Genomic DNA, 113,889 nt, shown 5'->3' with positions numbered 1-113,889 from the left:
TACGGGCGCTCACAAACTTTTGTGTACTGCTAAAAATGGTGCGCCCGGGAGGATTCGAACCTCCGACCACCTGGTTCGTAGCCAGGTACTCTATCCAGCTGAGCTACGGGCGCCCTGATTTAAAACGATAAAAAAAGCTTACTTATCAGTAAGCCTTTTCCAAAGTGTCGACTTGCTGATGGTCAACACATGACTCTTGCTTGAGTCTTAATATGGTGCGCCCGGGAGGATTCGAACCTCCGACCACCTGGTTCGTAGCCAGGTACTCTATCCAGCTGAGCTACGGGCGCAAATGGCGGAGAAGGGGGGATTCGAACCCCCGATGCGGGTATAAGCCGCATACTCCCTTAGCAGGGGAGCGCCTTCAGCCTCTCGGCCACCTCTCCGTTTGCGGGGCTGATAATACTTCACAGGGATTTTTAGTCAAACACTTTTTTGGAGAAAAAAGCGTGTTCGCTCAGCATTTGGACAAAGCGTGGAATATTCAAACAATATCGGCACTTACCCCACAGTTTAGTGCCTTGCAGGGCCATTTCAGACGCGCAAAAAAACAAAAGGCGACACAACCAGTGTCGCCTTAAAGCAGCTATCGATGCGGCTTAGAAATTCGGTTGGCCCGGCACTTTCTCGGCCTGTATCCGCATGTAGATCTCTTCACGGTGTACGGAGACCTCTTTCGGTGCGTTAACACCGATACGAACCTGATTGCCTTTAACGCCCAGTACGGTGACAGTCACTTCGTCACCAATCATCAGGGTTTCCCCTACACGACGAGTCAAAATAAGCATTCGCTTGCTCCTGTATCCTGTTTTGTATTTATATCGATATGCGACATTATCTTACAAAGATACCGATATGGTAAATGGTTGAAACTAAATCAATCAGGGATTGTTCCCCAAGGGCTGCTCATGAGGCTCATTATCCAGCCCGAAAGCGGCGTGCAAGGCGCGCACGGCCAGCTCCAGGTACTTCTCGTCAATCACCACGGATATTTTGATTTCAGAGGTGGAAATCAACTGCATGTTGATCCCCTCCTCGCCCAATACCTTGAACATGGTGCGGGCGACACCGGGGTGGTTCCACATGCCGACACCGACAATGGACACCTTGGCTATCTCGCCGTTGCCCTGCACGCAGGCGGCCCCCAGTTCGCTGGCGGTCTCCTCCAGCAAGGCGCGCGCCCGGCGATAGTCATCGCGATTCACCGTGAAGGTGAAGTCGGCTGTGCCATCCCCCAGCGTGTTCTGCACTATCATGTCGACATCTATGTTGGCGTCGCTGATCGGATTCAGGATCTGCGCCGCAACTGTGGGCCTGTCCGGCACACCCAGAATGGTCAGACTGGCCTCGTTGCGATTGAAGGCTATCCCGGATACCAGGGGAGCTTCCATCCTCTCACCTCCATATGTGATTAAGGTTCCCTCTCCATCGACAAAGCTCGACAGCACCCGTAGTGGTACGCGGTACTTGCCCGCGAACTCCACCGAACGGATCTGCAGCACCTTGGCCCCCAGGCTCGCCATCTCCAGCATCTCCTCGAAAGTGATGGTGGAAAGACGACGCGCCTTGGGCTCGATGCGCGGATCCGTGGTATAGACCCCATCCACATCGGTAAAGATCTGGCATTCATCGGCCTTGATGGCTGCGGCTACCGCCACTGCCGTGGTATCCGAACCACCGCGCCCCAGGGTCGTGATGGCATTGTGCTCATCACGGCCCTGGAAACCGGCGATCACCACCACCTTGCCCGCCCCCAGTTCAGCCTGAACCTGTTCGGTGTCGATGTGGGTGATACGTGCCTTGCCATAGGCGGAGTCGGTATGAATGCGTACCTGATCGCCGGTCATAGAGACCGCAGCGCAACCGCATTTGTTCAACGCGATCGCCAGCAGCGCTATGGTGACCTGCTCACCGGTGGAGACGAGCACATCCATCTCGCGCCGGTTGGCATCAGGATCCAGCCGCTGGGCCATACCCAGCAACCGGTTGGTTTCCCCCGACATGGCAGAGACCACTACCACCACGTCGTGTCCCTGGGCGCGGGTCAGTTGAACCCGCTCAGCCACCGCCTCGATCCGATCCAGCGTGCCGACCGAGGTGCCGCCGTACTTCTGTACATAGAGTGCCACAGATCACCTCGCCCTTTTACAGGCGCTCTTCCAGCCAGGAGTGAACGGATTGCAGTGCCGCAGGCACAGCTTCTGGCTGAGTGCCACCCGCCTGAGCCATGTCAGGACGACCACCACCCTTGCCACCCACCTGCTGGGCCACCAGATTGACCAGCTCACCGGCCTTGACCTTGCCGGTCAAATCGCTGGTCACACCGGCGATCAGGTTGACCTTGTCATCGCTGCTGGTTGCCAACAGCACGACACCGGACTTCATCCGGTTTTTCAGCTCATCCAGCATGCCACGCAGTGACTTGGGATCCGCCCCTTCCAGCGCCGCTATCAGCACCTTCTGACCGTTTATCTCGATCACCTGGCTCAACAGGTCGCTACCAGCCTGGGCGGCCAGCTTGGCCTTGAGCTGCTCCAGCTCGCGCTCCATCATCTTGGACTTGTCCAGTATCTGGCGCACTTTATCGGCGATGGAGAACTGATCCCCCTTCACCAGAGCCGCTGCCTCTTCGATCTGCTCACCCATCTGGTGCATGAAATCGATGGCACCCTTGCCGGTCACGGCTTCGATGCGACGCACACCCGCGGCAATGCCGCTCTCGGCGATGATCTTGAAGAAGCCGATGTCACCGGTACGCTTGGCGTGAGTACCGCCGCACAGCTCGGTGGAGTAGTCGCCCATGCGCACTACGCGCACGTCGTCTTCATATTTTTCACCGAACAGCGCCATGGCACCGGCCGACTTGGCCGCTTCCAGATCCATTACCTGGGTAGCGATGTCGTGGTTGGCACGGATCTGGGCATTGACCAGCTCCTCGACCCGACGAATGGTCGCCATGGTCAGTCCTTCGAAGTGGGAGAAATCGAAGCGCATGCGCTCGGCCCCCACCAGAGACCCTTTCTGAGTCACGTGATCCCCCAGCGCCTGGCGCAGGGCTGCGTGCAGCAGGTGAGTCACAGAGTGGTTCAGGGCCACAGCCTGACGACGCTCGCCATCGACAACGGCTTCGACCAGGGCGCCTTTCTCCAGGGTACCCAGCTCCAGATAACCCTTGTGGATGATGGCCTTGCCCGCTTTCTGGGTATCGGTCACGGCGAAGATACCGTCATCTACCTTGAGCACACCGCAATCACCCACCTGACCACCTGACTCGGCGTAGAAGGGAGTCTCGGCCAGTACCACGACGGCTTCTTCACCGGCGATGAGGCCATTCACTTCGACGCCATCCTTGTAGATGCCGACGACGCTGGTTTTCTGGCTCAGCTGCTTGTAACCGGTAAACGGGGTCTCGAAGTCGAGCTTGAGCACTTCGTTGTAGTTCACACCGAAGCTGGAGGCCTCTTTCGCGCGGGCACGCTGCTTCTCCATCTCGGCATTGAAGCCCTCTTCGTCGATGCCGATCTCGCGCTCGCGCACCACGTCGGCGGTCAGGTCAGCCGGGAAGCCGTAGGTGTCATACAGCTTGAACACCACCTCGCCAGGTATGACCTTGGCATCACCCAGATTGGCCAGCACGTCTTCCAGCAGCAGCAGGCCGCGATCCAGCGTACGAACGAACTGCTCTTCCTCGAGGCGCAGCACGCGCTCAACCAGCGGCAGCTGGGCGATCAGTTCGGCGCCCACGTCTTTCATCTGCACCGCCAGTTCGGCAGCCAGCTTGTAGAAGAAGACATCGGTGGCACCCAGCTTGCGACCGTGACGCACGGCGCGACGGATAATGCGGCGCAGCACATAGCCACGACCTTCGTTGGACGGCATGACGCCGTCTGCGATGAGGAAGGCGCAGGAGCGAATGTGGTCGGCGATGACGCGCAGGGACTGATTGCTGAGATCGGTAGTACCCACGATCTCGGCCGCTTTCTTGATCAGCGCCTGGAAGATGTCGATCTCGTAGTTGGAGTGCACGCCCTGCATGATGGCGGATATACGCTCCAGACCCATGCCGGTATCCACGGACGGACGGGGCAGCGGTTCCATGGTACCGTCAGCCTGACGGTTGAACTGCATGAACACCACGTTCCAGATCTCGATGAAACGATCGCCATCTTCTTCCGGTGAGCCGGGAGGGCCACCCCAGATGTGATCGCCGTGGTCATAGAAGATCTCGGTGCAGGGGCCACACGGACCTGTATCACCCATCTGCCAGAAGTTATCGGAAGCAAAGGCTGCCCCCTTGTTGTCACCGATGCGTACTATGCGCTCGACCGGCACACCCACTTCGTTTGCCCAGATGTTGAAGGCTTCATCGTCCGTTTCATACACGGTTACCAGCAAGCGCTCTTTGGGCAGCTGGAGAGTACCGGTCAGGAATTCCCAGGCAAAACGAATGGCGTCCTGCTTGAAGTAGTCACCGAAGCTGAAGTTGCCCAGCATTTCGAAGAAGGTGTGGTGACGAGCGGTATAGCCGACGTTTTCCAGGTCATTGTGTTTACCACCGGCACGAACACAACGCTGGGAAGTGGTTGCCCGATTGTAGGCACGCTTGTCTGCACCAAGGAACACATCCTTGAACTGGTTCATGCCTGCGTTGGTAAACAACAGGGTCGGGTCGTTATGCGGTACCAGCGAGCTGGAAGAGACAACCTGGTGCCCCTGAGAGCGGAAATACTCGAGAAACGCAGCGCGTATCTCTGACGTGGACATATACATGGAAAATCCTGCTTGATTCGAATACGGACTTTTAACCGCATTAATGTAAGTTTTCTGCGGGGTAAAGTAAAACGTGCCGGTCGGTCACGGGTGAAAAAGTGCACATAAATGTGTGTTGGCGGGCAATGGGGGCAGACAAGCGGTTTTTGCAGAGAAAATACGGCCACACGCGGGGGAATATTCGTGGCAAAACGGGTCGGTGAGCTTACAGAAACAAGGTACCCACCCTCAATACGCGGACGTGGGCCTGCCGTTCGATCTGTGCACCGCTTGGTGGCTTGATGTGACGCGACCTGTGGCCTCATGGGCTGACTGGCGGTCACCCGGAACAATGCAGGAACCAGGCCTGTATGCGCAATCAGCACGCCTGATTGCATGCCGCTTCCAGATCAATCGTCTTGAGTTTCGCTCTCCATCATGGTCGCGATGGCATAACGGGCCTGATCCTGATTAAACCCGCGTCCCAGCAGATACTTGAGCCACTTCATCCGCAGTTTGAAGTCTCCCAGATCGCGGGCTCTGGCTCGTCGCTCAAGCAGGGCCAGAGCCAGCTCGAACCAGTCCAGTTCAGGCTGATCGAACGCGGCCTCTATCTGGCCATCGTCCAGCCCCTTGCGACGCAGCTCAAAGCGGATCTTGATGGGACCATGGCCCTTGGCAGCACCAGATCGCACCGCCATGGCGCCATAGCGCTCGTCATTGACCCAGTTATACCCGCGGCAGTAGTCGACGACAGCGCAGGCGACATCTTCGTTGAAGCCCTGCTGGCGCAGCCGGTTGGCCAGTTCAGACTCGGCGCTCTCGCGGCGAGCCAGACTGCGCATGGCAAAAGCGCGGGCAGCAGCAAACTGCTCTTCGAAGGAGGGTTCAGTGGGTTCGCAGTTGGGTGTATCAGTCATAAATGACAAGGCCGGGGGTTAGCCCGGCCTCACTGTTATTCGAACTCTTGTTCGCTTTCGGCTTCGAGCTCGTCGGCATCCGCCACGACCGGCGTCTCGGCCGGCGCATCACCGGAGAGCAGCAACTCACGCAGTCTGGCTTCCACCTCTGCCGCCATCACCTTGTTCTCGGTGAACAGCTTCATCACGTTGGCCTTGCCCTGACCTATCTTCTCGCCGTTGTAGCTGTACCAGGCACCGGCCTTGTCGATCAGCTTGTGCTTGACGCCGAGATCCACCAGCTCACCTTCCTTGGAGATACCGACACCATAGAAAATCTGGAATTCAGCCTGCTTGAAGGGAGGCGCAACCTTGTTCTTGACCACCTTGACGCGGGTCTCGTTACCGACCACTTCGTCACCTTCCTTGATGGCGCCGATGCGACGGATGTCCAGACGTACTGAGGCGTAGAACTTGAGCGCGTTACCACCGGTAGTGGTTTCCGGGCTGCCGAACATGACACCAATCTTCATCCGGATTTGGTTGATGAAGATACAGAGGCAGTTGGCGTTCTTGATGTTGGCGGTCAGCTTGCGCAGCGCCTGGGACATCAGACGAGCCTGCAGGCCGACGTGGGAATCCCCCATCTCGCCTTCGATTTCTGCTTTCGGCGTCAGAGCGGCCACCGAGTCGACGATGATGACGTCAACGGCGTTGGAACGTACCAGCATGTCGCAGATTTCCAGCGCCTGCTCACCGGTGTCCGGCTGGGAGATCAGCAGGTCATCGACGTTGACGCCCAGTTTGGCTGCATAGATGGGGTCGAGGGCGTGCTCCGCATCGATAAAGGCACAGACCTTGCCTTTCTTCTGGGCTTCCGCAATCACCTGCAGGGTGAGGGTGGTTTTACCGGAAGATTCCGGGCCATAGATCTCGACGATACGGCCGCACGGCAGACCGCCAATGCCCAGCGCCACGTCCAGGGAGAGGGAACCGGTAGAGATGGCTTCGATATCCATGGTCTTGCTGTCGCCCAGACGCATGATGGAGCCTTTGCCGAACTGCTTTTCAATCTGACCCAGCGCAGCCGCCAGTGCCTTCTGTTTGTTCTGATCCATGCCAATCTCCGCTGGAAATCGTGAGTAATAAGTGAAGTTGGGCTAAGTATACTGTCTATTCATACAGTATCAAGCCCAATTTATCTGAGCAGGGCCAAGAGTCCGGACAAGGCCTGTCTGACCGCCTGCTGGCGTACCTGACGCCGGTCACCGTCGAAACGGGCCAGCAGAGAGTGATGGCGGCCACCCTGTTCCGCCCAGGCGAACCAGACGGTACCGACAGGTTTGTCTTCGGTTGCCCCCCCCGGGCCTGCGATACCGCTGATGGCCACGCTGATGGCGGCCGAGGAGTGTGCCAGGGCGCCACGGGCCATCTCCAGCACCACAGCCTCGCTTACGGCGCCGTGCTGCTGCAGACTCTCGTCACTCACCCCCAGCATCTGCTGCTTGGCCTGGTTGGTGTAGGTGACGAAGCCGCGATCGAACCAGCCAGAGCTGCCGGCAATGTCGGTGATGGCCGTTGCTACGCCGCCGCCGGTACAGGATTCGGCGGTAGCCGCCAACCAGCCTCGCTGGCCGAGGGCCTTGCCCAGTTCGGTGGCGAGGTGCTCTATCTCTGCGTCCAGTTTCATCCCGGCTCCCTAGCTCGTTGAAGAGGCTCATTATGCGATCCTGCCGCCATCCCCCGCAACCGCAGCAGTCTCAGCACAGACATACTGGCAGCCTGATGTCATTCGTTCAGAGCTCATCATTGCGCCAATGGGCGGGAAAACGGGAGGAAAGCCTGAGTCACGGCAGGCATAGATCAGGGTGATTGAAATATCTGCCGCCATCATACGACGACGGGCCAATAAAACAGTTTTCGACTATATATCAACTGGTTGAAATCAATACAGCCAGCCAGGCTCAACGTGATCGGCACCGCTATCACAACAAACACACAGTGCTATCGTGATGCCAACCACACTTTCCTGTGGATGCAATGGCTGTTAACATGCCGCCTCCATGATTAATTTATGCTCTGGCGTGACTGTAACGCCGCCTTAACCCCCTCCTTAGCGGCTGCTGCCGCCAGACTCTGGTTATCACAACCGGAGTGCTTTTGTTTACCCGTTGAATACCAACAAAACTATCTGTTCATGCTCTCACTCCATCTGACTTCAGGTTGGTGGATGTGTGCGGCTATGGACACATAACAAGCGAGAAAATCCCGAATGCTAGAACGTGCAAGACAAGAGTGGTTCTCCAACATCCGTGGCGACCTGCTGGCCGGTACAGTGGTGGCGCTGGCGCTGATCCCGGAGGCCATCGCCTTCTCCATCATCGCCGGCGTTGATCCCAAGGTCGGCCTTTATGCCTCCTTCTGTATCGCTGTCGTCATCGCCTTCGTCGGTGGCCGCCCGGGCATGATCTCCGCCGCCACCGGTGCCATGGCGCTGCTGATGGTGACCCTGGTCAAAGATCATGGTCTGCAATATCTGCTGGCCGCCACCTTGCTGACCGGCCTCTTCCAGATAGCGGCGGGTTACCTGAAGCTGGGCAGCCTGATGCGGTTTGTCTCCCGCTCCGTGGTCACCGGCTTCGTCAATGCGCTGGCGATCCTCATCTTCATGGCCCAGTTGCCGGAGCTGACCAACGTCACCTGGCAGGTCTATGCCATGACGGCAGCCGGGCTTGGCATCATCTATCTGTTTCCACTCATTCCCGTGGTGGGCAAGCTGGTTCCCTCCCCGCTGCTCTGCATCGTCATCCTGACGGCGATTGCCATCACAATGGGTCTCGATATCCGCACCGTGGGTGACATGGGCGAACTGCCTGATACCCTGCCCATCTTCCTGTGGCCAGAAGTCCCCCTCAATTTCGAGACGCTGGCCATCATATTCCCCTATTCTGCGGCGCTGGCAGTCGTTGGTCTGCTCGAATCCATGATGACGGCGGCCATTGTCGATGACCTGACCGATACCCAGAGCGATCGCAATCGCGAGTGCAAGGGCCAGGGGATCGCCAACATAGGCGCGGGTCTGATGGGCGGCATGGCGGGGTGCGCCATGATTGGCCAGTCGATCATCAACATCAAATCCGGTGGCCGCGGCCGTCTCTCCACATTTTTCGCAGGCACCCTGCTGATCCTGATGGTGGTGTTCATGGATGAGTGGATCCGCCAGATCCCCATGGCGGCACTGGTGGCCGTGATGATCATGGTCTCTATCGGTACCTTCTCTTGGGAGTCGGTTCGCAATCTCAAAAAGCACCCGCTCTCCACCAATATAGTGATGGTCGCGACAGTGGCCGTGGTCGTGGCTACCCATAACCTGGCACTCGGGGTATTTGTCGGTGTGCTGCTGGCGTCCCTGTTCTTCGCCAACAAGGTCGCTCGCTTCATGCTGGTCAAGAGCGACAGTGAGCGCAGTGGCGAGGTGCGCACCTATCAGGTGCGGGGCCAGGTTTTCTTCGCCAGTGCCGAACAATTCTTTGCCGGTTTCGATTTCAAGGAAGTGCTGGACAAGGTGGTGATAGATCTGACCCATGCCCATTTCTGGGACATCACCTCCGTCACTGCGCTGGACAAGGTGGTCATCAAGTTCCGTCGTGAAGGAACCGACGTGGAACTCATAGGCCTGAACGAAGCGAGCGCCACCATAGTCGACCGCTTCGGTGTGCACGACAAACCCGAAGAAGTTGAAAAGCTGCTGGCTGGCCACTGATAACAAGAAGGGATTTACCATGACACGAATTTTTGCCTGTATCGATGGCTCCAATGCCATGACGGCGGTGTGCGACGCAGCGGCATGGGCCAGCGCCACGACCGAATTGCCTGTCACCCTGCTGCATGTGCTGGAAAAGAACGAGTTTGAAGGGCAGGCCGATCTCTCCGGCAACATTGGCCTGGGCAGCCGTGAGCATCTGCTCAAGGAGCTCGCCGAGCTGGATCATCAACGCAGCCGCCTCGCCCATGAACAGGGACGCATGCTGCTCAAGAGCGGCCAGGCGTACCTGACTGGCTTGGGGATGACAGAGGTCGATACCCTGCAACGCCACGGGCAACTGGTGGAGGCTGCCCAGGCGCTGTCACCCGGGATGCGCATGATGATCATGGGCAAGAGAGGGACGACCCACTCCCATGATCACGACCTGATTGGCAGCAATATCGAGAACATCATCCGCACCCTGGCCAATCCCATCATGGTGGTGCAGCCGGGATTTGAGGCACCAGACCGCTTCCTGTTTGCCTATGACGCCAGCCCGACCGCCAAAAAGGTGCTGGAGTTGATCGCAAGCAGTCCCCTGCTCAAAGGACTTGAATGTGACCTGGTGATGGTCGCCGAGCCGAGTGACGAGCACGAGCGTCAGCTGGCGCAGGCCAAACAGGTATTGAAGAGTGGCGGCATCAGGGTCGAAGCCAAACTGCTTCAGGGAGAGGTTGTCTCCGGGATTTGTCAGTATGCCACCGAGATGGGGATCCACCTTATCGTCATGGGGGCTTACGGTCATTCACGGATCAGGCAATTCATCGTGGGCAGTACCACCACTGGCATAGTGAAAACCACGCAGGCATCCGTTCTGCTGCTGCGATAACGCTGTTATTGGCAACTCATGATGAGGGGAACTGCGGTTCCCCTTTTTTATGACGCTATCTTGTGCCCATTGCGCACGGGAAACCGGATCTCAGTGGGCGTCAAGCTCAACACCTTAGCCCTTCTGACGAAACCTCGGCACTCATCAGAACAGGCCAGCGGTGACTTGCATCCATCGACTCGCGAGAGCAGACTGTTTGGCCTTGTTTTGACTCAAGGCAACCACCATGACTCCTGCCATCAACCTGCTGAAAAAGCTCAAGATACCCCACAAGCTCTACCCCTATGAGTGCGATGCTCACGACGATTTCGGCAAGCACGCCGCGACCCGGCTCGGCCTGCCGGAAGCCCAGGTGTTCAAGACCCTGATTGCCCATCATGACAAGCAGGCAGTGGTGGCCATAGTGCCTTCATCCGGCATGTGCAGTCTCAAACAGTTGGCCAAGGCCACGGGTTTGAAAAAGGTGGAGATGATGAAACCGGCGGAGGCCGAGAAGCTGACCGGTTACAAGGTGGGGGGCATCAGCCCGCTGGCCCAGAAGAAGCTGCTGCCAACCGTACTCGATGACTCCGCCATGGCGTTTGACGAAATCCTGGTGAGCGGCGGCAAACGCGGCCTCTCGGTCGGGGTGGCGCCACAGGACATGCTGACGCTGATGAAATGGATTGCGGCCCCGATTGGTGAACACCAGGGGGACTAGTCAAAAAGAGAGGCCCAGACCAACCCTGAGCCTCTGCATATCACCCGGCTTTCCCATGACAGGCGGTGGTCAGATCGGATAACCGCAGCCGCTGCCTGCCAGCCTCATCGAAGTTCTCCTCTGCCAACCAGCGCGCGAAACACGCCTGCAGGGCGGGCCACTCGCTGTCGATCACCGAGAACCAGGCGGTATCCCGACTGCGTCCCTTGTCTACCCTGTTCTGGCGAAATGTCCCCTCATAACTGAAACCGAGCCGCAGCGCCGCCCGCCAGGAGGGCTTGTTGAGGGCATTGCACTTCCACTCGTAGCGCCGGTAGCCGAGGGCAAAGGCGTTGGCCATCATCAGCGCCATGGCCGCCGTCGCCAGCCGCGACTGTTGCAGGGCCGGCGAGAAGTGCAGCCAGCCCACCTCAATGCTGCCCGCCTGGGGATCGATGCGCAGGTAGCTGGCCAGCCCCAGTGCCTTGCCGCTGTCGGCGTCCGTTTTTGCGTCCACTATGGCGTAGAACTGAGGATCCGCCTTGGCGATGCACTGTTGCAGCCAAGCCTGCATGGCCGCCTCATCGGCGAAGGGGCCACTGGTGAGATAGGTCCACATGGCCCCGCTGTCGGTGCCGAACGCCTGCCAGAGAGCGGGTCCGTGGCGCTCGGGATCCAGCGGCTCCAGCCGGCAGCCCCAGCCTGACAGTGGCTGATGGGGAGGAAACTCGGCCCCGCGCCAGTCGGGCAAGGGGACGCCAACCGCTTGGTCGAACTCGTTCAGATGATGATCAGCAGCCACAGGTCATTCCCCCTTCCAGCAAAACGCCCGCATCTTCACCAAGGGCGACGGCAAAGCCATCCTGACGCCACCAGTGCAGGCCACCGATCAGCTCCTTGACCTGAAAGCCCAGCGCCGCCAGTTTGTAGGCCCCTTGAGTCGACCCGTTGCAGCCTATGCCATCGCAGTAGCAGACATAAACCTTGTCCCGCGCAAGGGTGGCCGTCGTCGCCGGATTCATGGATCCATGGGGGAAAGAGACGGCCCCTGGAATATGCCCCAGCCGGTAATGCTGCGCGGATCGAGTGTCGATGACGACGATGCGCTCTTCTTTTTCCAGCAGATCGGCAGCCAGGTCCGCCGGGTCGGTGCGAAATCTCAGCTGGGCCTCGAAAAAGGCGCTAGCGTCCATCGGGCTGGCAAGACCCGTACTCAATACATGACTCATGGTGAAGCTCCTTGTGGCTAAACCCGGATCCGGGTGGTGGCGATGGTGTTGACCAGGCTGATGAGGTCGGAGCCCAATACATGGCTCATAGGGAAGCCTCCCGTGGCCACAGTACGATTTGGGTGGTCACTGTGGTCCTGACCGAGTTGGCGATGAAGCACTCCTCGTGGGCCTGGTGGTGCAGTTGCTCCAGCTCGGCCAGGGTCGGCTGGCGTGCGCCGCCAAACAATACCTGCGGGCGCAGGGTCACCCGGGTAATCGACTGACGCCCCCGTTCATCCTCCTCCATGACGCCAATCGCCTGATCCCGATAGCGGTCCACCAGATAGCCTTGCTTGGCCACCAGCCAGAGAAAGGTCAGCATGTGGCAGCTGGAAAGGGCGGCCACAAAGGCCTCCTCCGGATCGACGTGCTCGGCCACCGACCAGGGCAAGGGCACCACGTGCGGGGAGGAGGAAGCGGCCACTCTGACGCCGCCGTCGAATTCCCATTGATGGGCCCGACTGTAGCGCTGATCGAGGAAGCGCTCGCTGGCACCTCGCTCCCAGCTGATGATGGCGCTGTATTCCGACATGCAGACTCCTTTCGTTGCCAATATGGTTGCTCATGTTCCTTGCGCACCAATGTAACGGGATAATGGCCTTGCCACGCCGACCAATTTTGCCAATATGGGCAGACCAATTATGCCAAGCGCCGGAGATAGCCATGCCCGCCCTGCCAACCCTGTTTGCCACTCAGCAAGCTAGCGAGCTGCCGCTGCACGAGCAGCTGGTGCGCACCCTGCGCGGTGCCATCCTGGCCGGCCATCTGCCCCAGCACAGCCGGCTGCCCGCCAGCCGTATGCTGGCAGGGGATCTGGGGGTCTCCCGCAGCACGGTAGAGCTGGCTTATGGTCGGCTGGAGGCGGAAGGTTATCTGGTGCGCAAGGTGGGGGCCGGCAGCTTTGTAGCCCTGGCAACGGTGTGCCCGGCGCCACGTCCGCCCCAGTCGGCGGCCGGACTCTCCCGCCGTGGTCAGGAGATGGCGGCAGGCGGCGCCTGTCATGACACACCACTCGTCGGCACCTCGTTTGCGTCCAGTCAGCCTGACTCCCGCCTCTTCCCCCATGCGCTCTGGGGTCGGCTGATGCAGCAGCAGTGGCGTCAGCAAGGCGAACGCTGGATGAACTATGGCGACCCGCAAGGCTTGCCTGAGCTGCGGGCCGCCATCAGCAGCTATCTGGTGCAGTCCCGCGGCGTGGTGTGCGAACCGGATCAAATCCTGATCCTCACCAGTTCCCAGCAAGGGATACTGCTGGCGACCCAGCTGCTCATCGATGCCGGTGATACCGTCTGGGTAGAGGATCCCGGCTACCCCGGGGCCCGTACAGCCATGGAGAGCGCCGGTGCCAGAGTGCACCCTGTGCCAGTGGATGGGGAGGGGCTCAACCCGCTGGGGCAACACCCGGCGCCGCGCCTCATCTACACCACGCCGGCCCACCAGTACCCCCTGGGCGTGCCCATGAGCCTCGCCCGCCGAATGGCGTTGCTGAGAGAAGCCAAGCGTCAAGGCGCCTGGATCCTGGAGGACGATTACGATGGGGAATATCAGTACGATCAGCGCCCGCTGCCCGCCTTGCAGGGGCTGGATAACCAGGGGAGAGTCATCTATGTGGGGACCTTCAGCAAGGTGCTGTTCGGTTCGTTGCGACTCGCTTATCTGGTGCTGCCAAGGCCGCTGATGAGTGCCTTCTGCCAGGCCAGGGCTGCCTTTGATGGCCACAGCAACCAGTTGCAGCAAGCGGTCACGGCGGACTTCATCCGCGCCGGTCACTTCGCCGCCCACCTGCGCCAGAGTCGGCTCATCTACCAGAGCCGGCGCGACCTGCTGCTAACCGAGCTCGCCAGTCACTGCCCGCAGCTCACCCCGGTTCACAGCGGCGCCGGGCTGCAATGCGCCGTGCTGTTGCCCGCTGGCGGCGAGACCCGCTGGACCAACCCCGCCAATGCCCGGGGCATAGGTCTTCGTCCACTCGGACAGTTCTATCTCGGCGAGCCAAATCTGGAGGGCTGGCTGCTCGGCTTTGGCGCCCTCGACAACCAGACACTGCGCCAGCTATGTCGCCAGTTGGGAAACTTGATGAAGTCGTCCTGATGGCGGTGTGAACGCACTCTTCGCCGAGCAGATGCGTGGCCTGCGACCGGGCAAGACCCAAAAACAGCGAACTATAATGGATGCAAGATAGTCGTTGAGCCTAGCCGAGATGTATAGATTCCTGTTTCTGACCCTCTGCTTTTTCCTCCCTTCCATTCTGATGGCAGCCACCCGTTTCACCTACATCAGCCCGGAGAGCGAACGGGATCCCCGCATGACCTATGACAGAGAGCTGCTACGACTGGCGCTCGACAAAACCCGCGACATGTTTGGTGACTATGAGCTGGTGCCCGCCCCCATCATGACCAAGGACAGAGCGCGCCTCAGCCTGCAATTCAACAGCTTTACCAACCTGTTCGTCATGGACAGTTACAGCAGCAGGCGCAATGGGAAGGGGCTGGCCTATGTCCGCTTTCCCATTCATCTGGGCATCGTCAGCTACCGCATCTGCTTCGTCAACCCCCGGCAGCAGGCGGCCATGGCTGGGGTAACCGATCTGGACGGGTTGCGCCGTTTCACCTTTGGCCAGGGCAAAGGCTGGCTGGATGTGGAAATACTGAGCCATGCCGGTCTCAAGGTCGTGGAGGTGGTGAGTTACGAGATGCTGTTCAAAATGGTGGCTCGTGGCCGTTTCGATCTCTTGTGCCGTGGCGCGAGCGAATTGCGCAGCGAACAGCTTACCCACAAGGACGTTGCGAACCTGCTGGTAGACGACCATCTGCTGCTCTACTACCCGCTACCTCGGCTCTTTTACACCAACATGGCAAATGGTGATGCCCTGAAACGGGTAGAGGTCGGCCTGCACCGGGCATGGCAGGACGGATCCCTGCAAGCGCTGTGGCGCCATAGCTTCGGCCCCGCCATCGCCTTTGCCGGGCTCAAGCAGCGGCGCATGCTGCGACTGGAAAACCCCTTCCTCGAGGGGATCAACTTCGACTATCTCCCCTACTTCTACAACCCCATGACGGATCGCTTCGGCAAAGACTGAGCACGGTGTCAGCCCTGCTCGCGGCAGAGCGCGAGCCAGGCTTCGGCGGTGCGGGAGAGATAGCGATCGCTCGGCCAGATCACCCCGAGCCGCCAGCTGAGTTCAGGCAAAAGCGGCCGCAGCACCAGCCCGTCCGGTGTCAACCGACGGCAGATGGGTTCGGGCAAAAAGGCGACCCCCATGCCGCTGCTCACCATGGCGGTGAGAAAGTCCCACTGGCTGCTGCGGGCTGCCACCTGGGGCACGAAGCCCGCCTGCTGGCATGCCTGCTCCAGCCGCTCGCTCAGGGTGAAGGCCAGGGTGTAGAGCAGGAAGGGTTCATCACGTAAATCCTCCAGCCGGATCTCGCTGCATGCGCGCCAGCGCGGCAAGTCCGGCAGCACCACCTGAATGGGATACTGATCCAGCTCCAGCGCGCTCAGGGCGCCCCCCTCCCGGGTTGGCAGCATGGTGATGGCGAGATCCAGCTCCCCCGCCAGCACAGCCTGCTCGATGCGCCGACCACCATATTCGACGATGGAGAGCTCCACCTTGGGGTAGCGGCTGCGATAGGTACGAATGAGATCCGCATAGACGTGGCCCACCATGGGCGGTATGCCGAGAGCCAACCGGCCAAATTGCAGGCTCTGCAGATCCGCAAGCTCGGCCTCCAGCTGCTGCATCTCGGCCAGTATGGTCTGGGCCCGGTTGAACAGCACCTGGCCGCTGTCGGTCAGGGTGAAGCGGCGCCCCTCGCGGTTGAGCAAGGGTTGGCCCAGCTCCTCCTCGATATTGCGGATCATCTTGCTGATGGTGGGCTGGGTGACGAACAGCTTCTCGGAGGCTCGGGTGAAACTTTGCTCCCGCACCAGTTCCACAAAGTAACGCAGGGCTCGGATATCCATGGTGCTCTCTATGCTGGCCGGAGCCTTTATCATGCCTCTTTGGCATGAATTTGATAATTTAAATTCATTTTTTGCAGGTTTAACCCGTCTCTATACTGTGAGCCAGTTCACAGAAAGACACCCATCATGAAAGCCCTCTGCATTCGCTGGTTCCAGACTCCCTTCCAAATCGCCCTGCTGGCCGCCATCTGGCTGCTGGCCGATGCGGCGGTACGTACCTTCCACCTGCCGTTGCCCGCCAACCTCACCGGCATGCTGGCACTGCTGGTCCTGATCCTGCTCGGCGTGGTCAAGACCCAGTGGTTCAGCGCAGGTGCCCGCTGGCTGCTGGCCGAGATGCTGCTGTTCTTCGTGCCGGCCGTGGTGGCCGTGGTCAACTATCAGGATCTGCTGTTGCAGGAGGGGTGGCGCATCATGCTGGTCTTGCTGATCAGCACCACTCTGGTGCTGGGCACCACTGCGCTGGTGGTGGACAGGGTCTATCGCCTCGAACTGAAGCTCGCCCGCCGGAGTCGCCGCCATGTCTGATACCCTGCTCGGCCTGCTCTGCTTCGCCCTTACCCTGCTGTTCTACTACGCCAGCAAGTGGCTCTATGGTCGCAAGCGCATACTGCCCCTGATGCCGCTGCTGTTGGCGCCCACCCTGCTGGTGGCCGTGGTGCTGCAGTTTCACATCCCCTATCAGGACTACATGGCTCAATCCCACTGGCTGCTCTGGTTACTGGGACCGGCCACCGTCGCCTTCGCCGTGCCCGTCTATGAGAACCGCCAGCTGATCCACCGGCACTGGCTCTCCCTCTCGGTAGGCGTCGTCGCCTCCGTCATCATGGCAGTGGGCAGCACAGTGCTGCTGGCGCGATGGTTGCACCTCTCCGACATGTTGCAGCGCAGCCTGGCGATGCGCTCCATCACCACACCGTTCGCAGTGGAAGCGACCCGCGCCATCGGCGGCCAGACCGATCTCACAGCGCTGTTTGTGGTGCTGACCGGGGTGATCGGCATGGCGGTGGGGGAGAGCGTGCTCACCCTGCTCGCCATTCGCAGCCGCCTCGGCAAGGGGGCCGGTTTCGGCGCCTCGGCCCATGGCGCCGGTACCGCCAAGGCGTACCAGATGGGTAACGAAGAGGGCGTCGTCTCCAGCATGGTGATGATGATAGCGGGCATGGTGACGGTGCTGCTCGCCCCTCTGCTCGGCCGGATGTTCTGGTAGCACGGGCAAACAGGCTGGGCACACTACACTCAAGCAAGAGTGTGTCTGGAAACATCGCATGATCCGTTATGGCCTGTTCCCGTTCTGGTTGCTGCTTGGCAACCTGCTGCTGACCCAGCCCTTGCTGGCGGTCGAGATTTTTACGCATGCCAGCCCGGAGAGCGAACAGGACAAGCGGGCATCTTATTACCGTGACCTGCTGCAGCTGGCGCTGGATAAAACCCGTGTCAGCTACGGCGAGTATGAGCTGCAGGCCGCACTGCCCATGAATCGGGTACGGCTGCGGCTAGCCATACAGCAAGGAAGCTACCCCAACTTTTTTGCGGTGGATAGCCAGCGCCCGGCCAGTGAAGCCGACTCTCTCGACTATGTTCCCTTCCCGGTAGACCTCGGCATACTGAGTTATCGGATCTGTTTTGTCAGTCCCCAGCGTCAACAGGCACTAGCCAGACTGACCCGCCTTGATGAGTTGAAAAGCTTCCTCCATGGCCAGGGGCGGGGCTGGCAGGATGTCACCATTTTGCGTCATGCAGGCATGCGAGTGCAGGAGGTCGACAACTACGAGCGCCTGTTCAAACTGGTAGAGCGGGGCCGGATCGACCTGTTCTGCCGGGGGGCCAACGAGCTGCTTACCGAGCTGGAAACCCACAGGGATCTCACCCGCCTCACTGTCGATCAACACATAGCCCTCCACTATCCCTTCATCCACCTCTTCTATACCCACAAGGGGAACAAGCACGCCCTCAAACGCATCCAGACAGGACTGTTACTGGCCTGGCAAGATGGCTCCTTGCAGACCCTCTGGCTCAAGACCTTCAAGCCAGCCCTCGACTTTGCCAGACTGGATAAACGACGGCTGTTCCGGTTGGAAAATCCGCAACTCCGGGAGCTGGAGATTGACTACCGCGACTACACCTACGATCCGCTCAGGGGCACCTTTGGCTCAGGAGGCACGAGAAACGGCGAGCCCTGACGCCAGGTGACACAGACGCAGTAACACGGCCGCAGCCACTATATTCAGAAGAGTCTATTTTTCGACAGGAGGTCGTGATGATCTGGTTTTCTCTGCTTCTCCTCTTGTTGACCCCGTCAGCGCAGGCTGCCACACCGACTCTGTTCACCCACATGAGCCCGGAGAGTGAACGGGATCCCAGAGTCACCTATGACCGTGAACTGCTGCGACTGGCGCTGGAGAAGACTCGCGCCAGCCATGGTGACTTTCAATTGCGAGCCGCACCACCCATGACATTGGCCAGGATGTGGATCAGCCTGCGCTTCAACCACTATCCCAACCTGTTTGCCATGGACAGCTACCGCTCAGACCGTGACATGACGGGGGTCGACTATGTTCGTTTCCCCATCCATCTCGGGATCGTCAGCTACCGCATCTGCTTCGTCAGCCCCCAACAGCAGGCAGCCGTCGCCAGCGTCACCACTCTGGATCAGCTGAAGAAGTTTACTCTCGGCCAGGGCAAGGGCTGGCTCGATGTACAGATCCTGAGGCAGGCAGGGTTCAAGGTGCAGGAAGTAGAAGGCTATGAGCTGCTGTTCAAGATGGTGGCACGCGGTCGCTTCGATCTCTTCTGTCGCGGGATCAACGAGTTGCCGCAGGAGAAACTGAACCACAAGGAGATCAGGGACCTGGTCATGGATGAGAGCATAGCCCTCTACTATCCCCTGCCCCGGGTCTTCTTCGCCCACAATGCCAATCGGGAGGCCATACAGAGAGTAGAGGCCGGGCTGAAAGCCGCCTGGCAAGACGGTTCGTTGCAAATCCTCTGGCTCAACACCTTCAAACCTTCCCTCACCTTCGCCCACCTCGATACACGCCGCCTGTTTCGGCTTGAGAACCCCTTCATCAAGGGGATAGGCTTCAACTACCAGGCTTACTTCTACGATCCGGTCCACAGTCGGTTCGGGCCGGGCGAGCCATAGCAAGAGGGCGCCAACCGGGCGCCCTCTGTTTATTTGCGGTGACAGCACCAGATCCGAGCGCCACTTTCCCCACCTCAGAGATCTTCCCAGAGACGGACGCAGACCCGCCACAGAACGCGCTGTGTATGGCGGCGGCCGTCACTTTTCCCGCCTCAGAGATCTTCTCAGAGGCTGGCGCAGATCTGCCACAGGTCATACTGGATGGCGGCGGCCGTTACTTCACGCCCTGCCCCCGGCCCCTGTATCACCAGCGGGTTGGTACGATAGCTGTCGCTCTCGATGGCGAACACGTTGTCACAAGGCAGCAAATTGGCGAACGGGTGGTGAGGCTCCAGCGCCTCCAGCCCGACCCTGGCCTTGCCATCGTGCTCGAAGCGGGCGACGTAGCGCAGCACCTTGCCAACCCGACGCGCCCCCTCAAATGCGGTCTGGATCGGGTCATCCAGATCCTTGAGCCTGTCCATGAACTGATCCGTGCTCACCTTGCGCAGTGTCACCGGCACCAGGTTTTCCAGTTCGATATCCGCGGAATCCAGCTCGAAGCCCGCCTCCCGCGCCAGGATCAGCAGCTTGCGGCGCACATCCTGGCCGGAGAGATCCTCACGGGGGTCCGGCTCGGTCAGACCGTGCTGCCACGCCTCGTCCACCAGCTCGGAGAAGGGGCGCGTGCCGTCATACTGCTGGAACAGCCAGGAGAGGGTGCCGGAGAAAATACCCGAGACCCCCTGAATGCGGTCGCCGCTCTGGCGCAGCATCTGGATGCTGGACTGGATCGGCAGCCCGGCGCCCACTGTGGCGTTGTAGCGCCACTGCACCTGATGATCGCGGCAGGTCTGCTTGATGCGCTGGTAGAACTCGCTCTCGGCGGCACCGGCAAACTTGTTGGCGGCGATGATGTGAATTCCGAGCTGGGCGAAGTCCGGGTAGTAGCGACTCACCGTCTCGCTGGCGGTCAAGTCCAGGGCAATCAGCGTATCGAAACTGTGCTGCTCCAGCTGGGTCAGCAGTTCGGGCCAGATCAGCGGTTTGGGGTTGAACTTGTCCTGCACCTTGAGGGGATCCAGCCCCTCTTCGTCCAGCAGCCCCCCTTCGGAGCTGAACACCCCGTACAGGGTCAACGCCAGATTGAGCTCGTGTTCGAGCCGCGCCTTCTCGCGGGCATAGAGGGTGAGCCAGTGGCCGCCTATGTTGCCCTTGCCAAATACCACCAGTCCGACCCGGGTCGGGCGGCTGAACAGGGCGCTGTGCAGGGCGATAAGAAGCGGCTCCAGCACCACCTGACGCAGCACGGCCACCAAGCTCAGGCCATCTCTGGCCACCTGCACGAACTCCAGCGGCTGATCCGCCAGCAACTGATAGAAGCGGTGACACTGCTCGGCGTTGTCGGTGACACCAGCCCCCACCAGGGCCACCAGACTGAATCCCTCTTTCTGGATAAGGCCAGTGAAGCTGCCCTGCAGCTGGAAGTCGCGCAGTATCTCGAACGCCCCTTCCGCCACTTCCAGGGTATAGGCCAGACGCAGTACCCGCCGATCCGGCTGACGCTGCAGGGTGAGCGGGTTGAGGCGGTGGCGGGCCAGATGGGCCTCGATAGCCGCCACCGTCTGCTCATAGTGGGTCTGTGGCAGCACTTTCAGCTCAATGAGAGCGATCTGATCCACAGAGGAGACGATGCGGGCACCACCGGAGCGCGGCGCCCGGCGCAGTATGTGAGTACAGCCCTCATCCGGGTTGTAGCTGCAGCGCAGGGTGAGACGCTGGCGACTGTCCGCCACCGGTTGCAGGGTGCGCGAATGCAGCACGGACGAACCGAGGCGAGCCAGCTCGTTTGCTTCTGCCAGACTGAGACGCTCCAGCAGGCGCGCCTCCTTCACCCGGCGCGGATCGGCGCTGTAGACACCGGCCACGTCGCTCCAGATGGTGGTGGATTCGCCATCAGCCAGGGCTGCCAAGAGGCTGGCGCTGTAGTCGGAGCCGTTGCGCCCGAGCAGCAGGGAGCGCCCCTCCATGTCGGCGGCGATGAAACCGGTCACCACGATGCGACCGGCATGTTCGGCCAGACGGGCCTTGAGCAGTTCACTGGAAAGGGCCGTATCCACCTTGACCAGGGCACCATCCTCGGCACGCAGGAAGCTGCGGGCATCAAGCCAGATGGCCTTCTCACCGCGGCTGGTGAGCAGGGCGGCCAGCAGGCGCGCCGACCACACTTCGCCAAAGGCGAGCAGGCCGTTGCGGGCGAAGCGGTCAAACTGCCCCTCCAGGGTCTTGGCGATCAGCTGCATGTCGTCGGCCAGCTGCTGGCTCAAGTCGAGCTGCAGCTCTCCCTCCAGCAGGCCATCGATCAGGCTCTGCTGATAAGCTTGCAGCGCAGAGATGGCTTCACCGGCCGCCTCATCCCCCGCATCGGCCAGCTCCACCAGCTGGATCAAGCGGTTGGTGGTCTTGCCGGCGGCGGAGACCACGACGAGCTCATCCCCGCCAACCTGCTGTTCGACGATAGCGGCGACCCGGCGATAGCAGACCGGATCCGCCAGACTGCTGCCACCAAACTTGTGTACCTGCCGCCGCTTCAACCCTGCTTGTGTTGCCACCGCTATATCTCCTTGCTGCTGTTCCATTACTTCGCCACCTGTTCTGCCAGCTGCGCCTGTTCAAAAGCCTGAGCCAGATCGGCCACCAGATCTTCACCGTGTTCAATACCCACCGACAGACGCAGCAACTGGGCGCTGATGCCCGCCGCCTGCTGCGCCGCCGGTGTCATGGCCCTGTGGGTCATGCTGGCCGGATGGGCCACCAGACTCTCCACCCCGCCGAGAGACTCGGCTACCGAGAAGAGGGTGAGGGCCGCGAGGAAGGTGCGTAATCCCGCCTCGTTGCAATCGAGTTCAAAACTTAGCATGGCGCCGAAGCCGGACTGTTGACGGCGCGCAATATCATGGCCTGGATGGCTCTGCAGGCTGGGATGATAGATTTTTTTGACCAGCGGCTGTTGCTGCAGGAAGGCGAGAATGCGGTCCGTGTTCTCCTGATGGGCGCGCAATCTGGGAGCCAGGGTGCGCAGGCCGCGCAGGGTGAGGTAGGAGTCGAACGCCCCGGAGGTGAGCCCCAGACAGTTGGCCCACCACACCAGTGATTCAGCCAGCGCGGGATCCTTGGCAATGGCCACCCCCCCCACCACATCGGAGTGGCCGTTGATGTACTTGGTGGTGGAGTGCACAACCAGATCCGCACCCAGCGACAACGGCTGTTGCAGCAGCGGAGAGAGGAAGGTGTTGTCCACCACCACCTGGGCACCCACCTCATGGGAGGCGGCGGCGATGGCGGTGATGTCCACTACCCGCAGCAAGGGGTTGGAAGGGGTCTCCACCCACACCAGCGCCGGCTTCTGTGTCAGCGCCTCTGCCAGTGCGGCCTCATCACCCTGATCGACAAACTGCACCCGATAGTGGCCCTTGGCAGCCAGATACTCGAACAGGCGCCAAGTACCGCCGTAACAGTCGTGAGGGGCGATCAGCAGATCCCCCGCCTTGAGCAGAGCCGTGGTCACCAGATGGATGGCCCCCATGCCAGTGCCGGTCACAACGGCGCCAGCGCCTCCTTCCAGCGCCGCCAGGGCGTCCGCCAGATTGGTGCGGGTCGGATTGCCGGAGCGGGCATAATCGTATTGACGGGGCTCGCCAAAGTCGGCAAAGGTGTAGTTGCTGGAGAGGTAGATGGGCGGCACCACGGCACCGTGCTGCGTGTCTGTTTCAATCCCGGTGCGTACCGCCAGGGTGGCCTTATGACTCATGCTGCTCTCCTTGGCTTTGTGACTGGGCGATTGATCCGGCTCGATTTCCGATGCAACGTACCGGCAGGGTAGCCTGGTGGGTCATTTCCGCTCTCCTTGATGTGTCTCGGGACTGTGTCTGCGGTTTCTCTGCCACACTCATCCCCGCCATTGCTGGCTCATGGTGAACCACACTACGCCACTGCAAAAAAGCCGTCAACACTTCTGGACGTCTAAATGGCTTTGCTGTTGGATTGCCATTAATTTCCTTAAGGGTTAAAATCCGCGCTCACGGCCAAATGAGAACAGGTGAATCATGGGTACAGAGTGGAACGGCGACTACGTCAGCCCCTACGCAGAACACGGCAAGAAGAGCGAACAGGTCAAGAAGATTACTGTCTCGATCCCGCTCAAGGTGTTGAAGGTGTTGACCGATGAGCGCACCCGTCGCCAGGTGAACAACCTGCGTCATGCGACCAACAGTGAGCTGCTCTGTGAAGCCTTCCTGCACGCTTTCACCGGTCAGCCGCTGCCCTGCGACGACGATCTGCGCAAGGATCATCCGGACAGCGTCCCCGCCGAGGTGCGCGCCATCATGGAAGCGCTGGGCAAAGAGATCGAAGATTTCGACGCAGAGTAATACCTGCGACCTATGCCAAACAGCAATCCCTCTTTGAAGATGACGCGGCCCCAGGCCGCGTCATTGCTATCTACCGCCTCCCCCTTCAGCCTGCGCCACTACCAGAGCGACATCAGCAGCCACAGCCACGACTTCGCCCAGCTGGTGATCCCCCTGGACGGCCCCCTCGAGATCGAGGTGCAGGGCCAGGGACGTCGCCTTGCCCCCGGTTTTGTCTGCGTGATAGCCCCCGGCGAGCGGCACGACTACGCCGCCGATCCGGCCCTCTCGTTTCTGGTGCAGGAGAGCGACTGGCTCCCCGGCGATCTGGCGGCCCGCCCCTTTATCGAGCTGGACGAGCCCCAGCGCCACTACCTCGCCTTCCTGCACCGCATGGTGGCAGCGGGTCGACAGGTGGTGGGCATGGAGCAGGTGTGGCTGGACCTGCTGGCACAAGGGCAAGGAATGCACTCCTCTGTACCTCCTCGCCTTGCCGCCCGTATCCTCAAGGTGCAGCGCCATATCGAGGCCCACCTCGCCGAGCCCCTTGGCAATGAGCAGCTCGCCGCCATCGCCTGCCTCGGTCAGAGTCAGTTCAAGCACACCTTTCGCCAGCAGCTGGGGATGAGCGTCTCCCACTACATACGGGCACGGCGCATGACACTGGCACGCACCCTGCTTTCCCACACCCAACTGCCCATAGGCGAGATCGCCAGTCGCTGCGGCTACCAGAATCAGGGAGCCTTCGCCGAGCGCTTCCTGACCGAGAGCGGGCTGGCTCCTTCCCTCTGGCGCCAGCAAAACGGCCTTTTGCCGTAACAGGGCGGCCAGCCACCGAAGACAGCCAGCGCCGTTTCGAGGCATGCTGAGGCCAATGCAAGGTGTATGAAACGAGGAGCCAAGATGCAGACCATAAGCTGGCAGCAGTTCGAGATGATAGAGCTGAGAGTGGGCACCCTGGTGCGGGTCGAGCCCTTCCCCGAGGCACGCCGGCCCGCCTACAAGGTATGGGCGGATTTCGGCCCCGAGCTCGGGGTACGCAAGAGCAGCGCCCAGATAACGGATCTCTATCAGCCGGAGGATCTGGTGGGGCGCCAGATAGTCGCCGTGGTGAACTTTCCCCCCAAACAGATAGGCCCCATCCAGTCGGAGTTTCTGCTGACCGGTTTCTACCGGGCTGACGGTGCGGTTGTGATGGCCATCCCTGAGCAGGCGGTGGAGAACGGCGCCAAGCTGGGCTGATGCCCTTGGCCCCATGAAAAAAGAGAGGCGACCCCGGGGTCGCCTCTCTCATTTTGTTGCCGCAGCTCGCCGTTACTTCAACAGGCTGAAGATCAGCGCCGAGACCGCCAGCGACCCGGTCAGCAGGATGAAGCCGTTGGTCCAGCCCTGGCGGAAGCGGGCCAGCGCCTCCACCTTGTAGACCGCTATCACCGGCATGATGAAGAGGATCATGGCGATGACGGGGCCGGAGAGGGTCTCCATCAGACCCAGGATACCCGGGTTGATGACGGCTGCACCCCAGATGGCAAAGAACATCAGGGCGATGCCGAGTTTGTCCGCCTTGGCCAGCGACAGGCCGGTGGGCTTGGCGATCAGGCTCTTGAGGCTCTCGCGGGCACCGAGGAAGTGGCCGAGGAAGGAGGAGCTGATGGCGATAAAGGCGATGAGCGGCCCCAGCGTCACTATCACAGGGTTGTCAGTGATGTTGGCCAGATAGGAGAGCACTGAGACGTTCTGGGCCTTGGCCTCGGCCAGCTGGGCCGGAGTGAGGCTCAGCACGCAGGAGAAGACGAAGAATAGCACGAAGCCCACCAGCATTATGGTGGTATTGCGCAGGATCAGGCCGCTCTTGGCCTCCGCCTGCTCGCCATATTCCCGGCGCTGCACGTTGGCAAAGCCGGAGATGGCGGCGGCGTGGCTGAAGGCAAACACTGTCACCGGCAGTGCCAGCCAGACGGTATTAAGGAAGCTGCCGCCATCAAAGGCGGTGACTTCCGGCCACTGCCACTGGGGAATGAGATAGCAGGAGAGCGCCGCCAGAATGGCTGCCAGCGGATAGACCATGAAGGCAAAGGCGCGCAGCATCGCTTTCTCCCCGGCCATCATCACGGCGATCATGGCAAACACCAGCATGCCGGAGAGCATCACCCGGTTCGGGGTCGCCATGCCGAGCTGGTTGACCATGAAGCTCTCGACCGTGTTGGTCAACCCGACGCCGTAGATGAGCAGTATGGGGAAGATGGAGAGGAAATAGAGCGCCGAGATGAGCCGACCGGCCATCTTGCCGAAGTGCTCCTCGGCCACCTCGGTGAAGTCCGCATGGGGACGGGAGGAAGAAAGCACGAAGCGGGCCAGCCCGCGGTGAGCCAGGAAGGTCATGGGACCGGCCAGTACGGCGACTATGACGAGGGGCCAGATGCCCCCCAGACCCAGGTTGATGGGCAGAAAGAGTATGCCGGCGCCGACGGCGGTGCCAAACAGGCTGATCACCCAGTGGGTATCATGGCTGCGCCAACGGGCAGTGCTGGTAACGGCTGGCTGGGAAGCGGACAGCTCCTTGACGACATCTACAGATAAACTCATTACTAATCCACTTTTTGTCAGTGTTTTAATCTGAGCATATTGTGGTTTATCAGGATTTAATTCTCAAAATAAGGGACTGAAACATATCACTACCATAACGCGCTCAAGCCAGTGAGATAGGGAATTCAATCGGGATTGGATGATCGTGTAAAACTACAAATAAGAAAAAATGCGATATATAAATCCAAATTTACATTCATACTCACTTTTTTATTTTGACCAAATGATCGTTCGCAGGATTACCTGAAAATCCATGCCAAATCTTCCCGCTCGATGATGACGTTCCACTGTCATTCACGTTCTTTGCCAGTGGATACTCCTATGCTTACCTGATAAAAGCAGCGGATCACACCAGACAATCAGGCGACCATGAGGTCGCCTGATTGAGTCTTGCAGTGAAATGTCAGCCAACTCAGTGAGCGAGGATAGTGCCCCAGGCGAGATCCGGATCTCCCATCACTATGAAGTCCGGGTTCTCCAGCGACTCGGTTTCGTTGTAGCTGAGCGGTTGCAACGCCAGGCTGAGGATACGACCACCGGCCGCCTCGACGATGCACTGGGCAGCGGCGGTATCCCACTCGCCGGTGGGGCCGAGTCGCACATAGCAATCGGCGGCCCCTTCCGCCACCAGGCAGGACTTGAGGGAGCTGGAACCGAGCGGGATCAGCTCGTAGTTGATGGCCGGATTGAGGCAACGGGTCAGGTTCTCCAGCTTCTGGCGACGGCTGATGGCCACCACCAGGGAGTCTGGCTGGTCATGTTCGTGATGCATGGCGCTGATGGGCAAGGTCTCGCCGTTCACCTCCTTGAAGGCGCCGTGACCACGCACCGCCCAGTAGAGCACGTCAGACTCGGGGGCGTAGATGACACCAAGCACCGGCACATTGTCCCGTACCAGGGCGATCAGGGTGGCGAAATCGCCGCTGCCGGCAATGAACTCACCGGTGCCGTCGAGGGGATCCACCAGCCAGTACTGCCGCCAGTTGGATCGCTGACTGAAGGGCACATCGGCCGCCTCTTCGGTCAGCACGGGTACGTGGGGGGTAAGCGCCGACAGCGCCTGTTTAAGGTAGGCATCGGCAGCAAGATCGGCACTGGTGACCGGGGTCGCATCCTCCTTCAGCTGACGCTCGAACTGACCGCCGTGATAGATTTCGTGAAGGATACGTCCCGCTTCGCGGGCGATCTCCTTGACCCCTGGAACCCAGGCCAACAACTCCTGCATCTTGTTATCCTCTGTTTTTATTGCCTTTGCCCACGTTCGGGCTAGTTTTCCTGCTCCGCCAGCCACTTCTGGGCCAGCAGCAGGGCACTGATGCTGCGCGACTCGGTAAAGTCGGAACGCGCCAGCAATTCATCAATACGGTTGAGCGGCCAGGGGATCACCTCCAGGGGCTCGGGTTCATCGCCGACTCGCTGCTCGGGGAAGAGATCCCGTGCCAGCAGTATGTCCATCCGACTGGAGAAGTAACCCGGCGCCAGTGACACCTGCTTGAGGGGGATCAGGCTGTTGGCGCCAAAACCGGCCTCCTCCATCAGCTCCCGGTTGCCCGCCTCGAAGGCGTTCTCGCCCGGGTCGATCAGCCCCTTGGGAAAGCCCAGCTCATAGCTGTGAGTGCCAGCCGCATACTCGCGCACCAGCAGCAGGGTGTGGGCGTCATACAGGGGCACCACCATGACGGCGCCCCGGTTGCCACCCCGCATCCGCTCATAGACTCGCTCCTCGCCATTGGAGAATTTTAGGTGCAGGGATTCCACCTTGAACAGCCGGCTCTCGGCCACTATCTCGGCCTTGAGGATCTCCGGCTTGTTCTTGTCGAGATCCAGGGTCTCGACACAGATATGCTCGGGCTTGCTCTTGTGGTGGTCACTCATCGGGCGTTGGCTGCTCGTTAAAAAATAGTGCTTCAAGAGTAAACGACTCCCACACCGAACACCACGGGGCAAGGGTGGGAAAACGGACGGAAAAATCCGTTATAATGCCGCCCCGTTTTCCTCCCGAATATTGACACCAAGAGGCCCCATGCCGACCCAGCTGCCCTGGCACCAGATAGACACAGTCCTGCTCGATATGGATGGCACCCTGATCGATCTCCATTTTGACAACCACCTCTGGCAACAACTGGTGCCGGCACGCTACGCAGAGCGACTCGACCTGCCGCTGGACCAAGCCAGAGCACAGATCGATGCCCACTATCACGCCGTCAGCGGCACCCTCGACTGGTACTGTGTGGATTACTGGAGCCAGACCCTGGGGCTGGATATTCGCGCCCTCAAGCAGGAGCTGCTGGAGAAGATCCAGTGGCGGCCCAACGTCATCCCCTTCCTTGCCGAGCTGCGGGCGGCTGGCAAGCAGCTGGTGCTGTTTACCAACGCCCACCCCGCCAGCCTGTCGGTCAAGGAGGCGCGGCTCGGGCTCGCCGGGCATCTGGACCTGATGGTGAGCACCCACGAGCTGGGCTGGTCGAAGGAGAGCCAGCACTGCTGGCAGGCGCTGGCTGCTCGACTGGCGTTCGATCCGGCCCGCACCCTGTTTGTGGATGACAGCGAGCGGATCCTGCGCGCCGCCGCCGACTACGGCATCGGCTATCAGCTTGCAATCCAGAATCCGGACAGTTGCCAGCCCGAGCAGCACATCACCGCCTTCCCGGCGATCCGTGACTATGCCGAACTGCTGCCGCTGACTATTTGATACCGATACGGGGACAGGATTCACCACCCTCCCCGATGTATTCCGTGACTACGCCGAACTGCTGCCGCTGGCTACTTGATACCGATACGGGGACAGGATTCACCGCCCTCCCCAGCATGCAAAGCGGCTGACAGGTTAGGACGCACAATGGAAAGGGCTGCCCAGGCAGCCCTTTCTCGTTGATGTCGGGAAGCTGGCTAGCCCAACCACGCCACCAGCTGGTACTGCTTCTTGCCCCTGCGCAGCAGCAGATAGCGATCAAACAGCCGATCCTCGGCACTGAGCTGATCATCCTGCCTGATGGCGCCATTAAGGCTGATGGCTCCCGCCGCCAGCAGCTCGCGGGCGATGCGCCTGGAGTTCGCCAGACCGCAGCTGACCAGCAGGCTGACCAGATCAGTCTCGCCGCGGACTGTGCTGCTCGGCATGCCATCCTGCGCCAGCTGGGCAAGATCGCTCTCGCCAAGGCGGGCCACGTCGCCGCGAAACAGCAGCTCACTGATGCGCTGCACCGCCGCCAGCGCCGCCTTGCCATGCACCAGTTCGGTCAGCTCATCCGCCAACACCTGCTGGGCCTGCTTGCGCCCCTGCCGCTGGGCATCTTTCGCCTCCAGTGCATCAATCTCGGTCGGCGACATAAAGCTGTAGTAGCGCAGGAAGCGGTAGACATCCTCATCCGCGGTGCCGAGCCAGAACTGGTAGAAGGCGTAAGGGGAGGTGAGTGCCGGATCGAGCCAGACCGCGCCACCCTCGGTCTTGCCGAACTTGGTGCCGTCTGCCTTGGTGATAAGGGGCAGGGTCATGCCGTGTACCTGCGCCTGGTGGAGGCGGCGGGTGAGATCCATGCCGCTGGTGATATTGCCCCACTGGTCGTTGCCGCCAATCTGCAGGGTGCAACCGAGTCGCTGGTGCAGCACCGCAAAGTCGTAGGATTGCAGCAGAGCGTAGGAGAACTCGGTGAACGAGATGCCCTGATCCGGGCGAGCCAGCCGCTGACGCACCGACTCCCGCGCCAGCATGGCGTTGACCGAGAAGTGCTTGCCGATATCCCGCAGAAAATCGAGGGCGGACATCTGCCCCATCCAGTCGCCATTGTTGACCAGTTGCGGGGCCGACAGGCCATCATCGGCGGGCAGCAGCGCTCTGATTTGGGCCGACAGGCTGGCGACCCAGCCCTGTACCGTGTCGGTACTGTTGAGGCTGCGCTCGGTCGCCTTGAAGCTGGGATCGCCAATAAGGCCGGTCGCACCGCCTACCAGTGCCACCGGGGTGTGGCCCGCCAGTTGGAAGCGGCGCAGCATCAAGAGCGGCACCAGATGACCGATATGCAGGCTGCCGGCAGTGGGATCGAACCCGCAATAGACTGTGCGTGGCGTGGCGAGGTGGGAGGCCAGGGCCGCCGGGTCGGAATTCTGGGCCACAAGGCCGCGCTCGGTCAGCTCATCGAGCAGGTGGGGGTTGATCATGGGTTCTCCAACAGCAGGGGGAAAAGCCGTCATCCTCGCCGTTCTGGCCGGAGGCGGATATGTCCCCTGAGGGACAGTTTTGCCACTCTCGTGCTAGCATTCAGCCATAGTAGGGAAATGTTCCCCGCCACCGGGAACCCACCACCGTGACTCAACGACCATGACTCCGCCATTCGCCACTGATGCCCTGACCCACAGCATGACCGAGGTGGTCGATGCCCTGCACGGCAGTGCCTTTCCGGCGGCCCTGGTGCGTCTCATCCAGCAGCAGGTGGCGTTCGACTGCGCCCTGCTGCTCGGGGTCGGGCAGCGCCCCGTCTACCTCTACGACAACCTGAGCCACCAGCGGGCCCTGCTGTTTGACCGCTACCTCACCAGTCACTTCAGTCAGGATCCCTTTATGCAGGCGCTGGAGCAGGGCTTGCCTGCCGGCGTCTGGACCCTGGCGCAGGTGTCACAAGGGCGGCTCGATCCTGAATATCGTCATCACTTCTATCAGGCCACCGGCTGGCAGGAGGAGGTGGGACTGATCCTGCCAGTGCGGGACGGACTGACGCTGATGCTGTTTCTCGGCCGCCTCGACAAGCGCAGCACCCCGAGCCAAAGCGAGCTGGCGAGGCTGGAGCAGTTGTTTCCGCTGGTACATTCTCTCTGTCGTCAGCAGTGGCAGCAGAGCCAGCCACTGCTGGCCCAGAGCACCGCGCAGCCGGACAGCGCCAGCCTCAAGAGTGCTGTGGAGCAGGCGATTGAAAGCGTGGGGGGCGATAGGCTCACCCGCCGGGAGCGGCAGGTGGCGGGGTTGCTGCTGCAGGGGCTGGATACCGAGGCGATCGCCACCGAGCTGGGGATTGGCAGCGGCACTGTGAAGAATCACCGCAAGCACCTCTACGGCAAGCTGCGGCTCGGCTCGCGGGCCGAGTTGTTCAATCTCTTTCTGAACCACCTGATCACGGCGCCGGTTGGCGACATACAAACCCCATAACGACATAACCCCGCAGAAGCGGGGTTATTTTCATCATGCGTCCACAACACCAGACAATATCGTCAGATACGCCCCTGGTAGCGCAGCGGGAAACGGCCCTGACCGTCGGGTTGACCGAGGAAGGGCAGTCCCTGCTTCATCTCTTCCGGCAGCTCAGGGCCAGGTTTGAGAGAGCCCTGGAACAGGTACTGGCGATTGGCCTGCAGTTCCAGTTTGCCCATCACCTGCACCGCCTCCGAGCTTTGCTTGAGTTCGGCCACCAGACGGGAGTCGATGCAGGTCAGCTTGATCTCGGGATCCCCCAGCGGCAGCTTGCCGGCCGAGGTATCGGCATCGGCGCCATACCAATAGAGATTGCCGTAAAGGTTGTCACACCAGGGGTTGCCCTGGGCAAACTGATCGACCTTGAGCTGCAACTGACCCGCCACCGTCAGCGGGAACGGCAGCCGCATGGGCACCCGATCCAGCACCCAGGGCGCGGGCACATTGAGGGTAATGTCGCGCCCAAAGGCGGCGCCATTCCAGCCGACCACACCCTGGCCATTGAGGCCGCTGCGATCGCCGAAACGCAGAGAGACCTCGGGGGCGAAACGCAGCAGTGACCAGCCGTTGAGCTCCCAGCGCAGCTGGGTCAGCGACTCGCTGGCATATTGCAGCCGGGCGACCTGGCCGCTCCAGAGGGTACCGCTCACCCCTTCCAGCTGCACCAGGTTGGGCGGCAACGGCAGATGGCGCACCACCAGAGTAGCGGGCAGCTTCACCAACAGAAAACCGAGATAGGCCACCAGAAACAGGGCGGCGATCAGTACTTTTTTCTTCATAGAAAATGACTCAACTGAAAATGTCTGGCCTTGACCAAGCCCGGAGCCCCACAGGGACGAAATACCGGGCACTCGGCGGCACTCAGCCCGCTGGATGTCATTGGGGACGACTCAACTGCAAGCGTCTGACCTTGACCAGGCCCGGAGCCAGATTCTCACGGGCCACCTCGATGACCTGCACCTGGACACCGTGCTGATCGGCTAGGCTCGCCAGCCAGATCAGCAGATCATCGAACGGCACTGTGTCGATCCACACCTGCAGCTCCTGACCCTGGGGTTGCAGACGGGCAATCTTGATTTTCTGGTTGAAGGCTGTGCGGTTAACCACCCCTTCCAGGGTGCCGCTGGTGTCAAGCTGACGGCCCTGACCGCCCTGCATCGCCAGCACCTCTTCCCCCTTATCTTTCAGCCAAGCGAGCGTCTGTTGCTGACTCAGCACCTGCCGCTCGCGCTCGGCGATGCGGTTGGCGATGGGCTGCCAGACGACCCAGTAGCAGAGCCCGATCAGCAGGCAGCTGCCACCCACTGCCACCAGCCGCTGCTCGCGGGCGCTGATGCTGCGCCACCAGCCTTGTAGTTTGTCCATCATGATGATTTACCTTTCAGCACCAGTGCCCCTTCAACCTTGCCCTCTGTGCTGCGCACCTCACCCTGCTGCACCTCGAAACGCTTGCCCGCCAGCTCGCGAAAACGCTCTATCTCGGTGAAACCGGGCGCAGTTACCTGCAATCTCAGCTCGCCCCGGGTGGCGTCAAAACGCAGCACCTGTGGCTTGAGACCCGGTACCTCGGCGAAGGTGGGAGCCAGTTCGGTCAGCAACAAGAGCACGCCATCCTGCGGGGTCTGCCCCAGCAACTTGAGGTGCTGCGCCATCTGGCTGCGCACGTTCACTATGCGGGTCTCCCCCGGGAAGATACGGGTGTAGACCTGCCGGATCTCGGCTTTGAGAGCCTTGTCCTGCTCCGCCAGCTGATAGAGATGCACACCGCGCTGGGTCAGCGCCACCAACAGCAGCAAGCCGGCGACCACGGCAACCTTGCGCCACTGCAACCAGTAACGGGAGTATTCGGTTTGCGGCCGGTAGGGGCCCTGCAACAGGTTGGCCTGACAGTTCAACGCCCCTTTGGCCAGCAGCAGCATGGGCAGTTCGGGATCCGCCGCCTGCCAGTTGGCAGTCGGGATCGGCGGTACCGGGGTATGGCTGTGGATAGTAACCGGTTCGGCTTCGACCGCCAGCAACATGGCCAGCAGCGGCTCGTCGGCCACTATGCCCTGACAGGGGCCCTGGCGCAGCAGCCACTCCTTGCCCAGTTGCAGGGCTGACCAGCCGTCTGCGGCCTGAGGCAGCGCCAGCACGTCCGGCAGCAGTTGCTGGCTCTTGAGGCCCGCCGCCTCCAGCCAGCCCAGCCAGGTCTGCATCTTCTCCTTGTCGACCGCCATCAGGTCCACATCGTGGCCCTCGTGGCCCAGCACCACCAGATGCAGCTCATCCACATCGGAGGCGATTTGCTCCTCCAGCAGATAGGGCAAGGCGGCCGCGGCCTGGCGACTGTATTTGCCCGGCAGGCTCACCCGCCGGAAGATAAGGTCGCTGCCCGGCACCAGGGTCACCACGGGGCGGCCACCGGCACGCTCCCGCAGCTCGCCGAGGGCATGGGCCGAGGCCAGGGTACCGGAGGCAATGATCTCCTCCTCCTTCGCCGACCACACCAGCCACTCGACCGGTTGCTGCGCATTGGTCCCCAGACGGATGACCAGACTCTCGCTCACAAATATCTCTCCTGCCATTCCCGTCCGCATCCAGAGGATGGGCGGGAGCGCAGCCTTTGGCTGCTGTCCAATACGGATTCAGAGCGGGTTCGGCCATCAGCCGTCACCCACACCTGTTTGTTATTCGGCGCCACCGCTGAGGCGGCGCAGCATCACCAGCTTGTTGTCCTTGCCACGCACGAAGACACTCTCCAGCCTGGCCCGGGTATCACCGACTTCGGCGATCAATTTGGCTTCGAAATAGCTGCTCTTGACGTCCAGCGCCGCATCCAGCCCCTGGATGTTGCTCACCTGCACCGGCATCTGATCCGTCATCGCTTTCTTATCCTTCCACCCCTTCTGGGGGCGGCTGGTCAGCACCCGTTTGGCGTCATCGAGACCAATCTTGTCCTGATAAAGCGCCACCAGCAGCGCGGCCTGCTCCGGCTTGATGGTGTTGATGTTCACTACCAGCTTGTCGGTCGGCAAGGCGCACACATAGGGCGCCAGCCGGGCATACAGTTTGGCACTCACGCCGCGCACTGCCCTCAGCTCATCCGTGCTCAACATCCACTGGTTCGCTGTCAGATAAGGGGGCGTCAGCCCTTCGTAATAGGCATCTTCGGCACCGTAGCTGGAGACCAGCGCCGTATCCTTGTCGGTCCAGTCGCGGATGGCATCGGTCAGCTGCACCGCCTCGTAATCCTCGACTTCGAGCTGCTTGAGCAGGGCGCGAAACGCCTTGACCTGATAGGGCTGCTTCTCGAGGTCATCGCCGCTCACCCCGTCTTTCAGGGGCACGCTCAGGCTGTTGAGGTTGAAGCAGGATTGCAGATCCCGCACCCGACCGGTCAGCTTGCCGTCATCCACCGGGAAGACAGCATCCTGCCTGGCCCAGTTCTGGCCCAGACTCACCACATTGGGGTCGTCCTTGAAATCCTGAGCCAGCACCTTGCTCACCAGGGCTTCCGCCGACATGGCATACCACCAGGCCTGCTTGCCGGCGGTGAGGTTGCCGGTACGGCGCAGCTCCAGCTGCAGGCGACCGCTCATGTTGCTGGCGATGATCACCATCACCGACAAGATGAGCAGCACCACCAGCAGGGCCATGCCGCCCTGGCGGCGGCAAGATGGCATGCTGCCAGCCGCTGTCCGCTTAGTTCGCATTTTCTGCTCGCTGGCCACCGGCCCCTATCAGGAACTGGCGGCGAAGGGTGCCGTAATCTTCCAGATCCAGCTCCACCGCCAGGCCGTAAGGCAGCACGTTGCGCTGGGTCCACTCTTCCTTCCAGGCACCCTTGTCGTAGAAATAGAGCCGCAGCGCCGTCACCCGATCCAGCATGGGCTGAATACGCGGCTCTGTGCCTATCACCGGATCCGGATAGAGGTAGCTCAGCCGCTCCAACTTGTGATCCTTGAGCCGCCAGCCAACCCGCTGCAAACCGGAGCGTGGCAGCATACCATCCGGATTGAGCCAGCCACCGCGAATGAAGGCCATGCCCCAGTCATCGCTCTGCTGGCCAAAACGGGACGCCGCCAGCAGCACCTTGTTGTTCTCGCCATCGATACGGCCACTGCGGGGTACCATCTGGGTGATGTCCCGCTCCATCAGGGTGAAGGCAAGCTGCAACTCGGAGAGACGAGCCTCTTTCTTCTTGGCCACCTCGTCACTGGTGAGCACCCCCTGCAGCACCTGATAGGCGCCCATGCTGAGGCTGGCGAAGATGGCGATGGCCACCAGCATCTCCAGCAGAGTAAAACCACCCTGACGGCCATGATGCCGAGCTCGCGGCCTGGGTACTGGCGATGGCCTCATCGGCCTCTCCAGCAGAGTAAAACCGTCCTGACGGCCATGATGCCGCACTCGCTGCCTTTGCGCTGGCGATGGCCTCATCGGCTTCTCCAGCAGAGTGAAACCACCCTGACGGGACTTTATTTGGGTGTCGTTGACCAGGTTCATCGGCTGATATAGGTCCGGATCATGGCCACAGGGCTATCGGCCTTGGGGGCAGTACGCACTTCCATATCCAGCGCCTTGAAGTTGTTGTCGGCGGTGGCGACGCCGCGATAGCGCCAATACCAGGTCTGCCCAGCCATCTTCTCGTCCCCTTCCACCCAGCTGTCGCCGGGCCACTTGGCTTCGAGTTTCTGCTGCACCAGCTGGTTTTCCACCACCCAGGTCGCCAGCGTCTTCTCTTCCAGATAACTGAGTGCAGAGAGGTGTTCGCTGGCGGTTTTCATCACGGCGAGACCCGCGATGGCAAACACCGCCAGTGCGACCATGACCTCGAGCAATGTCATGCCACGGGCGTTCACTTCTCTTCCTCCTCGTCCTGCAGCAGTCGCAAACGGCCGAATTCATCCGCCTTGACAGTCCGCAGGTAGCGCACGTCCTCATTCTGCTGGGTCAGGGTCAATACGAAAGGGCTGAGCTCACCACCGGGGAAGATCAATACCTGGGGCGTGCGCTCCTTCTCGTCACGACCCTGCTCGGTTTTCTCGTCGGACTCGGTCCGCCAGCTGAACCCTTCCAGCTCGATGGCCAGCGTCATCTCGTCCGGCAGTGTGACCTGCCCCAGGATCTTGTCGTCGGTCAACGCCTGCCATTTGCGATCCTTGGCCCCGCGCTGCATGAACTGCCAGCCGTTCGCCTCGATACGCAGCCCCACCAGCCGGCCATCCATCACCGAATACTCCTGCGCCTGTTGCAGGGTCGCCATGAAGCGGCGCGCCTGCTTGTCGAGCTCGCGATCCCCTCTGGCCCCTCCCATGCTGAGGGTGACGGCAGTGGCCACCAGCCCCATCAGCATGGCCACCAGCAATACTTCCAGCAGGGTGAAACCGGCTTGGCGATGACGAGACGAGGAGCCCCTCACGGCAGCCTCGCCCACAGCACCTTGATGGCAGCGCAATCAATCACTTATTGGAAATCCTTCAGATTCCAGTTGCCGATGTCATCATCGGTACCGGCTTCGCCATCCAGCCCCATGGAGAAGATGTCGATCTTGCCGAACTGGCCCGGGCTCAGCAGCTGGTAAGGATTGCCCCAGGGATCCTGCGGCAGGCGCTTGATGTAGCCGCCGTCACGGTAGCTGCGCGGCTCGGGGGCGGCGGTCGGCTTGTTGACCAGCGCATCCAGGCCCTGCTCCGTGGTCGGATAACGGTTGTTGTCCAGCTTGTACATGTCGAGGGCATTTTCCAGCGCCACTATATCGGAGACGGCTTTCTGCTGGTCAGCCTTCTCCTTGTTGCCCATCAGGTTGGGCACCACCAGGCTGGCCAGGATCCCGAGGATCACGATGACCACCATGACTTCCAGCAGGGTAAAACCGGATTGACGACGCTTTTGCATGACTGACTCCCTAACGAAATGAGATGGCATGAACCATCAACGATTAACTGTTAAACCGCGATCGTTCGATTACGCCTGCCGGCTAATCGAACCTGCGAGTTCGATTGGATTTGTAGGTTCGAATAGCGAAGCGTATTCGGACACCCGAACCTTATAAATTCACCATGTTGTTGAGTTCCAGCGAGTTGACTGCAGGATCGACCGGATAAGGGCGGCTGCGGACCAACATCATAAATTCACCATGTTGTTGAGCTCGAGGATCGGCTGCAGGATCGACATCACGATAAACAGCACAACCCCGGCCATGGAGACCACCAGCAGGGGCTCGAACACGCCGAGGGCTATGTTCACCTGGGTTTCAAATTCCCTGTCCTGGTTGTCCGCCGCCCGCTCCAGCATGTTGTCGAGCTCGCCACTCTGCTCGCCGGAGGCGATCATGTGCAGCATCATGGGCGGAAAAATCCTGGTTTCATCCAGCGCCTTGCGCAGGCTGGTCCCCTCGCGTACCCGTTCGGTGGCCTCACCAATGCGCGTACGGGCAAAGTCGTTGGAGAGCACTTCGCCGGCGATCTTCATTCCCTCCAGCAAGGGCACGGCACTGGCATTGAGGATGCTCAAGGTGCGGGCGAAGCGGGCTGTGTTGAGACCACGGCTGACCCGGCCTATGACCGGCAAGCGCAGTATCACCTGATGCCAGTGACGGCGACGCTTCTCGTCGGTCAGCCACCAGCGCCAGACAAAGCCACCCAGGAACAGCAGCAGAAGGAACCAGAGGCCGTAATGCTGCATCAGCTCGCTGGTGCCGATGAGGAAACGGGTCGTCGCAGGCAACTGCTGGCCCATGTGTTCAAACTGGGCCACCACCTTGGGTACCACGGCAGTGAGCAGGATCGAAATGACCCCGACCGCCACCAGAGTGAGGACTATGGGGTAGATCATCGCCTGCAGCAGCTTGGTGCGCATGTGCTGGCGCTGCTCCGTGTAGTCGGCGAGCCGGTTCAGCACCTTCTCCAGATGACCGGACTTCTCCCCTGCCGCCACCATGGAGCGGAACAGCTGATCGAACACGTGGGGGAAGGCCCCCAGCGAATCGGCCAGCGAGTAGCCTTCTACTACCTTGCTGCGCACGGTTGCCACCAGACTGCGCAGGTGGGCCTTTTCGCACTGCTCGGCCACTGCCCGCAGCGCCTCTTCGATAGTCAGGCCTGCACCAACCAGAGTCGCCAACTGGCGAGTAATAAGGGCCAGCTCGGAAGTGGAGGCACCACGGCGAAACAGCACGAAGCGATTCGCTTCACGCTTTGCCTTCTCTGTGGTCTCGTTCACCTCGAGCGGGGTCAGCCCCTGCTCGCGCAGTTGCTGGCGTACCTGACGGGCCGAGTCACCCTCGGTCACCCCCTGCTTCTGGCGCCCCTTGCTGTCGAGGGCTTTGTATTCAAATGCTGACAATACTCTTGCTCCTCTGCCCTAGCACTGTGACGTCTTGCTATCCCGATTCAAATCGCTTGCCTGACAGAACATCAATCTTCCCGGGTCACGCGCAGCACTTCTTCAAGGCTGGTCTGGCCCTTGAGTACCTTGTCGATACCATCCCGGCGGATGCTGGGGGTATGGCCGCGGATCAGCCGCTCTATGGCCAGTTCACCGCTGGCGCTGTGGATCGCCTCGCGCACCGCCTCGTCGATCACCACCAGCTCGTGAATGCCGGTCCGGCCACGATAGCCGGTGTGGTTGCACTGCTCGCAGCCAACCGGGCGCCACACCTGCTGATCCGGCGCCAGCTCCATGCCCATGGCCTCCCGCTCCTGCTCAGTGATGGGGCGTGGAGTGCGGCAATCCGGACAGAGGGTACGCACCAGCCGCTGGGCCAGTACCGCCAACAAGGATGAGGAGAGCAGGAAAGGCTCTATCCCCATGTCCCGCATTCGGGTGATGGCACCGATGGCGGTGTTGGTGTGCAGGGTCGACATCACCAGGTGACCGGTCAGCGACGCCTGCACCGCTATCTGGGCGGTTTCCAGATCCCGGATTTCCCCCACCATCACCACGTCCGGATCCTGACGCAAGATGGCGCGCAGGCCGCGGGCGAAGGTCATGTCCACCTTGCTGTTGACCTGGGTCTGACCTACCCCTTCGAGGTCATATTCGATAGGGTCCTCCACCGTGAGAATGTTGCGATCCCGCGAGTTGATCTCGGAGAGCGCCGCATACAGGGTGGTGGATTTGCCCGAACCGGTCGGGCCCGTCACCAATATGATGCCGTGGGGCTTGCGAATGAGTTCGCTGATGATGTTGCGGTTGGCCAGCGTCATGCCGAGCTGCTTGAGCTCGAGGCGCACGTTGTTCTTGTCGAGCAGACGCAATACCACCCGCTCGCCGTAACTGGACGGCATGGTCGAAACCCGCACGTCCACCGCCCGGCCGCCGATACGCAATGAGATGCGGCCATCCTGCGGGACCCGTTTTTCGGCGATGTCCATCCGCGACATGACCTTGATGCGCGACACCAGCAGAGAGGCCAGCTTGCGATGGGGACGCAGTATCTCCCGCAGCACGCCATCGATACGGAAGCGAATGACCAGCACCCGTTCGAAGGTCTCGATATGGATGTCGGACGCCTCCTCTTTTATCGCCTCGCTCAACATGGCGTTGATGAGGCGAATGATGGGGGCGTCGTCATCGGCGTCCAGCAGATCCTCGCTCTGAGGTAGCTCTTCGGCCAGGGCGAAGAAGTCCATCTCGTTGCCGAGATCTTCCATCAGCTGGCGCGCCTCGGAAGAGTCGCGCTGGTAGTGGGCCATCAGCAACTCTTCAAACTCGTCACTGCCAAGCTGCTCCACTTCGAAGGCACAGCCTGCTACCCGCCGGACTTCAAGCAGGGTTTGCGGCGCGACCCCCTGACGACAGATCAGCAGGGGAGTCCCCTGCCGCTCGGTCAGAATGGCGCCGAAATTGCGGGCAAAGGCAAACGGCAGCTCGGGCAGGGCTGCTGGCAGATCCGTTCCGTCGAGCTGGTACGCCGCCATTAGTTGTTACCCTGTACGAACGGCTGCACCCCGTCGGCCGTCGCCTGCTGGCGCGCCTTCATCAGCTCGAGCTGCTTCTGTACCTCGGGTGACTGGACCACATCCTGCCCGTATTGGGGCAGCACCTGCCGATCCGGTGAGGTGAGATAACCCTCCTGAGCCGCCGCCTCCAACTGTTGAGCGCGGAACATGGTGTACTTGTTGCTGGATATCCCCGAGTAGACGTTGGCATCGCGCAATATGGTGGGCCGGATAAAGACCATCAGGTTGCGCTTGGACGTGGTGTTGGAGGTTGAGCGGAACAGGTAGCCCAACACAGGGATATCACCCAGTAAAGGCACCTTGGAGACCTCCTCCTTGGTCTGTTCATCCATCAGACCGCCCAGCACCACGGTTTCGCCACTTTTGACCAGCACGGCGTTCTTGACGGTACGGGTATCGAAGGTGGGGCCCAACCCTTCGGTCCCACTGGCTTGCTTGCCAACACTGGAAACCTCCTGCTCTATGGTAAGCAGCACCGAATCCCCTTCGTTGATCTGCGGCGTCACCACCAACTTGGTGCCCACCGTTTTGCGCTCTATGGTACTGAAGGTAGTGTCACCGGACGTGGAATTTTGTTTACCCGTCTGCACAGGCACTTCCTGACCCACGTTGAAAGAAGCCTCCTTGTTGTCCATGGTGACGATACTCGGGGTAGAGAGAATATCGCTCTTGGTGTTGGTGGAGAGCGCCGTCACCAACATGGCCCAGTTACCTTGGTAGAAACCGGCAGCCATGCCGTTAAAACTCTCCGCCAACTTGGCAATACCCGTGGTGGTGCCATTATCCTTGTAATCCTTGGCGGCGATGGCCACTGAACCTATACCTGGGCCGGCGTTGGTAAACTGGGTACCGCCACCGTTGGTATTGGCCCACTGAACCCCCAGGTTGAGACCGTCACCGTCGGCGATTTCGACGATGATCGCCTCCACCAGCACCTGAGCGCGGCGGATATCCAGCTTGGCGACCACCTGCTCCAGCTCGGCCATCACATCCGGCTGGGCCGTGATGACCAGCGCATTGGTGGTCTCGTCGGCCGAGATGGCCAGCTTGCCACCACCTATGCTGGCATTGCCGCCACCGGCCGTGGTGCCGCCCCCCTTCTTGTCCGCTTCTATGCTGGTGCTGACGCCCTTGAGCACCTCCACCATGTCCTTGGCCTTGCCATATTTGAGATAAAAGACCCGGGTATTGCCCTGGCTCTGCAGATCGCGGTCAAGCTGGCGCACCATCTGTATGATGCGAGCCCGCGCCTTGGGTTCACCACTGACCACCACAGAATTGGTGCGCTCATCGGCCACCACCTTGGGCGCCAGCAGCAGGGAAGTGTTGCCGCCCTGAGTGTTGCCATCCTTGTTGAGGTTGGTCACCAGTCGCACCATCTCGCCGGCGGAGGCATATTTCAACTTGATGATGTCCACTTCCTGATCGCCCGCCTTGTCGACCCGGCGCACCACTTCCACCAGACGGTTGACCACGGCGGCACGGCCGGTGATGAGCAGCACGTTGGAGGGATCGTAATGCACCACGTTGCCGCCACCGGCGTTGTCGTTGAGCTGACGCAGCAAGGGGGCCAGTTCACGCACCGAGACATTGCGCACCGGCACCACCCGGGTCACCATCTCGTCGCCAATGCCCGGGTTGGTCTCATCCACCACGGGGATGGCCGAGGTCTTGGCATCCTTGGAGCGCACCACCTTGAGCACGCCGTTATCCATGGGCACAACGGCAAAGCCATAGACGTCGAGCACGCTCAGGAAGAACTGGTAATACTGCTCTTCGTTGAGCAGGTCGTAGCTGCGGACGTTGATCTTGCCGCGTACCGAAGGCTCTATGATGATTGTCTTGCTCAGGTTCTTGCCGACCGTGTTGATGAACTCTTCGATGTCGGCATTCTTGAAGCTGGCAGAATACTCGGTGGCCCAGGCAGAGCCTGCCATCATCAGCGCCGCCGCGACCGTGGCCAGACGCCAGCTCTTCCCTTTATTTATCATTCTTGGTGCTACTCCAAATCATTATTCTGACAAGCCGACATAAACGTCGTAGAGCTGTCCCTGCCGTTCGACGGTGACGGTCATTTCCGTGGCGCCTGCCACCTGCTGCATCGCCTGCATGGCCTGAGCGTTATCCCGCAGATCCAGACCATTGATGCTGACCGCCATGTCATTGGCGACCAGACCGAGTTGATTGAACAGTTCTGGATTGCTGCCCGGATTGAGGCGATAGCCGACCATGCGGCCATCCACTCGTACCGGTGAAATATTGAGGTAATCGGTGATCTTGCCGGGGTTGCCCAGCAATTCGCTGCGCACCGAGGAGAGCTTCTCATCCGGGTTGCCCTGCTTGGGCAGGGGTTTGCCGTACTCTTCCCCGTCCAGCATCAGGGTCTCGTCACGCGCGTCACGTTCTATGATGACGCGGTCGGCAAACACCTGGCGAACCTTGGCCTGGGTGCCATCGATGAAGTCACCTATGCCATAGGAATTTTGCACACCGCTGTGGGCTATGATGGCAATGGACTTGGCGGGATCGGAACTGGCCAGCACACCATTAAGCTGCGCATTGAGCTGGGTCTTGGGTGCGTCGGCTGCGACAGCATCGGCCGCCCGGGCCTGCTGCTTCGCCTTGCCAAACAGTGCCAACCGGCTGACGCCGCCGAGATCGAGCCGGGCCTTGCCCTGACCCTGACTGCCTGCCACGGCCGGTTGCCAGGGCTGACTGCTCTGCTGGCTACCGAGATCCAGCAGACGCCAGGTAAGACCGGCGCACTGGTGGGCCAGCAACAGCAGCAAGAGCCAGAACAGGGGCTGGCTGAAACGGGAGAGCGGCACGGTTTTGCAACGGGCCAGAAGGGAGCTCAACAAGTCATCCCTGAACGGTAGCGTCATGTTTATCAATATATTCTGGCTTCCAAATCGGTTGGCTATTGTGTACGGCAATGGACCCAGAGACAACCGACCGGATGGTATCAAGCTGTGAAAATTGACATTCCGTCACACCATCAGCCCCCCTGTTTCTATCCCGAGGCCTGCCTCTGGTATAATCAGGCTCCCCTTTCAACCATCCCGGAGTCGATTCATGCCGAATCCCGCAGAAACCACAACCCAGGTCCGCCTCGACAAATGGTTGTGGGCCGCGCGTTTTTACAAGACCCGCAGCCTGGCCCGCGATCAGATTGAAGGGGGCAAGGTGCACTATAACGGCCAGCGCAGCAAACCTGGCAAGGCCGTTGAAGCCGGCGCCCTCATCCGTGTCTGGCAGGGCCAGGACGAGCGGGAGGTGCGGGTACTGCAAGTGAGCGAACAGCGCAAGTCCGCCCCGCTGGCCCAGCTGCTCTATGAAGAGACAGAAGCCAGCCTGAAAAAACGGGCCGAGAACAGCGAGGCGCGCCGCTTCAACAGCCAGTTTGCCCCGAGCCCCGAGCGTCGCCCCGACAAGCAGGAGCGGCGCCAGCTGATCAAGGTCAAGCAATACTGACTCGCCAACGTGGCCCTTTTATGACGACAGGGGGCGAGATAAGTTCCTAACCACCTGTTTATTATTGTTTTTATCTATTTACCTCACCTAAGAACCCAGGAATGCATGATGAGTAACCAAGATCTCCTGTATCGCTATCTGTTTGAAGAGTACGAAGTCCGGGGTGAGCTGGTCCAGCTGGATCACACCTACCGCCACGTGGTGGAAGCCCAGAGTTATCCGGTGCAGGTGCAAAAATTGTTGGGTGAACTGCTGGTCGCCACCAGCCTGCTGACCGCCACCCTCAAGTTCGAAGGCTCCATCACTGTGCAATTGCAGGGTGATGGCCCTGTCCGTCTGGCGGTGATCAACGGTGACAACAACCAGCAGTTGCGCGGCGTGGCCCGCTATGAAGGGGAGCTGCCGAGCGATGGCAAGCTGCAGAGCCTGATTGGCAACGGCCAGCTGATCATCACCATCACTCCGGAGCAGGGCGAGCGCTATCAGGGCATCATTGCCCTGGACGCCGATACCCTGGCGGGTTGCCTGGAGCACTACTTCGCCCAATCCGAACAGCTGGCCACCAAGCTGTGGATCCGTACCGGCTACCACCAGGGTGAACCGCGCGCCGCCGGCATATTGCTGCAGGCACTGCCCGCCCAGAGCGAGGATCATAGCGCAGATTTCGATCACCTGACCCAGCTCACCGCCACCATCAAGGATGAAGAGCTGTTCGGGCTGGAAGCGGAAGAGATCCTCTACCGCCTCTATCACCAGGACAAGGTGCGTGTGTTCGATCCCCAGGCAGTCGAGTTCCGTTGCACCTGCTCCCGCGCACGCTGTGAAGGGGCCCTGCTGCAGATAGAAAAGGAAGAAGTCTTGGAGATGGTGCAGGAGCTCGGCAAGATCGACATGCACTGTGATTATTGCGGCGCCCAGTACCGATTTGATGGGATCGACGTCGAAACCCTGTTCAGCAGGGCTCCCGATAATGATGCAAACAAGTTACACTAATTGAAGGCGGGCAAAACCCGCCTTTAACTTAAATAACAAAAAAATACCCTATTTTATAAAGTTTGATGGCGATCGCTAAACTCTACCACCTAAGTGATAGGATGAATGCCAGATAGAACCCTACCAACCTCTGAACCCAGGAGAATACAATGACAATCGTGGCAGAACCCACCCTGGCCCAACAATTAGAACTGGACCAGTACGGCATCAAAAACAGCCAAGAAATCGTTCGCAACCCCTCTTACGACCAGCTTTTCGCAGAAGAGACACGTTCTGACCTGGAAGGGTTCGAGCGCGGTGTAGTGACTGAACTGGGCGCCGTTAACGTCAACACCGGTATCTTTACAGGCCGCTCCCCGAAAGATAAATATATCGTCAAAGACGCCACCACCCAGAATACTGTGTGGTGGTCTGACCAGGGTAAAAACGATAACAAAGCCATTACCCCGGAAGTGTGGTCACATCTGAAATCCCTAGTGACCAAACAGCTCTCCGGCAAGCGCCTGTTTGTGGTCGATGGCTTCTGCGGTGCCAACCCGGATACCCGTCTGGCCGTGCGCGTCATCACAGAGGTGGCCTGGCAGGCTCACTTCGTCAAGAACATGTTCATTCGCCCGAGCGATGAAGAGCTGAAAGCCTTCAAACCTGACTTCGTGGTGATGAACGGTGCCAAATGCACCAACCCGAACTGGAAGGAACAGGGTCTCAACTCCGAGAACTTCGTTGCCTTCAACCTCACCGAGAAGATCCAGCTCATCGGCGGCACCTGGTACGGTGGCGAGATGAAGAAAGGGATGTTCTCCATGATGAACTACTTCCTGCCCCTGCGCGGTATTGCCTCCATGCACTGCTCCGCCAACGTGGGTCAGGACGGCGACGTGGCCATCTTCTTCGGCCTCTCCGGCACCGGCAAGACCACCCTCTCCACCGATCCCAAGCGTCAGCTGATCGGCGATGACGAGCACGGCTGGGACGATGACGGCGTGTTCAACTTCGAAGGGGGCTGCTACGCCAAGACCATCAAGCTCTCCAAAGAAGCCGAGCCGGACATCTTCAACGCCATCCGTCGCGATGCGCTGCTGGAAAACGTGACCGTTGCCGCCGATGGCACCATCGACTTCGATGATGGCTCCAAGACCGAGAACACCCGTGTCTCCTACCCCATCTATCACATCGAGAACATCGTCAAGCCGGTCTCCAAGGCGGGTCATGCCAACAAGGTGATCTTCCTGACTGCCGATGCCTTCGGCGTGCTGCCCCCGGTTTCCAAGCTGACCAAGGAGCAGACCAAGTACCACTTCCTGTCTGGCTTCACCGCCAAACTGGCCGGTACCGAGCGCGGCATCACAGAGCCGACTCCGACCTTCTCCTCCTGCTTCGGTGCGGCCTTCCTCAGCCTGCATCCGACCAAGTACGGTCAGGAGCTGGTGAAGCGGATGGAAGCGGCCGGCGCGGAAGCCTATCTGGTCAACACCGGCTGGAATGGCACCGGCAAGCGCATCTCCATCAAGGATACCCGCGCCATCATTGACGCCATCCTGGACGGTTCCATCGAGAAAGCCGAGACCAAGATACTGCCGGTCTTCAATCTGGAAGTGCCGACCGCACTGCACGACGTGAACCCGGCGATCCTCGACCCGCGTGACACTTATGCCGACAAGGCCGAGTGGGATGCCAAGGCAGAGGATCTGGCCCAGCGCTTCATCAAGAACTTCGAGCGCTTCACCGACAACGAAGAGGGCAAGCGCCTGGTCGCGGCAGGTCCGCAGCTGTAACGCCAGCCCCCGTCTTCTTGCAAACTCCAATACCGGTCAGCCCTGCTGACCGGTATTTTTTTAACCAGATGGTGGCGTTTGATCCCCGCCAAACCTTGCCTTGTGGGCGGTTGCGCGTTAGATTCAGCCCAACTTTATACAATATACAATTTTGTAACGATTCCCCTGTGACCCGACCATGACCCCACCCTACAAGACCCGAACCCAGATGGTGATGGAGAACCTCCGCGGCCGGATCCTGCGTGGGGAGTTTGCCGCCGGCGCCCCTCTTCGTCAGGATGCCATCGCCAAGGAGCTGGCGGTGAGCCGCATTCCGGTGCGGGAAGCCCTGATGCAACTGGAGGCCCAGGGACTGGTGAAATTCGAGGCCCACCGCGGCGCCGTGGTCACCATGCTGGACGCCTCGGCCATCGAGGAGCTCTTTTATTTGCGAGCCCTGCTGGAAGCCGATACCCTGTTTCACGCCGTCGACCTGATGACGGAGGAGACCTTTGCCAAGGCAGAGGCCATCCTGGCCCAGTTTGATCAGGCGCTCGAGTCAGGCACCCAGATCGAACACTGGGCAGAGTTGAACCACAGTTTTCACGCCACCCTCTATCAGGCTGCCGGTCGCCCCCAGGCGCTGGAGCTGATTGCCCAGATCAATCTGAGCTGTGACCGCTATGTACGCTTCGAGCTGCTGTTTGCCAGCGACGGAGTGGACAAGGCCGAACGTGAGCACGCCCAGTTGCTGGCGCTGTGTCGCGCCCGCCGCAAACACGAGGCTGTGGTGCTGCTCAAACAACATATCGAGGCGGCTGGCCAGTCGATCAAACGGATCCTGGACAGCGGCCACAACCACTGAACACTCACATCACTACAATCTGGCATTAACGACATGAATCATTTCGAGATTATTGAAACCCGCGTCGCCCAGGTCAGGGCCGCTCTGGCCATTCAAGAGCTGGACGCCTTCATAGTCCCCCACGATGACGAGCACCTGGGCGAATACATTCCCGCCTACGCAGAGCGTCTGGACTGGATCACGGGTTTCAACGGCTCCGCCGGGCTCGCCATCATAATGGCGCAGCGGGCGGCCCTGTTCATCGACGGTCGTTACACGGTGCAGGCCCGCATGCAGGCACCGGCCGAGCTATTCGAGTTTCTTCATCTGAACGAAGATCCCCATGTGCAGTGGCTAGCTGAACAACTGCCGTCCGGTTCCCGGGTCGGCTTTGACGCCCGCCTGCACAGCCTGGCCTGGTATCAACACGCCAAGGCCCTGCTGACCGAGCGTGGCATCGAGCTGGTACGGGTCGATGAGAACCCCATCGACCTGCACTGGAGCGATCGCCCCGCGCCGACCAAAACCCCGGTCATTCTCTACAGCGAAGAGCTGGCAGGCCAGTCGAGCCAGGCCAAGCGCGAACTGCTGGCCACAGACCTGCGCAAGCGCGGGCTGGATGCCGTACTGCTGACCCAGGCCGAGCCCATCAACTGGCTGCTCAACCTGCGTGGCCGTGACGTGGAGCGTCTGCCGGTAGTGCTGGGTTTTGCGGTGCTCTACGCCAACACCAGCATGGATTTCTTCGTCGACACCGACAAGATTGACTGCATCGCCTTCTCCAGACATGTGGGACAGGATGTCTCCGTCTACCCCATCGACAAGCTGGGTGATGTGCTGCAACGCATTGGTGAAAACCAGCAAAGAGTACTGGCCGACCCCAACACGGCCAACGCCTGGACCCAGCTCATCATGGAAGAGGCAGGCGCCATCCTGGTGGCCGGTCAGGATCCGACCATGCTGCCGAAGGCGTGCAAGAACCCGGTGGAGCTGGCCGGTATGCAGCGCGCCCACCTGCGCGACGGCGTCGCCGTTACCCGTTTCCTCGCCTGGCTGGATCGGCTGATCGCCTCCGGCGGATTCGAGGGGGTGGATGAAGGCACGCTGGCCGATCAGCTGGAAGCCTTCCGTCACGAGCAGGAACACTACGTCGAGCCGAGCTTTGACACCATTTCGGCGCTGGGGCCCAACGCCGCCATGTGTCATTACCGTCACACCAACGGCACACCGCGCCCCTTCGGTCAGGACAGCATCTATCTGGTGGATTCCGGTGCCCAGTATCTGGACGGCACCACTGACATCACCCGCACTGTCAAGGTGGGTGAGGTGACTGACGAGCACAAGGCCATGTTTACCCGGGTGCTGCAGGGCCATATCGCGCTGGATCAGGCCCGCTTCCCGCGCGGTACCGCCGGCATCCAGCTCGACGTGCTGGCCCGCATGCCGCTGTGGCAGGCGGGTTACAACTATGACCACGGCACAGGCCACGGTGTCGGTCACTTCCTGAGCGTGCACGAAGGCCCCCAGCGCATCGCGCCCAAGGGAAGCCTAGTGGCGCTGCAACCGGGCATGGTGCTCTCCAACGAACCGGGTTACTACCGGGAAGATGCGTTCGGCATCCGCTGCGAAAACCTGGTGGTCGTGACCGAACAGGAACAGATGGGCGAACTGGCGATGCTGGGCTTCGAGCGCCTGACTTATGTGCCGTTCGATACCCGCCTCATCGATCGCAGCCTGCTGAGCCCGGCCGAGTTCCGCTGGATCAACGAATACCATGTCGAGGTGTTCCGCCGCCTGAGCCCCCTACTGGAGGGCGAGGATCTCCTCTGGCTGGAACAAGCAACCAGCCTCATCTGATGACACAGGGCCTGCGGGCCCTGTTTTTTGCCTCCCGTCTTGACCTGTATCAACACCCAGTCCCCTCAGGTCAGGACAATGACCGCCATGAAACCCCATGATCCCGACTCAATGCACAGCACTCGTGCCAGCAAGGCATCCGAGCACCCCAGGCTCAAGCGGGAGCAGCAAACGGTCAGCGCCATGATCCGCCTCTACTGCCACCACCACCATCAGGATCCCGCCTGTCGGCACTGCCAGCAGTTGCAAGCCTTCGCCCACCAGCGACTGCGGCGCTGCCGCTATGGTCACGGCCACAAACCGACCTGCGCCAACTGCCAAATCCACTGCTATGCCCCCGCCATGCGCAAGCAGATCCAGCAGATCATGAAATGGAGCGGCCCGCGCATACTGTGGCGTCATCCCTGGCTTGCCCTGTGCCATCTGCTGGGCAGCCGCCGCAAGGCCCCCAGATTGCCCAACAGCCGGCCCCTGCCGCCCTGACACAGACCTGCGACCACGCGTGCCCGACATCATCAGGTACGCTTGCATCAGCCAGGATGGCCCACTAACCTGTGACTCCTTTGACTGCCGCACGGCAGCACGCACGCAATGACAGGAGCCCGGATGCATCAGCCCCCCGTTTTGAGAGTGGCCACCCACGCCGACATGCACGCCATCTGGCAGATAGACGTCAACGTCTTCGGGGAGGATGTCTATCCAGGCTTCTTCTTTCGCCAGGCCATGGATCTCTGGCCCGAGCTGCTGCTGGTGGCCGAACTGGATGGCAAGCTGCTTGGCTATGCCCTGGGTGGATTGGGACAGGATAGGTCGCAAGGCTGGCTGCTCTCCCTGGCTGTGTTGCCCGAGGCGCGCGGCTTCGGTCTCGCCGAGCGCATGATGCTGCAGCTGGAGCAGGCACTGGCCCAGGTGCTGGTCGAACGGGTCAGACTGACGGTGGATCCGGCCAATCCGGCCAAACGCCTCTACTTTCGACTCGGTTATCAGCAAGTTGCCGAGGAGCGCGACTATTTCGGTCCGGGTGAAGATCGCCTGCTGCTGGAAAAAAGCCTCGGCTAATCCCGCTGCAGGCGTCGCCTCCCGCCAGTAAGCCTCATAATTGGTTACACTTTGCTGGTTTCATGCTCAATCCGGTTGGCGTAAAGTTGCACTCACTGACCGAATTAACCAGATTAGATGCTTGCCCAGGAGGCCCATCATGTTGAAACGTATGACCCTTATCGCCTTGTTGGCCGCCACCACTGCCACCACCCTCAGCGGCTGTGCCAACAGCGATGTCTACTCCGGCGATGTCTACACCAAGGATCGTGCCAAGCAAGTCCAGACAGTGAGCTACGGCACCATACTCTCCACCCGCCCGGTCAAGATCCAGGCCGATGAGAACTCTCTGGTCGGCACCATAGGCGGCGCCGTGGTCGGTGGCCTGCTCGGCAGCACCATTGGTGGTGGCCGGGGCAGCGATATCGCCGCCGCCGGTGGTGCCATCGCAGGTGCCGCAGCCGGTAAAGCTGCCGGCGACAAGCTCAATCAGGTTGACGGCGTCGAGCTCGAGATCAAGAAAGAGAACGGCGAATCCATCGTAGTGGTGCAAAAAGCCAGCCCCACCTTCGTACCTGGCGCCCGGGTACGCATGACCCAGGGCAACGGCAGCATCAACGTGGCCGTGGTGAACTAAGTACCAACCACCAAACGCCCACGAAAAAGCCCTCGCACTGCGAGGGCTTTTTTTATCGTGTTTTCCAGCCAGGGTTACTGACGGATCAGGCGGAAGATGGCGTAGCCCGGATGCTTGGCATCGTCCATCGGCAGGGTGGACTTGTACTCCAGATCCGCGCCAGCCAGTTGTTTGGCCTCCTTGCGGGGAGAAGAGTAGAGCCGCACGTCCACGTTGGCGGGCAGGGCCTTCATGTGCCAGTTGTTGTTGGCCGCCGGGCTGAAACCACCCGGGTTGTCGGCAGACTGTGCCTTCAGGTACTGGGCAATGATCTCCCGCGTCTCGGAGGGATCTTCATGCACTATGTTGCTGCCGTCTATGCCCGGGAAGTGACCGCCACCGCTGGCGCGGTAGTTGTTGGTCACCACGTAGAACTTCTGGACCGGGTCAATGGGCTGGCCGTTGAAGGTGAGCGCACTGATGCGCTGGCCGTTGCTGACCTTGTCCCCTTCCTTGTTGTACCGGGCCGGCTGGGTGATATCCACTTCATAGTTCACGCCATCGATCACATCGAAGTTGTAGGTGGGGAACTTCTCGTTCACCAGCCACTGCACCTCTGTCTTGCCGGTATCGATCTGGTTGAACTGGCCGGCGCTCATCTCCAGCCACTCCTTGACGGTAGCCCCGTTCACTTCGACCACCTGCAAGGTGTTCGGATAGATATAGAGGTCGGAGACGTTGCGCAGGGAGATGTCGCCCTGGGCCACATAGGTGAAGTCATTGATGCCGTTGCGACCGCCACGGAAGGGGGCCGCTACCGACAAAATGGGGTAGGACTCCCTGAGTAGACCGTCTTGTTGCAGCTGTTCGGCATAGCGGCGCTGGGCATCGCTCACCAGTTGCACCGAAGGGTCGTCCTGTACCAGAGCGAAGAAGCTGTGGATGGAGGAGGTGATCTTGCCGAGCGGTTCATCAAGCCACTGGTTGGTGGCATCGTGATCCGCCTGCACCAGATCGACGACCCGCTGATCCACGGCGCTGCCTTCGCTGGAATCGATCTTGCGCAGGCTGGCCTGGCTTTGCTTCACCTGCCACTTGCCCTCAACCTGCTCCAGGGTGAGGTCTATGATGCCCAGATGGTTGCCCCAATAGCCTGGCATCACGGTCGGCACGCCGCTCAGGGTGCCGGCCTGGTTGTCCACCTCCGGCAGATCCGGGAAATCACCGGGGAAGTTCTTGTGGGCATGCCCCAGCATAAGGGCATCCACCCCTTTTACCTTGGCCAGGTGCCAGGCGGAGTTCTCCATCATGGCTTCGTAGCTGCTGGCGTTGATGCCGGTGTGGGCAACCACGACCACTATGTCGGCGCCCTTGGCACGCAACTCGGGCACATAGTGGTTGGCGGTCTCGACCATGTCGGCCACCACCACCTTGCCTTCCAGATGACGCTTGTCCCACTGCAGCACCTGCGGTGGGGTCAGCCCCAATATGCCCACCTTGACGGTCTGCTCCTGCCCCTTGTCATCCTTCACCTTGCGCTCCAGCAGCAGGTAAGGGGTGAACTTGTTGCCACTCCAGTCTATTTGCCCCTTTGCATCGCGCTTGAAGGCGCCCGCCTCGAACACGTTGGCGTTCACATAGGGGAACTTGGCACCCTGCAGTGTCTTGGTGAGGTAATCCAGCCCGTAGTTGAATTCGTGGTTGCCCAGGTTTCCGGCGTCATAACCCAGCTCGTTCATGGCCTTGAACACGGGGTGGGCCTGCTTGTCGAGGTAACCGGCGCCCGATTGCTCGAAGATGTAATCCGCCAGCGGCGTGCCCTGGAGCAGGTCACCGTTGTCGAGCAGCAGGTTGTTGGGGTTTTCCGAGCGCGCCGCACGGATCAGCAAGGCGGTACGGGAGAGGCCAAACTTGCGATCTTCCTTGTTCTGGTAGTAATCGTATCCCAGCACGTTGGAGTGGATATCGGAGGTCTGGATCAGACGCAGGGCCACAGCGCCCGGTTGCGTCTTGCTGTCGTTTTCATTGCTACAGGCAGACAACAGCACTATGGCTGCAATAGCACCCAGCTTCATGGTTTTATTCACTGTTTTTCCCTTTTATTATGAGTGTCGCTTTACCAGCGACGGGAATTTAACAGACGAATATGTCATGGCATGAAGCCAGGATTAATTTTTATGAGGTGTGGCACAAAAATAGCCTTATGAGGCCAGCAAGGCCCCGCTCGCCAGTTGTAATGCCAGTCCCAACATGATTAAACCAACAATAGTATCAATAGCTTGCTGCACCCGGCCCCGTGCAAGCCAGGGCGAGAGCGCGGCCGCACCAAAGGCCAGACTGTAGAACCAGACCAGGGAAGCCAGCATGGCCCCTGCCGCAAAGGCCGGGCGCAACGGTTCGGCAAACTGGCTGCCAAAGGAGCCGAGCAGCATCAGGGTATCCAGATAGACGTGAGGATTGAGCAGGGTCACCCCGAGCGTCATGGCCAGCACGCTCTTGACCCCCATCAACCGGGGTGAATCCACCAGCGCAGCCCCCTGCCCTTGCCAGGCACTGCGCAGGGAGCGCATGCCGAACCAGCAAAGAAACAGCACACCACCCCAGGTCAGCAGTGCCAGCCCGATGGGACTGGCTGCCAGCAGGTTGGCCCCGCCGAATACCCCAATCCCGATCAGGATGAGATCACACAGACAGCAGAGCGTCGCAGCCAGCAGATGGTGATTGCGATGTATGCCCCGGCTCAGCACGAAAGCGTTCTGGGCACCAATGGGAATAATCATGGCAAGGCCAAGGGTGAAGCCTTGCAGAGTGGTCGCGAACATGGATAAACCGTCCAGAAGAGTGAGTGGACGGCACTATAAAGGGCGGTGGGGTGTTCAGAGAAATTCATTAATCTGCTGAGTGATTCATTTCTCTAATAAAGCGGGATCCTGAGGGCAGGGATGAATTCCATCCAGCACCAACTGTCAATTGCATGATCTGACAATTGTGAGCCTGTCGCTCTGCCCCGAGAATCATTGGGTTTTATTGCATCAGCTTGGGGAAGTTGGTGACAACGACCTGCTCCAGATTGGGCAGCAAAATGCCACTGCTCACCCCCTTGGCGATGGCCTGGTAGCGATTCATCGACCCCGTTTTACGGGTGACCTGATTGAGGTGGTAGTTCACGGTACGTTCCGTGATCCCCAGGATGCAGGCAATTTCACCCGACGTTTTCCCTTCGCTGGCCCAGAACAGGCATTCGGTCTCACGGTCAGTCAGGGCCTCCTGAGGGTCATCTTCCCGCAGACTGACCCGCACAATCCGGATCGCCGCCTCGAAGATGTAGTTGGACATCCAGGAGAGGATGGGCGAGGACTCCAGCAGCAGATCGCTTGACGCCCGCTCGGCAGTGATGAACGACAGTATGCCGTTTTCCCCCGCCGCACCGTGCAGCGGAAACGAAATACCGTTTCGCAGCCCGAACTCCGCCGCCAACCCCATCACATCCAGACTGCCCTCTTGCAGAAAACGCGCCCGTTCATCCAGTCGGTTCCAATAAATGGGCAAGGTCTGCTTGCGGGCCAGCTGGATGATGGGATCACAGGCCAGCATATGGTTGGCCGTATAGGCCTGCACCCAGGAGTCAGGGCACTGATTGAACAGCACCACCTTGGGCCTTTGCATCGACATGGGAATGATCAGTGCGAACCGGTAGTAGTCATAGCCCATACCGAGCGTGAATCGACCGATCAACTCGGCCAAACGATCCCCGTCTGTTACCGAAGTGAAATGTTCGAGGTACTCAAGCAGTTGGTCTTGTTTCATATGCTAGCCCCCCTGGCCAGGGCCTCGATTATAGCGCCGAACACTGAAATGGAGACATCTGAATGCTTGTTTTCAAAGGAAAATTAAAAGAACACCCCAGATGGGAGGTAGAAAACGAGCTTTATCGCTTCCGTAATCGCGTCTTCTCCGATCGTCTCGGCTGGGATGTGGAGTCTCACCGTGGTCTGGAGCAGGACAGCTTCGACACCCCGGACACCCATTGGGTGCTGATCGAGGACGAAGAAGGCCTGTGCGGCTGCATCCGTCTGCTCAGCTGCGCCCAGGATTACATGCTGCCCAGCATATTCCCCACCGCTCTCGCCGGGGAGATGGCACCACGCAGCAGCGATGTGTGGGAACTGACTCGCCTCGCCATCGACGCCAACCGGGCGCCGCGCATGGGCAACGGGGTGAGCGAGCTGACCTGCGTCATCTTCCGCGAGGTTTATGCCTTCGCCAGGGCGAAGGGGATCCGGGAACTGGTCGCCGTGGTCAGCCTGCCGGTGGAGCGTATCTTCCGCCGTCTCGGCCTGCCCATAGAGCGACTAGGTCACCGTCAGGCCGTGGATCTGGGCGCCGTGCGCGGGGTCGGAATCCGCTTTCATCTGGATGAACGTTTCGCCCGTGCCGTCGGCCACCCCATGCAGGGCGAGTATGCCGATGCCAGGGAACTGGTCACCGAGTAAACGCCACATAAAAAAATCCCGGGATAAGGCCCGGGATTAAAAGTTCTCGCTATGGCCCGTTTCCACCCCATGCAAAAACGGACGCAAAAGAGTATCTCCTGAATACCTTTTGACCACCACTGTCACATCTCGCAGTGACAAACCCGCTTTCACCCCGCACACCACGCCAGCCGTGCCTCTCGGCGATCCGGTCAGAGTTTCGTTGTCGTCCTGCCGTCACTCCAGTAGCATCTCTTCTCAATATTCTCTCTGATAAGGAATGCTGATGAAGGCGTTGGACTACAAGCTGCTGCTGGCGCTGGATGCCGTGATGCAGGAGCAGAACTTCGAGCGCGCCGCCCAGCGCCTGCACATCACCCAGTCCGCCATCTCACAGCGCATCAAGCAGCTGGAACAGCAGTTTGCCGAGCCGCTGCTCATTCGCAGCCAGCCACTGCAGGCGACCCCCCTTGGCCAAAAGCTGCTAGCCCACTACCGCCAGGTGCGCCAGCTGGAACTGGAGCTGGCCGGCGAGATCGCGCCCGACGAACCACAGGCCCCGATCCGGGTCAGCATAGCAGTCAACGCCGACAGCCTGGCAACCTGGTTCCTGCCCGCCCTCGCACCTCTGCTGGAGCAGCACCCCATAGAGCTGAACCTGCTGGTGGATGACGAATGCCGCACCCTGGATCGGGTGCGCGAGGGTCAGGCCTTCGGTGCCGTCAGCCTGCACGGCCAGCCACTGGCGGGCTGCTGCGTGGACGAGCTCGGCGAGATGCGCTACCTGCTCACCGCCAGCCCCGCCTTCGTCGCCCGTCACTTTCCCGCCGGGCTCACCCCGGCGGCACTGGCAAAGGCACCGGCGGTGGCCTTCGATCAGCGCGACGACATGCATGTGAGCTTCATGGCGCGCCACTTCGGGCTGGAACCCGGCGGCTATCCCTGCCACACGGTGCGCTCGTCGGAAGCCTTCGTCGCCATGGCCGAGCAGGGGCTCGCCTATTGCCTCATCCCCGAACTGCAGATCCGCCAGCAGCTGGCCCAGGGCAGCCTGCTCGATCTCAGCCCGCAGCATCACCTGGTCGAGCGCCTCTACTGGCACCGCTGGGTACTGGAGCGCGGGTTGCACAAACAGATCTCCCAGCGCCTGATCGATCAGGGGCGCAACGCACTGCACAGGGGCTGACGGGGCCATTCACCTTGGCTTTGGAGGGGTAAAAACGTATAGTGCTGGGCGATCCTTCATCAGGTCTCCACCCAGTTTTTCCACTTCAGGTTCCTCACTTATGTTCCAAGACAATCCGCTGCTGGCCCAGCTCAAGCAACAAATCCGCGAAAACATCCCCAAGAAAGAGGGTGTGATCCGCGCCTCGGACCGGGGCTTCGGCTTTCTGGAAGTCGATGAGAAGACCAGCTATTTCGTGCCGCCCCCCTACATGAAAAAGGTGATGCACGGTGACCGGGTGAGCGCCCTGATCCGTACCGAAAAAGAGAAGGAAGTGGCCGAACCGGATGCCCTGCTGGAGCAGGCAGTGACCCGTTTCGTCGGTCGCGTCAAAATGTTCCGTGACCGCCTCAACGTGGTGCCGGACCACCCCCTCATCAAGGATGCCATCAAGGCCCGCACCAAGAAGGGTCTGGATGAGACGTCCTTCAAGGAAGGGGACTGGGTGGTTGCGATCCTCAAGCGCCACGCCCTGAGTGATGGCAACTTCTCTGCCGAGATCATCGAAAAGATCGCCGATCAGGAAGACCACAATGTGCCCTGGTGGGTGGTGCTGGCTCGCCACAACCTGGCCCAGATAGAACCGGCGGATCTGCCGGAGTGGAAGGTGATCGAGGAAGAGGAGCTGCCACGTACCGACCTGACCGCGACCCCCTTCTTCACCATTGACGGCGCCAAGACCAAGGACATGGATGACGCCCTGGCCATCCGCAAACTGGACAACGGCTGGGAGCTGCTGGTCGCCATCGCCGACCCGACCGCCTATGTGGCCGAAGGCAGCGAGCTGGACAAGGAAGCCGCCCAGCGCGCCTTCACCGTCTACATGCCGGGTCGCAACGTGCCCATGATACCGCGCACCCTCTCGGACGAGCTCTGCTCCCTGAAAGAGGGCGAGGAGCGCAACACGCTCTGCGCCCGCCTGCTGATCGCCGAAGATGGCCTGCTGCTGGAGGAGACCGAATTCTTCGCCGCCCGCATCATCTCCCATGCCCGTCTCAACTATGACGAGGTCTCCGACTGGGCCGAACAGGGTAAACCTCTCGAGATCGACGCCGGCGTGATGGCCCAGCTGCCGCTGATGAAGACCATGACGGAGGCGCGGATCAAGTGGCGTACCGAGCACGCCCTGGTGTTCCCGGACAGACCCGACTACGACTTCGAGCTGGGGGAGAACGGCGCCGTGCTGGCCATTCACGTGGAACCGCGCCGCATCGCCAACCGCATGATCGAAGAGTCGATGATCGCGGCCAACATCTGCGCCGGTCGCGTGCTGGGCAAGAGCGTCGGCTACGGCATCTTCAACGTCCACACAGGGTTCGATGAAGAGTCCCTCGACGGCGCCATCGACCTGCTGAAAAGCGCCGAGGCCCCGTTCGAGCGCGACGAGATCGCCAGCCTGACCGGCTTCTGCGCCCTGCGCCGCTGGATAGACAACCTGGACACCCGCTGGCTGGATGGCAAGATCCGCCGCTTCCAGAGCTATGCGCTGATGTCCTCCGAACCGGGTGCCCACTACGGCCTGGGGCTGGATGCCTACGCGACCTGGACCTCCCCGATCCGCAAATACGGCGACATGGTCAACCATCGCCTGCTCAAAGCCGTCATCGCCGGCAAGACCCCGGGCGATCGTCCTAGCCAGGAACTGACCGAGCACCTGACCGCCTGTCGTCGCCTGCACCGCATGGTGGAACGCGACATCGGCGACTGGCTCTATGTCCGTTACCTCAAGGCTGCCGCCGGCACCGATCAGGTGTTCAACGCCGAGATCATCGACGTGATGCGCGCCGGTCTCAAGCTGCGCCTGCGCGAAAACGGCGCCGTTGTCTTCATGCCCGCCCGTCACATCCTGGACAACAAGGATCGACTGGAGTGCAACTGGGACAATGGCCGCGTCTACCTGGACAAGACCGAAGTGGTCTATGAACTGGGTCAGGTTATCGAGGTCAAGCTGAGTGAAGCGGTGGAAGAGACTCGCTCCCTCATCGCCAAACCGGCAGTGGAGCTGGTACCAGGCCCGGCACCGGAAGCCCCGGTGGCCGACAGTGCCGTAACCGAGAACAAGGTAGCCGACAGCACTGAGACACCAGCCGAGGCAGCCCCCAAGGCGGAATAAGCCAAGCCTCTACAGCTCGATGCAAAAGCCCGCAACCCTGCGGGCTTTTTTATACCCCTTGTTCATGGCCGGCAGGAAGACGATGCCCCGCCCTCAGCCCCCTTGAGCCTACAGACGAGCGCTCTGATGAGCGGTTGGCCCGACGAGAAGATGGCCAGGAGTGCAATGACCTTCTACCTGTCTTGGCCTTGACCGGCTTTGGGTCCGGGTTATTCGGAAACCTCACTGACCGCTCGGCGGACGCATGGTTTGCCCCGGAGTATGCCGACCAAGGAGATGCCTCCTCTTGGCTAACTGTGGCTTGCTTCTTTTTCACACCGGAGATAAGGTGAACACCTAAAATGAACGAACGTTCGCTCACGTAATGTCGACCAGCAGAGAGGAAGCCGACCATGTCCATCAATCACAACCGCCTGGAGCAGCGGCGGGAGCTGATCATCCAGGCAGCCCTCGGCTGCTTCATCGAGCGGGGCTTCCACCAGACAGGGATGCGCGACATAGCCGCCGCCGCAGGGGTGAGTCTGGGCAACCTCTATAACCACTTCGCCCGCAAAGAGGAGCTGATCGCGCTGATCGCCTCGCTGGAAGCCGCCGAGTTGCAGCCCCTGCTGGATGAGCTGGATCAGGGCTCCGCCCGCGCGGCACTGGCCCGCTTCGCCGCTGGCTATCTCGCCTGGTCGCAGACGCCGGAGAATCTACTGCTCGGCACCGAAATCCTGGCCGAGCTGACCCGCCACCCCGAGATGGCCGCCACCTTCGCCAGCAACCAGCGCCAGCTGTGCGATGCCCTTGCCAATACGGTACGGCGGGGACAGCAGGAGGGATTTCTGGAGGCAAGACTGGACCCCGATCTCACCGCCCAACTGCTGCTGGACGGGCTGGAAGGGCAGGCACTGCGCGATGCACTTGTCCTCCATCCGGATCAGCCCTCAGCGGCGCAACGACTGCCACAACTGCTGGACCTGCTGCTGGGGCCGGCCAACTGAGCCATGGTTTCATCTCCTGCTAGGCAAGCCGATCATGACATCGTCATCCAATAGACTGGAAGGGCTGGATCTGGCCCGCGCCATGGCCCTGCTCGGCATGGTGCTGGTGAACTTTCGCATCGCCATGGGTGTGCTGACAGGCGGGCCTGACTGGCTCAAAGCCCTGCTGGATGCGCTGGAGGGTCGTTCTGCCGCCAGCTTCGTGGTGCTGGCCGGCATAGGTCTCGGTCTCTCGAGCCGCAAGCTGAGCTGGCCGACAGCCATGCAGCACACCGCCAAGCGGGCCCTGTTTCTGCTGATCCTGGGACTGCTCAACTATCTGGTGTTTCCAGCCGACATCATCCACTACTACGCCGTTTATTTCCTGCTGGGGGCTTGCTGCCTGCGGTTACCCTCCCTCTGGCTGCTCTCCCTGATCCCCCTGCTGGCAGCGGGATTCGTCATCCTGCTGTTTCACTTCAATTACGATCAGGGTTGGCAGTGGCACAGCTTCAGCTACCCCGAGTTCTGGACCCTGAACGGCTTCGTCCGCAATCTGCTGTTCAATGGCTGGCACCCTGTGGTGCCCTGGCTGGGCTTTCTGCTCTACGGCCTCTGGCTGAGTCGTCAGGCCCTCGAGAACGCGAGCGTACAGAGATGGCTGCTGGCCGGTGGGGTGAGTGCCATGGTGTTGGCCAGGGGGTTGTCGCTCTGGTTGTCGACCCTCTTGCCGAGCCCAGAGCTGGCGCCGCTGCTGGCGACCCAACCCATACCTCCGGCACCGCTCTACCTGCTGTTTGGCATGGGGGCGGCCAGCACCCTGATCGCGCTCTGCCTCTGGCTCGGCCGCACCCTGCCCACTGCTCGCTGGTGGCGAGTCTGGCTGCCAGTTGGTCGGCAGACCCTGACACTCTATATCGCCCATATCATGCTCGGCATGGGCGTGCTGGAGGGGCTGGGCTGGCTGCAGGGGCAAGATCTGCCCGAAGTGGTACTGGCCGCCACCCTCTTCGCCCTGGCGGCCCTGTTGTTCGCCAATCTGTGGAACCTGCGCTTCGCCAGAGGACCACTGGAGGGAGTAATGCGCCGCTTGTGCGGTTGAATGCCAATCATGAAAAACTGAAAGTGGGTTACAAACCTACTGACTCATTGGTGATTAATGAGAAAATACTACCTATCCATCGTTATCCCTCTCGGATTTTGCATCTCACACACTGACCCGTTTGAATACAAATCAAGTATTCGTGACAGCCATCACATTGACAACGGGTTTGCGCAAACCACAAAAGGTGACTCAAATCACATTAAATAGGTGGTGGCGGCAAGAAAGATCGAAATGTAGCCAAACTACAGAGCTTGAATGTGATCAGGGTCACTACTTAGGGAGGGGGTATGGCTGGGTATTTGAGAGGTACGTCACAAGACACCCCGTTTTCAGCCTAATTTGATCACAAGCTGGTAGATTGAAGTTGCTTAGACGACTGGGATGGGGGTTCGGCAAAACCCGTCATCCCGACTACCACTTTTAATCAAACAGGCTTAAAACGGGGTCCCGACATGTTATCACCGGATACCAAAGTCAAGATACAGAATTTTGGACGCTTCCTGTCCAATATGGTCATGCCCAACATAGGCGCTTTCATCGCCTGGGGCTTTATTACCGCTCTCTTCATTCCCACCGGCTGGCTGCCAAGCGAAACCTTGGCCAAGCTGGTCGGCCCCATGATCACCTATCTGCTGCCGCTGCTGATTGGCTATACAGGCGGCAAGCTGATGGGCGGTGAGCGGGGCGGCGTGGTCGGTGCCATCACCACCATGGGCGTGATCGTCGGTACCGACATCCCCATGTTCATGGGTGCCATGATGGTCGGTCCGCTGGGTGGCTGGGCCATCAAGCGCTTCGACAAAGTGATGGAAGGGCGCGTCAAGAGCGGCTTCGAGATGCTGGTCAACAACTTCTCCGCCGGTCTCATCGGCATGTTGCTGGCTATCCTCGCCTTCTTCGTGATCGGTCCCTTCGTCAAGGTGCTCTCCGGCGTACTGGCGGGTGGCGTCGGCTTCCTGGTGGAAAACCACATGTTGCCGCTCACCTCCATCTTCGTTGAACCGGCCAAGATCCTGTTCCTCAACAACGCCATCAACCACGGCATCTTCTCGCCGCTGGGGATCCAGCAGGCGACCGAACAGGGCCGCTCCATCTTCTTCCTGATCGAAGCGAACCCGGGCCCGGGCATGGGCGTGCTGCTGGCCTACATGGTATTCGGCCGTGGCGCCGCCAAGCAGTCCGCGGCTGGCGCCTCCATCATTCACTTCTTCGGCGGCATCCACGAGATCTACTTCCCGTATGTGCTGATGAACCCGCGCCTCATTCTGGCGGTGATCGCCGGTGGCATGACAGGGGTCTTCACCCTGACTCTGTTCAACGCTGGTCTGGTTTCCCCTGCCTCACCGGGTTCCATCTTCGCCGTGCTCTTGATGACGCCGAAAGCCTCCCTGATCGGGGTTGCCCTCTCCATCATCAGCTCGACCCTGGTCTCCTTCCTGGTCGCAGCCGTATTCGTTCGCGCCCAGCAGCCGGAAGCCGACGAGGCCGACGCCCTGGGTGAAGCCACCCGCAAGATGAAAGCCATGAAGGGCGGCAAGCCCGAAACCGCAGCGGCCAAGAAGCCGGGCGGCGAACTGATGGCGGTGCGCAATATCGTGGTCGCCTGCGATGCGGGCATGGGATCCAGCGCCATGGGTGCCGGCATGCTGCGCAAACGTGTGCAGGCCGCCGGGCTCGACATCAGCGTCACCAACCGCGCCATCGATCAGCTCGACGATCAGGTGGATTGGGTCATCACCCACAAGGATCTGACCGAACGGGCACGTCGTCATGCGCCGAACGCTCACCATATCTCGCTCACCAACTTCCTCGACAACGGCCTCTATCAGGAGCTGGTGCAGAACCTGACACTGGCGGCCAACGATGACGTGGCCAACCCGCAACTGCTGGTCGCGGCCAACGACGACAACTACGAACTTCAAGCGGCTGAAGTGTTCACCCTGAGCCGTCACGACGTGCATCTGGGGCTCAAGGCCGACAACAAGGAGGCCGCCATCCTGACCGCTGGCAGACTGCTGGCGGAACGGGGCTATGTGGCACCGGATTACGTCAACGCCATGCTGGAGCGCGAGCAGCTGGTCTCCACCTACCTCGGCGAGTCCATCGCCGTGCCCCACGGCACCATAGCCGCCAAGGAGTTTGTGAAGCGTACCGGCATCGTCATCTGCCAGTATCCGGCCGGTGTCGCCTTTGGCGAGGCGGCTGACGAGGTGGCACGACTGGTGATCGGCATCGCCGCCCGCAACGACGAACACATGCAGGTAATAACCCGCCTGACCAATGCACTGGATGAACCCGGTCTCATCGACCGGCTGGCCAGCACCACGGATCCCCAGGAATTTCTGGATCTGCTGGGTGCCGAACAGGCTGCGTAATCATCCTTCATCGTCTTTGGTTGTAGAGGTTAATATCATGAAAACATTGCATTTTGGTGCCGGCAATATCGGTCGTGGCTTCATCGGGAAATTGCTGGCCGACGCCAGCCATCAGGTCACCTTCGCCGACGTCAACGAGACCCTGATCGATCAGCTCAACCACCGTCAGGAGTACAAGGTGCACGTGGTGGGGGCGGATCAGAAGCTGGACGTGGTACGCAACGTGGCGGCGGTCAGCTCCGCCGGACACGAGGTGATAGCCCGTATCATCACCGCCGATCTGGTCACCACGGCGGTCGGCCCCAACATTCTGGACAAGATTGCCAGCACCCTGGCCAAGGGGCTTCAGGCCCGCTTCGATGCCGGCAACCTGAGCCCGCTCAACGTCATCGCCTGCGAGAACATGGTGCGCGGCACCAGCCACCTCAAGCAGGAGGTACTCAAGTACCTGCCGGTCGCGTATCATGCCACGCTCGAATCCTGCGTCGGCTTCGTCGACTCGGCGGTGGATCGCATAGTGCCGCCTGCCGCGGCCAACGACGATCCGCTGGAAGTGACGGTGGAGAGCTTCAGCGAGTGGATCGTCGACCAGACCCAGTTCAAGGGCGAACTACCCCAGGTGGCGGGCATGGAGCCCACCGACAACCTGATGGCCTTCGTCGAGCGCAAGCTGTTCACCCTCAACACGGGCCATATCGTCACCGCTTACCTCGGCAAGTTGCGGGGCTACCGCACCATTCGTGAGGCGATCGAGGATCCGGTGATCCGCAGCAAGGTGCGCCGCGCCATGGAGGAGAGCGGAGCCGTGCTGGTGAAACGCTACGGCTTCGATCCGCGTCTGCACGCCGCCTACATAGAGAAGATCCTGGCCCGCTTCGCCAACCCCTATCTGGTGGACGAAATTGACCGGGTCGGCCGTCAGCCGCTGCGCAAACTGGCGGCAGGGGATCGGCTGGTGAAGCCGCTGCTCGGCACCCTGGAGTACGGCCTGCCCAGAGACCATCTGCAAGAGGGAATCGCAGCTGCGCTGCACTATCACAACGCCGATGATCCCCAGGCGATGGAGCTGCAGGCCCTGCTGGCGGAACTTGGGCCGGCCCAGGCCCTGGCCCGGGTGACCGGCCTTGCCGCCGACAGCGACATAGTCAGAGCCATCGTTGCCCGTTACGACAGCTTGAAGTGACCCTGATGGGGTGCACTCACCGCCAGACAGCCGCCTCAACCGGTTGAATGGCATGGGAATTCACCTCATATGATAAAAACCGGGAGAGAGGCACTCTCTCTCCCAGTCAGCTGGACCCAATGCACCTATGACCACACACCAGGAAGATGAAGTACTGGAGCGACTGAACGAGCAGGATGGCCCCCGCGGCTTCTTTCTCGAAGTCGTGACCATCCTGGAAGAGGCGGTCGACTCCCTGATGCGGCGAGCCTTTCGCCAGGAGGAGTATGCCGTCAAATACGCCATCGAACCCCTGCTCAACCAGAGCGGCCCCCTCGGCCAGCTGGAGGTGCGCCTCAAACTTATCTTTGCCCTCGGCCTCATCTCTCTGGAGCGCTATCAGGATCTCGAAGCCTACCTGAAGATCCGCGATTTTCTGGTGCGCGATCCCAAGGATTACCGCTTCAGCGACAAGCCCATTCGCGATCTGCTGGACAGGCTGCATTGCCTGAACCAGGGCAGCATGATGCCGCAGGATCCCCCTGCCAACGAGGAGGACTGGCCCTTCTACCAGATGCAGCTCAACCGGCTCGATCAGGTGGTGCGCTCGGCCTTGGTGCTGGCGGTGGCCGACTGTGTCACCGACCTTCACAAAGAGAGCCCCATCTAATTCGACGGATAATGGCGGCGTAGCGCCCCCCCACACCTCTGCGGCCACGCCCTGTCCGGCCCACCATGACGCCGACTGTCGCGCAGCTCCCCGCGGCACTTGCTCCCAACCTCTGCGGGTGTCAATCTAGCCATCTTCCCCGCTACACTTCCTCCAAGCTCATTACCTGAATCGAGGTCTGCATGACTGCTCTTTCCCTGGCCGGGATCGCCCTGGTCTCAGTGCTGGCCCAATGGCTCGCCTGGTCACTGCGAGTGCCCGCCATTTTGTTTCTGCTGCTCACCGGCCTGACCCTGGGACCGGTCAGCGGCCTGCTCGACCCCGATGCCCTGCTCGGGGACCTGCTGTTCCCGCTGGTCTCTCTGTCGGTAGCCATCATCTTGTTCGAGGGTGCCCTGACCCTGCATCTGACGGAACTCAAGGGGATCGGCAAGGTGGTGCGCAACCTCTGCTCCACCGGCATGCTGGTCAGCTTCGCCGTCATCGGCAGCGCCAGTTACTTCCTGCTGGGACTGGACTGGCGGGTCGCCATGCTGCTCGGCGCCGTGCTGGTGGTAACCGGCCCCACTGTGGTTGCCCCCATGCTCAACGTGATCCGTCCTACCCGGGAGGTGGATCGCATACTGCGCTGGGAAGGGATAGTCATCGATCCCATCGGTGCCTTGTTCGCCGTGCTGGTGTTCGAGGCGGTACGCCTCGGCAGTCAGGGCGATCTGCTCAGTCACACCCTGCTGGCACTGGCAAGAACCGTCGGGGTCGGTACCCTGATCGGGGTTGGAGCCGGCTGGCTTACCACACTGCTGATCCGCAAGGACTGGCTGCCGGTCAGCCTGCACAAGTTCGGGGTATTGGCGCTGGTGCTGGTCACCTTCAGCCTCTCCAACTGGCTCAGTCACGAATCCGGCCTGCTGGCGGTGACCGTATTCGGCATCTGGCTCGCCAATCAGGATGGGCTGGATCTGGAAGAGGTGCTGGCCTTCAAGGAAGATCTCGCCGTCATCCTCATTTCCTCCCTGTTTATCCTGCTGGCGGCCCGCCTCGATCTGGCCCAGCTCTGGCAGCTCGGCCCCATGGTGCTGGCACTGCTGTGCGTGGTGCAGTTCGTGGCACGCCCACTCTGCATCCTGGTCTCGACCTGGGGCTCGGATCTCTCCTGGCAGGCCCGCGCCCTGCTGAGCTGGATAGCGCCGCGGGGCATAGTGGCGGCGGCGGTCAGTGCCTCCTTCGCCATCAGCCTGCATCAGGCCGATATTCCCGATGCGGACAAGCTGGTACCCCTGGTGTTTGCGGTGATCATCTCCACTGTGGTGTTGCAGAGCCTCACCTCGGCGCCGCTGGCGGGCCTGCTCGGGATGCGTCAGAGCGCCCCCAACACCTGGCTCATCATAGGTGCCAACTCTGTGGCCAGGGCCATAGGCAAGGCGCTGGCGGATCAGGGAGTCCCTGTCTATCTTTCTGATCCTGCTTGGGAATTTTACAAGCAGGCACGCATGAGCAACCTGCCCTGCTATTTCGGCAACCCCCAGTCGGAACATGCCGAGCTGCATCTGCCGCTCACCAGCATCAGTACAGTGCTGGCGCTCTCCCCCAACCGTCACAACAACGCCCTCGGCGTGCTGCACTTCGCCCACCTCTACGGTGAAGAGAAGGTCTACTCCCTGCGCTCCAGCGAACAGCACGGCAAGGCGAACCGGGAGAGTGCCACCTTCCGCGCCCGCCAAAACCTGTTCGGGCCCGATATCAACTACGCCCGCTTGAGCGGCCTGCTGAGCCGGGGCGGCCAGATCAAAGCGACTCGCCTGAGCGACACCTTCGACTGGGCGCAATATCAGGAAGCCAACCCCGGTGCCATACCGCTGTTCGTACTGGATGCCAGGGCGCAGCCCCGCATCGTCACAGGTCTGGTCACGCCTCTGTCAGGAGAGTTGCTGATAGCCCTGCAACCGCCGAAGGAGACGGCCAGCTCATGAGTGAGACACAGCACTGTCACAACCCGCTGCTCGCCCCCCTGCTGACACTGCTACAAGAGGCAGCGGCCAGCTACAAGGTGCACGAACTGCTGGCCGCCCTGCGCCAGCAAGGGGCCATTCCCACCCTGGCCGGGGATGAACAGCTGCAGCTGTTTCGGGTCAACTTTCTGATCATGAATGCCCTCTACCAGTTGCAGGCTGAGCTCTATGACGCTGGGTGGTGGCTGGTGATCAGCTCCCTGGATATCCGGCTAGAGCCCCTTGCCGGGGCAACAGATACTCGCCAGAGGTTGGCCCTCGGCCAGTCTCTGCGCAACTACTACCTCGACTGGCAGGTGTTCTGGCAGACCGACCGGGAAGAGGTGGAGGCTCTGCTCAACCGCTTCTGGCGCGCTTATGACGGAGCGGGACACAGGGCGGAGGCGCTGGCCCTGTTCGAACTGACCGCCGATGCCAGCCAGGAGACAGTTCGCCGACGCTGGCGGGAGCTTGCCCTGCAACATCATCCGGATCGGGGTGGCGATGCAGAGACCTTCATCCGCATGCGCTGGGCCTGGGAGTGTCTGAACACGGCCAGATGAATCAGGCAGATTCAGCCACTAGACTTGAAGAGGCGCTATGAGTCACAGGAGGACGTCATGACAGTCAATGAACTTCGCCAGCTCTATCAGCAGCAAGCCTTCAAGGAAGCCGAGATACTGCAAGATGCCATACTGCCGGGCTGGATCGTGGAGTTCAGAGGGCAAGATGGCCGCTTGTACGAGATGACTGACACCCTGGGTTGCCCCCTTTCGTTCGGCTCGGTCGAAGAGGCCCGCCAGCACATTCATCTGGTGGCAGACTGCCCCATCCAGGTCGAGCATCTCTATCGCTTCTTCGAACGCTGATAGAGACACATGATCAAAAAAAGGCTCCTCGTGGAGCCTTTTTCATTCTGGCTGCAGGGGGTCTGCCACCTTGCCCTCCAGTCGCCTGACCGGCTTTTGCAGGATCAGGTTGGCGGGATAGGTGACCAGATCGCCGTTGTCATCCCGCACCCGCACATAGAAAAGACCGATCTCGGTGATGACGCCGGTGACGGAATCATCCTTGTCGAGGATGCGGATCCGGTCGCCAATCTTGTAGGGAAAGGCGAAGAAGATGGTGATGCTGGCGGTGATGTTGGAGAGGATCGACCACTGGGCCACCATGGCCACCCCGAGCACGGCGAAGAAGGAGGAGGCGAGCACCACCAGCCGTGAAAAATCGAGCCCCCATACCCCGGCCAGGATCAGCAGGGTGGCGCAGCCAAGCAAAAAGTGGAACACGTGCTCCACATAGAGCACCCGGTTTTCACTCACTTGTCGGGTATGGGCCAGCGCCAGCAGGCTCTTGTGAATGAGGCTGCGGATCAGGGTGTGGCCCAGCAACAGCAGCAGGGTCACGCCAAAAGATTGCCAGGTTGTCATGATTGTTCCTTACCACCAGCGTCTGTGTTTGAGCCAGACCGCCAGCCCGGTGGCCAGCGCCACCAAGGATCCGCAGAAGACCCAGAATGCGGTCGGGCTCTCGGCCCCAGGAATACCGCCCAGGTTGATGCCAAACAGACCAGTCAGGAAACTGGCGGGCAAGAACAGCAGCGCCATCACCGACATCTGGTAGGCGCGGCGGTTGGTCGCCTCCGCCATCAGGTTGTTGATCTCGTCCGCCAGCACACCGGTGCGGGCCACGCCGGCATCGAGATCATCGAGCCAGCGGCGCAGACGGTCAGCGATGTCGAGCAGGCGGCGGCGGTCATCTTCGTCCAGCCAGCTGATCTTCTCGTTGGCCAGACGCGCCACCAGATCCCGCTGGGGGGAGAGGTAGCGGCGGATCATGATGAGTTGCTTGCGGATCCGCGCCAGTCGGCCATTGGCGGGCAGGTCGCGGGCCAGCACATGCTCCTCCAGCTCCAGGATCTGATCGTGCAGCTCTTCCACAAACTCCCCCGCCCTGTCGGTCAGGGCATCACACACCTCCACCAGCCAGTCGGCCGGGGTATCGGCACCACCGCCCTGCGTCAGCTGGTTGAACACGTCCTGCTCGGAGAGCAGCGGACGACGACGGCTGCTGATAATGAGATCCGGTGTGATGAAGATACGCAGCGCCACCATCTCTTCCGGCCTGTGATCCTTGTTGTGATTGATGCCGCGCAGGATCAGCAGCACAGTCTCTCCCATCCGCACCAGCTTGGGCCTGTTGCTCTGGCCGAGCAGGGACTCCTTGGCCGCATCATTGAGCAGCGGGGTTTGCAGCAGCCAGCGGGCCGCCTCCGGATTGCCGTAATCCAGATGCAGCCAGCCAGGGCTCTTCCCCGGGATCTCGCTCCCCGCCGCCAGTGGCTGCATGCCACCCTTGCCATCCAGGGTCAGGGCATAAATCACATCGCTGGGTACCCGATCCATCTGCTCGTCCTTTTCATTCAGTCTCATCGGGCCAGCTTACACTAAAGCCCGGCCTGACTCAGCCCCGGGGCAGCCGCTCCTCACCAGCCGTGCTAAGATGCGACCCTCGTTTCAGACACAGGAAACCATGCCATGCCCATCTGGGTTGATGCCGATGCCTGCCCCCTCCCGGTCAAGGAGATCCTTTACCGCGCCGCCCACCGCGCCCAGGTCGTCACCACCCTGGTGGCCAATCAGGGACTGCGGGTTCCCCCCTCCCCCTACATCAAAACCCAGCAGGTAGAGAAGGGATTCGATGTGGCAGATCATGTCATTGCCCAGCAGGTCACTCCGGGGGATCTGGTGATCACCGGCGACATTCCCCTCGCGTCCTGGGTCATAGATGCCGGTGGCGAGGCGCTCAATCCCCGTGGCGAGATCTACACCCGCGAGACCATACAGGCCCGTCTCGGCATGCGTAATTTCATGGAAGAGCTGCGCTCGGCCGGGGTGCAGACAGGCGGCCCGGCCCCCTTCAACGCGGCCGACAAGCAGCGCTTCGCCAACGCCCTCGACAAGTGGCTGCTCAAGGGCAAGCTGAGCTGATCCCGCCTCCCCGGCTTGCGGCCGGGGATATTCATGCCTATCCCCTTTTGCTTAATTTTTCCTTAAGTCTGACGCCCTAACCTTGCGGCTGTTCATCCCCCACCCGCAAGGAACCCGCAATGAAACTGACACCACTGTTGTTACTGCTCCCCCTGTTTAGCGCCACTGTACTGGCCGGCCCCCAGTGTACCCAGACCGACAAGACGCAATGGCTGAGCGAAGCCGAGGCCCAGCAGCAGATCAAGGCCATGGGCTACGACATCAAGAAGTTCAAGGTGACCAAGACCCACTGCTACGAGATCTACGGTTGGGACAAGGACAAGCGCAAGGTCGAGATCTACTTCGACCCGACTGACCTGAAGAAAGTGAAAGAAGAGATAGACCAGTAGCGCAACCATGGGCCGGTCCGTCGCCGGCCTCTTTGATGGAGTCTTGCCATGACAACCTCGTCTGAAGTGAAGGTCTGGGATCCCCTCATCAGAGGGTTTCACTGGGCAACAGTGATCCTCTGCCTGCTCAACTTCTTCGTACTGGAAGAGGGCAGCAGGAACCACAGGTATGTCGGCTATGGGTTGGCAGCCCTGCTGCTGATCCGGCTGCTGTGGGGTCTGGTGGGTTCTTACTACGCCCGTTTCGGCCAATGGTGGCCGACCCCTACCCGCGTCCGTGACTACCTGCGCCAGCTGGCCCGGGGTCGTCACCCCTACTATCTGGGTCACAACCCGCTCGGGGCCCTGATGATCTGGGTGCTGTTGCTGTCACTGGTCGGCACCATAGCCACCGGCTGGCTCACCACCTTGGATGCCTTCTGGGGGGAAGAGTGGATGGAAGAGGCCCATGAGGTCATCGCCAATACCCTGCTGGCCATCATAGCCGTGCACGCCGCAGTGGTGATCCTGACTGACCTCCTCACCCGCAGCGATCTGCTGCGTGCCATGGTGGTAGGGAAAAAACGGGTGCCCGCCGATGCCAGAGTGGAAGATCCGCGCAGTTAATGACCGGGCCGGCCCACCGGCTCCGGTTTTTTTGCTGCAATGGCCCGCGACACTGGTAAGATGCGCCGCCATTTCTCGACGCCGTAACCACCATGACCGCCCAAGGGCATCTGCTGTTTTCCGTTACCTGCACCCTGCTCGCCCACAAACTCCAGCTCACGCCAGCCCTGTCGGATGCCAGCCTGTGGCAGACCATACCGGCGGCGCTGGCCAGCGCCCTACTGCCGGATCTCGACCACCCCAAGTCCGTGCTGGGGCAGCGGCTGCCCTGGATCTCGAAACCGCTCTCGCGACTGTTTGGTCATCGCGGCTTCACTCACAGCCTGCTGGCGGTCGCCGCAGCCGTGTGGGGACTGGATCAAAGCCTGGCGCCCAACATGCTGCCCGCCGGGATCAAGGATGCGCTCATTATCGGCTACCTCAGCCACCTGCTGGGGGACTGGCTCACGCCGGCGGGTATTCCGCTGTTCTGGCCCATCAAGCGCCGCTACCGGCTGCCAGGCTGGCCCCTCAAGAGCGGTGGAGCCATCGAAACCGGCTTTTGCACTCTCACCCTGCTGGCGGCCGGCTGGTGGTCAGGCTGGCAGCCGATGGGATGAACAGCGTCAAACCAGCGTTCAAAAATCCGCCACATCCGGTGCCGCATTCTGGTACAATGCGCGCCCTTAGCGCTGTGCGCACCCCGTATTCTCCGAAATAGAGTCCTTTTGTGAACAACACCGAATTTAGCAGCCTCAATCTCTCCCCCGCCCTGCAAGAGAACCTCACCAGCCTGGGTTATCTGCAGATGACCCCGATCCAGGCCCAGAGCCTGCCCCTGGTGCTCGACGGCAAAGACCTGATCGCCAAGGCAAAAACCGGCAGCGGCAAGACAGCGGCCTTCGCCCTCGGCCTGCTCGCCAAGCTCAACGTCAACCGCCTCGAAGTGCAGGCGCTGGTGCTCTGTCCGACCCGCGAGCTGGCGGATCAGGTAGCCCAGGAGATACGTCGTCTGGCCCGCGCCCTGCCCAACGTCAAGCTGGTCACCCTGTGCGGCGGTACCCAGACTGCCCCCCAGTCTGCCACCCTGAGCTTTGGCGCCCACATCGCCGTCGGCACCCCGGGTCGCATTCTCAAGCACCTGGAGCAGGGCACTCTCGAACTCTCCGGCCTCAAGACGCTGGTGCTGGATGAAGCGGATCGCATGCTGGACATGGGTTTTGGCGAAGAGATCAACCGGGTCATCAGCTATGCACCCGAGCAGCGCCAGACCCTGCTCTTCTCCGCCACCTATCCGGAGGGGATCGCCCAGATGAGCCGCGGTGTGCAGCGTAATCCGGTCGAGGTCAGCGTGGAGTCCCTGCACGAGGGGAGCGCCATCGAACAGAAGCTGTATGAAGTCCCGGCCGGTCAGCGCCTCGACGCCCTCACCTGGCTGCTGAGCCACTATCAACCTGCCTCCTGCGTAGTGTTCTGCAACACCAAGCGGGCCTGCAACGACGTGGCCGATCATCTGGCCGCCAAGGGCTTCTCGGCGCTGGCACTGAACGGCGACCTGGAACAGCGGGAGCGGGATCAGGTGCTGGTGCGCTTTGCCAACGGCAGCGCCACCATTCTGGTGGCTACCGACGTGGCCGCCCGCGGTCTCGACATCAAGGAGCTGGGCGCCGTCATCAACTACGAGCTGACCTATGATCCGGAAGTGCACGTGCACCGCATCGGTCGTACCGGTCGTGCCGGCCAGCAGGGTCTGGCCCTGAGCCTCTACCAACCGAACGAGGCCCAGCGCGTCAACCTCATCGAGGAGTACCAGCAGGCCCCCATGCCGCAGGGCGATCTGGCCGAGATTGGTCGCGAGATCAAGCCGATTGCGCCGCAGATGGTGACCCTCTCCATCGATGCAGGCCGCAAGACCAAGGTGCGCGCCGGTGACATTCTGGGCGCCCTGACCGGTGAAGGCGGCATTGCCGGTGCCGATGTAGGCAAGATCCAGATCTCCGAGCAGTACTCCTACGTGGCGGTAAAGCGTAGCGTAGGGAGCGCCGCACTCAAGCGGTTGCAGGAAGGCAAGATCAAGGGCCGTACCTACCGCGCCCGCAAACTGGGTTAACGACGCAGCCTGGCAGCTCATCTGCCGGGCTCAATCTTGACCACGACTCGGGCGCCTTTGCAGGCGCCTGTTTTTTATCGAACATGTGCCATTCCCATGGCATGGACAACACAGATGAACAGAGAACCCCAAGCCGAAGTCAGCTGCCAGAACTGCGAAGCCTGCTGCTGCCGCCTCGAAGTCATGCTGTTTACCGATACCGGCGTACCGGATCGCTACGTGGACGAGATAGAGGGACAGGTGCCCGTGATGCACCGGCTGGAAGATGGTTGGTGTGCGGCGCTCGATCGCAATACCATGATGTGTCGTATCTACGAAGTTCGCCCGCTTATCTGCCGTGAATTCGAGATGGGCGAGCCCGACTGCGTTGACGAGCGGGATAAATGGTTTATCAATCTTAGCTAAGCAGACCTAAGCCGGTTTCGCGGCCAGCTGCTGCTTAAGCCAGTGAAGCGCCTCGTCGGTCTGCCCGAAGTAGCGAACCTCCTGAAACGGCAGGTCGTGGAATATCTGATCCGCCAGGTATTGCTTGAAGCTCCCCGCCAGCACCACAGCCAAAAAGGCGCAGCCGTTGGCGGCGCACCAGCCGAACTGGCGACGAAAACGGGCCAGCACCTCGGGCCCTGCTGCCTCAAATTCGGTTGCTACCTCGACGATTCCCCAGGGCGCATCACGCAACTGGGCGAACTGCTGGCTGAAGGCTGACTCATAGGCCATGGCCCCCATCAGATTGAAGGGACCACTCGGCTGACAGATCAGCACCTGTCCCTGCCGCTGCATCTTGAAATGACCGTGTGCTTGTAACGTCACGTCCGCCTCCTTCCATGGATTTTCACTGTGCCAGCACAGCCGGATGTTGCAACAAGGTAAGGATTTATCTACAAAAAGTCCATGCTACATCCAGCACCCTGACGCCGACAGCGCCACCTTTTGGCTCCCCGAGCCTGACGCTGACGCTCTGTATCACTCCCAGAGCGAACCCATCATGTTCTGTTGCAGTTAACAAAACGTTGCTGTTATCATCCGCGCCGCCACAAACATTCCACCAGCAGAAACGTTGGTCATTAGCGCAAGGATCAGAGATGAAAAACAGGGCCTCGAGCCATTACCAGCGGATCTGGCGCTGGCACTTCTACGCCGGCCTCTTCGTCGCCCCTTTCCTGATCCTGCTCTCACTGACAGGGATCGTTTATCTGTTCAAACCCCAGCTCGACAATTTGCTCTATCCCGAGCTGATGAAGGTACCCCCCGCCGCCCACATCCTGAGCACCGATCAACTGCCGGGCAAGCCCCTTGGCGCCGATGCCCTGTGGGCCAAGGCACGGGCCACCATGCCGGACGCCAACCTGAGCAAATACCTGCCACCGGCCGCACCGGATCTGAGCGCCCAGTTTATCGTCACGCAACAAGGCAATGAACTCACCCTGTTTATGGATCCTGTCAGCGGCACCCTGCTAGGCACCATGGACAACAAGTGGAACTTGCAGGCGGTGGCTCGCGCCCTGCATGCCGATCTGCTGCTCGGCACCACAGGGGATCGGCTGATCGAGCTGGCCGCCGGCTGGGGCATAGTGCTGCTTGTCAGCGGCCTCTATCTCTGGTGGCCGCGCAAGGGCCCGGGGGTCGGCGGTATCCTATGGCCACGGCTGAATCAGCGAGGGCGCCTCTGGTGGCGAGATCTGCACGCCGTGGTCGGCTTCTGGGGCGCGGGCTTCCTGCTGTTGCTGCTGCTGAGCGGCATGACCTGGACCGGATTCTGGGGAGCTCAATTCGCCGACCTCTGGAATCGCTTCCCCGCCGCCATGTGGAACGAGGTCCCAAAATCCGCCCCTCTCGTCCGCAACCTCAACCATTCCCATGAACAGACAGTGCCCTGGGCGGTAGAGACGATGCCGATGCCGAGTTCACAGCCGGCGGCCAAGCGTCATGATCACAGCGCCATGCACCAGGGCGGCGAGCAGGATGACATTGTCATGGCCAGCCACCGCATCCCGCTGCAACAGGTGGTGGAGATCGCACAGGCACGTCAGGTCAGCCCGGGTTACAGCATCACACCACCGGTCGGTGAGAGCGGCGTCTACACCATAGCCCTGTTCGCCGACGATCCGCGCAACGATGCCACCTTGCATATCGATCAGTACAGCGGCAAGGTACTGGCCGACGTGCGCTGGCAGGATTACGGCCCGGTCGCCAAGACGGTGGAAACCGGCGTCATGTTGCACATGGGCAAACTCTATGGCTGGCCCCATCAGCTCGCCATGCTGGTCATCTGCCTGATGGTGCTGCTGAGCTCGGTGAGCGGCCTCTGGATCTGGTGGAGCCGCCGCCCGCAGGGGCGTCTCGCCGCCCCGCCGCTGCCTGCCAAATTGCCCCCCATGCGCGGTGCCATCGCCCTGCTGACCCTGCTCGGTATCGCCTTCCCGCTGGTGGGCGCCTCCATGCTGGTCATCTGGCTGCTGGACAGCCTCTTCTTCTCCCGCCGGGCCCCCAGATTGGCCCAAGCCAGCTGAGTGTCACTCACCCGAACGACGGGGTGACAACGCCATATGCAGGCAGGGCTCCTTCTTGGAGCCCTGCTTGTTTCATCCCTGTCCTACTTGCTCCCCTCGACCAGCTGGAGGATCTTTCTGGCCTTCTCGAAATGGTCGAGTCTGTGAGTCTGGATCCACCAGGTCGCCGCCTCCATCAGCAAGTCGGGGTCGTCATTTCTGTTGGCGAAAAACGCATAAAAAGAGAGCCCGACCGTCTCCCCCTTCTGCGCTATTTTCTGGCGGCAAACCTGGATGATTTTCTGTTTGAGTGACTCGCGCATAAGGCGTTCTCCTGTCTGACTGGTAACGTGCCAACGAGTCGCGTCAGCACACAAAAAGGGCTACCGCATCGGGAGCCCTTTTCACATAAAAACAAGCAAGCATCCCATCAGGAGAGCGCCAACCCGATGGAGAGCAGCAGGCTGAACAGGAAGGCGCTGATGGCGGTCTTCTTGAGGGCACCGGTCAGCACCTCGCCATCGTAGCTTTCACGCAGGGTGCGCGCAGCATCGGTGAGGGGCTTCATGGCAGGCAGGAAGATCCAGGGCCAGAAACTGGCGGGCTGGGTCAGCAGGAAGGCGATGGTGCTGACCAGCGCCGCCCCCAGCAACAGCCAGTGGTAGGCGATGGCACGGTTGCGACCCAGCCGCACCGCCAGGGTGATCTTGCCGCTGACCGCATCCGTCTCTATATCCCGCACATTGTTGATGTTGAGCACGGCGGTCGCCAGCAGGCCGCAGGCAGTGGCCGGCAGCAGCAGATCCCACGCCAGTGTCTTGGTAAACAGATAGTAGGAGCCGAGTACCCCCAGCAGACCGAAGAAGAGGAACACCGAGATATCCCCGAACCCGCGATAGCCGTAAGGGGTCTTGCCCACCGTGTAGGTGATGGCCGCGACTATGGCTGCGCCACCCAGCACCACGAAAGTGAGGATCTGCAGCCACTGATCGCCAAAAGCGCAACCCAGCAGAGAGAGGCCGCTCACCACGGCAGCCAGGGCGGTCAGCCCCATGGCCACGCACATCTGCTTTTGGGTGATGAGACCCGAGACCACGGCGCGCTGGGGGCCAATCCGCTCGCCATTGTCCGCACCGGATACCGCATCCCCGTAATCGTTGGCCAGATTGGAGAGGATCTGCAGCAGTATGGCGGTCAGCAGGGAGAGCGCCATTATGGTGCCATCGAAGGCCCCACGACTGGCCGCCAGCCCGGATCCCAGCAAAATGGAGGAGCACGCGAGCGGCAAGGTTCGCAAACGCGCCGCCAGCAACCAGATAGAGAAGGTATTTGTCATATTGTGATGGCCAAACAATCAGATATTGATCGTGTTAAGGGTTATCGAACTGGATTTCGGTATACTTGGCGCCTCGGGAGGTAAGCTCCCCGGGCGATTTACATGGACGAATGGGCAGATAATATATAGGAATAATCGCTCCTTTGGCATAAACCAACGGCATCCTTCTGCAGGATTGACCGTCACTATCGGCTCATAGACGAAATCCATGTTGGCTCAGACCCATATCAAGCAACAACTGGACGCCCTGCGTCACAGCAACGCCAGCGGCTTCGTTCGGCTGCGCGTGGCGATCGAGGTCGGCTCCTTTCTGGGCTGGCTCGCGGCGCAGACTCTCTATCCCCGCATCTATTGGCATGCCAGAGGGCACGACAAGCCCGAGTATGTGGCGCTGGGCTGTATCCGGGAACTGACCCGTCCACAAGACATACAGCGAGTCTGTGAGCACGCCAACCAGCCTCATGATGACAGCCCGCGCTACTACGGCGGACTGGCGTTCGATCCCGCCCAACCCGGCTGGCAGGGATTCGGCCCCTGCCGTTTCGTGCTGCCCCGCATCGAGCTGGTGCGCCGGGGCGAGTGTGTCAGCCTCTGCCTCAATCTCTGGCTACCGGAGCAGCAAGCAGCGGCCGAGTTCGATGCCGAAATGCTGGCCGCCGAAGCAGCGCTTGATGCCCTGCTGCCGGAAGCGCCGCTTTCCCCCTTGCTGCGGCGCGACTGGCAACGCCAGGATTGCCCTGCCCAGCCGCACTGGCAACAACTGGTGGAACGGGTCACAGCCCCCGATTTTCAGGCGCACACCCCCAAGGTAGTGCTGTCGCGGGAGAGCCGTCTTACCCTGGATGACGCAAGGGCCGATGCCACACATGATGCCGGCAATGCCGTCTCCCCCTGGGCCCTGCTGGCACAGTGGGCACAGCATGCCCAGGACTGCTTCCACTTCGGCTTTCAGTTTTCCCCCGAGCAGAGCTTTATCGCCTGCTCCCCCGAGCGGCTCTACCGCCGGGAACAGGATCATCTCTTCACCGAGGCACTGGCAGGCACCATACGCCGCTCCGGCGACGAGGCGACCGATGCGGCCCTGGCGGCGGAGCTGCTGGCCGACAGCAAGAACCGGCTGGAGAACAGGCTGGTGCATGCCGACATCCTCAGCCGACTGGCCCCGCTCACCACGGGCGCCAGCCTGACCGAGCCGCGCATTCTGAAACTGCGGCTGCTGCAACACCTCAAGTGCGACATAGAGGCCGAACTCAAGCCTGGTGTGTGTGACTGGCAACTGCTGGACGCCCTGCACCCCACCCCCGCCGTGGGCGGCGCCCCGCGCGAAGCCGCACTGGCCTTCATCCGCGAGTTCGAGCCCCATGATCGCGGCTGGTATGCCGGTGCCTGCGGCATGTTGAGCCGGGAGACCTCGGAGTTCTCCGTCGCCATCCGCAGCGCCCGCGTCACGGCGCAGACCATCACACTCTATGCCGGGGCTGGCATAGTGGCGGGATCAGAACCCGCCGCCGAGTGGGCCGAACTCGACAACAAGATCGCCAATGTGCTCTCCCTGCTGGGATAGCGTTTTCTCATCGACCCCTCATTCAGCGAGAGCCTCATGTTTGCCAGTCAACATGCCACCTTCAATCACGTCTGGTCTTCCCTCTTGCTGGAAGAGCTCTATCGCCTCGGCGTGCGAGACATAGCGCTGGCCTCGGGCTCACGTTCGGCACCGCTCACCATGGCCGCAGCCGCCCATGCCGGCTTTCGCCGCCACCTCCATTTTGACGAGCGGGGCCTGGGGTTTATGGCGCTGGGGCTGGCCAAGGGCAGCGGTCGACCTGTGGCGGTGATCATGACCTCGGGCACAGCGGTCGCCAACCTTTGGCCCGCCGTGGCGGAGGCGCAACTCACAGGCGTGCCGTTCATCATTCTTTCGGCCGACCGACCACCCGAGCTTATCGACAACGGCGCCAACCAGGCGATCGATCAGCAGGGGATCTTCGGTCGCTACCCCGTCTATCAGCAGAACCTGCCGAGCCCCACCCCGACCATACCGGCGGCCTTCGTGCTGAGCTCGGTGGATCAGGCGCTGGCCCAGCAGGCGCTGACTCCCGGACCAGTCCATTTCAACTGCATGTACCCCGAGCCCCTCTATCCCGGCGATGAGTACCTGGATTTTTCCGACTATCTGGCCCCTCTCGGCGACTGGCTGCATTCAAGCGAGCCCTGGAGCCCCTGGCAGCAGAATGAACAGATCTGTCCCCGCCAGCCCGATTGGGCAGCCTTGCAGGGCAAACGCGGCATCATAGTAGCGGGACGCATTCAGGATCCCGCCCAGGCGCAGGTGGTGGCCGAGCTGGCCGAGCGCCTTGGCTGGCCGCTGCTGGCGGACCTGCAGAGCCAGATCCGCTTCGATGCCCGCAACCTCATCCACATGGATCTCGCCCTGCAAAACAGCTGCTTCGTGGCCGAGCTGGCCCGCGCCGAAGTGCTGCTGCAATTCGGTGCCCGCCTCATCTCCAAGCGGCTCGGCCAGTTCATCAAGCAGCACCCCTGGCAGGATTACTGGCTGGTGGACCCGCAGCCGGCGCGACTCGACCCCGATTACCGGCTGCGCCGCCGTCTGGTGTGCGAGCCCGCCGCCTTCGCCGCAACCCACAAAGTGAGCACTCGCCACCTGCCCTGGCACCGGCTGGCGGAGCGCCAGCAAAGCGCCACCCACCAGATCCGCAGCGCCTGCGATCGCTTCTCAGAGCTCGGCGTCAGTCATCGGCTGGGCACTCTGATTCAAGGCCAGTTGTTTGTCGGCAACAGCATGCCGGCCCGGCTGATGGACATGCTCGGCGAAGCGGGCAAGGGGCCGAGCCGAGTGATGACCAACCGCGGCGCCTCCGGCATCGATGGCCTCATCGCCACCGCCTATGGTTTCGCCCAGTCGAGCGAGCAGCCAACGACCCTGTTGATTGGCGATCTCAGCGCCCTGCACGATCTCAACAGTCTGGCCCTGCTCGGCAAATCGAGCCGGCCGCTGGTGGTGATCCTGCTCAACAACGACGGCGGCAGCATCTTTCGCATGTTGCCGGTGCCCACCGGCGATCGGCTGCTGGAGACCTACTACTGCCTGCCCCACGGCCTGCACTTCGAGCATGCCGCTGCCATGTTCGGCCTCCATTATCGGGCGCCAACCACGCTGGCTGAATTCGAGCAGGCCTACACCGCCGCGCTGAAAAAACCGGCGCTGGAAAAGAAAGTAACCCTGATTGAAATCAAGGTACCGAGCAGCGAAGTCGCCGAGGATCTCAAGGCACTGGGGGCGGCTATTCGTGGCCTCTAACCCGAACAGCCAGGAATTGCCTCTGGTATTGCTGCACGGTCTGCTCGGCGATGGCCGCGACTGGCAGCCAGTGATCGAAGCCTTGCCTGGAATAGATTGCCACGCGCTGGATCTGCCGGGCCACGGCAGCAATCAAGGGGTGAGTGTGACCGGCTTCGAGCAGGCTCATCAGTGGATCTGTGATGCGCTAAAGGCACTCGGCATCGAGCAGTACCGACTGGCCGGCTATTCGCTGGGGGGGCGGCTCGCCCTCTATCACGCCAGCCAATCCCCTGCCGGATTGCAGGCCCTGCTGCTGGAAAATTGCCATCCCGGCCTGCCGCTGGCCGAGCGAGCAGCTCGCATCGAACACGATGAGGGCTGGGCCCGGCGCTTCGAGCGCGAACCGCTGACAGAGGTGCTGGCCGACTGGTATCAGCAGGGGGTCTTCGCCGATCTCGACGAGGCCGCTCGCGCCCGCCAGATAGCCGGACGCCTTGGCAATCAGGGCCCGGCCATCGCGACCATGCTGCGCGCCACCTCGCTGGGCCAGCAGCAGGATCTCGCGCCCTGGCTCGTCAGCACCCGGTTGCCGGTGACCTGGATCTCCGGCAGCCGGGATCACAAATTCCATCAACTGGCTTGCCAGTTGGTAAAGCAGGGCTGCAATATCAATCACTTGACCCTGGATGGCGGCCACAATCTGCACGCCAGCCAGCCCGAGCGCTTTGCCTCGTGCCTGCGCGACTGGATTGCGAGTACGCCATAAAACGGCATGACACCCTTTACCCGAGCCGGCGTCGCGGGCTTATCACCAACAAGAAAAAGAGAGTGCACATGATTGAAGCAATGACGAAAGCGGGACTGTATACCCTCGTCCAGCATGACGATATTGCTCAACTCCATTGTTCAACTCTGCTCTACCAGATCAGAAGGAAAAAAACATGATTGAGGCAATGACGGAAGCGGAACTGTACGCACCTGTCGAGTGGCGCGATTGCTCCGCCGGTTACGAGGATATCCTCTATCACAAGTCCGGCGATGGCATTGCCAAGATCACCATCAATCGCCCTCAGGTACGCAACGCCTTCCGCCCCCGCACCGTCAAAGAGATGCTGCAGGCACTGGCCGATGCCCGCTATGACGATCATATCGGCACCATCATACTCACCGGCTTCGGCGAGAAGGCGTTCTGCGCCGGTGGCGATCAGAAGATCCGGGGCGACTACGGTGGATACCAGGACGACGAAGGCACTCACCACCTCAACGTGCTCGACTTCCAGCGTGACATCCGCACCTGCCCGAAACCCGTGGTCGCCATGGTGGCCGGTTACGCGGTCGGTGGCGGCCACGTGCTGCACATGATGTGCGATCTCACCATTGCCGCCGACAACGCCCAGTTCGGCCAGACAGGTCCGAAAGTCGGCTCTTTCGACGGCGGCTGGGGTGCCTCCTACATGGCCCGCATCGTCGGCCAGAAGAAGGCCCGCGAGATCTGGTTCCTGTGTCGCATGTACGATGCCCAGCAAGCGCTCGACATGGGGCTGGTCAACACAGTCGTGCCTTTGGCCGAGCTGGAGCGCGAAACCGTGCGCTGGTGCCGCGAGATGCTGCAAAACAGCCCGATGGCGCTGCGCTGCCTGAAAGCGGCCCTCAACGCCGACTGCGATGGCCAGGCCGGCTTGCAGGAGCTGGCGGGGAATGCCACCATGCTGTTCTACATGACCGAAGAGGGTCAGGAAGGGCGTAACGCGTTCAACGAAAAACGTCGTCCCGACTTCTCCAAATACAAGCGGAATCCCTGATGAAACTCGCTCTCTATCGCTACCAACTGCCTTTTACCCAGCCCCTGACCTTTCACGGCAAGGTGGAGGTGGCGCGAGAGGGCCTGCTGGTTCACGTTGACAAGGGCTGGGGGGAGATAGCCCCCCTGCCCGGTTTCTCCAAAGAGACCCTGGCCGAAGCGCAAGCCGAAGCGCTCGCTTGTCTGGAGCAACTGGCTCAGGGACAGCCCATCTCGCCCCTGCTGCCTTCGGTGCAATTTGGGTTCGATTGCGCGCGCCGGATCTGGCCTGAACAGGCCGCCACCCTGCCCGCACCCTATCCCCTTATTCAAGGCTCCCCCCAGGAGCTGCTCAAACACTGGAAGGACTGGCTGCACCAGACCCCCAGCAAGGCCAAGCTGAAGGTGGCCCGTTACCCCATGCGCGACGAGCTGGCGCTGATCCGCCTGCTGTGCGATCGCATCCCCACTCTCAAGCTGGTGCTGGACGCCAACCAGGGCTGGACCCGTGAGGAAGCCTGGGCCTTCTGCGGTCATCTGGATCCGAACCGGATCGAATATCTGGAAGACCCTTGCGCCAACTTTGACGACATCGCCTTCGTGGCAAACCGCACCGGCATGCCGGTCGCCATCGACGAGCTGTTGGCACAAGGCAAACCCTGGGAACCGATCCCTCAACTGAGAGCCCTGGTGCTCAAGCCCATGCTGCTCGGCTCGCTGGCCAACAGCGAAGCCCTGGTGACCCGTGCCCGCGAGCTGCGCCTGAAAGTGATCGTCTCCTCCTGTTTCGAGTCCGATGTCGGCCTCGGCCAACTCGCCCGTCTCGCGGGTGAATGGGCGCCGGATCAGGCACCGGGCCTGGACACCAAACGCTGGCTGGCAAGCGACCTGCTGGATACCCAAGGCAAACCCGACCTGAGTCTGCTGGAGCCCCTGTTTCATCGTGACTGAAGGGGCCTTCATGCTGCCGACATCTGACCATCACCCCCATTTAGAGCCATGCCCGGTGCGCCACTGGGCACAAGCCGCGCCCCACCGGATCGCCATCCACACAGCAAGCCCCCTCAACTACCAACAGCTGGATGCAAGACTCAACAGCCTGTGCCTGCAACTGGAAGGGGCCGGCTTGAAAAGCGGCGACCGCCTTGCAGCCGTGGTGCGCGGCGCCCTGCCAGACGTCTTGCTGGCCTGGGCCTGCGTGCGCAGCGGCATCATTTTCTGCCCGCTCAACCCCGCCTTTCCACTGACTAGACAGGCCGCACTGGCACAGCAGCTGGACGTGGCCGCCTTCTGGTCGGCCGACGAAATTCCGGGGGGAAGTGGGTGCCCACTGCGGCTGCATTTCAGCACAGAAGTGGCGGCTACCGAGCAGCCCTGGCCACTCGCGCCTGCCCAGTTGAACAACATGATCCTCACCTCGGGCTCCAGCGGCACACCGAAAGCCGTGGTGCATCGTCTCGCCAACCACCTGGCCTCGGCACGGGGCTCAGCCTCCCTGATCCCGCTGGATAAGGAGTGCGGCTGGTTGCTCTCCCTGCCGCTGTTTCACGTCGGCGGCTACGCCATCCTGTTCCGGGTCTTTCTGGCAGGGGCCAGCCTGGTGCTGGACGAGCGCAGTCAGCCCCTCAAGACGCGCCTCGAATGCCAACCCATCACCCACCTCTCGCTGGTACCGACCCAGCTCTGGCGACTGATGGCGGAGGGTTTTGACCCCGCTCGCACCCGCTTGCGCGAGCTGTTGCTCGGCGGCGCCGCCATCCCGCAGCCGCTGGTCGATCGCCTTGCGGCCATGGGGTTCACCCCCAAGTCGAGCTATGGCTTGTCGGAAATGGGAAGCCAGGTCTGTACCGGCCTGCCGACCACTGCGGGTCTGGTCGGCAGGCCGCTGCCAGGGCGGGAAGTCGGCATTCAACAAGGGGAAATTTGCGTACGCGGTGACACCTTGTTTGCCGGTTATTTCAAGGAGGGCGTACTGGAGCGGCCGCTCGACGAGGCTGGCTGGTTTCACACCCGCGACAAGGGGTATGTCACCGCCGACGGCGAGCTGGTGGTGGAGGGGCGGATCGACAATCTGTTCATCTCGGGCGGGGAGAATATACAGCCAGAGACCATAGAGCAGCGGCTGGTGGATCACCCTGCCGTGGCCCAGGCACTGGTGGTGCCCATACCGAGTGAGGAGTGGGGGCAAAGACCCGCCGCCTTCATCGACTGGCATGGGGAAGCTGTGCCCTATCCGGAGCTGGCCGCCTGGCTCAGGCAGACATTACCCGGCTTTATGGTGCCGGACCTCTGGCAACCCTGGCCGGACATGGGCGGGGCTCTCAAACCACAGCGAAAGCTGTATCAGCAGTCAATCTTCAAGCAATAAACCGCCATACGACAAGATCTGGCACAACAGATCCATCCGATCCGCACCGTATTCAACAAAACTCGCGAACGAGGCCAAAAACATACTCAGGCTGCAGGCTAAGTGAGAACGATTACATAAACGGCCATCTTTTTGAGTGTTTTTTGAACCAAATTAATAACCTGTAGTACCATACCCGCTGCCAGGCACCTCAATGTAAACCTAAATAATTGATAATTAAAGATATTGTAGTTTTTTCATTATTTGAACAACTGCCACATGATGGTAAAATGCACTCCTTGGCGGTAAGACGAGTCACACATGAGTAACAAAAATTATAAAATTGCAGAGGATATTATTTTCTCCGCTGCAATATTCAAGCTCTCAAAGGGAGAAAGAGACATCAAGCTCAGCAACAAGGAAGCAGAGCTACTCGAAATGCTGTGTGATGAGGCAGGCAGTGTCATTGCCAGAGGCAAGCTGCAGGAGACCTTGTGGCCAAATCAGGACAATACCGATACCAACCTTAACCGTCAGATCCTCTCTCTGCGCAGAAAACTGGAATCCATTGGTTTACTGGACGCAATCGATACTATTCCGAGAGTCGGTTATATCTTCTGTGCACCGGTTGAGATCAGCGGAGAAGAAGAGGAAACGGTAGCTACTGATAACATAGTGCCAACGCCTGCAAACATGCCACAACCAAGACGACAATATAGCCGTAGACGATATGACCGCTATTTCAGTCCAAAACGCATCATGCTGTTTGCATTGATCATGGTATCTATTACCTCATTGGTGATATTAATTTACCACTATACCAATGCCAATACCCTGAGAACGATCAATCTCAGCCATGTATCTCTTTATATGACCAGTGATACAGAGCAAACCCTGAAATTGAAGATAGAAAACCTGAAACCCCTTGCTCAGCGCATCCCTCATTATGAAGATGAACATGTTTCCATTCTCATCGGAAAGGAAGCTATCAGCTACTTTTCCATTGACAATAAAAACAAACTTCTGTCAGAAAATATTTTCCTGTTGAGATCGGGCCACCCTGTCATGGAAGAGTTGCAATGTGTCGTAGCAACGATGGCGTTGCAGGGAAAGAATGTTTCCCACAATTATTATAACAATCCACATACCGTTGTCAGATACCATAGCAGCTGCCTGGCGCCAGAGAACTGGGTAGAAATAACCAGAAAGAGCAAGATGATTGTCACCATGAACAGAGAGATTGTGGTAGCGACCGTGATTGCAACCGATCATAAGGGACAGACACTGTTCAACCTGGATTCCGTCGGGGATGTAGAGCGTGATGATGATGATATTGCGGTCGAAATAAAGAATACTATTGTCAACTTCATTGACCAGAAAGCACTCATCAATAATAGCATGGTCGCTACTCTGGTCGCAGCCTTGACGCCACCAAAACAGAAGGCGCTGTTCATCCAACTGCCGGGTGGAATATATTTATCCAGCTATATGGGGGGCGTTCTCTCCTGGCCCAGCAGAGAAAACTTGAAGGTCATCCAGCGCAATGACCCTTGAGTTATTCATAGGCAACAATGAAATTGGCCACGGCGGTATAATCGCCAGGTTTGATATTCCTTGCGGCGATGGCATCCGGGTGGCCTTCAACCCGAGCGAAAAAATTCAGCTCATTCTCTGTTGAATTGCCCAGCACATAGCCACGGGAAGGAGTACCCAAATCCAGCAGGGATTGAGTGACATCATACAACCGGATACCCGCCCCCTTGGCAGAACCTGCGGAAAAAGCCAGAGCACCGCTCATCTGCTGATCTGCCGAACCGCTGAAGGTCACCTTGGCCATACGGAAGATGCCTGGCTTGCAGTTGGTCAGGCGGATAACAAAAGGCACCTGGGCCCCGGCACCGGCTGAATAGAGTTCCCTGACGTCAACTACCCCCATGTCGACCGACTGATCGGCTGACTCGGGTGATACCAGGCATGGCTGGTCAATAATTCGGCCATGCAGGTTGAGTGCGCCGCCAAGGAGTTCAAGGTCGTCAGCCGCAGCACTGACCCATAAAGGGATAATTAGCAACCCGAAATAGACTAAGCGCAACATACCCCCTCCTACTGAAATGAAGCAACGATCGTACCGGTCGCATAGAAGTCACCGGCTTCGACTTCAACACCGGCAGGACTTACAGGCGCCGCAATAAAACCCCAGTCACCGATATTTCCCTGCATGGAAACCGGATACCAGTCATTCAGATTGAGAGGCGCTCCATCCAGTTGTTTGAATTTTATACCCAGGTTATTAATGGCATTTCCACCCTGATAGCCATCTCGAGTGGTTCTCAAATAATTTGAGTTAAAAGAAACCGGCTTGCCAGAAATCGCCAAATTTATTTTCATTGATGCATCTTTATCAAACACCCCGCCGCTACAAACAAAGCTTAGCGGAACTGTTTTTTCATAATTATTGCCATCCAAACCGACCCCTGGCAGATCACCAAATTCAACTTCTATTGACTGACCACCATTAATAGTACATTTTTCTGGCACATAAAGCACAGAAGACTTGATGACTATTCTTGACATGACGTCATTATTGAAGCCAACATCAGTTTTACCCAATCGACCAAACATCTCGACTATCTCATGGTCAGCAATTTGCACACCATTGATAATTGGCTTGCGAACGCGGAAGGTCACTTTTCCCTTGCTGCCACTTCTAAAACCAAATTGTGCTGAGCCATTTCTTTTGTAGCAGGTAAACCTGCCCTGATTGGATTCTTCATTAAAGGGGGCCGTTACATATGCCTGACGGCTACCTTCAATCCAGATATCAACCTTGAGATCCAGAAATTCATTCAACTTGACGAATCCACCGCCAACGCTGGGTAACCCTGCACTCATGACTGCTTTGTAATAGATCGGTTGATTGATAATGTCTTGGGCAGGACAGAATGCCGTACCAGGGTAAGTACCATTCAAATCCCACTTGAATTCTTTCGTTGCATTGACCTGGTTGGCTATATCTTCCTTTGTCAGTTCAATTTCATAGGTTTTTGTGGCGGCTCTAACCTCACCATTAATGGCCATCGCTGGCATGGACAAAAACATGACACCAAGTACGCCTGCACGAAATATCATGTTCACGTCCCCTTTACGGCTTTACAGGCATTGCCGACGCACTGGTACTTGATATCCATATATCCGCCGTAATCGTTTACATAGCTGATTATGAATTCACTGCCCAACGTCTCAGGGATCTTGGCATCCAGCTCTGATTTGGGGGCCACCATAAAGGCAGAGAAGCCTTTAATGGATGTTTTCTCTTTGCCCTTGGGATGGGCCAGGCCGACATAGGTGACGTAGTAAGGGGTCGGGTTATTGACCTTCAGGGTTGTGCCCTGCTTGGTGATCGTCACTTGATCCTGCCAGACGGCACCACGCTCAGGGAGGATAGCCTCGGGGCGGTAGAAGAGCTTGATCTTGGATTGCACGGCAATCTGCATGACGTTGCTCTTCTCGCTCTTGGGCGGGATCTCGCGCAGGTTGAAGTAGTAGATAGATTCGCGATCTTTTGGCAACGTCTCGATCGCAGGCACGGAAGCGATCCTGACAATCGACTTCTGATTGGCATCCACCCGCTGCACTGGCGGCAGCACCACGAAAGGCGAAGCGATCTTCTGCCCCTGGGCATCTTCAATCCAGGCCTGCGCCAGATAAGGCAGCTTCTGATTTTCGTTTTTGATGTTGAGACTGATGGATTTGGCGCCACCAGGATAAACGGCGCGAGTACGATCCAGCACAATCGCGGCACTGACGTTTAGTGACGTCATACCCAGTACGGCCAGACAGGTAAAAGAGAGCAGCTTTTTCATCGGGTTCCCATTACTTACAAGTGAGCGTCTTCATCGACAGATCGGTTACTTCGTGCGGTGCCGCTATCTTGCACTGACGGGCACCACCCCAGGAAAGTTCAAACGATTCATCCGGTTTTACTCCCGCCAGATAGACAAGGCCATCCTCATCCACGACGGAGAGTACCCGTCCGGCGTCATTGACGACGGTCGCACCGAAGGGCGGATAGGAACCATTGGGCAGCCTGACGCTGGCCAGCAACTTGAAGCCTTGGGCAATTTCAAAGGCATTATACCCAATCGCACCTTCCGTCAGGGTTCCCTGCTTGATGGCATTCATGGCATCTATGTCATCGCTCAGCTGGTCCACGTCGATACGGGTATCGCTCTTGCGATAATCGGTCATATCGCTGATCACGGCCACGCCAAACCGGTTCGTTACCGCACGCCCATTATTGAAAGAGACATCGGCGACCTTGCCGGTATCGACCATCATGCGGGTTCCTCCACGTCGGGTCGCCTGATGCAAGGCGGCGCCATGTTCGGTCGCCGTCAAACCGCCCCGCATGCTGGCACCGACCGAGGTGTATTCGCTCTGTACGCTGTAGGCATTGAGGCTGACGGCGCCGATGTCACTGTTGTGGTTGTAATAACCTCGCGCTACCGCATGACCATTGCTCTGCACCCCAGCCCCCAGCTGATAGGTATCATCCGGTCGGCTGTAATCCTGATAGGTTGCCAGGTGGGTGACCTTGCCGTTGGAAGACTGCACGCTGTATCCCGCACTCTTCCTGTCCCCGATCGGCATGCTGACCGTCAGCATGACACTCTTGTCATCCTCATAATTCTCTGTCTTGGTCTTGTAAGCAGACAAATAGAGAGAGACATCCTTGAAACTGCCAATATTCACACTCTTGTTGATGGACAGGCCGTAACGATCTTCCGCATCGTGATTCCAATAGGTTCTATGGGTGTAATCCATATACATGGTCAATGCCTTGGCGGCATCATCAGCCCAGAATGTCTTGTTGGCAGTAATGGTATATAGCTCTTTATCACCCCAGGTATTGTAATCATCACTCGAGGCAACGCTATTATTTTCCAGTCGATCCTTGTTACTCAGAAACTGCGACATTGTCATGAAGTTGTGTTGCGAGAAACGATAACCCGCAAAGGTGATGGAGCTGTTGTATTCATCGAACTGCTTGGCATAGTTCAACCGAAATGACTGGCCAATCTTGGTAGATAAACCCGGTAATTTCGCAATGGATTGGGTCAAGTCAGCAGAAATAGCACCGAATGCATACAGGTCGCGCCCAATCCCCAGGCCCATGGAGTTATATTCACCAGCAACCAGACTACCACCATAAAGAGACCAGGAGTTCGCCACCCCCCATGAGAAGTCCCCCGTCACAAAACCAGGACCATGGATATCGTGAGCAGAGTCACCCAGTTCTGATGGGGCGCCGACCGAGATGTTGTAGCGAACATACCCTGGCCGGGTCAGATAAGGCACGGTTGCCGTATCCACCTGAAAAGAGCTGACGCTGCCATCCTGCTCTTCCACCCGCACATCGAGACGACCACGCACAGAACTGTCCAATCCCTGAATACGAAATGGGCCGGCAGGCACGTTGGTCTCATAAATGATGCGGCCAGACTGGGAGATGGTGACTTTGGCGTTGGTCTTGGCGATGCCGCTCACCTCGGGGGCATAGCCTTGCAAGCTGGGCGGCAACATGCGCTCATCATTGGCCAGATTGACACCTGTATAACGAAAACCATCGATCAATTGGGAGTTGAGCTGTTGTTCGCCCACGGTCAGCTTGGCGGCCATGGTCGACAGAGGGCGGTATGCGTAGAGACGGTTAAGCTCGGCTGACGACCGCTCGTCATCCCCCCAATAAGCGCTGGCCTGGTAATCGCCACGCAAGCGCCAGGGACCGTAGTTCGCCCCCAGGGTACCGTAACTGCTGAGGTTGCTGTTGGAGTAGTCGCGCCCTTCATTGACCTGGGCATTGAGGTTGTAATCCAGCATCAGACCAGTGACGCCGACGTCCCACTGCTCGGGCGGAATCCAGTTGGGGTCACTGTATTTCAGCCAGGCCTGGGGGACGGCAATCCTCAGCAAGCCGTTACCAATATCATTGGAGATGATGACGCCATCCAGCGCCAGAAGGTTGGCACACTGACCCTGATGCCAGCTGTCAATCTTGGCGATGGCCTCATCCGTCAGCGCCATCCTGGGGACAAGATCCTGAGGCAAGCAGGCAACACCGCCCTTTCCCTTGCCGTCTTCCACTTCATAAAAAGGGATTTTCTGGAGTGGCAGCTTGTTCTTGTTGACCTCAATCTCAAGATAGTAATCACCCGGCAGGATATAACCTTCATCTGCAAACTGGGAAAGGTCTATCTTGGTTCGCTCGTCCAGATCAAGCGCATCAATATTAAACTCCGTTTCTGCCAACGCGTTATTTGCCACTGCCAACAGGCAAGGCGCGCATAGCATAAAAGCCATTTTTAGATAATGTGTTCTAACAGAGTTTGATGTTGAAACGCTCATATATTCACTCTAGGGGTAACATAACGGTCTCACATAATGAGGTATCTACACTAAGCAATCGGGTTGCTTACATATAATTGAGTTCAAATAGGGCTGTATTGCTCGGATAGAACAGCACACCATTATTCACCCTCAAATCAAGTTCCATATCACGGTTGACAATATCGGAGACAATAAAGTACTCCCCAGATACCTTGTGATACTTCCCATCACTGACAATACCCAGTTCATCATTCATGACACCATGAACAGACATGGATATAAAAGGCAGTGAGGTATCAGCTCGCCCTTCTATCTGACAACCACTGACTTTCAGTACTCTGTGGTTGGCTTGTTGCTGGGGAGTTTTTCTTTGTTCATCCAAAGTGCAGCCTGACTCGGCCAACCCATCCGTTACTTCATTTGCATACGCAGGCATTGCCATCATCACAACCTGCAACACGACTGGCACAATCATTGGAGTTTTCATGGTAAAGGCACGATGTGGGGGAAACCATGTGTGAAGTTGTGGTGGTTTGCACCACCACAACCCGTATCACACGTTAAGGCAGACTATTACTCGTAGGAGAGAGTAAAGTTGGTCACTGCAGTGAAAGCACCAGCAGTCAGCGGGTTGGCAGTCTGGTCGGCATAGCCTTTCAGCACGGCGCTGAAGGGCAGCTCGTTATCACCGTTCACCAAGCCAAAGGCGGAAGTCGGGGTACCCAGTACGATCGGGGCGCCGCCCGGAGCTGTCATCTTGATACCAGCACCAGCTGCCTGGCCGCCACCGATAACCAGCAGGCTGGAATCGACAGGATCTTTGGCGCCGCTGAAGGTCACTTTAACAGCATCTTCATCAGGGGTGATTTCACAGTTCAGCAGCTTGATGCTGAACGGCTTGGAGTTGGACTCACCACCTTTGACCAGCTCTTTGGTACTGATCTGACCCATTTCAACAACCTGGTCAACAGACTCAGGAGCAACAGAGCAAGGTGCATTGATAATTTCACCGTTAAAGGTGACTTTACCTGAACCAGCACCGCCGGCAGCAACAGCAGAGCCGCACAGCAGCATGGAACCAACACCCATAGCAACCAAAATTTTATTAGCGTTCATTCTTTATACCTACATTAACGTGTGTTTTATCTCATCACCTAAACCATGCTGGAGTCACAGTGTTAAATAATGAGGCGATATGCCACAAAGCTACTCTTGCATGACTTTTTCTTCATTAAGCCGGTGAAGATATGAGCCAGACCATCAGTTGCTCTGTGTATGTACAATTTTATCAAGCCAAGGTAGAAGACCGTATCAAAGGCAGTTCCCGCTACCTTTTATATCTGCACGAATACATATCCATGTAAGCCGTGTAGAAATACTGCTTTCAACCTTTGCTTGGGAAACAAATTAACGACGTATTTGATGCACATCAAATACATTTTGATTTTTATAAATCTCTTTTTAAACACTTTACAATCAAGCACTTACAGACAAATCAGAACACATTAAAATAACAAAACACCATTGCCAGCACTGCATTGAACATTGCCAATCTTAAATTAACCAATAACCCAATCACACCACAAACCAAATTAACAAAAAACCAACATCGAGGCACAACAAATATACTCTTCTGGCCATGTTTCTGATCACGCCCAGGCAATCAGACAATCAGACAATCAGACAATCAGACAATCAGACAATCAGACAATCAGACAATCAGACAATCAGACAATCAGACAATCAGACAATCAGACAATCAGGAGTATCTGACGCTGACTGTGATGCACAAGAGGTCACACCTTGCTCACGGCAGGAGTGATGTTCAAAGTTTCCATGCAAAACAGCACTGGCTTTAAAACATCCGCAGTTGTTGGCTCACTCTTTACAGGAAGTCATAACTATTAATTTAATTGGAAGGAAATAAAAAATCATCAATATGGGACAGGCATATTTCCCCACCAATACTAATCGGCACTTGTGAGGTGTGACTTATATCCCATCTTTTTTTATAGCGATTGATTTCTCAAAGTGGGGTGTTATCATCTGGACATAGAGTAAAGGGCAAACCGATCGAAAGGTCGGGACGCAAAGCCACCGGTCTAAGGGTGTAGATACCTAAGACAGCGGAGCTGCCATCTGAGAAGAGTAATGTCATGATCTGAATGCCATTCTCTTTGATTGCGTTGCCCTTTTCGTACAACGACATGTGACGAAAAGGACATAAAATGAACACTTGCATCCCCTCCACCGGTTCTGTCCGCAAAAGCATTATCCGTTGCGCCTCCTCAGCCGCCACCGCCTTGCTGCTTGGCGCTGCACTGTTGCCCGCTACCGCATCGGCTTACGATGGCACTGTGACCCTGACTGGCACCATTTATGAATCACCCTGTGACTTTTCTGACAACAGCGTGACCTGCTATTCCGGCGCACAGCGCCAAACCTTGGATTTGGCCAGCCTGCGACAAACTGGCAGCCTCAACGCCATCAATGGCACCCTGAATTACAAGCTGTCAGAAGGCAGCAATAGCATGGCCATAGTGACCGTCAGTTACCTCTAGTTTCCTCCTGAGCCTGGCTCAGGATTGCTTGAGGATCAGGGCCGGCATACCGATTGGTTTGTCGGCAGCCTGCCTTGGCCACAGGCAAAGCAACCTCTGTTACCTTTGTGTCGCGTCCCTCTTGTCAGTCTCGGTTGCCCCTCTGCTCCGCGTCCTCTCGATCTGTTCCCCCTCCCTTTCACCCTTTCCTGGGTCACAGCATCATGACCACATAAACGCCTGGCGATCGCCAGTACAGAGCCTCCATACCATTCGGACATGAGGCACACCTGCCCACGGCACAGCAAACCTCAAACGAGAGCTGGATCACATTCACAGCGTGGAGGCTTAGATCCCCCCCAGATGGCTGATGAGTCCTTGCTATCACTGCAGCCCCCTATGAGACTCAATTTATTTTGATAGATGCTAAATAAATGATTTATATGGCCTGATTGGTGAGTTGATACCCTTTTGGAACTGAGTACATTGCCCGCGATAACCATGCAGACTCTCATCCAAAGGGATAAAAATGAACAATCTGGGTACAAGGTTGCTGCTTCTGGCAGCACCGGGCCTGCTCGCCACCTCGGCGCTGGCCAATTACTCCCCCACCGACTGGCAAGCATATCGGCTGAACGGTGAATCGAGCCGCCAGCTGAGCGATCGCGTCACTGAAGTCACCTACGAGCTCAGCGCCCGCAATGACGATGCCCCCTATCAGCAACTGCGCGTCTATCGCCGCTTCGACTGGAACGATAGCGACCTCAGTGCTCTGGCGGAGCAAGCCTGCGGCGAACCGCAGCTCAGGATTGAGCAGGGCTGGCAGATCCGTTACCTCAGCTGCGAGCAGGTGGTGCCGGCAGGCAAGGCCATCCCGGCCAGCAGCTATGACTATGGCTACGGCCTGGAGCAGGGCCGCTGGGAGCCATTGACCGGCACCCCGACCGCACCGCGCCAGGATCGTATGCCGTTGGCCGAACGCATCATACTGGGTCACAGCGAGCAGGAGCTGGATCGCTGCGAGCTCAACGCCCAGGGCCGCTGCGCCGAGCAGGTTTGGCAATATCAGCCGAAAAACTGGCAGCAACTGAGCGTGCTGGAAGAAACCCCCAACGAGCGGGATGGCCGCCTCGAGCAGATCTTCTTCCGCCTGCAACCCGTGCCTGGCAGTCAGGCCGCCAGCCAGGTGAGCGAGATCCACGTATGGCGCAAGTACAGCTGGCAGCTGGATGAAACCAAAGCCCAGCAGGAGTGCGATGAACCCCAGACCCGCCAGGAAGGGGACAAGACCATCAGCTATCGGGTTTGCCGCCAGACCCTGCCCGCCGGCAGCGAGGTGCAGGTAGTACTGAAAGACACCGGCTATCAATACCCGGTCGGTGGCAGCAAATGGCAGACACTGCCGGAAACCGACGAGTGGCAAGAGAGCCGGGTGCTCAATCGCCCCATAGTGCTGGCCAGCAAGGAGGAGCAGCTCGACTGCCGTCGCGCCGATGGCCGCGCCTGCTCCGAGCCGGAGCAACCGGGCACGGATCTGCTGGATGCTGACGCCGCCAGGATAGTGCAGGACGCCAGCGGCCAGCCCGCTCCCGTCTGGCAGGAAAACTATGGCCACGATGACACCAAGCTGCTGGCCGTGTCACGGGGCATGCAGAGTCTGCTGGCGGCCAATCAGCCCGCCCATCCGGCCATGAAGCTGTTGCTCGAATATGTGCGCGCCCACAACTATCACAACTACGGCAAGCACAAGGAAGATGGCTCGGCCGCCGCCGAGGCACTGGCTGAAGCCCTGACTGCGCTCGGTGCCCATCCGCTGCTCTATCCGGAGCAGGCCAGCGATGAGGTAGGAGCCGTCATAGGTGCCTGGAGTATCGCCCTGCATGGCCAGTTCAAGAGCCCGGCGGTGCAGAACCGGTTCGGTACCCTGCTCGGCCAGTTCAACCAGATGCTGGCTTACAGCACCCGCCACGCCAGCGAGATCAATGGTCAGCATGCCTGGGCAACGGGTCTGTTCGATCTGCTCAACTTCCTCGACTTCGCCAGTGACTACAGCGATGCCTTCGCCGCCGATTTCCGCCAGCAGGATGGTGAGCTGCGCAAACAGCTGCACGCCCTCGGCATGAGCGAGCTGTCGCTGTGGCAAGGACGGGATGGCAAGGATCTGTTCCTGCTCAACAATGTGTTGGATGCCTATACCCGCCTCTACCGGGTCACCCGTTATACCCGTCCCGACGAGAGCGAAAACTATCGCAAGCTGCTGGATGGTTCAGTCATCGACCTCATCCGTCATCACAGCCTGATCCCGGGTGGCCAGCAGAGCCAGGATCTGCTGGAAGACATGTCACTGACCCTCTCCACCTACTATCTGACCTACACGGACCGCACCAGCGAAGCCTGCATCAGCGGCGAGTTTGCCGGTCTCTGCACCCCGATACGGCTGGAGGATGTGCTGCCGTTCGAGCACACCTGCTCGCCGACCCTGCGCCTGCGGGCCCAGGAACTGAGCCAGGATCAGGCCGACGGCATCTGCCGCGAGCTGGGCGCCGAGGAGCAGCAGTTCCATCAGCAGATGGAAACAGGCTGGCAGCCGGTGGCGGATGACAACAACGAGGCACTGGAGCTGGTGATCTTCAACTCCTCCGCCGACTGGAAACGCTACGGCGGCGCCCTGTTTGGCGGTGTCTCTACCGACAACGGCGGCATCTACATCGAAGGAGATCCGGCTCGCCCCGGCAACCAGGCCCGCTTCTTCGCCTATGAGGCTGAGTGGAAGCGCCCCGCCTTCCAGGTGTGGAACCTGCGCCACGAGTATGTGCACTATCTGGATGGCCGCTTCAACCAGTACGGCAGCTTCGGTCACTACCCGCTCAATCGCACCACCTGGTGGTCGGAAGGGCTGGCGGAGTTCATCGCCCACGGTCAGTGCTTCGCCCGTGGCATGGATAATGTGGCTGGTCGCCCGGCGGCCGAACGACCGAGCCTGGCCGACATACTGCACCTGGATTACGACAAGGGGGGCGAGATGGTCTACTCCTGGTCCTATACGGTGCATCGCTTCCTGAACGAGACCGGCCGCGGTGCCAGCTGGCTTGCCATGGCCCAGGCCCTGCGCAACCCGGATCAGCAGCAGGCGATGAGCGCCTTCGAAGCCGAGCTGGATCAGCTGATCGCGAGCGACAGCGAGGCCTACCAGAGCTGGCTGAGCCGCGATCTGCTGCCCTGGTGGGAGGCCAACAAGGAGTCTGACGAGTGCAAGGCCAACGACTCCTCCCACTGAGGGTGAGGCGTTAGCGACAGAGGGCAGCCACGGCTGCCCTCTGTTTTTATATGAGTACTTTATATAGGTGACGGATCAAGCGGTTAGAAGACAGCCAGATGCGACAGCCTCTGCCCGAGTGACGCCATAGGCAGTTATCAAGCCTGACGCGCAGCGGCAACTTGTAATAGAATGACCCTCTGTCACCTCCTACTTCAGACCCGAACTGCACCGCGCATGAAGAAGTTTGCCAAGATCCTCCTCGCCTGCTTTTGCCTGTTGCTGGTAGCTGCCGCCATGCTGCTGGGCTACAGCGAGTGGACCGTCTCGGACACCCGCCACTACACCTATGACGACGTCGACGCGGTACCCTACAACAGGGTCGCACTGGTGCTCGGCACCTCCAAGTACCTGATTGGCGGCAGTTCGAATCACTACTTCAAATACCGGATCAAGGCCGCCGCCGAGCTCTACAACAATGGCAAGGTGGACTACATACTGGTCTCCGGTGACAACGCTACCGTCCAGTACAACGAGCCACGCCAGATGCGGCGTGCCCTGATCCAGGCCGGTATTCCGGCCAAGGTGATCTACAGCGACTACGCCGGCTTTCGTACCCTGGACTCCATAGTGCGCGCCAAGGAGGTGTTTGGTCAGGCCCACTTCACAGTGGTGTCGCAGGCCTTTCACAACGAGCGAGCCATCTTTATCGCCCGCCACTTCGGCATCGAGGCCGTCGGCTTCAACGCCAAGGATCCCAGCGCCTATCAGGGTATCAAGACCCGGGTGCGCGAGGTGTTTGCCCGGCTGATGGGGCTGCTCGACCTCTATGTACTGGACAAGGGCCCCAAATTCCTCGGTGAGCCCATCGTCATCGGCGGCCCGGTTCCCTGCCTGACATTGAGTACCCTGGGTATGAGCCAGCCCTGCCTGCCCATTCCCCTTGTGACGCAGGACAAGCAGCCGCGCGACAAGGCCGCTCCCGCCGTCAATGCCGCCAGCTCGGCCGCGGCGACCAGTGCCGCATCGACCACGAGCGCAGCAGCAACGACCGGTACCTCAGCTGCAACCAGTTCAGCCAAATCGGCCAGTGCATCGGCTGCAACCAGCGCAGCAGGCGCCAATCCAACGCCCTGACCAGACAAAAAAAGACCCGCTGGATAGCGGGTCTCTTTTTGTGAATGGAACAAGACGCTAGCAGATCAGGCCAGCGCCTGCCGGTAACGACGTTCCACCTCGTCCCAGTCGATCACGTTGTAAAACGCGGCTATATAGTCGGGACGCTTGTTCTGGTACTTGAGGTAATAGGCGTGCTCCCACACGTCCAGCCCCAATATGGGCGCATGGCCCTGCATCAGGGGACTGTCCTGATTGGCGCTGCTCTCCACCTGCAATTTGCCCTCCTTGTCGACCACCAGCCAGGCCCAGCCGCTGCCAAAGCGGCTCAACGCCGCCTGGGTGAAAGCCTGCTTGAAAGCATCCAGCCCTCCCAGATCCCGCTGGATCGCCTCCGCCAGCTCGCCAGTTGGCTCACCGCCGCCTTGCGGGCTCATCACCTGCCAAAACAGGCTGTGGTTGGCATGACCACCCCCATGATTGCGCACCGCCCCCTGCACCTTGACCGGCAGGCTGTCGAAGCGGGCAAGCAGCTCATCCACCGGCAGGGCGGCCAGCTCGGGGAAAGCTTCCAGTGCGACGTTGAGGTTGGTGATGTAGGTCTGGTGGTGACGACTGTGGTGGATCTCCATGGTCAGCGCGTCTATGTGGGGTTCCAGCGCATCGTAGGCGTAAGAAAGGTCTGGCAGGGTATGGCTCATGATCACCTCTTTTTATTGTGATTAATGCAGTTGATGGGCGGGCTCGGCGTGGCACAGGCACTGACCGAGGCAACGCTGAATAGCATCCTGAGTGCCGTGCTTGCGCACGAAGGCGATCAGCTCGGTATGGGTGCTGCGGGTATGGCGCAGAGCCGCGGCCCGCAGTGGGCTCGGACAGGCGGGGGACTGGCTGGTAGCAAGCAGGCAATCGTGGATATGGCACAGCAGATCGGCTGCGCGGTCCGGCAGCGTCATGGCGATCAACAGATCCGCCAGATTGTGGTGAGCCACCACCAGGGCAGCCACTGCCTCGTCTGCATCGTGCCAAAAAGAGAACTGCTGGCGAGCCAGCCACAGCGCCTGCTGATAGTAGGAGAGTGCCTTGGCGTACTCGCCGGCATCGAAATAGCGATTGCCACTCAGGGTCTGCTGCTTCCAATGCACCATGCTGCTGTCCGAGTCGGTTGTCCCGACCCATCCCTTCACCCAGGTTCCTGTCATGATCCCAGCCACTCAAATGATAATAATTATTATTTAACTTATGTAGTGGCCGAATACAAGGGATACTTGATCTTCGCCGGCCTGACGCCTTCTCCCCTCCTGCCCATATGGGTAGGGCTTTTTTGAATCTGTCTGTTTAGTGATCACTTGCACAGATGCAACTGGCCGGGTTGGCCATGCTGGCGGGTACTGGCATGAAGCCGGTAGCTGTCGGATGGACAGCCTATTTCACAAGGATGATGACGATGAAAAGATGGCTATTGGTGCTGCTGTGCGCCCTGCCCATGCTGGGTCAGGCGGCAGGTTATACCCAGACACGTTACCCCATGGTGCTGGTGCATGGATTGTTCGGCTTCGACAAGCTGCTCGGGGTCGATTACTTCTACGGTATCCCCCAGGCTCTGACCCGGGACGGTGCCCGCGTCTATGTCGCGCAGATCTCCGCTACCCACAGCTCGGAACTGCGCGGTGAACAGTTGCTCAAGCAGGTACAGCAGGTGCTCGCCATCACGGGTGCTGACAAGGTCAATCTCATAGGTCACTCTCACGGCAGCCCGACCATACGTTATGTCGCTTCTGTCGCCCCGGAACTGGTCGCCTCCGCCACCAGCGTGGGGGGCGTCAACTATGGCTCCGAGATAGCAGACCTGGTGCGTGCCAACGTAGCCCCGGGCTCGATAGCCGAGAAACTGGCGGTCGCGGCCGCCTCGGCACTCTCTGGTGTCATCTCGCTGCTCTCCGGCGGCAGCCAGCTGCCACAGGATCCTCTCGCCTCCCTCGATGCGCTCACCAGTGCGGGAGCCCAGCGCTTCAACCAGCGCTACCCTGAGGGGCTGCCCAGCCAGTATTGTGGCGAAGGGCCGCTGCGCGCCGCCAACGGCGTCTACTACTTCTCCTGGAGCGGGCGCGGCAGCATGACCAATGTCCTGGATCCGGTGGATCCTGCGCTGGCCCTCACCAGCACCTTTTTCAGCGAGCCCAATGACGGCCTGGTCGGGGTATGCAGCAGCCACCTCGGCAAGGTGATCGGCACCGGCTACCGGATGAACCATCTGGACGAGGTCAATCAGTCGTTTGGCATCCATCACCTGTTTGATACCGATCCTGTCACCCTCTACCGCCAGCACGCCAACCGCTTGCAGGGTCTGGGGCTATGAAGCGATCCCTCCTTCTCGCCCTGCCTCTGGGTGGAGCCTTCTTGCTGGGGGCCGCCCTGTTATGGCCCGACCCGCCGCCGAGTCTGAATGCCGCCCCCGAACAGGGAGCCCTGCGTCATCAGCTGGCCCAACACCTGGAACAGGGCGAGGCTGACGCAGAGCACCCACTGCTGGCCCGCTACCAGGTTTTTCTGGCGGCGGAGGGCCGCCTGACGGTGCCGACGGATCCGGACCTCGCCAGCCTGCAGCAGCTGTTTGACCAGCGTGAACAACTGCGCCAGCAGAGCTTCACCCCGGCCGAGCAGGATCAGCTGTTTGCCGAAGACAGACTGATGGAGCAGTGGACCCTGCGCCGCAAGGCGCTAGCCCAGGCGAGCGATGCCGACAAGAAGATGCTGGCCGGTGAACTCGAACTCTGGCTGACGGAGCAGCCCCAATGGTTCAGAGAAGCAGAGGTCAACAGCCGCCTGCTCGGCGAGTTGCAGACGCTGGCGCAATTACCCCCTGCCGAGCGGGAAGCCGTGCTGCTGGAGCAACTGGGGCCAGAGGCCGTGGATCGACTGCATCAGCTGGAACAGAGTCAGCAAGGGTTCGAGCAGCAGCTGGCAGGCTATCTGGCCGAGTTCACCCCTTTGCCCGCCCTTGATCGGGCCGAGCAGCAACAGGAGATACTGGCGCGCTGGTTTCCCGCCGAGCAGTGGCGGCGGGTCGAGGCGCTGACCCGACTGCGGCTCGAAAAACAGCCATAAACAGCAAGGGGGCCGCGATGGCCCCCTTGCTTCATTCTGCAACCGCACTCATTGTCGCTTGTTGGCCCTCGGCAGTGGCTGCCTGGTTTAGGGGAATAAACCACAACGACAAGGGGGCCCTGACGGCCCCCTTGCTTCATGCTGCAACCGCACTCATTGTCGCTTGTTGGCCCTCGGCAGCGGCTGCCAGGTCCAGGGGAATAGAGTACAACGACAAGGGGGCCCTGACGGCCCCCTTGTTTCATACTGCAACTCTACTTATTGCGGCTTGTTGGCGCCGGGCAGTGGCTGCCAGGTGAGACGGGTCACCTGGGTGCCTTGCACATCGCACTTGAGGTTCAGATCCTGCCAGCCCTTGTCCTGGCGCAGGGAAACCTCTCCTTCGATGCCCGATTCACTCACCTTGAGCGTCTTCTGCTCGAAGGTCACCTTGTCGCCCCTGGCCAGATCCATCAGCTTTCCGTTGCAGAGCCAGTGGGTGAGTTCGGCACCTTTCAGCTTGACGCTGCCACTGCTGGCTTTCTGCTCCGCAGAGCTGATGGCAAACAGCCTGGCCAGGTCAGCAGATCGCTTGGTGAGCCAGGCTTCACGCTGTTGCATGCTTATTTTGCTGACGAACTCGGCAGGCTGTCCCTTGTTGTCAAGCCAGTGGGTCAGCTTGCCTTGCTCATCGAAGGCAAACTGGGCGGCAGGTTCTCTGACCCCGAACAGCTTGCCCCCCTTGAAGTAGTAACGGCTCTCCCCTTGCAGCTTGCCCTGCTCGTTCATGATGGGCACCGCTATGATGACGGGGGTGCCATCGATCCAGGCCTTGATCTCCACACCGTCATGACTGAACAGACGGGTGTCGAGGGCGCTCTCGGCCCCCCGGTCGATCAGGGTGAACTGCTCCGCAAGAGAAGCGGCCAGAGAAGGTAGGGAACAGAGTCCCAGTGTCAGAGCAGTCACTGTGTTGCGCATTATGTTCCTGTGCATGGTTTTCCTGTGGTAGGCCAACAGGCCAAGGTTAACTCTCTATCAGCAAGGCCCGCAGCGCTTCCCTGTGCTTGTCACTCAAGGGCAGGGATTGGCGGGTCTGATAGTCAAAATGGATCAGGGTCGTTTCGCCGGTGACGGCCAGCTCACCGCCCTGCCAGGCTTCCTGCCAGAGCGTGAAGGAGCTGGAGCCGATGCGGCGCACCCCTGTGTTGATCGATACCTGCTGACCATAAAACAGCTCGCGTTTGAACTGTACCGTATAGCCCGCGATGATCAGGTGCCAGTTATGCACATCCAGCTCGGGAGAGAAGATGCGAAACAGGGGATCCCGCGCCGCCTCGAACCAGACCGCCGGCACCGTATTGTTGATGTGGCCGAGGGCATCTGTCTCTTGAAAACGGGGTTGGATCTGCATTTCCAGCATGGGCGACTCCTTGTCAGCAGGGGCTTGGCAGCTAGCCATCATCAATGAATCAAGATGTTACCTGATATCCAGTCCAAAAGGACAGGGGGCTGCACTGCTCTCCGGTACTGGCCAATCTCTGTCGCAACCCCAGGCAAGCCTTGGCTCAGGACAAAAAAATACCCCGCACACCCGGGTGTGCGGGGCCATCGGGTCAGCCTTAACTCATCAGATCAAAGCGGTCCGCATTCATCACCTTGTTCCAGGCACTGATGAAATCGCAAACGAACTTCTCCTTGTTGTCATCCTGGGCATAGACCTCGGCGTAGGCACGCAGTACCGAGTTGGAGCCGAACACCAGATCGATCCGGGTCGCCGTCCATTTCATCTTGCCGCTCTTGCGATCGCGCACTTCATACAGACGCTCTCCCGACGGGTGCCAGGTGTTGGCCATGTCGGTGAGGTTGACGAAGTAGTCGTTGGTCAAGGCCCCTTCCCTCTCGGTAAAGACACCATGCCGGGTGCCGCCATGGTTGGTGCCGAGCACCCGCATGCCGCCCACCAGAACCGTCATCTCATGGGCCGTCAGCCCCATCAGCTGGGTGCGATCCAGCATCAGCTCCTCCGCAGTGACCGCATAATCCTTTTTCAACCAGTTGCGGTAACCGTCGGCCAGCGGCTCAAGCACCTCGAACGACGCCACATCGGTCTGGGCCTGACTGGCATCACCGCGACCCGGGCTGAAGGGAACTGTCACCTCGACCCCGGCGGCCCTGGCCGCCAGCTCAACACCCAGGTTACCCGCCAGCACTATCACATCCGCCAAGCTGATCTGGCTGGCGGCGGCGATGGGCTCGAGCACCTTGAGCACCCGTGCCAGTCTGGCCGGTTCATTGCCTTCCCACTCCTTCTGCGGGGCAAGCCGGATACGGGCACCGTTGGCGCCACCACGCAGATCCGAGCCCCGGAAGGTACGGGCGCTGTCCCAGGCGGTACTGACCATATCGCTGATGGAGAGGCCACTGGCGGCAATCCTGGCCTTCACCGCAGCCACGTCATAATCGGTACGCCCGGCAGGCACAGGATCCTGCCAGATCAGATCTTCAGCCGGCACATAAGGCCCCACATAGCGGGTTTTGGGCCCCAGATCCCTGTGGGTCAGCTTGAACCAGGCGCGGGCGAAGGCATCGGAGAAGGCCGCCGGATCAGCGCGGAAACGCTCGGCGATCTTGCGGTACTTGGGGTCGAACTTCAGCGCCATGTCGGCGTCTGTCATGATGGGGTTGCGGCGAATGGCAGGATCTTCCACATCCACCGGCTTGTCCTCTTCCCGTATATTGACGGGCTCCCACTGCCAGGCACCGGCCGGGCTCTTTTTCAGTTCCCACTCGTAGTTGAACAGCAGGTAGAAGTAGCCGTTGTCCCAACGGGTGGGGTGGGTGGTCCAGGCCCCTTCAATGCCGCTGGTCACCGCATTGCGGCCAATACCGCGCTGGGTCTTGTTGAGCCAGCCCAGCCCCTGATCCTCGACAGCGGCACCTTCCGGCTCGGGCCCGAGCAGCCGGGCATCCCCATTGCCGTGACATTTGCCTACCGTGTGCCCCCCGGCCGTCAGGGCGACCGTCTCTTCGTCATCCATCGCCATGCGGGCAAAGGTGACCCGCATGTCCTTGGCGGTTTTCAGAGGATCAGGATTGCCGTCGACCCCTTCCGGGTTGACGTAGATGAGCCCCATCATCACTGCCGCCAGCGGGTTGTCCAGATCCCGCTCGCCAGAGTAACGGCCACCAGGCTTGCTGCTCGGTGCCAGCCACTCCTTCTCCGCGCCCCAATAGATATCTTTCTCGGGGTGCCAGATATCCTCGCGGCCGAAGGCGAAGCCGAACGTCTTGAGCCCCATGGACTCATAAGCTACGGTGCCGGCCAGAATGATCAGATCGGCCCAGCTGATCTTGTTGCCGTACTTTTTCTTGATGGGCCACAGCAGACGCCGGGCCTTGTCCAGGTTGGCGTTGTCAGGCCAGGAGTTGAGCGGAGCAAAACGCTGATTACCGGTACTGCCACCACCACGGCCATCGGCGATACGGTAGGTACCGGCCGAGTGCCAGGCCATGCGGATCATCAGGCCGCCGTAGTGGCCCCAGTCTGCCGGCCACCAATCCTGGCTGTCGGTCATCAGGGCGGTCACATCCTGCTTGAGGGCGGCCATGTCGAGCTTCTTGAGCTCTTCCCGGTAATTGAAACCGGGCCCCAGCGGATTGGTCTTGGTGTCGTGCTGATGGAGAATGTCGAGGTTGAGGCTCTTCGGCCACCACGCCATGTTGGCTTGCTCGCCGGAGGTAGTACCACCGTGCATGACCGGGCATTTTCCTTGGGAACGTTCTGAATTGTTGCTCATCTTTTTCCTCATTTGCTCTGCTTTCCATAACCTGAACCAGCATGGCACTTTGGAATTGAATGTCCAATGAACTGCGACCCGCCGACCCATAGTAAAAACGGCAATTAAAACAGGATGATGATCTGCCGGAAGAGCACCTTGCAGGTACAAGGTGAGGCGAGACAGGTTCAACCCGCCACATAAGCATCGTCCTTACTCGGGGCGAAGCCAGGCACTGCGAAAATCAAACCAGCCGAGGGCCGTCATGCGCACCCCGTGCACACCGACCCGGCTCTCCAGCTCCAGCCAGTGGTGGAACAGGGGCACAAACCAGCCCTGTTGCTGCACCCGGGCCAGCAAAGCGCGCGGGCCCGGATCCTCACCGCTGGCACGCCACCGGGTCAGGCCCTGCCACAAAGCATGCTGACTGGCCCACACCTTGTGCAGCAGCGGGGTGCCCAGCAGCCAGGCGTAGGGGGCGAAGGCATGCTCGTGCTCCAGATTGAGGGTGCCGAGCCAGAGATCCACATCCTCATCCACCCCGCTCACCCAGCGGCCGTAATCCAGGGTGCGAACCTCCAGCCGGATCCCCTGTTCTGCCAGCAGGCTGGCCATGGCGCCGGCACACTCGTTGAACTCCAGATGCTGATTGAAACAGGCTAGCACCAGCCGCGTCGGCAGTTGCTCCGGCGTTGGCAATGACGCAGGCAGGGCCTCGCGCCAGTGGGGCAACAGACCCAGCGCACTGGTCCAGCCCCGCTGCAACTCGGGGGCGACCCGTGCCATCAGGGCGATGGGGTTGAGCAGCTGGGCCAGCCAGTGACGCAGGGCGGGATCCTGCAAGGAGACGGATCTGTCGTCCTGCAGCAGGAAGTAGCAGCCGGATTCAAGCTCGGACTCACCGCGCATGGTGCCGAGTTCAGGGCTGTCACGTCCCAGCTGCAGGTGGGTCTCCAGCCGCTCCGCCAGCTCCGGCAGCATCCAGATGTCGATCTCGTCAAGCAAGGCACGCAGACCAAAGTAGTCGTCAAACGCCTCCAGACAAAGGTGGAGGGGATCGTTGGCGGTCACCTTGTAGGGGCCCGTGCCCACCGGCTGCAGGGCAAAGCCCGCCTCCCCCTTGAGCTCCCGCGGCAATATGGTCGCCACCGGTTCGGCCAGCAGATGGGGCAGCAGAGGATCCGGGCTGTCGAGATACAGATCCAGAGTGCGTGGCCAGGGGCTCTCCAGCCGTACCAGATGGGCGAACAGGGGGCGATCCCGCAGTGCCAGCAGACTCTCCATCACATCCTCCACCACCAGCTCGCGACCGTGGTGAAAGCGCACCACCGGCCGCAGATAGAAGCGCCAGTGACAGGGCCCCAGACACTCCCAGTGGTGGGCAAGATCCCCTTCGATTTCCCCATTTTCCTCATTTCGTCGGGTGAGACCGTTGAAGATCTGCCGGCTCAGGTGAATTTCGGAGCGACGCAGCGGATCCGTGGGCAGCAGCTGGGGCAGCGGCCGGTAGTAGGGCACCCGCAGGATCTGGCGCCCCTCCCGGGTGGCCTGGCCGAGCTGCTCGATCAGCAGCGGGGTAAGCAGATCCAGCCGACCTTCCGCCAGCCGCACCGCCTGGGCGAGCTGGCCCTGACTCAGCAGATCCCGCAGGCGGCGCCGGGTCAGACTCTCCTGACTGTCGAGCAGAGTGAGCCGGGAGCGCCGTCCCCTGCCCGCCTCGGCTGACCAGCTGAGCCAGCCCTGATCCTGCATCCGCCGCAGCAGCAGGCGGGCGTTGCGCGGGGTGCAGCAGAGCAGGTCCGCCACTTCGGCGAGACTTGCCTCCCGCTCATCGCAGCCAAGCTGCTGGGCGAGTCGTTGAAACTGCTGATAAAGGCGACTGGTCGGCATAAAAGAGGAAATCCTGTTGCTATAAGTCATCAGTTTTTACTTCCGCATTTTAGCTCAATACTGCTGATGAACATGAGAGCCACAGCACAGGAGCATCATCATGAACCAGCAAAGCGCCCCCAAACCGAACCGGATCCAGCAAACCCTGCGTCGCTACTTCAAGCGGATCCTGCCTCGCCCGCTGACCCTGATCGAGGCTCCCATGAGCCAGCTCAACCGCCTGATGCAGTGGGACATGCACCAGATCGATGACAAGGAGTATCGTCGCCGCCTCTGAGTGCAGCCAGGTTGCTCAAGAGCGAGGCCCATCGCCAGCGGATGTCATTGCTTTACCGGATTGGGTGGTTTACATCGCCGCTGAGCCTGATAGATTGGACGTCTATCCATCTATAACTGCCCAGCTGTCACTGCGACAAGCAACATCCAACAAGGAGTGTGTGATGAAAGATGCGACCCTGGCCCTGCACCACGGCTTTTCCAGCGATCCCACTACCAAGGCAGTCGCCGTGCCCATCTACCAGACGGTGGCCTACGAGTTCGACAGCGCCCAGCACGGGGCGGATCTGTTCAATCTGGCGGTGCCGGGCAACATCTATACCCGCATCATGAATCCCACCAACGATGTGCTGGAACAGCGAATGGCCGCGCTGGAAGGGGGTATTGCCGGGCTGGTGGTCTCCGCGGGTTCCGCCGCCATCACCTACGCCATCCAGGCGCTGACCGCCGCCGGTGACAACATAGTCTCCACACCCCAGCTCTATGGCGGCACCTATACACTGTTCGCCCACATGCTGCCGAGCTTCGGGGTCGAGGTACGCTTCGCCAAAGATGACAGCGCCGAGGCCATCGCCGCCCTCATCGACGACAAGACCAAGGCGGTCTACTGCGAGAGCATAGGCAACCCGGCGGGCAACATCGTCGATCTGGCCGCCTTCGCCAAGGTGGCCCACGCCCGTGGCGTGCCGCTCATCGTCGACAACACGGTCGCCACGCCGGTGCTGTGCAAACCCATAGAACACGGCGCCGACATAGTGGTGCACAGCCTGACCAAATATGTCGGCGGTCACGGCAACTCGCTGGGCGGCGTCATCATCGACTCGGGCAAGTTCCCCTGGGCGGATAACGCCGAACGCTTTCCCCAGCTCACCCAGCCCGAACCCTCCTACCACGGGGTGGTCTATACACAAGCCTTTGGCCCCGCCGCCTTTATCGGCCGGGTACGGACAGTGCCGCTGCGCAATACCGGCGCGGCGCTGGCACCCATGAACGCCTTCCTGCTGCTGCAGGGGCTTGAAACCCTGAGCCTGCGCATGGAGCGCCACGTGGACAACGCCCTTCAGGTCGCCCACCACCTCAAGCATCACCCGAAAGTAGCCTGGGTCAGCTACGCCGGTCTGCCGGGGCACCCCCACTATCTGCTGGCGGAGAAGTACATGGGGGGCCGGCCGTCGGCCATCCTTTCGTTCGGCTTGAAGGAGGGCTATGAGGCGGGGGTGCGCTTCTACGATGCGCTCAAGATCTTCAAGCGGCTGGTCAATATCGGCGACGCCAAGTCGCTGGCCTGCCACCCCGCCTCCACCACCCATCGCCAGCTGAGCGAGGAGGAACAGGTCAGGGCTGGGGTCAAGCCGGAGATGATCCGCTTGTCTGTGGGGATAGAAGCGATCGAGGACATATTGGCGGATCTGGATCAGGCGCTGGAGGCCTGAGTCAGCCAACAAGAGAGCGGGCACTGCCCGCTCTCTTGATTTCTCCATGCCGGTGAACCAGTCACCTCGCCGACGCGTATATCGACTCCTGCCACCGAATCGAGGTTCCAATGATAATCCTGCACCACCTGAACAAATCCCGCTCCCAACGCATTATCTGGCTGCTCGAAGAGCTGGGCTTGCCTTACCAGATCAAGGCGTACCAGCGCGACGCCACCACCTTTCTGGCGCCACCCGAGCTGAAAGCCATCCACCCCCTCGGCAAGTCGCCTGTCATCGAGCTGGAAGGACGCGTGCTGGCGGAATCCGGCGCCATCACAGAGTACCTGATTGCCCGCCACGCCCCCGAGCGGCTGGCGCCAGCTCAGGATAGCCCCGACTACCCCGAATACCTGCAGTGGATCCACTTTGCCGAGAGCTCCGGCATACTGCCGCTGCTGCTCGACATGTTCGTGCGCAAGGATGGCAGCCCGATGCGCTTCCTGCCGGACTACGCCAAAGCGGAGTGCGCCAAGGTGCTGGGCTATCTAAATGCGGTCTTGAGCACTCGCCACTATCTGGTGGGGGACCGTCTCTCCGGCGCCGACATCATGAACTCCTTCCTGGTGGATCTGCTGGCCCAGGGCGGCCAACTGGCACACTTCCCGCACCTGCAAACCTACTGGGAACGCCTCAATACCCATCCGGCCCGCCAGAAGGCCGCGACACTGGAGCGTGAGCTGGATCTGGGCGCCTGATCCTCTGCCCTCAGCGCCTCACCCCGGAATGCAAAACGCCCCGACAATCGGGGCGTTTTCTTTTCAGCTCGTCAGCCAAATGCTCAGAGCGCGTGGGAAAGGACCCTCGCTACTATATTGCCCGGCTCTCTCCTTCGCCCGGAGCTGGCACCCCAGACTTAAAGAGCGTGTGACAGGATCCTGGCGACTATATTGCCCGGCTCTCTCCTTCACCCGAAGCTGGAACCCCAGACTTAAAGAGCGTGTGACAGGATCCTGGCGACCTTGTCTGGATCTATGTCCTGCTGCTCCCCGAGCGCGGTCAGGCCGAAACGCTTGAGGTTGGAGCAGATACCTGGGATACAGCTCTCACTCAGCCCGTAGTCGGCGAGACGGGTGCCCACCCCCATCTGCTGGAAGAACTGCTCGGTGCGGATGATCGCCTCCTCGATGCGTAGCGCCTTGTCCTCCCGGCTCGAATGCCAGACCCGCTCGGCGAACTGGGCCAGCTTCTCCTGCTTCTGGGCCGCCTGCTCACGCAGCAGGGAGGGCAGCACCACCGCCAGGCTCTGGGCATGATCCAGCCCGTGCAGCGCGGTGAGCTGGTGGCCGATGGCGTGAGTGGACCAGTCCTGGGGCACGCCGCGGCCGATGAGACCATTGAGCGCCAGGCTGGCGGCCCACATCAGGTTGGCGCGCACCTGATAATGGGTGGGATCCACCAGGGCTTTGGGGCCGTTATCCACCAGCACCTGCAGCAAGCCTTCCGCCAGCCTGTCCTGCACCTCGCCCCCCACAGGGAAGGTGAGGTACTGCTCTATGATGTGGACAAAGGCATCCACCACCCCATTACCGATCTGGCGGGTGGGCAGGCTGTAGGTGGTGGTGGGATCGAGCACGGCAAACACAGGTTGCACCAGCGGATTCATGAAGGAGAGCTTGGCCTCCCCCCGACTCACCACGGCGGCGGGATTGCTCTCCGAGCCGGTGGCGGGCAGGGTCAGCACGCAGCCCAGCGGCAGGGCCGCCTTGACGGGCGCCTTGTGCAGCAGTATCTCCCAGGGATCCGCCCCCTCGAAGCAGGCCGCCGCGGCCACGAACTTGGTGCCATCCACCACGGATCCGCCGCCGACCGCCAGCAGGAAGTCGATGCGCTCGCGCTTGACCAGATCCACCGCCTCCATCAGCTGATCGTACTGGGGGTTGGCGCCAATGCCGGGGAACTCCAGCCACTCCCGGCCTGCCAGCGCCTGGGTCAGCTGGTCATAGACGCCGTTTTTCTTGATGCTGCCACCGCCGTAGAGCACCAGCAGGCGACTACCTGCCGGGATCAGGTCGGGCAGCCTGGCTATCTGGCCGTCACCAAAACAGACCCGGGTAGGATTGGCATATTGGAAGTTGTACACGGCAAAGCCCTCGGTTGAATGCATGCAAGGGGATTGTGCGCCCGTGGCTCCGGCAGGTCAAAAAACGGGAGCCGGCTATCAAAACACGCATTGCGTTCGAGTCCAGCAGGTTGGTCAGGCGCGGCTCTGCTATGGTCTGTCAGGAAGGCGGTGCCATGTGCCATCCGGGCCTGCATGCCCACCTCCTCTCATCCTCATTTCCCGTCATAAGGTCTGAAACATGAAATTGAAGCATGCATGGATTGCCGGTCTGCTCTCCCTATCGACCTGCCTGGTGCAAGCCGCCGAGGTGGTCACCGAAGTCGCGACCGCTCCGGGCAAGGCCAGTCTGGTTGAAGCCGTGACTGCCCAGGCGACGGTGACTGCCATCGACATGGCGAGCCGCAAGGTCAGCCTGAAAAATGACGCCGGTGAAGCGTTCGACATAGTCGCCGGTGAACAGGTCACCAACCTGCAAAACCTCAAGGTTGGCGATACGGTGGCACTGAGATACCTGCAGATGCTGGATCTGGAACTGCTCAAGGGCACGGCAGGCGTCAGACAGCGCGTCGTCGAGATGGATGCGGACAAGGCCGCCGCTGGCCAGAAGCCGGGGGCCGGGGTGGGGGTCAAGGTCACACTGTATGGGGACGTCATCGACGTCGACAAGGCGCAGCAGACGGTCACGGTCAAAGGGGTGGATCACACCCTGGTGGTCAAGGTGCACAACCCGGCGCAATTTGCCCTGATCGCCAAAGGGGATCAGATCAAGGCTGTCCAGACCCAGGCGGTGGGTATCGGCATAGTGCCCGAGAAAAAATAGTACCCGAGAAGAAATAGCACCTGAGAAGACATAGCGCCGGAGCAGAAACGGGGCCGGGAAGGCAGCAGCCCCAAGAGCCCGTCAAGAAGGGAGGGACATCACCCCTCCCTTTCTCATTGTGATGTCATCATTCCTTCCACATGGGAAAGGCCGCGTCATTACCCGAGGCAACCCCTTGCCCCCGATGACCACAGATTGCCGTTCGAGTCGTGCAGGCAATCACTCAGGTAGTCTTGGTCTCTTCCTTTGGCTCGCTCTTCTTGCCGGTGAGGCGATCCATGGCATCTTGCAGCATGGTCTCCTTCTGCTCGTTCAAGGCCTTGCTCTGCTGCTCGCGCTCTTCGGGGGTCAGCTGCCTGTTGTCGGCGATCGCCTTGAGCTTCTCCTCTATCTCGTTGAACTTCTTGCGATCAAACCCAAGCGCCTTGTCCACCAGCTGCTGCATCATGCCACCCTTGTCCGAGTTCATGTCCAGCGCGGGCGGCAGCTTGCTGTTCTTGGCCAGATGCTCATAGGTAAGCGCCTGCTGCGCCTTGCTGGTCAGTCGCTGGGAGGAGAGGTTGACCAACTCCTCCCAGCCACCACCCTGACCACTGTCGGCACCGCTGAGGGTGGCGAGGGCGCGGGAGTTGGACGCACTCTGGGCAAGTTGCTGGCTGTAGGGTTTGATATCCATGGGGACTCCAATCTGTATGCCGATCCGGCATGACGCTTTGGCTGATTCGATAACATGGGGCGCCAGGCCCCACCATTGTCAATTAAACCAGCAAGTTACAGGCCAACTTTCCAGATGGGGCCAAATCCCGCACTCAGGCTGGCGCCACGCCCATTGCTCGCAGCAAGCCAGGCGTCAGAATCATGACTCCTGCGCCGCCCCGTCATGATATTGCGGCACATCTCTCTACACTCGAGCGCCTCTGCCAGAGAAAGCCAAGGATTAGCGCGCAGATCACAAAACAAACAACTACATAAGCCTACAATTTTGGCGCACGATAGAACCAGCAAGCAGTGTTATGGATGAAATGTTTGCGACATCAATGATCGGCAGACCAATCCACCGGCATACTTCCATGCCGCCATCGGCCTGCGGCAGCGCGCATCCCATCCCACCGCCTGACTTTCACTCACAGTTACGCTTCGGGCAATGCCATGAAAAAACACACCTTGAGTCTCCTCTCCGCCACCCTGCTCACCCTGCTTGGCACCAGTGCCGACGCCTGCACCGGCCTCATCGTCGGCAAGGGCGCCAGCGCGGATGGCAGCGTGATGATCGCCAGAAACGAGGATTTTGGCGTCAACAACTGGAACAAGTACCTGGCCTTCCGGCCCGCCCAGCAAAACGAGGGCAAGAGCTGGAAACTGGGCAACGGGCTGGAAGTGCCCATGCCCAAGGCCTTCCTCGCCTACTCCGCCATTCGTGACTGGGATGCAACCACCAGCGACCCGGCAGGCAAATATTATGAAGAGCGCGGCATCAACGAGTTCAACGTCGCCCTCTCGGCCACCACCAGTGCCGAGGTCAACGACAGGGCCCAGAAGGCGGATCCGCTGATCGAAAAAGGGATCATAGAAGCCATCATACCCACCCTGATCCTGCCACAGGCCAGGAGCGCCAAAGAAGGCGTCGCGCTGCTTGGCCGCTATGTGGAGCAATATGGCGCCGGTGAGGGCAACAGCCTCTATCTGGCGGATGTGAACGAGGCCTGGCTGATGGAGATAGGCTCCGGCCACCACTGGATCGCGGTACGGGTGCCGGACGACAGCTACGCCATGGTGGCCAACGGCCTGCGCATCCACGGCGTCAATCTAGACAGCGCCGATGTGCTGCACTCGCCCAGGCTGCTGGAGTTCGTGCGCGAGCACAAGCTGCTTGATAACGCCGACCCCAAGGACTTCAACTTCGCCAAGGCATTCGGGGTCATTGCCGACCCCTACAACGTGGATCGGGAGTGGCTCGGCCAAAAAATGCTGACCGCCTCCCACCAGCAAGCCACCCGGCAGGCGCAATATCCGCTGTTCATGAAGCCGGATGCCCCTATCGCCGTGCCGGACGTGGCCAGGGTGCTGAGCGCCACCTATGAGGGCACGCCGCTCGCTGGCAAGGCGGAGCGACCGATCCGCATCGATCGTCAGCTCGAATCCCACGTGATCCAGCTGCGCAAGGAGATGCCCAAGGAGCTGCAGGGGCTCATCTGGCAGAGCTACGGCGTGCTGGCCGAATCCGTGATGGTGCCGCTCTACAGCCCGCTGGAATCCTACCCTCTGCCCTATCGCATCGGCAGCGAAAGCTACTCCGATGACTCCGCCTACTGGCAGTTCCGCAGCCTGACAGCACTGGCCAACACCAACTCGGACAAATATCTGCCGCTGCTGCGGGGCGTCTGGAGCAAGGAGAGCGCCAAGCTCTACAAAGAAGTAGCCGTGCTCGACAAGGCCCTCAAGCAGACCTACACCAACGACAAGGCCACCGCGCTCGGGCTGGCCGCCGACTACTCCTACGGCCAGCTGGAGCAGACCTACCAGATGGCCAAAGAGTTGCGCTACAAACTGATGACGGATCTCACCAAGAGCACGGAGAAGAAGTATTCAGAGGAGGAGTTCAAGAAGATCATGAGCCTCTGACCGGCTCGGAAAACAGAAGAGGCACCCCGGGGCTGTCTCTTGATCACATCTGTTGATGCTCAAGAGACAGTGCCAGTTCATAGCCTTCAAGGAGGGTCTGTAACCTAAACCAGCCCTCCCATAACACCGCTATCGAGGCTCGCCCCGTTCTCTTGGT

107 protein-coding genes, 4 tRNA genes and 1 riboswitch (1 of these 112 only partly in view) are annotated in these 113,889 nt (G+C 60.1%); of the genes, 57 read left to right on the top strand and 54 right to left on the bottom strand.

Annotation, left to right across the window (positions count from 1 at the left end):
- The 10 genes from GWQ29_RS12450 to pncC all read right to left on the bottom strand — a co-directional run.
- Positions 1-9, bottom strand: a tRNA-Arg gene (locus GWQ29_RS12450) (it extends 68 nt beyond the left edge of the window).
- A gap of 27 nt (positions 10-36) precedes the next feature.
- Positions 37-113 (bottom strand) — tRNA-Arg (locus GWQ29_RS12445).
- 100 nt (positions 114-213) lie between these two features.
- Positions 214-290 (bottom strand) — tRNA-Arg (locus GWQ29_RS12440).
- A 3-nt stretch (positions 291-293) separates the two neighbouring features.
- Positions 294-386: transfer RNA gene (locus tag GWQ29_RS12435), tRNA-Ser, on the bottom strand.
- A 213-nt stretch (positions 387-599) separates the two neighbouring features.
- Positions 600-788, bottom strand: coding sequence for a carbon storage regulator CsrA (gene csrA / locus GWQ29_RS12430; RefSeq protein ID WP_005315760.1), 189 nt, complete (start codon positions 786-788; stop codon positions 600-602).
- A gap of 93 nt (positions 789-881) precedes the next feature.
- Positions 882-2,129 carry an aspartate kinase gene (locus tag GWQ29_RS12425; RefSeq protein ID WP_275919542.1) on the bottom strand — a complete coding sequence of 416 codons (1,248 nt, stop codon included), beginning with the start codon at positions 2,127-2,129 and terminating at the stop codon, positions 882-884.
- 16 nt (positions 2,130-2,145) lie between these two features.
- Positions 2,146-4,770, bottom strand: coding sequence for an alanine--tRNA ligase (alaS, locus tag GWQ29_RS12420; RefSeq protein WP_275919541.1), 2,625 nt, complete (start codon positions 4,768-4,770; stop codon positions 2,146-2,148).
- A 389-nt stretch (positions 4,771-5,159) separates the two neighbouring features.
- Entirely contained in the window at positions 5,160-5,669 is a 510-nt protein-coding gene (locus GWQ29_RS12415; protein WP_265420650.1) for a regulatory protein RecX, read from the bottom strand.
- Positions 5,670-5,704: 35 nt separating this feature from the next.
- On the bottom strand, positions 5,705-6,766 hold the full coding sequence (gene recA, locus GWQ29_RS12410) for a recombinase RecA (protein ID WP_265420651.1): 1,062 nt from the start codon (positions 6,764-6,766) through the stop codon (positions 5,705-5,707).
- Between the two features lie 80 nt (positions 6,767-6,846).
- A complete protein-coding gene (gene pncC, locus GWQ29_RS12405) occupies positions 6,847-7,338 on the bottom strand; it encodes a nicotinamide-nucleotide amidase (RefSeq protein ID WP_058395350.1) in 492 nt (163 codons plus the stop codon).
- A gap of 582 nt (positions 7,339-7,920) precedes the next feature.
- Between pncC and GWQ29_RS12400 the strand changes: the two genes are divergently transcribed.
- From GWQ29_RS12400 to ybaK, 3 genes are all read left to right on the top strand, one after another.
- Complete coding sequence (locus tag GWQ29_RS12400; protein ID WP_275919540.1) at positions 7,921-9,411, top strand: SulP family inorganic anion transporter; 1,491 nt, start codon at positions 7,921-7,923, stop codon at positions 9,409-9,411.
- A gap of 19 nt (positions 9,412-9,430) precedes the next feature.
- Entirely contained in the window at positions 9,431-10,282 is an 852-nt protein-coding gene (locus GWQ29_RS12395; RefSeq protein WP_275910160.1) for a universal stress protein, read from the top strand.
- A 226-nt stretch (positions 10,283-10,508) separates the two neighbouring features.
- Entirely contained in the window at positions 10,509-10,982 is a 474-nt protein-coding gene (ybaK, locus tag GWQ29_RS12390) for a Cys-tRNA(Pro) deacylase (RefSeq protein ID WP_059168794.1), read from the top strand.
- Between the two features lie 40 nt (positions 10,983-11,022).
- On the opposite strand, the gene GWQ29_RS12385 is transcribed toward ybaK, so the two are convergent.
- The 3 genes from GWQ29_RS12385 to GWQ29_RS12375 all read right to left on the bottom strand — a co-directional run bounded on the left by GWQ29_RS12385 (position 11,023) and on the right by GWQ29_RS12375 (position 12,764).
- Entirely contained in the window at positions 11,023-11,763 is a 741-nt protein-coding gene (locus GWQ29_RS12385; RefSeq protein ID WP_265461981.1) for a GNAT family protein, read from the bottom strand.
- Positions 11,753-12,190, bottom strand: coding sequence for a rhodanese-like domain-containing protein (locus tag GWQ29_RS12380; RefSeq protein WP_113720610.1), 438 nt, complete (start codon positions 12,188-12,190; stop codon positions 11,753-11,755). The genes GWQ29_RS12385 and GWQ29_RS12380 overlap by 11 nt, the downstream gene beginning before the upstream one ends.
- A gap of 85 nt (positions 12,191-12,275) precedes the next feature.
- Positions 12,276-12,764 (bottom strand): OsmC family protein, encoded by a 489-nt coding sequence (locus GWQ29_RS12375; RefSeq protein WP_275919539.1) that lies wholly within the window; start codon positions 12,762-12,764, stop codon positions 12,276-12,278.
- A gap of 131 nt (positions 12,765-12,895) precedes the next feature.
- Between GWQ29_RS12375 and GWQ29_RS12370 the strand changes: the two genes are divergently transcribed.
- Both GWQ29_RS12370 and GWQ29_RS12365 read left to right on the top strand, forming a co-directional pair.
- Complete coding sequence (locus GWQ29_RS12370) at positions 12,896-14,323, top strand: PLP-dependent aminotransferase family protein (protein ID WP_275919538.1); 1,428 nt, start codon at positions 12,896-12,898, stop codon at positions 14,321-14,323.
- Between the two features lie 109 nt (positions 14,324-14,432).
- Positions 14,433-15,311: a hypothetical protein gene (locus GWQ29_RS12365; RefSeq protein ID WP_265420658.1), complete on the top strand. Its 879-nt coding sequence runs from the start codon at positions 14,433-14,435 to the stop codon at positions 15,309-15,311.
- Between the two features lie 8 nt (positions 15,312-15,319).
- Here the strand turns inward: GWQ29_RS12365 and GWQ29_RS12360 are convergent, their stop codons facing one another.
- Positions 15,320-16,195 (bottom strand): LysR family transcriptional regulator, encoded by an 876-nt coding sequence (locus GWQ29_RS12360; RefSeq protein ID WP_275919537.1) that lies wholly within the window; start codon positions 16,193-16,195, stop codon positions 15,320-15,322.
- A 126-nt stretch (positions 16,196-16,321) separates the two neighbouring features.
- Between GWQ29_RS12360 and GWQ29_RS12355 the strand changes: the two genes are divergently transcribed.
- The 4 genes from GWQ29_RS12355 to GWQ29_RS12340 all read left to right on the top strand — a co-directional run bounded on the left by GWQ29_RS12355 (position 16,322) and on the right by GWQ29_RS12340 (position 19,340).
- Positions 16,322-16,723: a CidA/LrgA family protein gene (locus GWQ29_RS12355; RefSeq protein ID WP_017412989.1), complete on the top strand. Its 402-nt coding sequence runs from the start codon at positions 16,322-16,324 to the stop codon at positions 16,721-16,723.
- Positions 16,716-17,405: an LrgB family protein gene (locus tag GWQ29_RS12350; RefSeq protein WP_265420660.1), complete on the top strand. Its 690-nt coding sequence runs from the start codon at positions 16,716-16,718 to the stop codon at positions 17,403-17,405. Before GWQ29_RS12355 ends, GWQ29_RS12350 begins: the two co-directional genes overlap by 8 nt.
- A gap of 58 nt (positions 17,406-17,463) precedes the next feature.
- A complete protein-coding gene (locus GWQ29_RS12345) occupies positions 17,464-18,378 on the top strand; it encodes a hypothetical protein (protein ID WP_275919536.1) in 915 nt (304 codons plus the stop codon).
- A 77-nt stretch (positions 18,379-18,455) separates the two neighbouring features.
- On the top strand, positions 18,456-19,340 hold the full coding sequence (locus GWQ29_RS12340) for a hypothetical protein (RefSeq protein ID WP_275919535.1): 885 nt from the start codon (positions 18,456-18,458) through the stop codon (positions 19,338-19,340).
- 164 nt (positions 19,341-19,504) lie between these two features.
- Here the strand turns inward: GWQ29_RS12340 and GWQ29_RS12335 are convergent, their stop codons facing one another.
- Positions 19,505-21,958, bottom strand: coding sequence for a bifunctional aspartate kinase/homoserine dehydrogenase II (locus GWQ29_RS12335; RefSeq protein WP_113720616.1), 2,454 nt, complete (start codon positions 21,956-21,958; stop codon positions 19,505-19,507).
- Positions 21,958-23,130: a cystathionine gamma-synthase gene (gene metB / locus GWQ29_RS12330; protein ID WP_111588996.1), complete on the bottom strand. Its 1,173-nt coding sequence runs from the start codon at positions 23,128-23,130 to the stop codon at positions 21,958-21,960. Before metB ends, GWQ29_RS12335 begins: the two co-directional genes overlap by 1 nt.
- A gap of 295 nt (positions 23,131-23,425) precedes the next feature.
- Between metB and metJ the strand changes: the two genes are divergently transcribed.
- From metJ to GWQ29_RS12315, 3 genes are all read left to right on the top strand, one after another.
- Entirely contained in the window at positions 23,426-23,749 is a 324-nt protein-coding gene (metJ, locus tag GWQ29_RS12325; protein ID WP_005315809.1) for a met regulon transcriptional regulator MetJ, read from the top strand.
- A gap of 39 nt (positions 23,750-23,788) precedes the next feature.
- Complete coding sequence (locus GWQ29_RS12320; protein WP_275919582.1) at positions 23,789-24,547, top strand: AraC family transcriptional regulator; 759 nt, start codon at positions 23,789-23,791, stop codon at positions 24,545-24,547.
- 84 nt (positions 24,548-24,631) lie between these two features.
- Positions 24,632-24,970: a tRNA-binding protein gene (locus GWQ29_RS12315; protein ID WP_005315814.1), complete on the top strand. Its 339-nt coding sequence runs from the start codon at positions 24,632-24,634 to the stop codon at positions 24,968-24,970.
- Between the two features lie 72 nt (positions 24,971-25,042).
- Here the strand turns inward: GWQ29_RS12315 and GWQ29_RS12310 are convergent, their stop codons facing one another.
- From GWQ29_RS12310 to nudE, 3 genes are all read right to left on the bottom strand, one after another.
- Positions 25,043-26,314 carry an aromatic amino acid transport family protein gene (locus GWQ29_RS12310; protein ID WP_125597580.1) on the bottom strand — a complete coding sequence of 424 codons (1,272 nt, stop codon included), beginning with the start codon at positions 26,312-26,314 and terminating at the stop codon, positions 25,043-25,045.
- A 412-nt stretch (positions 26,315-26,726) separates the two neighbouring features.
- Complete coding sequence (gene cysQ / locus GWQ29_RS12305; protein ID WP_275919534.1) at positions 26,727-27,539, bottom strand: 3'(2'),5'-bisphosphate nucleotidase CysQ; 813 nt, start codon at positions 27,537-27,539, stop codon at positions 26,727-26,729.
- Between the two features lie 41 nt (positions 27,540-27,580).
- The gene (gene nudE, locus GWQ29_RS12300) at positions 27,581-28,189 is read right to left on the bottom strand and encodes an ADP compounds hydrolase NudE (RefSeq protein WP_058394900.1); all 609 of its coding nucleotides are present in this window, start codon (positions 28,187-28,189) and stop codon (positions 27,581-27,583) included.
- A 148-nt stretch (positions 28,190-28,337) separates the two neighbouring features.
- On the opposite strand from nudE, the gene yrfG reads away from it, so the two are divergent.
- Positions 28,338-29,006, top strand: coding sequence for a GMP/IMP nucleotidase (gene yrfG / locus GWQ29_RS12295; protein WP_275919533.1), 669 nt, complete (start codon positions 28,338-28,340; stop codon positions 29,004-29,006).
- A 197-nt stretch (positions 29,007-29,203) separates the two neighbouring features.
- Here yrfG and tyrS read toward each other — a convergent pair whose 3' ends face one another.
- Positions 29,204-30,472, bottom strand: coding sequence for a tyrosine--tRNA ligase (tyrS, locus tag GWQ29_RS12290; RefSeq protein WP_275919532.1), 1,269 nt, complete (start codon positions 30,470-30,472; stop codon positions 29,204-29,206).
- Between the two features lie 160 nt (positions 30,473-30,632).
- Here tyrS and GWQ29_RS12285 point away from each other — a divergent pair, with 160 nt between their 5' ends.
- Positions 30,633-31,454 carry a helix-turn-helix transcriptional regulator gene (locus GWQ29_RS12285; protein ID WP_275919531.1) on the top strand — a complete coding sequence of 274 codons (822 nt, stop codon included), beginning with the start codon at positions 30,633-30,635 and terminating at the stop codon, positions 31,452-31,454.
- Between the two features lie 62 nt (positions 31,455-31,516).
- Here GWQ29_RS12285 and exeN read toward each other — a convergent pair whose 3' ends face one another.
- The 12 genes from exeN to exeC all read right to left on the bottom strand — a co-directional run bounded on the left by exeN (position 31,517) and on the right by exeC (position 43,305).
- A complete protein-coding gene (gene exeN, locus GWQ29_RS12280) occupies positions 31,517-32,275 on the bottom strand; it encodes a GspN family type II secretion system protein ExeN (protein WP_058394896.1) in 759 nt (252 codons plus the stop codon).
- Between the two features lie 97 nt (positions 32,276-32,372).
- On the bottom strand, positions 32,373-32,864 hold the full coding sequence (gene exeM, locus GWQ29_RS12275) for a GspM family type II secretion system protein ExeM (protein ID WP_275919530.1): 492 nt from the start codon (positions 32,862-32,864) through the stop codon (positions 32,373-32,375).
- Positions 32,861-34,045, bottom strand: coding sequence for a GspL family type II secretion system protein ExeL (gene exeL / locus GWQ29_RS12270; RefSeq protein WP_275919529.1), 1,185 nt, complete (start codon positions 34,043-34,045; stop codon positions 32,861-32,863). Before exeL ends, exeM begins: the two co-directional genes overlap by 4 nt.
- Before the next feature lie 120 nt (positions 34,046-34,165).
- Positions 34,166-35,191, bottom strand: coding sequence for a GspK family T2SS minor pseudopilin variant ExeK (gene exeK / locus GWQ29_RS12265; protein ID WP_275919528.1), 1,026 nt, complete (start codon positions 35,189-35,191; stop codon positions 34,166-34,168).
- The gene (gene exeJ / locus GWQ29_RS12260) at positions 35,181-35,840 is read right to left on the bottom strand and encodes a GspJ family T2SS minor pseudopilin variant ExeJ (protein ID WP_125608847.1); all 660 of its coding nucleotides are present in this window, start codon (positions 35,838-35,840) and stop codon (positions 35,181-35,183) included. Before exeJ ends, exeK begins: the two co-directional genes overlap by 11 nt.
- A gap of 140 nt (positions 35,841-35,980) precedes the next feature.
- Positions 35,981-36,340: a GspI family T2SS minor pseudopilin variant ExeI gene (gene exeI / locus GWQ29_RS12255; protein WP_058394892.1), complete on the bottom strand. Its 360-nt coding sequence runs from the start codon at positions 36,338-36,340 to the stop codon at positions 35,981-35,983.
- The gene (gene exeH, locus GWQ29_RS12250; protein ID WP_265461996.1) at positions 36,337-36,900 is read right to left on the bottom strand and encodes a GspH family T2SS minor pseudopilin variant ExeH; all 564 of its coding nucleotides are present in this window, start codon (positions 36,898-36,900) and stop codon (positions 36,337-36,339) included. The genes exeI and exeH overlap by 4 nt, the downstream gene beginning before the upstream one ends.
- 44 nt (positions 36,901-36,944) lie before the next feature.
- Positions 36,945-37,376: a GspG family T2SS major pseudopilin variant ExeG gene (gene exeG / locus GWQ29_RS12245; RefSeq protein ID WP_005315859.1), complete on the bottom strand. Its 432-nt coding sequence runs from the start codon at positions 37,374-37,376 to the stop codon at positions 36,945-36,947.
- A 228-nt stretch (positions 37,377-37,604) separates the two neighbouring features.
- Complete coding sequence (gene exeF / locus GWQ29_RS12240; protein WP_005315860.1) at positions 37,605-38,825, bottom strand: GspF family T2SS innner membrane protein variant ExeF; 1,221 nt, start codon at positions 38,823-38,825, stop codon at positions 37,605-37,607.
- Positions 38,826-38,896: 71 nt separating this feature from the next.
- Positions 38,897-40,402, bottom strand: a complete 1,506-nt coding sequence (exeE, locus tag GWQ29_RS12235) for a GspE family T2SS ATPase variant ExeE (protein WP_275919527.1) — start codon at positions 40,400-40,402, stop codon at positions 38,897-38,899.
- Complete coding sequence (exeD, locus tag GWQ29_RS12230) at positions 40,402-42,435, bottom strand: GspD family T2SS secretin variant ExeD (protein WP_275919526.1); 2,034 nt, start codon at positions 42,433-42,435, stop codon at positions 40,402-40,404. The genes exeE and exeD overlap by 1 nt, the downstream gene beginning before the upstream one ends.
- A gap of 21 nt (positions 42,436-42,456) precedes the next feature.
- Complete coding sequence (gene exeC, locus GWQ29_RS12225) at positions 42,457-43,305, bottom strand: GspC family type II secretion system variant ExeC (RefSeq protein ID WP_272481857.1); 849 nt, start codon at positions 43,303-43,305, stop codon at positions 42,457-42,459.
- A 214-nt stretch (positions 43,306-43,519) separates the two neighbouring features.
- Here exeC and hslR point away from each other — a divergent pair, with 214 nt between their 5' ends.
- The 8 genes from hslR (at position 43,520) to GWQ29_RS12185 (ending at position 51,041) form a co-directional block, all read left to right on the top strand.
- Positions 43,520-43,918 carry a ribosome-associated heat shock protein Hsp15 gene (gene hslR, locus GWQ29_RS12220; RefSeq protein WP_005315870.1) on the top strand — a complete coding sequence of 133 codons (399 nt, stop codon included), beginning with the start codon at positions 43,520-43,522 and terminating at the stop codon, positions 43,916-43,918.
- 108 nt (positions 43,919-44,026) lie between these two features.
- A complete protein-coding gene (gene hslO, locus GWQ29_RS12215; RefSeq protein ID WP_275919525.1) occupies positions 44,027-44,911 on the top strand; it encodes an Hsp33 family molecular chaperone HslO in 885 nt (294 codons plus the stop codon).
- Between the two features lie 149 nt (positions 44,912-45,060).
- Positions 45,061-46,686 (top strand): phosphoenolpyruvate carboxykinase (ATP), encoded by a 1,626-nt coding sequence (gene pckA, locus GWQ29_RS12210; protein WP_058394887.1) that lies wholly within the window; start codon positions 45,061-45,063, stop codon positions 46,684-46,686.
- 178 nt (positions 46,687-46,864) lie between these two features.
- Positions 46,865-47,530 carry a GntR family transcriptional regulator gene (locus GWQ29_RS12205; protein ID WP_021139462.1) on the top strand — a complete coding sequence of 222 codons (666 nt, stop codon included), beginning with the start codon at positions 46,865-46,867 and terminating at the stop codon, positions 47,528-47,530.
- 33 nt (positions 47,531-47,563) lie between these two features.
- The gene (locus GWQ29_RS12200) at positions 47,564-49,366 is read left to right on the top strand and encodes an aminopeptidase P family protein (protein WP_275919524.1); all 1,803 of its coding nucleotides are present in this window, start codon (positions 47,564-47,566) and stop codon (positions 49,364-49,366) included.
- Between the two features lie 87 nt (positions 49,367-49,453).
- Positions 49,454-49,849 (top strand): nitrous oxide-stimulated promoter family protein, encoded by a 396-nt coding sequence (locus GWQ29_RS12195; protein ID WP_275919523.1) that lies wholly within the window; start codon positions 49,454-49,456, stop codon positions 49,847-49,849.
- Positions 49,850-49,972: 123 nt separating this feature from the next.
- Positions 49,973-50,425 (top strand): N-acetyltransferase, encoded by a 453-nt coding sequence (locus tag GWQ29_RS12190; protein ID WP_021139465.1) that lies wholly within the window; start codon positions 49,973-49,975, stop codon positions 50,423-50,425.
- A gap of 139 nt (positions 50,426-50,564) precedes the next feature.
- Entirely contained in the window at positions 50,565-51,041 is a 477-nt protein-coding gene (locus GWQ29_RS12185; RefSeq protein WP_005315904.1) for a glycine zipper 2TM domain-containing protein, read from the top strand.
- Positions 51,042-51,115: 74 nt separating this feature from the next.
- Here GWQ29_RS12185 and GWQ29_RS12180 read toward each other — a convergent pair whose 3' ends face one another.
- The 3 genes from GWQ29_RS12180 to GWQ29_RS12170 all read right to left on the bottom strand — a co-directional run bounded on the left by GWQ29_RS12180 (position 51,116) and on the right by GWQ29_RS12170 (position 54,827).
- Entirely contained in the window at positions 51,116-53,095 is a 1,980-nt protein-coding gene (locus tag GWQ29_RS12180) for a bifunctional 2',3'-cyclic-nucleotide 2'-phosphodiesterase/3'-nucleotidase (protein WP_275919581.1), read from the bottom strand.
- 126 nt (positions 53,096-53,221) lie between these two features.
- Positions 53,222-53,842, bottom strand: a complete 621-nt coding sequence (gene lysE, locus GWQ29_RS12175; RefSeq protein ID WP_265461999.1) for an L-lysine exporter — start codon at positions 53,840-53,842, stop codon at positions 53,222-53,224.
- Between the two features lie 202 nt (positions 53,843-54,044).
- A complete protein-coding gene (locus GWQ29_RS12170; RefSeq protein WP_005315931.1) occupies positions 54,045-54,827 on the bottom strand; it encodes a LuxR family transcriptional regulator in 783 nt (260 codons plus the stop codon).
- Positions 54,828-54,889: 62 nt separating this feature from the next.
- On the opposite strand from GWQ29_RS12170, the gene GWQ29_RS12165 reads away from it, so the two are divergent.
- From GWQ29_RS12165 to GWQ29_RS12115, 11 genes are all read left to right on the top strand, one after another.
- The gene (locus GWQ29_RS12165; RefSeq protein WP_058394881.1) at positions 54,890-55,513 is read left to right on the top strand and encodes an acyl-homoserine-lactone synthase; all 624 of its coding nucleotides are present in this window, start codon (positions 54,890-54,892) and stop codon (positions 55,511-55,513) included.
- 265 nt (positions 55,514-55,778) lie between these two features.
- Positions 55,779-56,678, top strand: a complete 900-nt coding sequence (locus tag GWQ29_RS12160; protein WP_265420677.1) for a LysR family transcriptional regulator ArgP — start codon at positions 55,779-55,781, stop codon at positions 56,676-56,678.
- A 100-nt stretch (positions 56,679-56,778) separates the two neighbouring features.
- Entirely contained in the window at positions 56,779-58,830 is a 2,052-nt protein-coding gene (locus tag GWQ29_RS12155) for an exoribonuclease II (protein ID WP_275919522.1), read from the top strand.
- Positions 58,831-59,222: 392 nt separating this feature from the next.
- Positions 59,223-59,816 (top strand): TetR/AcrR family transcriptional regulator, encoded by a 594-nt coding sequence (locus GWQ29_RS12150; protein ID WP_265462001.1) that lies wholly within the window; start codon positions 59,223-59,225, stop codon positions 59,814-59,816.
- 34 nt (positions 59,817-59,850) lie between these two features.
- On the top strand, positions 59,851-60,897 hold the full coding sequence (locus tag GWQ29_RS12145) for a heparan-alpha-glucosaminide N-acetyltransferase domain-containing protein (protein WP_265462002.1): 1,047 nt from the start codon (positions 59,851-59,853) through the stop codon (positions 60,895-60,897).
- A 455-nt stretch (positions 60,898-61,352) separates the two neighbouring features.
- Positions 61,353-63,275, top strand: a complete 1,923-nt coding sequence (locus GWQ29_RS12140) for a PTS mannitol transporter subunit IICBA (RefSeq protein ID WP_059111577.1) — start codon at positions 61,353-61,355, stop codon at positions 63,273-63,275.
- 37 nt (positions 63,276-63,312) lie between these two features.
- Positions 63,313-64,458: a mannitol-1-phosphate 5-dehydrogenase gene (locus tag GWQ29_RS12135; RefSeq protein WP_275919521.1), complete on the top strand. Its 1,146-nt coding sequence runs from the start codon at positions 63,313-63,315 to the stop codon at positions 64,456-64,458.
- A gap of 127 nt (positions 64,459-64,585) precedes the next feature.
- Complete coding sequence (locus tag GWQ29_RS12130) at positions 64,586-65,107, top strand: MltR family transcriptional regulator (RefSeq protein ID WP_005315973.1); 522 nt, start codon at positions 64,586-64,588, stop codon at positions 65,105-65,107.
- Between the two features lie 182 nt (positions 65,108-65,289).
- A complete protein-coding gene (locus tag GWQ29_RS12125; RefSeq protein WP_275919520.1) occupies positions 65,290-67,077 on the top strand; it encodes a sodium:proton antiporter in 1,788 nt (595 codons plus the stop codon).
- The gene (locus GWQ29_RS12120) at positions 67,074-67,658 is read left to right on the top strand and encodes a DNA-J related domain-containing protein (protein WP_265420682.1); all 585 of its coding nucleotides are present in this window, start codon (positions 67,074-67,076) and stop codon (positions 67,656-67,658) included. The genes GWQ29_RS12125 and GWQ29_RS12120 overlap by 4 nt, the downstream gene beginning before the upstream one ends.
- A 57-nt stretch (positions 67,659-67,715) precedes the next feature.
- Positions 67,716-67,964 carry a hypothetical protein gene (locus GWQ29_RS12115; protein WP_159165282.1) on the top strand — a complete coding sequence of 83 codons (249 nt, stop codon included), beginning with the start codon at positions 67,716-67,718 and terminating at the stop codon, positions 67,962-67,964.
- A 42-nt stretch (positions 67,965-68,006) separates the two neighbouring features.
- Here the strand turns inward: GWQ29_RS12115 and GWQ29_RS12110 are convergent, their stop codons facing one another.
- A complete protein-coding gene (locus GWQ29_RS12110) occupies positions 68,007-68,525 on the bottom strand; it encodes a mechanosensitive ion channel domain-containing protein (protein ID WP_017412795.1) in 519 nt (172 codons plus the stop codon).
- Between the two features lie 9 nt (positions 68,526-68,534).
- Complete coding sequence (gene zntB, locus GWQ29_RS12105; protein WP_005315978.1) at positions 68,535-69,527, bottom strand: zinc transporter ZntB; 993 nt, start codon at positions 69,525-69,527, stop codon at positions 68,535-68,537.
- 105 nt (positions 69,528-69,632) lie between these two features.
- Here zntB and GWQ29_RS12100 point away from each other — a divergent pair, with 105 nt between their 5' ends.
- The 6 genes from GWQ29_RS12100 (at position 69,633) to GWQ29_RS12075 (ending at position 73,574) form a co-directional block, all read left to right on the top strand.
- Positions 69,633-70,085, top strand: a complete 453-nt coding sequence (locus tag GWQ29_RS12100; RefSeq protein ID WP_275919519.1) for a YaiI/YqxD family protein — start codon at positions 69,633-69,635, stop codon at positions 70,083-70,085.
- A gap of 119 nt (positions 70,086-70,204) precedes the next feature.
- A complete protein-coding gene (locus GWQ29_RS12095) occupies positions 70,205-70,474 on the top strand; it encodes a PepSY domain-containing protein (RefSeq protein WP_005315980.1) in 270 nt (89 codons plus the stop codon).
- A gap of 48 nt (positions 70,475-70,522) precedes the next feature.
- The gene (locus GWQ29_RS12090; RefSeq protein WP_265462006.1) at positions 70,523-71,080 is read left to right on the top strand and encodes a cytochrome b/b6 domain-containing protein; all 558 of its coding nucleotides are present in this window, start codon (positions 70,523-70,525) and stop codon (positions 71,078-71,080) included.
- A gap of 92 nt (positions 71,081-71,172) precedes the next feature.
- Positions 71,173-71,679, top strand: coding sequence for a metal-dependent hydrolase (locus GWQ29_RS12085; protein ID WP_275919518.1), 507 nt, complete (start codon positions 71,173-71,175; stop codon positions 71,677-71,679).
- Between the two features lie 110 nt (positions 71,680-71,789).
- A complete protein-coding gene (gene dbpA / locus GWQ29_RS12080) occupies positions 71,790-73,169 on the top strand; it encodes an ATP-dependent RNA helicase DbpA (RefSeq protein WP_021140116.1) in 1,380 nt (459 codons plus the stop codon).
- Positions 73,170-73,283: 114 nt separating this feature from the next.
- Positions 73,284-73,574 carry a YkgJ family cysteine cluster protein gene (locus tag GWQ29_RS12075; RefSeq protein WP_005315990.1) on the top strand — a complete coding sequence of 97 codons (291 nt, stop codon included), beginning with the start codon at positions 73,284-73,286 and terminating at the stop codon, positions 73,572-73,574.
- Between the two features lie 6 nt (positions 73,575-73,580).
- On the opposite strand, the gene GWQ29_RS12070 is transcribed toward GWQ29_RS12075, so the two are convergent.
- Positions 73,581-73,979, bottom strand: coding sequence for a hypothetical protein (locus GWQ29_RS12070; RefSeq protein ID WP_021140115.1), 399 nt, complete (start codon positions 73,977-73,979; stop codon positions 73,581-73,583).
- A gap of 272 nt (positions 73,980-74,251) precedes the next feature.
- On the opposite strand from GWQ29_RS12070, the gene GWQ29_RS12065 reads away from it, so the two are divergent.
- Entirely contained in the window at positions 74,252-75,679 is a 1,428-nt protein-coding gene (locus GWQ29_RS12065) for a PepSY domain-containing protein (protein WP_275919517.1), read from the top strand.
- An 83-nt stretch (positions 75,680-75,762) separates the two neighbouring features.
- Here GWQ29_RS12065 and GWQ29_RS12060 read toward each other — a convergent pair whose 3' ends face one another.
- On the bottom strand, positions 75,763-75,981 hold the full coding sequence (locus GWQ29_RS12060) for a DUF6500 family protein (protein WP_005315999.1): 219 nt from the start codon (positions 75,979-75,981) through the stop codon (positions 75,763-75,765).
- A gap of 107 nt (positions 75,982-76,088) precedes the next feature.
- A complete protein-coding gene (locus GWQ29_RS12055; protein WP_058394859.1) occupies positions 76,089-76,994 on the bottom strand; it encodes a 1,4-dihydroxy-2-naphthoate polyprenyltransferase in 906 nt (301 codons plus the stop codon).
- 208 nt (positions 76,995-77,202) lie between these two features.
- Between GWQ29_RS12055 and GWQ29_RS12050 the strand changes: the two genes are divergently transcribed.
- The 7 genes from GWQ29_RS12050 to GWQ29_RS12020 all read left to right on the top strand — a co-directional run bounded on the left by GWQ29_RS12050 (position 77,203) and on the right by GWQ29_RS12020 (position 85,976).
- Positions 77,203-78,558 (top strand): isochorismate synthase, encoded by a 1,356-nt coding sequence (locus GWQ29_RS12050; protein ID WP_265462010.1) that lies wholly within the window; start codon positions 77,203-77,205, stop codon positions 78,556-78,558.
- Between the two features lie 36 nt (positions 78,559-78,594).
- A complete protein-coding gene (gene menD / locus GWQ29_RS12045; protein ID WP_275919516.1) occupies positions 78,595-80,313 on the top strand; it encodes a 2-succinyl-5-enolpyruvyl-6-hydroxy-3-cyclohexene-1-carboxylic-acid synthase in 1,719 nt (572 codons plus the stop codon).
- Positions 80,303-81,061 carry a 2-succinyl-6-hydroxy-2,4-cyclohexadiene-1-carboxylate synthase gene (menH, locus tag GWQ29_RS12040; RefSeq protein ID WP_275919515.1) on the top strand — a complete coding sequence of 253 codons (759 nt, stop codon included), beginning with the start codon at positions 80,303-80,305 and terminating at the stop codon, positions 81,059-81,061. Before menD ends, menH begins: the two co-directional genes overlap by 11 nt.
- Positions 81,062-81,248: 187 nt before the next feature.
- Positions 81,249-82,097, top strand: coding sequence for a 1,4-dihydroxy-2-naphthoyl-CoA synthase (menB, locus tag GWQ29_RS12035; protein ID WP_197667351.1), 849 nt, complete (start codon positions 81,249-81,251; stop codon positions 82,095-82,097).
- Positions 82,097-83,026 carry an o-succinylbenzoate synthase gene (gene menC, locus GWQ29_RS12030; RefSeq protein ID WP_275919514.1) on the top strand — a complete coding sequence of 310 codons (930 nt, stop codon included), beginning with the start codon at positions 82,097-82,099 and terminating at the stop codon, positions 83,024-83,026. Before menB ends, menC begins: the two co-directional genes overlap by 1 nt.
- A 10-nt stretch (positions 83,027-83,036) precedes the next feature.
- Complete coding sequence (locus GWQ29_RS12025; protein WP_275919513.1) at positions 83,037-84,443, top strand: 2-succinylbenzoate--CoA ligase; 1,407 nt, start codon at positions 83,037-83,039, stop codon at positions 84,441-84,443.
- A gap of 300 nt (positions 84,444-84,743) precedes the next feature.
- Positions 84,744-85,976 carry a winged helix-turn-helix domain-containing protein gene (locus GWQ29_RS12020; protein WP_265420690.1) on the top strand — a complete coding sequence of 411 codons (1,233 nt, stop codon included), beginning with the start codon at positions 84,744-84,746 and terminating at the stop codon, positions 85,974-85,976.
- A 1-nt stretch (position 85,977) separates the two neighbouring features.
- Here the strand turns inward: GWQ29_RS12020 and GWQ29_RS12015 are convergent, their stop codons facing one another.
- From GWQ29_RS12015 to GWQ29_RS11990, 6 genes are all read right to left on the bottom strand, one after another.
- On the bottom strand, positions 85,978-86,517 hold the full coding sequence (locus GWQ29_RS12015) for a fimbrial protein (protein WP_275919512.1): 540 nt from the start codon (positions 86,515-86,517) through the stop codon (positions 85,978-85,980).
- Positions 86,518-86,525: 8 nt separating this feature from the next.
- Positions 86,526-87,551 carry a fimbrial protein gene (locus GWQ29_RS12010; protein ID WP_265462015.1) on the bottom strand — a complete coding sequence of 342 codons (1,026 nt, stop codon included), beginning with the start codon at positions 87,549-87,551 and terminating at the stop codon, positions 86,526-86,528.
- A 2-nt stretch (positions 87,552-87,553) separates the two neighbouring features.
- Entirely contained in the window at positions 87,554-88,285 is a 732-nt protein-coding gene (locus GWQ29_RS12005; protein WP_265462016.1) for a molecular chaperone, read from the bottom strand.
- Between the two features lie 10 nt (positions 88,286-88,295).
- Positions 88,296-90,827: a fimbria/pilus outer membrane usher protein gene (locus GWQ29_RS12000; RefSeq protein WP_345893298.1), complete on the bottom strand. Its 2,532-nt coding sequence runs from the start codon at positions 90,825-90,827 to the stop codon at positions 88,296-88,298.
- 67 nt (positions 90,828-90,894) lie between these two features.
- Entirely contained in the window at positions 90,895-91,284 is a 390-nt protein-coding gene (locus tag GWQ29_RS11995) for a hypothetical protein (protein ID WP_059111596.1), read from the bottom strand.
- A gap of 98 nt (positions 91,285-91,382) precedes the next feature.
- Positions 91,383-91,925: a fimbrial protein gene (locus GWQ29_RS11990; protein WP_034523670.1), complete on the bottom strand. Its 543-nt coding sequence runs from the start codon at positions 91,923-91,925 to the stop codon at positions 91,383-91,385.
- 937 nt (positions 91,926-92,862) lie between these two features.
- Positions 92,863-92,949, top strand: a riboswitch (cyclic di-GMP riboswitch).
- Between the two features lie 88 nt (positions 92,950-93,037).
- Between GWQ29_RS11990 and GWQ29_RS11985 the strand changes: the two genes are divergently transcribed.
- From GWQ29_RS11985 to GWQ29_RS11975, 3 genes are all read left to right on the top strand, one after another.
- Positions 93,038-93,370: a hypothetical protein gene (locus tag GWQ29_RS11985; RefSeq protein ID WP_005316030.1), complete on the top strand. Its 333-nt coding sequence runs from the start codon at positions 93,038-93,040 to the stop codon at positions 93,368-93,370.
- Between the two features lie 508 nt (positions 93,371-93,878).
- Complete coding sequence (locus tag GWQ29_RS11980; RefSeq protein WP_275919511.1) at positions 93,879-96,626, top strand: collagenase; 2,748 nt, start codon at positions 93,879-93,881, stop codon at positions 96,624-96,626.
- 171 nt (positions 96,627-96,797) lie between these two features.
- On the top strand, positions 96,798-97,742 hold the full coding sequence (locus tag GWQ29_RS11975) for an ElyC/SanA/YdcF family protein (protein ID WP_275919510.1): 945 nt from the start codon (positions 96,798-96,800) through the stop codon (positions 97,740-97,742).
- A gap of 65 nt (positions 97,743-97,807) precedes the next feature.
- Here the strand turns inward: GWQ29_RS11975 and GWQ29_RS11970 are convergent, their stop codons facing one another.
- Positions 97,808-98,422: a superoxide dismutase gene (locus GWQ29_RS11970; protein WP_113720721.1), complete on the bottom strand. Its 615-nt coding sequence runs from the start codon at positions 98,420-98,422 to the stop codon at positions 97,808-97,810.
- Positions 98,423-98,443: 21 nt separating this feature from the next.
- The gene (locus tag GWQ29_RS11965; RefSeq protein WP_034523673.1) at positions 98,444-98,869 is read right to left on the bottom strand and encodes a hypothetical protein; all 426 of its coding nucleotides are present in this window, start codon (positions 98,867-98,869) and stop codon (positions 98,444-98,446) included.
- Between the two features lie 299 nt (positions 98,870-99,168).
- Between GWQ29_RS11965 and GWQ29_RS11960 the strand changes: the two genes are divergently transcribed.
- Positions 99,169-100,080, top strand: a complete 912-nt coding sequence (locus tag GWQ29_RS11960; protein WP_234579005.1) for a triacylglycerol lipase — start codon at positions 99,169-99,171, stop codon at positions 100,078-100,080.
- Positions 100,077-100,829, top strand: a complete 753-nt coding sequence (locus GWQ29_RS11955) for a lipase secretion chaperone (RefSeq protein WP_275919509.1) — start codon at positions 100,077-100,079, stop codon at positions 100,827-100,829. The genes GWQ29_RS11960 and GWQ29_RS11955 overlap by 4 nt, the downstream gene beginning before the upstream one ends.
- Positions 100,830-101,087: 258 nt before the next feature.
- Here the strand turns inward: GWQ29_RS11955 and GWQ29_RS11950 are convergent, their stop codons facing one another.
- From GWQ29_RS11950 to sgrR, 4 genes are all read right to left on the bottom strand, one after another.
- On the bottom strand, positions 101,088-101,789 hold the full coding sequence (locus GWQ29_RS11950) for a hypothetical protein (RefSeq protein ID WP_099994443.1): 702 nt from the start codon (positions 101,787-101,789) through the stop codon (positions 101,088-101,090).
- A gap of 46 nt (positions 101,790-101,835) precedes the next feature.
- Positions 101,836-102,231 (bottom strand): thioesterase family protein, encoded by a 396-nt coding sequence (locus GWQ29_RS11945; protein WP_275919508.1) that lies wholly within the window; start codon positions 102,229-102,231, stop codon positions 101,836-101,838.
- Positions 102,232-102,430: 199 nt separating this feature from the next.
- Complete coding sequence (gene katG / locus GWQ29_RS11940; RefSeq protein WP_275919507.1) at positions 102,431-104,608, bottom strand: catalase/peroxidase HPI; 2,178 nt, start codon at positions 104,606-104,608, stop codon at positions 102,431-102,433.
- Positions 104,609-104,800: 192 nt separating this feature from the next.
- Entirely contained in the window at positions 104,801-106,477 is a 1,677-nt protein-coding gene (gene sgrR / locus GWQ29_RS11935) for an HTH-type transcriptional regulator SgrR (RefSeq protein WP_275919506.1), read from the bottom strand.
- Between the two features lie 100 nt (positions 106,478-106,577).
- Here sgrR and GWQ29_RS11930 point away from each other — a divergent pair, with 100 nt between their 5' ends.
- The 3 genes from GWQ29_RS11930 (at position 106,578) to GWQ29_RS11920 (ending at position 108,923) form a co-directional block, all read left to right on the top strand.
- Complete coding sequence (locus GWQ29_RS11930; protein WP_275919505.1) at positions 106,578-106,754, top strand: hypothetical protein; 177 nt, start codon at positions 106,578-106,580, stop codon at positions 106,752-106,754.
- 163 nt (positions 106,755-106,917) lie between these two features.
- A complete protein-coding gene (locus GWQ29_RS11925) occupies positions 106,918-108,186 on the top strand; it encodes an aminotransferase class I/II-fold pyridoxal phosphate-dependent enzyme (RefSeq protein WP_275919504.1) in 1,269 nt (422 codons plus the stop codon).
- Between the two features lie 110 nt (positions 108,187-108,296).
- The gene (locus GWQ29_RS11920; protein ID WP_275919503.1) at positions 108,297-108,923 is read left to right on the top strand and encodes a glutathione S-transferase family protein; all 627 of its coding nucleotides are present in this window, start codon (positions 108,297-108,299) and stop codon (positions 108,921-108,923) included.
- 233 nt (positions 108,924-109,156) lie between these two features.
- Here GWQ29_RS11920 and GWQ29_RS11915 read toward each other — a convergent pair whose 3' ends face one another.
- Entirely contained in the window at positions 109,157-110,332 is a 1,176-nt protein-coding gene (locus GWQ29_RS11915) for an iron-containing alcohol dehydrogenase (protein WP_275919502.1), read from the bottom strand.
- A gap of 196 nt (positions 110,333-110,528) precedes the next feature.
- On the opposite strand from GWQ29_RS11915, the gene GWQ29_RS11910 reads away from it, so the two are divergent.
- Entirely contained in the window at positions 110,529-111,110 is a 582-nt protein-coding gene (locus GWQ29_RS11910) for a hypothetical protein (RefSeq protein WP_111589188.1), read from the top strand.
- A gap of 223 nt (positions 111,111-111,333) precedes the next feature.
- On the opposite strand, the gene GWQ29_RS11905 is transcribed toward GWQ29_RS11910, so the two are convergent.
- The gene (locus tag GWQ29_RS11905; protein ID WP_087757073.1) at positions 111,334-111,786 is read right to left on the bottom strand and encodes a hypothetical protein; all 453 of its coding nucleotides are present in this window, start codon (positions 111,784-111,786) and stop codon (positions 111,334-111,336) included.
- Between the two features lie 473 nt (positions 111,787-112,259).
- On the opposite strand from GWQ29_RS11905, the gene GWQ29_RS11900 reads away from it, so the two are divergent.
- Entirely contained in the window at positions 112,260-113,732 is a 1,473-nt protein-coding gene (locus tag GWQ29_RS11900; protein ID WP_275919501.1) for a C69 family dipeptidase, read from the top strand.
- The last annotated feature ends 157 nt before the right edge of the window (positions 113,733-113,889 follow it).

The sequence above is a fragment of the Aeromonas sp. 2HA2 genome (assembly GCF_029237345.1).
GTDB lineage: Bacteria > Pseudomonadota > Gammaproteobacteria > Enterobacterales > Aeromonadaceae > Aeromonas > Aeromonas salmonicida.
This window is presented reverse-complemented; position numbering and strand designations above follow the sequence as displayed.

Excerpts from the sequence above, each read along its gene's own strand:
- csrA (WP_005315760.1), bottom strand. The coding sequence starts at position 788 with ATGCTTATTTTGACTCGTCGTGTAGGGGAAACCCTGATGATTGGTGAC.
- alaS (WP_275919541.1), bottom strand. The coding sequence starts at position 4,770 with ATGTATATGTCCACGTCAGAGATACGCGCTGCGTTTCTCGAGTATTTC.
- GWQ29_RS12415 (WP_265420650.1), bottom strand. The coding sequence starts at position 5,669 with ATGACTGATACACCCAACTGCGAACCCACTGAACCCTCCTTCGAAGAG.
- recA (WP_265420651.1), bottom strand. The coding sequence starts at position 6,766 with ATGGATCAGAACAAACAGAAGGCACTGGCGGCTGCGCTGGGTCAGATT.
- pncC (WP_058395350.1), bottom strand. The coding sequence starts at position 7,338 with ATGAAACTGGACGCAGAGATAGAGCACCTCGCCACCGAACTGGGCAAG.
- GWQ29_RS12400 (WP_275919540.1), top strand. The coding sequence starts at position 7,921 with ATGCTAGAACGTGCAAGACAAGAGTGGTTCTCCAACATCCGTGGCGAC.
- GWQ29_RS12395 (WP_275910160.1), top strand. The coding sequence starts at position 9,431 with ATGACACGAATTTTTGCCTGTATCGATGGCTCCAATGCCATGACGGCG.
- ybaK (WP_059168794.1), top strand. The coding sequence starts at position 10,509 with ATGACTCCTGCCATCAACCTGCTGAAAAAGCTCAAGATACCCCACAAG.
- GWQ29_RS12380 (WP_113720610.1), bottom strand. The coding sequence starts at position 12,190 with ATGAGTCATGTATTGAGTACGGGTCTTGCCAGCCCGATGGACGCTAGC.
- GWQ29_RS12375 (WP_275919539.1), bottom strand. The coding sequence starts at position 12,764 with ATGTCGGAATACAGCGCCATCATCAGCTGGGAGCGAGGTGCCAGCGAG.
- GWQ29_RS12370 (WP_275919538.1), top strand. The coding sequence starts at position 12,896 with ATGCCCGCCCTGCCAACCCTGTTTGCCACTCAGCAAGCTAGCGAGCTG.
- GWQ29_RS12365 (WP_265420658.1), top strand. The coding sequence starts at position 14,433 with ATGTATAGATTCCTGTTTCTGACCCTCTGCTTTTTCCTCCCTTCCATT.
- GWQ29_RS12360 (WP_275919537.1), bottom strand. The coding sequence starts at position 16,195 with ATGGATATCCGAGCCCTGCGTTACTTTGTGGAACTGGTGCGGGAGCAA.
- GWQ29_RS12355 (WP_017412989.1), top strand. The coding sequence starts at position 16,322 with ATGAAAGCCCTCTGCATTCGCTGGTTCCAGACTCCCTTCCAAATCGCC.
- GWQ29_RS12350 (WP_265420660.1), top strand. The coding sequence starts at position 16,716 with ATGTCTGATACCCTGCTCGGCCTGCTCTGCTTCGCCCTTACCCTGCTG.
- GWQ29_RS12345 (WP_275919536.1), top strand. The coding sequence starts at position 17,464 with ATGATCCGTTATGGCCTGTTCCCGTTCTGGTTGCTGCTTGGCAACCTG.
- GWQ29_RS12340 (WP_275919535.1), top strand. The coding sequence starts at position 18,456 with ATGATCTGGTTTTCTCTGCTTCTCCTCTTGTTGACCCCGTCAGCGCAG.
- GWQ29_RS12335 (WP_113720616.1), bottom strand. The coding sequence starts at position 21,958 with ATGGAACAGCAGCAAGGAGATATAGCGGTGGCAACACAAGCAGGGTTG.
- metB (WP_111588996.1), bottom strand. The coding sequence starts at position 23,130 with ATGAGTCATAAGGCCACCCTGGCGGTACGCACCGGGATTGAAACAGAC.
- metJ (WP_005315809.1), top strand. The coding sequence starts at position 23,426 with ATGGGTACAGAGTGGAACGGCGACTACGTCAGCCCCTACGCAGAACAC.
- GWQ29_RS12320 (WP_275919582.1), top strand. The coding sequence starts at position 23,789 with ATGACGCGGCCCCAGGCCGCGTCATTGCTATCTACCGCCTCCCCCTTC.
- GWQ29_RS12315 (WP_005315814.1), top strand. The coding sequence starts at position 24,632 with ATGCAGACCATAAGCTGGCAGCAGTTCGAGATGATAGAGCTGAGAGTG.
- GWQ29_RS12310 (WP_125597580.1), bottom strand. The coding sequence starts at position 26,314 with ATGAGTTTATCTGTAGATGTCGTCAAGGAGCTGTCCGCTTCCCAGCCA.
- cysQ (WP_275919534.1), bottom strand. The coding sequence starts at position 27,539 with ATGCAGGAGTTGTTGGCCTGGGTTCCAGGGGTCAAGGAGATCGCCCGC.
- nudE (WP_058394900.1), bottom strand. The coding sequence starts at position 28,189 with ATGAGTGACCACCACAAGAGCAAGCCCGAGCATATCTGTGTCGAGACC.
- yrfG (WP_275919533.1), top strand. The coding sequence starts at position 28,338 with ATGCCGACCCAGCTGCCCTGGCACCAGATAGACACAGTCCTGCTCGAT.
- tyrS (WP_275919532.1), bottom strand. The coding sequence starts at position 30,472 with ATGATCAACCCCCACCTGCTCGATGAGCTGACCGAGCGCGGCCTTGTG.
- GWQ29_RS12285 (WP_275919531.1), top strand. The coding sequence starts at position 30,633 with ATGACTCCGCCATTCGCCACTGATGCCCTGACCCACAGCATGACCGAG.
- exeN (WP_058394896.1), bottom strand. The coding sequence starts at position 32,275 with ATGAAGAAAAAAGTACTGATCGCCGCCCTGTTTCTGGTGGCCTATCTC.
- exeM (WP_275919530.1), bottom strand. The coding sequence starts at position 32,864 with ATGATGGACAAACTACAAGGCTGGTGGCGCAGCATCAGCGCCCGCGAG.
- exeK (WP_275919528.1), bottom strand. The coding sequence starts at position 35,191 with ATGCGAACTAAGCGGACAGCGGCTGGCAGCATGCCATCTTGCCGCCGC.
- exeJ (WP_125608847.1), bottom strand. The coding sequence starts at position 35,840 with ATGAGGCCATCGCCAGTACCCAGGCCGCGAGCTCGGCATCATGGCCGT.
- exeG (WP_005315859.1), bottom strand. The coding sequence starts at position 37,376 with ATGCAAAAGCGTCGTCAATCCGGTTTTACCCTGCTGGAAGTCATGGTG.
- exeE (WP_275919527.1), bottom strand. The coding sequence starts at position 40,402 with ATGGCGGCGTACCAGCTCGACGGAACGGATCTGCCAGCAGCCCTGCCC.
- exeD (WP_275919526.1), bottom strand. The coding sequence starts at position 42,435 with ATGATAAATAAAGGGAAGAGCTGGCGTCTGGCCACGGTCGCGGCGGCG.
- hslR (WP_005315870.1), top strand. The coding sequence starts at position 43,520 with ATGCCGAATCCCGCAGAAACCACAACCCAGGTCCGCCTCGACAAATGG.
- hslO (WP_275919525.1), top strand. The coding sequence starts at position 44,027 with ATGAGTAACCAAGATCTCCTGTATCGCTATCTGTTTGAAGAGTACGAA.
- pckA (WP_058394887.1), top strand. The coding sequence starts at position 45,061 with ATGACAATCGTGGCAGAACCCACCCTGGCCCAACAATTAGAACTGGAC.
- GWQ29_RS12205 (WP_021139462.1), top strand. The coding sequence starts at position 46,865 with ATGACCCCACCCTACAAGACCCGAACCCAGATGGTGATGGAGAACCTC.
- GWQ29_RS12200 (WP_275919524.1), top strand. The coding sequence starts at position 47,564 with ATGAATCATTTCGAGATTATTGAAACCCGCGTCGCCCAGGTCAGGGCC.
- GWQ29_RS12195 (WP_275919523.1), top strand. The coding sequence starts at position 49,454 with ATGAAACCCCATGATCCCGACTCAATGCACAGCACTCGTGCCAGCAAG.
- GWQ29_RS12190 (WP_021139465.1), top strand. The coding sequence starts at position 49,973 with ATGCATCAGCCCCCCGTTTTGAGAGTGGCCACCCACGCCGACATGCAC.
- GWQ29_RS12185 (WP_005315904.1), top strand. The coding sequence starts at position 50,565 with ATGTTGAAACGTATGACCCTTATCGCCTTGTTGGCCGCCACCACTGCC.
- GWQ29_RS12180 (WP_275919581.1), bottom strand. The coding sequence starts at position 53,095 with ATGAAGCTGGGTGCTATTGCAGCCATAGTGCTGTTGTCTGCCTGTAGC.
- lysE (WP_265461999.1), bottom strand. The coding sequence starts at position 53,842 with ATGTTCGCGACCACTCTGCAAGGCTTCACCCTTGGCCTTGCCATGATT.
- GWQ29_RS12170 (WP_005315931.1), bottom strand. The coding sequence starts at position 54,827 with ATGAAACAAGACCAACTGCTTGAGTACCTCGAACATTTCACTTCGGTA.
- GWQ29_RS12165 (WP_058394881.1), top strand. The coding sequence starts at position 54,890 with ATGCTTGTTTTCAAAGGAAAATTAAAAGAACACCCCAGATGGGAGGTA.
- GWQ29_RS12160 (WP_265420677.1), top strand. The coding sequence starts at position 55,779 with ATGAAGGCGTTGGACTACAAGCTGCTGCTGGCGCTGGATGCCGTGATG.
- GWQ29_RS12155 (WP_275919522.1), top strand. The coding sequence starts at position 56,779 with ATGTTCCAAGACAATCCGCTGCTGGCCCAGCTCAAGCAACAAATCCGC.
- GWQ29_RS12150 (WP_265462001.1), top strand. The coding sequence starts at position 59,223 with ATGTCCATCAATCACAACCGCCTGGAGCAGCGGCGGGAGCTGATCATC.
- GWQ29_RS12145 (WP_265462002.1), top strand. The coding sequence starts at position 59,851 with ATGACATCGTCATCCAATAGACTGGAAGGGCTGGATCTGGCCCGCGCC.
- GWQ29_RS12140 (WP_059111577.1), top strand. The coding sequence starts at position 61,353 with ATGTTATCACCGGATACCAAAGTCAAGATACAGAATTTTGGACGCTTC.
- GWQ29_RS12135 (WP_275919521.1), top strand. The coding sequence starts at position 63,313 with ATGAAAACATTGCATTTTGGTGCCGGCAATATCGGTCGTGGCTTCATC.
- GWQ29_RS12130 (WP_005315973.1), top strand. The coding sequence starts at position 64,586 with ATGACCACACACCAGGAAGATGAAGTACTGGAGCGACTGAACGAGCAG.
- GWQ29_RS12125 (WP_275919520.1), top strand. The coding sequence starts at position 65,290 with ATGACTGCTCTTTCCCTGGCCGGGATCGCCCTGGTCTCAGTGCTGGCC.
- GWQ29_RS12120 (WP_265420682.1), top strand. The coding sequence starts at position 67,074 with ATGAGTGAGACACAGCACTGTCACAACCCGCTGCTCGCCCCCCTGCTG.
- GWQ29_RS12115 (WP_159165282.1), top strand. The coding sequence starts at position 67,716 with ATGACAGTCAATGAACTTCGCCAGCTCTATCAGCAGCAAGCCTTCAAG.
- GWQ29_RS12110 (WP_017412795.1), bottom strand. The coding sequence starts at position 68,525 with ATGACAACCTGGCAATCTTTTGGCGTGACCCTGCTGCTGTTGCTGGGC.
- zntB (WP_005315978.1), bottom strand. The coding sequence starts at position 69,527 with ATGAGACTGAATGAAAAGGACGAGCAGATGGATCGGGTACCCAGCGAT.
- GWQ29_RS12100 (WP_275919519.1), top strand. The coding sequence starts at position 69,633 with ATGCCCATCTGGGTTGATGCCGATGCCTGCCCCCTCCCGGTCAAGGAG.
- GWQ29_RS12095 (WP_005315980.1), top strand. The coding sequence starts at position 70,205 with ATGAAACTGACACCACTGTTGTTACTGCTCCCCCTGTTTAGCGCCACT.
- GWQ29_RS12090 (WP_265462006.1), top strand. The coding sequence starts at position 70,523 with ATGACAACCTCGTCTGAAGTGAAGGTCTGGGATCCCCTCATCAGAGGG.
- GWQ29_RS12085 (WP_275919518.1), top strand. The coding sequence starts at position 71,173 with ATGACCGCCCAAGGGCATCTGCTGTTTTCCGTTACCTGCACCCTGCTC.
- GWQ29_RS12075 (WP_005315990.1), top strand. The coding sequence starts at position 73,284 with ATGAACAGAGAACCCCAAGCCGAAGTCAGCTGCCAGAACTGCGAAGCC.
- GWQ29_RS12065 (WP_275919517.1), top strand. The coding sequence starts at position 74,252 with ATGAAAAACAGGGCCTCGAGCCATTACCAGCGGATCTGGCGCTGGCAC.
- GWQ29_RS12060 (WP_005315999.1), bottom strand. The coding sequence starts at position 75,981 with ATGCGCGAGTCACTCAAACAGAAAATCATCCAGGTTTGCCGCCAGAAA.
- GWQ29_RS12055 (WP_058394859.1), bottom strand. The coding sequence starts at position 76,994 with ATGACAAATACCTTCTCTATCTGGTTGCTGGCGGCGCGTTTGCGAACC.
- GWQ29_RS12050 (WP_265462010.1), top strand. The coding sequence starts at position 77,203 with ATGTTGGCTCAGACCCATATCAAGCAACAACTGGACGCCCTGCGTCAC.
- menD (WP_275919516.1), top strand. The coding sequence starts at position 78,595 with ATGTTTGCCAGTCAACATGCCACCTTCAATCACGTCTGGTCTTCCCTC.
- menB (WP_197667351.1), top strand. The coding sequence starts at position 81,249 with ATGACGGAAGCGGAACTGTACGCACCTGTCGAGTGGCGCGATTGCTCC.
- menC (WP_275919514.1), top strand. The coding sequence starts at position 82,097 with ATGAAACTCGCTCTCTATCGCTACCAACTGCCTTTTACCCAGCCCCTG.
- GWQ29_RS12025 (WP_275919513.1), top strand. The coding sequence starts at position 83,037 with ATGCTGCCGACATCTGACCATCACCCCCATTTAGAGCCATGCCCGGTG.
- GWQ29_RS12020 (WP_265420690.1), top strand. The coding sequence starts at position 84,744 with ATGAGTAACAAAAATTATAAAATTGCAGAGGATATTATTTTCTCCGCT.
- GWQ29_RS12015 (WP_275919512.1), bottom strand. The coding sequence starts at position 86,517 with ATGTTGCGCTTAGTCTATTTCGGGTTGCTAATTATCCCTTTATGGGTC.
- GWQ29_RS12010 (WP_265462015.1), bottom strand. The coding sequence starts at position 87,551 with ATGATATTTCGTGCAGGCGTACTTGGTGTCATGTTTTTGTCCATGCCA.
- GWQ29_RS12005 (WP_265462016.1), bottom strand. The coding sequence starts at position 88,285 with ATGAAAAAGCTGCTCTCTTTTACCTGTCTGGCCGTACTGGGTATGACG.
- GWQ29_RS12000 (WP_345893298.1), bottom strand. The coding sequence starts at position 90,827 with ATGAGCGTTTCAACATCAAACTCTGTTAGAACACATTATCTAAAAATG.
- GWQ29_RS11995 (WP_059111596.1), bottom strand. The coding sequence starts at position 91,284 with ATGATTGTGCCAGTCGTGTTGCAGGTTGTGATGATGGCAATGCCTGCG.
- GWQ29_RS11990 (WP_034523670.1), bottom strand. The coding sequence starts at position 91,925 with ATGAACGCTAATAAAATTTTGGTTGCTATGGGTGTTGGTTCCATGCTG.
- GWQ29_RS11985 (WP_005316030.1), top strand. The coding sequence starts at position 93,038 with ATGAACACTTGCATCCCCTCCACCGGTTCTGTCCGCAAAAGCATTATC.
- GWQ29_RS11980 (WP_275919511.1), top strand. The coding sequence starts at position 93,879 with ATGAACAATCTGGGTACAAGGTTGCTGCTTCTGGCAGCACCGGGCCTG.
- GWQ29_RS11975 (WP_275919510.1), top strand. The coding sequence starts at position 96,798 with ATGACCCTCTGTCACCTCCTACTTCAGACCCGAACTGCACCGCGCATG.
- GWQ29_RS11970 (WP_113720721.1), bottom strand. The coding sequence starts at position 98,422 with ATGAGCCATACCCTGCCAGACCTTTCTTACGCCTACGATGCGCTGGAA.
- GWQ29_RS11965 (WP_034523673.1), bottom strand. The coding sequence starts at position 98,869 with ATGGTGCATTGGAAGCAGCAGACCCTGAGTGGCAATCGCTATTTCGAT.
- GWQ29_RS11960 (WP_234579005.1), top strand. The coding sequence starts at position 99,169 with ATGAAAAGATGGCTATTGGTGCTGCTGTGCGCCCTGCCCATGCTGGGT.
- GWQ29_RS11955 (WP_275919509.1), top strand. The coding sequence starts at position 100,077 with ATGAAGCGATCCCTCCTTCTCGCCCTGCCTCTGGGTGGAGCCTTCTTG.
- GWQ29_RS11950 (WP_099994443.1), bottom strand. The coding sequence starts at position 101,789 with ATGCGCAACACAGTGACTGCTCTGACACTGGGACTCTGTTCCCTACCT.
- GWQ29_RS11945 (WP_275919508.1), bottom strand. The coding sequence starts at position 102,231 with ATGCTGGAAATGCAGATCCAACCCCGTTTTCAAGAGACAGATGCCCTC.
- katG (WP_275919507.1), bottom strand. The coding sequence starts at position 104,608 with ATGAGCAACAATTCAGAACGTTCCCAAGGAAAATGCCCGGTCATGCAC.
- sgrR (WP_275919506.1), bottom strand. The coding sequence starts at position 106,477 with ATGCCGACCAGTCGCCTTTATCAGCAGTTTCAACGACTCGCCCAGCAG.
- GWQ29_RS11930 (WP_275919505.1), top strand. The coding sequence starts at position 106,578 with ATGAACCAGCAAAGCGCCCCCAAACCGAACCGGATCCAGCAAACCCTG.
- GWQ29_RS11925 (WP_275919504.1), top strand. The coding sequence starts at position 106,918 with ATGAAAGATGCGACCCTGGCCCTGCACCACGGCTTTTCCAGCGATCCC.
- GWQ29_RS11920 (WP_275919503.1), top strand. The coding sequence starts at position 108,297 with ATGATAATCCTGCACCACCTGAACAAATCCCGCTCCCAACGCATTATC.
- GWQ29_RS11915 (WP_275919502.1), bottom strand. The coding sequence starts at position 110,332 with ATGCATTCAACCGAGGGCTTTGCCGTGTACAACTTCCAATATGCCAAT.
- GWQ29_RS11910 (WP_111589188.1), top strand. The coding sequence starts at position 110,529 with ATGAAATTGAAGCATGCATGGATTGCCGGTCTGCTCTCCCTATCGACC.
- GWQ29_RS11905 (WP_087757073.1), bottom strand. The coding sequence starts at position 111,786 with ATGGATATCAAACCCTACAGCCAGCAACTTGCCCAGAGTGCGTCCAAC.
- GWQ29_RS11900 (WP_275919501.1), top strand. The coding sequence starts at position 112,260 with ATGAAAAAACACACCTTGAGTCTCCTCTCCGCCACCCTGCTCACCCTG.